The organism is Pseudomonas sp. R2-60-08W, from assembly GCF_003852335.1.
Taxonomy (GTDB): Bacteria; Pseudomonadota; Gammaproteobacteria; order Pseudomonadales; family Pseudomonadaceae; genus Aquipseudomonas.
Map to the genome: position 1 here is coordinate 3,950,252 of NZ_CP027731.1, position 114,916 is coordinate 4,065,167.

At 61.3% G+C, this 114,916-nt stretch carries 104 protein-coding genes (1 of these 104 only partly in view); 35 read left to right on the top strand and 69 right to left on the bottom strand.

Annotation, left to right across the window (positions count from 1 at the left end):
* Both C4J90_RS17890 and C4J90_RS17895 read right to left on the bottom strand, forming a co-directional pair.
* Positions 1 to 451: the 5' portion of a hypothetical protein gene (locus C4J90_RS17890; protein ID WP_124415202.1), read on the bottom strand. It extends 80 nt beyond the left edge of the window; only the first 451 of its 531 coding nucleotides appear in the window; the start codon lies at positions 449 to 451; its stop codon lies beyond the left edge, outside the window.
* 41 nt (positions 452 to 492) lie between these two features.
* Entirely contained in the window at positions 493 to 1,008 is a 516-nt protein-coding gene (locus tag C4J90_RS17895) for an ankyrin repeat domain-containing protein (protein ID WP_124415203.1), read from the bottom strand.
* 430 nt (positions 1,009 to 1,438) lie between these two features.
* Here C4J90_RS17895 and C4J90_RS17900 point away from each other — a divergent pair, with 430 nt between their 5' ends.
* A complete protein-coding gene (locus C4J90_RS17900) occupies positions 1,439 to 1,717 on the top strand; it encodes a DUF3509 domain-containing protein (protein ID WP_003172952.1) in 279 nt (92 codons plus the stop codon).
* 114 nt (positions 1,718 to 1,831) lie between these two features.
* A protein-coding gene (locus C4J90_RS17905) for an IS3 family transposase (protein WP_124418925.1) occupies positions 1,832 to 3,054 on the top strand; the annotation gives its coding sequence in 2 pieces (ribosomal slippage) (positions 1,832 to 2,183 and positions 2,183 to 3,054; 1,224 coding nt in all).
* A 39-nt stretch (positions 3,055 to 3,093) separates the two neighbouring features.
* On the opposite strand, the gene C4J90_RS17910 is transcribed toward C4J90_RS17905, so the two are convergent.
* The 4 genes from C4J90_RS17910 to aroC form a co-directional block, all read right to left on the bottom strand.
* Positions 3,094 to 3,387 (bottom strand): response regulator transcription factor, encoded by a 294-nt coding sequence (locus C4J90_RS17910; RefSeq protein WP_124415204.1) that lies wholly within the window; start codon positions 3,385 to 3,387, stop codon positions 3,094 to 3,096.
* Between the two features lie 210 nt (positions 3,388 to 3,597).
* Positions 3,598 to 4,128, bottom strand: a complete 531-nt coding sequence (locus C4J90_RS17915; RefSeq protein ID WP_124420487.1) for an acireductone dioxygenase — start codon at positions 4,126 to 4,128, stop codon at positions 3,598 to 3,600.
* The gene (locus C4J90_RS17920; RefSeq protein ID WP_124420488.1) at positions 4,125 to 5,285 is read right to left on the bottom strand and encodes an MFS transporter; all 1,161 of its coding nucleotides are present in this window, start codon (positions 5,283 to 5,285) and stop codon (positions 4,125 to 4,127) included. The genes C4J90_RS17915 and C4J90_RS17920 overlap by 4 nt, the downstream gene beginning before the upstream one ends.
* Positions 5,286 to 5,295: 10 nt before the next feature.
* On the bottom strand, positions 5,296 to 6,387 hold the full coding sequence (gene aroC / locus C4J90_RS17925; protein ID WP_124420489.1) for a chorismate synthase: 1,092 nt from the start codon (positions 6,385 to 6,387) through the stop codon (positions 5,296 to 5,298).
* 143 nt (positions 6,388 to 6,530) lie between these two features.
* Between aroC and C4J90_RS17930 the strand changes: the two genes are divergently transcribed.
* Positions 6,531 to 7,493 (top strand): alpha/beta hydrolase, encoded by a 963-nt coding sequence (locus C4J90_RS17930; protein ID WP_124420490.1) that lies wholly within the window; start codon positions 6,531 to 6,533, stop codon positions 7,491 to 7,493.
* A gap of 99 nt (positions 7,494 to 7,592) precedes the next feature.
* Complete coding sequence (locus C4J90_RS17935) at positions 7,593 to 8,396, top strand: hypothetical protein (RefSeq protein ID WP_124367797.1); 804 nt, start codon at positions 7,593 to 7,595, stop codon at positions 8,394 to 8,396.
* A gap of 128 nt (positions 8,397 to 8,524) precedes the next feature.
* On the opposite strand, the gene prmB is transcribed toward C4J90_RS17935, so the two are convergent.
* On the bottom strand, positions 8,525 to 9,433 hold the full coding sequence (gene prmB, locus C4J90_RS17940; RefSeq protein WP_124363711.1) for a 50S ribosomal protein L3 N(5)-glutamine methyltransferase: 909 nt from the start codon (positions 9,431 to 9,433) through the stop codon (positions 8,525 to 8,527).
* A gap of 239 nt (positions 9,434 to 9,672) precedes the next feature.
* On the opposite strand from prmB, the gene C4J90_RS17945 reads away from it, so the two are divergent.
* The 5 genes from C4J90_RS17945 (at position 9,673) to C4J90_RS17965 (ending at position 12,455) form a co-directional block, all read left to right on the top strand.
* Complete coding sequence (locus tag C4J90_RS17945) at positions 9,673 to 10,263, top strand: cysteine hydrolase family protein (RefSeq protein WP_124363712.1); 591 nt, start codon at positions 9,673 to 9,675, stop codon at positions 10,261 to 10,263.
* 141 nt (positions 10,264 to 10,404) lie between these two features.
* Positions 10,405 to 10,725 (top strand): hypothetical protein, encoded by a 321-nt coding sequence (locus tag C4J90_RS17950; RefSeq protein ID WP_124420491.1) that lies wholly within the window; start codon positions 10,405 to 10,407, stop codon positions 10,723 to 10,725.
* A 75-nt stretch (positions 10,726 to 10,800) separates the two neighbouring features.
* Positions 10,801 to 11,358: a Smr/MutS family protein gene (locus C4J90_RS17955; protein WP_003175227.1), complete on the top strand. Its 558-nt coding sequence runs from the start codon at positions 10,801 to 10,803 to the stop codon at positions 11,356 to 11,358.
* Positions 11,359 to 11,436: 78 nt separating this feature from the next.
* Entirely contained in the window at positions 11,437 to 11,982 is a 546-nt protein-coding gene (gene folE, locus C4J90_RS17960; RefSeq protein ID WP_124363714.1) for a GTP cyclohydrolase I FolE, read from the top strand.
* A gap of 101 nt (positions 11,983 to 12,083) precedes the next feature.
* Positions 12,084 to 12,455, top strand: a complete 372-nt coding sequence (locus C4J90_RS17965) for a glutathione S-transferase N-terminal domain-containing protein (RefSeq protein WP_124363715.1) — start codon at positions 12,084 to 12,086, stop codon at positions 12,453 to 12,455.
* Between the two features lie 108 nt (positions 12,456 to 12,563).
* Here the strand turns inward: C4J90_RS17965 and C4J90_RS17970 are convergent, their stop codons facing one another.
* The 3 genes from C4J90_RS17970 to C4J90_RS17980 are packed head-to-tail and all read right to left on the bottom strand — an operon-like array spanning position 12,564 to position 15,500.
* A complete protein-coding gene (locus C4J90_RS17970) occupies positions 12,564 to 12,884 on the bottom strand; it encodes a hypothetical protein (protein ID WP_124420492.1) in 321 nt (106 codons plus the stop codon).
* On the bottom strand, positions 12,881 to 14,206 hold the full coding sequence (locus C4J90_RS17975) for an acyclic terpene utilization AtuA family protein (RefSeq protein ID WP_124420493.1): 1,326 nt from the start codon (positions 14,204 to 14,206) through the stop codon (positions 12,881 to 12,883). Before C4J90_RS17975 ends, C4J90_RS17970 begins: the two co-directional genes overlap by 4 nt.
* A gap of 1 nt (position 14,207) precedes the next feature.
* Positions 14,208 to 15,500 (bottom strand): CitMHS family transporter, encoded by a 1,293-nt coding sequence (locus tag C4J90_RS17980; protein WP_124420494.1) that lies wholly within the window; start codon positions 15,498 to 15,500, stop codon positions 14,208 to 14,210.
* A gap of 126 nt (positions 15,501 to 15,626) precedes the next feature.
* Here C4J90_RS17980 and C4J90_RS17985 point away from each other — a divergent pair, with 126 nt between their 5' ends.
* On the top strand, positions 15,627 to 16,523 hold the full coding sequence (locus C4J90_RS17985) for a LysR family transcriptional regulator (RefSeq protein WP_124420495.1): 897 nt from the start codon (positions 15,627 to 15,629) through the stop codon (positions 16,521 to 16,523).
* 151 nt (positions 16,524 to 16,674) lie between these two features.
* On the opposite strand, the gene C4J90_RS17995 is transcribed toward C4J90_RS17985, so the two are convergent.
* Positions 16,675 to 17,277, bottom strand: coding sequence for a glutathione S-transferase family protein (locus C4J90_RS17995; RefSeq protein WP_124420496.1), 603 nt, complete (start codon positions 17,275 to 17,277; stop codon positions 16,675 to 16,677).
* A gap of 335 nt (positions 17,278 to 17,612) precedes the next feature.
* Here C4J90_RS17995 and C4J90_RS18000 point away from each other — a divergent pair, with 335 nt between their 5' ends.
* Positions 17,613 to 18,932, top strand: a complete 1,320-nt coding sequence (locus tag C4J90_RS18000; protein ID WP_256658993.1) for an NCS2 family permease — start codon at positions 17,613 to 17,615, stop codon at positions 18,930 to 18,932.
* Positions 18,933 to 19,013: 81 nt separating this feature from the next.
* Complete coding sequence (locus tag C4J90_RS18005; protein ID WP_124415213.1) at positions 19,014 to 19,655, top strand: LysE family translocator; 642 nt, start codon at positions 19,014 to 19,016, stop codon at positions 19,653 to 19,655.
* Positions 19,656 to 19,735: 80 nt separating this feature from the next.
* On the opposite strand, the gene uraH is transcribed toward C4J90_RS18005, so the two are convergent.
* A complete protein-coding gene (gene uraH / locus C4J90_RS18010; RefSeq protein ID WP_124363723.1) occupies positions 19,736 to 20,089 on the bottom strand; it encodes a hydroxyisourate hydrolase in 354 nt (117 codons plus the stop codon).
* Positions 20,090 to 20,136: 47 nt separating this feature from the next.
* Entirely contained in the window at positions 20,137 to 20,451 is a 315-nt protein-coding gene (locus tag C4J90_RS26935; RefSeq protein ID WP_164488025.1) for a hypothetical protein, read from the bottom strand.
* A 77-nt stretch (positions 20,452 to 20,528) separates the two neighbouring features.
* On the opposite strand from C4J90_RS26935, the gene puuE reads away from it, so the two are divergent.
* The 7 genes from puuE to C4J90_RS18050 all read left to right on the top strand — a co-directional run bounded on the left by puuE (position 20,529) and on the right by C4J90_RS18050 (position 27,471).
* Positions 20,529 to 21,455 carry an allantoinase PuuE gene (puuE, locus tag C4J90_RS18020; RefSeq protein ID WP_124363724.1) on the top strand — a complete coding sequence of 309 codons (927 nt, stop codon included), beginning with the start codon at positions 20,529 to 20,531 and terminating at the stop codon, positions 21,453 to 21,455.
* Positions 21,452 to 21,967, top strand: a complete 516-nt coding sequence (gene uraD, locus C4J90_RS18025; protein WP_124420497.1) for a 2-oxo-4-hydroxy-4-carboxy-5-ureidoimidazoline decarboxylase — start codon at positions 21,452 to 21,454, stop codon at positions 21,965 to 21,967. The genes puuE and uraD overlap by 4 nt, the downstream gene beginning before the upstream one ends.
* A gap of 41 nt (positions 21,968 to 22,008) precedes the next feature.
* Complete coding sequence (gene alc / locus C4J90_RS18030; protein WP_124363726.1) at positions 22,009 to 23,004, top strand: allantoicase; 996 nt, start codon at positions 22,009 to 22,011, stop codon at positions 23,002 to 23,004.
* Positions 23,005 to 23,091: 87 nt separating this feature from the next.
* Entirely contained in the window at positions 23,092 to 23,595 is a 504-nt protein-coding gene (locus C4J90_RS18035) for an ureidoglycolate lyase (RefSeq protein ID WP_124420498.1), read from the top strand.
* Between the two features lie 51 nt (positions 23,596 to 23,646).
* The gene (locus tag C4J90_RS18040; protein WP_124363728.1) at positions 23,647 to 24,930 is read left to right on the top strand and encodes a urate hydroxylase PuuD; all 1,284 of its coding nucleotides are present in this window, start codon (positions 23,647 to 23,649) and stop codon (positions 24,928 to 24,930) included.
* Positions 24,931 to 25,107: 177 nt separating this feature from the next.
* A complete protein-coding gene (locus C4J90_RS18045) occupies positions 25,108 to 26,457 on the top strand; it encodes a nucleobase:cation symporter-2 family protein (protein ID WP_124420499.1) in 1,350 nt (449 codons plus the stop codon).
* Positions 26,458 to 26,685: 228 nt separating this feature from the next.
* Positions 26,686 to 27,471, top strand: coding sequence for an outer membrane protein OmpK (locus C4J90_RS18050; protein WP_124363730.1), 786 nt, complete (start codon positions 26,686 to 26,688; stop codon positions 27,469 to 27,471).
* A 109-nt stretch (positions 27,472 to 27,580) separates the two neighbouring features.
* Here C4J90_RS18050 and C4J90_RS18055 read toward each other — a convergent pair whose 3' ends face one another.
* Both C4J90_RS18055 and C4J90_RS18060 read right to left on the bottom strand, forming a co-directional pair.
* Positions 27,581 to 28,711, bottom strand: a complete 1,131-nt coding sequence (locus tag C4J90_RS18055) for a patatin-like phospholipase family protein (RefSeq protein WP_124371385.1) — start codon at positions 28,709 to 28,711, stop codon at positions 27,581 to 27,583.
* Positions 28,712 to 28,740: 29 nt separating this feature from the next.
* The gene (locus C4J90_RS18060; protein ID WP_124420500.1) at positions 28,741 to 29,676 is read right to left on the bottom strand and encodes a lipid A biosynthesis lauroyl acyltransferase; all 936 of its coding nucleotides are present in this window, start codon (positions 29,674 to 29,676) and stop codon (positions 28,741 to 28,743) included.
* 118 nt (positions 29,677 to 29,794) lie between these two features.
* Here C4J90_RS18060 and minC point away from each other — a divergent pair, with 118 nt between their 5' ends.
* From minC to C4J90_RS18090, 7 genes are all read left to right on the top strand, one after another.
* Positions 29,795 to 30,532: a septum site-determining protein MinC gene (gene minC, locus C4J90_RS18065; protein WP_124363733.1), complete on the top strand. Its 738-nt coding sequence runs from the start codon at positions 29,795 to 29,797 to the stop codon at positions 30,530 to 30,532.
* A 199-nt stretch (positions 30,533 to 30,731) separates the two neighbouring features.
* Positions 30,732 to 31,544, top strand: a complete 813-nt coding sequence (gene minD / locus C4J90_RS18070; protein ID WP_124363734.1) for a septum site-determining protein MinD — start codon at positions 30,732 to 30,734, stop codon at positions 31,542 to 31,544.
* A 3-nt stretch (positions 31,545 to 31,547) separates the two neighbouring features.
* The gene (minE, locus tag C4J90_RS18075; RefSeq protein ID WP_003175252.1) at positions 31,548 to 31,802 is read left to right on the top strand and encodes a cell division topological specificity factor MinE; all 255 of its coding nucleotides are present in this window, start codon (positions 31,548 to 31,550) and stop codon (positions 31,800 to 31,802) included.
* Positions 31,803 to 31,898: 96 nt separating this feature from the next.
* A complete protein-coding gene (locus C4J90_RS18080; RefSeq protein WP_124363735.1) occupies positions 31,899 to 32,534 on the top strand; it encodes an RluA family pseudouridine synthase in 636 nt (211 codons plus the stop codon).
* 183 nt (positions 32,535 to 32,717) lie between these two features.
* Complete coding sequence (locus C4J90_RS18085; RefSeq protein ID WP_124363736.1) at positions 32,718 to 34,007, top strand: M18 family aminopeptidase; 1,290 nt, start codon at positions 32,718 to 32,720, stop codon at positions 34,005 to 34,007.
* 205 nt (positions 34,008 to 34,212) lie between these two features.
* The gene (locus C4J90_RS26940; protein WP_164484560.1) at positions 34,213 to 34,389 is read left to right on the top strand and encodes a hypothetical protein; all 177 of its coding nucleotides are present in this window, start codon (positions 34,213 to 34,215) and stop codon (positions 34,387 to 34,389) included.
* A gap of 73 nt (positions 34,390 to 34,462) precedes the next feature.
* A complete protein-coding gene (locus C4J90_RS18090) occupies positions 34,463 to 36,643 on the top strand; it encodes a mechanosensitive ion channel family protein (protein ID WP_124420501.1) in 2,181 nt (726 codons plus the stop codon).
* Positions 36,644 to 36,768: 125 nt separating this feature from the next.
* Here the strand turns inward: C4J90_RS18090 and C4J90_RS18095 are convergent, their stop codons facing one another.
* From C4J90_RS18095 to C4J90_RS18115, 5 genes are all read right to left on the bottom strand, one after another.
* Positions 36,769 to 36,990 carry an MbtH family protein gene (locus tag C4J90_RS18095; RefSeq protein WP_057721389.1) on the bottom strand — a complete coding sequence of 74 codons (222 nt, stop codon included), beginning with the start codon at positions 36,988 to 36,990 and terminating at the stop codon, positions 36,769 to 36,771.
* An 82-nt stretch (positions 36,991 to 37,072) separates the two neighbouring features.
* Positions 37,073 to 38,473 (bottom strand): aspartate aminotransferase family protein, encoded by a 1,401-nt coding sequence (locus tag C4J90_RS18100; protein ID WP_124420502.1) that lies wholly within the window; start codon positions 38,471 to 38,473, stop codon positions 37,073 to 37,075.
* Positions 38,474 to 38,615: 142 nt separating this feature from the next.
* Positions 38,616 to 39,383, bottom strand: a complete 768-nt coding sequence (locus tag C4J90_RS18105) for an N-acetylmuramoyl-L-alanine amidase (RefSeq protein ID WP_124420503.1) — start codon at positions 39,381 to 39,383, stop codon at positions 38,616 to 38,618.
* A 123-nt stretch (positions 39,384 to 39,506) separates the two neighbouring features.
* Positions 39,507 to 40,826, bottom strand: coding sequence for an ATP-binding protein (locus C4J90_RS18110; RefSeq protein ID WP_124420504.1), 1,320 nt, complete (start codon positions 40,824 to 40,826; stop codon positions 39,507 to 39,509).
* Positions 40,826 to 41,506 (bottom strand): response regulator, encoded by a 681-nt coding sequence (locus C4J90_RS18115; protein WP_124363741.1) that lies wholly within the window; start codon positions 41,504 to 41,506, stop codon positions 40,826 to 40,828. Before C4J90_RS18115 ends, C4J90_RS18110 begins: the two co-directional genes overlap by 1 nt.
* Before the next feature lie 176 nt (positions 41,507 to 41,682).
* Here C4J90_RS18115 and dsbD point away from each other — a divergent pair, with 176 nt between their 5' ends.
* From dsbD to dsbG, 3 genes are read left to right on the top strand one after another with little or no spacing between them, the layout of a single operon-like run.
* Positions 41,683 to 43,410, top strand: coding sequence for a protein-disulfide reductase DsbD (dsbD, locus tag C4J90_RS18120; RefSeq protein WP_124420505.1), 1,728 nt, complete (start codon positions 41,683 to 41,685; stop codon positions 43,408 to 43,410).
* The gene (locus C4J90_RS18125; protein ID WP_124363743.1) at positions 43,410 to 44,255 is read left to right on the top strand and encodes a TlpA disulfide reductase family protein; all 846 of its coding nucleotides are present in this window, start codon (positions 43,410 to 43,412) and stop codon (positions 44,253 to 44,255) included. Before dsbD ends, C4J90_RS18125 begins: the two co-directional genes overlap by 1 nt.
* Complete coding sequence (dsbG, locus tag C4J90_RS18130; protein ID WP_124420506.1) at positions 44,231 to 44,992, top strand: thiol:disulfide interchange protein DsbG; 762 nt, start codon at positions 44,231 to 44,233, stop codon at positions 44,990 to 44,992. The genes C4J90_RS18125 and dsbG overlap by 25 nt, the downstream gene beginning before the upstream one ends.
* A gap of 156 nt (positions 44,993 to 45,148) precedes the next feature.
* Here the strand turns inward: dsbG and C4J90_RS18135 are convergent, their stop codons facing one another.
* The 5 genes from C4J90_RS18135 to C4J90_RS18160 all read right to left on the bottom strand — a co-directional run bounded on the left by C4J90_RS18135 (position 45,149) and on the right by C4J90_RS18160 (position 67,668).
* Positions 45,149 to 47,842 (bottom strand): hypothetical protein, encoded by a 2,694-nt coding sequence (locus C4J90_RS18135; RefSeq protein WP_124420507.1) that lies wholly within the window; start codon positions 47,840 to 47,842, stop codon positions 45,149 to 45,151.
* 325 nt (positions 47,843 to 48,167) lie between these two features.
* Entirely contained in the window at positions 48,168 to 50,885 is a 2,718-nt protein-coding gene (locus C4J90_RS18140; RefSeq protein WP_124420508.1) for a hypothetical protein, read from the bottom strand.
* A gap of 352 nt (positions 50,886 to 51,237) precedes the next feature.
* Positions 51,238 to 53,814: a hypothetical protein gene (locus C4J90_RS18150; RefSeq protein ID WP_124420509.1), complete on the bottom strand. Its 2,577-nt coding sequence runs from the start codon at positions 53,812 to 53,814 to the stop codon at positions 51,238 to 51,240.
* A 153-nt stretch (positions 53,815 to 53,967) separates the two neighbouring features.
* A complete protein-coding gene (locus C4J90_RS18155; protein WP_124420510.1) occupies positions 53,968 to 66,864 on the bottom strand; it encodes a non-ribosomal peptide synthetase in 12,897 nt (4,298 codons plus the stop codon).
* Positions 66,865 to 66,915: 51 nt separating this feature from the next.
* A complete protein-coding gene (locus C4J90_RS18160) occupies positions 66,916 to 67,668 on the bottom strand; it encodes a thioesterase II family protein (RefSeq protein WP_124420511.1) in 753 nt (250 codons plus the stop codon).
* Between the two features lie 301 nt (positions 67,669 to 67,969).
* Between C4J90_RS18160 and C4J90_RS18165 the strand changes: the two genes are divergently transcribed.
* Complete coding sequence (locus C4J90_RS18165) at positions 67,970 to 68,521, top strand: RNA polymerase factor sigma-70 (protein ID WP_124363749.1); 552 nt, start codon at positions 67,970 to 67,972, stop codon at positions 68,519 to 68,521.
* Between the two features lie 136 nt (positions 68,522 to 68,657).
* On the opposite strand, the gene C4J90_RS18170 is transcribed toward C4J90_RS18165, so the two are convergent.
* Positions 68,658 to 69,446, bottom strand: coding sequence for an ABC transporter substrate-binding protein (locus tag C4J90_RS18170; RefSeq protein WP_124420512.1), 789 nt, complete (start codon positions 69,444 to 69,446; stop codon positions 68,658 to 68,660).
* A gap of 90 nt (positions 69,447 to 69,536) precedes the next feature.
* Positions 69,537 to 70,160 (bottom strand): TetR/AcrR family transcriptional regulator, encoded by a 624-nt coding sequence (locus tag C4J90_RS18175; protein WP_124420513.1) that lies wholly within the window; start codon positions 70,158 to 70,160, stop codon positions 69,537 to 69,539.
* Positions 70,161 to 70,347: 187 nt separating this feature from the next.
* On the opposite strand from C4J90_RS18175, the gene C4J90_RS18180 reads away from it, so the two are divergent.
* Both C4J90_RS18180 and C4J90_RS18185 read left to right on the top strand, forming a co-directional pair.
* Entirely contained in the window at positions 70,348 to 70,890 is a 543-nt protein-coding gene (locus C4J90_RS18180) for an exonuclease domain-containing protein (RefSeq protein ID WP_124420514.1), read from the top strand.
* 199 nt (positions 70,891 to 71,089) lie between these two features.
* Positions 71,090 to 71,371, top strand: coding sequence for a pyrimidine/purine nucleoside phosphorylase (locus tag C4J90_RS18185; protein ID WP_124363753.1), 282 nt, complete (start codon positions 71,090 to 71,092; stop codon positions 71,369 to 71,371).
* 48 nt (positions 71,372 to 71,419) lie between these two features.
* Here C4J90_RS18185 and C4J90_RS18190 read toward each other — a convergent pair whose 3' ends face one another.
* Both C4J90_RS18190 and C4J90_RS18195 read right to left on the bottom strand, forming a co-directional pair.
* Positions 71,420 to 72,223 (bottom strand): MOSC domain-containing protein, encoded by an 804-nt coding sequence (locus C4J90_RS18190; RefSeq protein WP_124420515.1) that lies wholly within the window; start codon positions 72,221 to 72,223, stop codon positions 71,420 to 71,422.
* A gap of 40 nt (positions 72,224 to 72,263) precedes the next feature.
* Positions 72,264 to 73,199, bottom strand: a complete 936-nt coding sequence (locus tag C4J90_RS18195) for a chemotaxis protein CheV (protein ID WP_124420516.1) — start codon at positions 73,197 to 73,199, stop codon at positions 72,264 to 72,266.
* Between the two features lie 549 nt (positions 73,200 to 73,748).
* On the opposite strand from C4J90_RS18195, the gene C4J90_RS18200 reads away from it, so the two are divergent.
* From C4J90_RS18200 to C4J90_RS18210, 3 genes are all read left to right on the top strand, one after another.
* On the top strand, positions 73,749 to 74,198 hold the full coding sequence (locus C4J90_RS18200) for a hypothetical protein (RefSeq protein WP_177412752.1): 450 nt from the start codon (positions 73,749 to 73,751) through the stop codon (positions 74,196 to 74,198).
* A 323-nt stretch (positions 74,199 to 74,521) separates the two neighbouring features.
* On the top strand, positions 74,522 to 75,415 hold the full coding sequence (locus C4J90_RS18205) for a sensor histidine kinase (RefSeq protein ID WP_124421232.1): 894 nt from the start codon (positions 74,522 to 74,524) through the stop codon (positions 75,413 to 75,415).
* On the top strand, positions 75,412 to 76,071 hold the full coding sequence (locus C4J90_RS18210; protein ID WP_124371402.1) for a response regulator transcription factor: 660 nt from the start codon (positions 75,412 to 75,414) through the stop codon (positions 76,069 to 76,071). Before C4J90_RS18205 ends, C4J90_RS18210 begins: the two co-directional genes overlap by 4 nt.
* Here C4J90_RS18210 and yegS read toward each other — a convergent pair.
* The 40 genes from yegS to fliD form a co-directional block, all read right to left on the bottom strand.
* Positions 76,030 to 76,950: a lipid kinase YegS gene (yegS, locus tag C4J90_RS18215; protein WP_124420517.1), complete on the bottom strand. Its 921-nt coding sequence runs from the start codon at positions 76,948 to 76,950 to the stop codon at positions 76,030 to 76,032. The two genes, C4J90_RS18210 and yegS, sit on opposite strands and share 42 nt — an antisense overlap.
* 716 nt (positions 76,951 to 77,666) lie before the next feature.
* Entirely contained in the window at positions 77,667 to 78,059 is a 393-nt protein-coding gene (locus tag C4J90_RS18225) for a DUF2802 domain-containing protein (RefSeq protein WP_124363758.1), read from the bottom strand.
* Positions 78,060 to 78,542: a chemotaxis protein CheW gene (locus C4J90_RS18230; protein ID WP_124363759.1), complete on the bottom strand. Its 483-nt coding sequence runs from the start codon at positions 78,540 to 78,542 to the stop codon at positions 78,060 to 78,062.
* A gap of 79 nt (positions 78,543 to 78,621) precedes the next feature.
* Complete coding sequence (locus C4J90_RS18235; RefSeq protein ID WP_124415233.1) at positions 78,622 to 79,413, bottom strand: CheW domain-containing protein; 792 nt, start codon at positions 79,411 to 79,413, stop codon at positions 78,622 to 78,624.
* Complete coding sequence (locus C4J90_RS18240; RefSeq protein WP_124415234.1) at positions 79,413 to 80,201, bottom strand: ParA family protein; 789 nt, start codon at positions 80,199 to 80,201, stop codon at positions 79,413 to 79,415. The genes C4J90_RS18235 and C4J90_RS18240 overlap by 1 nt, the downstream gene beginning before the upstream one ends.
* Positions 80,202 to 80,251: 50 nt before the next feature.
* Entirely contained in the window at positions 80,252 to 81,139 is an 888-nt protein-coding gene (gene motD, locus C4J90_RS18245) for a flagellar motor protein MotD (RefSeq protein WP_124363762.1), read from the bottom strand.
* Between the two features lie 39 nt (positions 81,140 to 81,178).
* Positions 81,179 to 81,919, bottom strand: a complete 741-nt coding sequence (locus C4J90_RS18250) for a flagellar motor protein (RefSeq protein ID WP_124363763.1) — start codon at positions 81,917 to 81,919, stop codon at positions 81,179 to 81,181.
* Positions 81,919 to 83,052, bottom strand: a complete 1,134-nt coding sequence (locus C4J90_RS18255) for a chemotaxis response regulator protein-glutamate methylesterase (RefSeq protein ID WP_124363764.1) — start codon at positions 83,050 to 83,052, stop codon at positions 81,919 to 81,921. The genes C4J90_RS18250 and C4J90_RS18255 overlap by 1 nt, the downstream gene beginning before the upstream one ends.
* A gap of 48 nt (positions 83,053 to 83,100) precedes the next feature.
* Entirely contained in the window at positions 83,101 to 85,308 is a 2,208-nt protein-coding gene (locus C4J90_RS18260; protein WP_124420518.1) for a chemotaxis protein CheA, read from the bottom strand.
* 11 nt (positions 85,309 to 85,319) lie between these two features.
* The gene (locus C4J90_RS18265; RefSeq protein WP_124367838.1) at positions 85,320 to 86,108 is read right to left on the bottom strand and encodes a protein phosphatase CheZ; all 789 of its coding nucleotides are present in this window, start codon (positions 86,106 to 86,108) and stop codon (positions 85,320 to 85,322) included.
* Positions 86,109 to 86,126: 18 nt separating this feature from the next.
* Positions 86,127 to 86,501, bottom strand: a complete 375-nt coding sequence (locus C4J90_RS18270) for a chemotaxis response regulator CheY (RefSeq protein WP_005790040.1) — start codon at positions 86,499 to 86,501, stop codon at positions 86,127 to 86,129.
* Between the two features lie 167 nt (positions 86,502 to 86,668).
* On the bottom strand, positions 86,669 to 87,409 hold the full coding sequence (fliA, locus tag C4J90_RS18275) for an RNA polymerase sigma factor FliA (RefSeq protein WP_124359259.1): 741 nt from the start codon (positions 87,407 to 87,409) through the stop codon (positions 86,669 to 86,671).
* A complete protein-coding gene (gene fleN / locus C4J90_RS18280) occupies positions 87,406 to 88,239 on the bottom strand; it encodes a flagellar synthesis regulator FleN (RefSeq protein WP_003192912.1) in 834 nt (277 codons plus the stop codon). Before fleN ends, fliA begins: the two co-directional genes overlap by 4 nt.
* Before the next feature lie 105 nt (positions 88,240 to 88,344).
* Positions 88,345 to 89,661, bottom strand: coding sequence for a flagellar biosynthesis protein FlhF (flhF, locus tag C4J90_RS18285; protein WP_124363767.1), 1,317 nt, complete (start codon positions 89,659 to 89,661; stop codon positions 88,345 to 88,347).
* A gap of 12 nt (positions 89,662 to 89,673) precedes the next feature.
* Complete coding sequence (gene flhA, locus C4J90_RS18290) at positions 89,674 to 91,788, bottom strand: flagellar biosynthesis protein FlhA (protein WP_124365188.1); 2,115 nt, start codon at positions 91,786 to 91,788, stop codon at positions 89,674 to 89,676.
* Between the two features lie 319 nt (positions 91,789 to 92,107).
* Entirely contained in the window at positions 92,108 to 92,320 is a 213-nt protein-coding gene (locus tag C4J90_RS18295) for a hypothetical protein (protein ID WP_256657507.1), read from the bottom strand.
* 533 nt (positions 92,321 to 92,853) lie between these two features.
* A complete protein-coding gene (gene flhB, locus C4J90_RS18305; protein WP_124363769.1) occupies positions 92,854 to 93,990 on the bottom strand; it encodes a flagellar biosynthesis protein FlhB in 1,137 nt (378 codons plus the stop codon).
* A 3-nt stretch (positions 93,991 to 93,993) separates the two neighbouring features.
* Positions 93,994 to 94,779 (bottom strand): flagellar biosynthetic protein FliR, encoded by a 786-nt coding sequence (fliR, locus tag C4J90_RS18310; RefSeq protein ID WP_124363770.1) that lies wholly within the window; start codon positions 94,777 to 94,779, stop codon positions 93,994 to 93,996.
* A gap of 4 nt (positions 94,780 to 94,783) precedes the next feature.
* On the bottom strand, positions 94,784 to 95,053 hold the full coding sequence (gene fliQ, locus C4J90_RS18315; protein ID WP_057721355.1) for a flagellar biosynthesis protein FliQ: 270 nt from the start codon (positions 95,051 to 95,053) through the stop codon (positions 94,784 to 94,786).
* Between the two features lie 4 nt (positions 95,054 to 95,057).
* Entirely contained in the window at positions 95,058 to 95,801 is a 744-nt protein-coding gene (fliP, locus tag C4J90_RS18320; protein WP_124363771.1) for a flagellar type III secretion system pore protein FliP, read from the bottom strand.
* On the bottom strand, positions 95,801 to 96,235 hold the full coding sequence (gene fliO / locus C4J90_RS18325; RefSeq protein WP_124367841.1) for a flagellar biosynthetic protein FliO: 435 nt from the start codon (positions 96,233 to 96,235) through the stop codon (positions 95,801 to 95,803). The genes fliP and fliO overlap by 1 nt, the downstream gene beginning before the upstream one ends.
* 1 nt (position 96,236) lies before the next feature.
* The gene (gene fliN, locus C4J90_RS18330) at positions 96,237 to 96,704 is read right to left on the bottom strand and encodes a flagellar motor switch protein FliN (RefSeq protein WP_053257298.1); all 468 of its coding nucleotides are present in this window, start codon (positions 96,702 to 96,704) and stop codon (positions 96,237 to 96,239) included.
* A gap of 43 nt (positions 96,705 to 96,747) precedes the next feature.
* On the bottom strand, positions 96,748 to 97,716 hold the full coding sequence (fliM, locus tag C4J90_RS18335; RefSeq protein ID WP_124363773.1) for a flagellar motor switch protein FliM: 969 nt from the start codon (positions 97,714 to 97,716) through the stop codon (positions 96,748 to 96,750).
* Between the two features lie 9 nt (positions 97,717 to 97,725).
* Positions 97,726 to 98,226 (bottom strand): flagellar basal body-associated protein FliL, encoded by a 501-nt coding sequence (gene fliL / locus C4J90_RS18340; protein ID WP_124363774.1) that lies wholly within the window; start codon positions 98,224 to 98,226, stop codon positions 97,726 to 97,728.
* Between the two features lie 211 nt (positions 98,227 to 98,437).
* Positions 98,438 to 99,724: a flagellar hook-length control protein FliK gene (locus C4J90_RS18345; protein ID WP_124420519.1), complete on the bottom strand. Its 1,287-nt coding sequence runs from the start codon at positions 99,722 to 99,724 to the stop codon at positions 98,438 to 98,440.
* Between the two features lie 104 nt (positions 99,725 to 99,828).
* On the bottom strand, positions 99,829 to 100,173 hold the full coding sequence (locus C4J90_RS18350) for an Hpt domain-containing protein (protein ID WP_124367843.1): 345 nt from the start codon (positions 100,171 to 100,173) through the stop codon (positions 99,829 to 99,831).
* 30 nt (positions 100,174 to 100,203) lie between these two features.
* Complete coding sequence (locus C4J90_RS18355; RefSeq protein WP_124420520.1) at positions 100,204 to 101,922, bottom strand: fused response regulator/phosphatase; 1,719 nt, start codon at positions 101,920 to 101,922, stop codon at positions 100,204 to 100,206.
* On the bottom strand, positions 101,919 to 102,224 hold the full coding sequence (locus C4J90_RS18360; protein ID WP_124420521.1) for an STAS domain-containing protein: 306 nt from the start codon (positions 102,222 to 102,224) through the stop codon (positions 101,919 to 101,921). Before C4J90_RS18360 ends, C4J90_RS18355 begins: the two co-directional genes overlap by 4 nt.
* 172 nt (positions 102,225 to 102,396) lie before the next feature.
* Entirely contained in the window at positions 102,397 to 102,846 is a 450-nt protein-coding gene (gene fliJ / locus C4J90_RS18365; protein WP_124420522.1) for a flagellar export protein FliJ, read from the bottom strand.
* 3 nt (positions 102,847 to 102,849) lie between these two features.
* The gene (gene fliI, locus C4J90_RS18370; protein ID WP_124420523.1) at positions 102,850 to 104,208 is read right to left on the bottom strand and encodes a flagellar protein export ATPase FliI; all 1,359 of its coding nucleotides are present in this window, start codon (positions 104,206 to 104,208) and stop codon (positions 102,850 to 102,852) included.
* Entirely contained in the window at positions 104,198 to 104,962 is a 765-nt protein-coding gene (gene fliH / locus C4J90_RS18375) for a flagellar assembly protein FliH (RefSeq protein ID WP_124420524.1), read from the bottom strand. The genes fliI and fliH overlap by 11 nt, the downstream gene beginning before the upstream one ends.
* Before the next feature lie 10 nt (positions 104,963 to 104,972).
* Positions 104,973 to 105,989, bottom strand: coding sequence for a flagellar motor switch protein FliG (fliG, locus tag C4J90_RS18380; protein WP_057721344.1), 1,017 nt, complete (start codon positions 105,987 to 105,989; stop codon positions 104,973 to 104,975).
* Positions 105,982 to 107,757, bottom strand: coding sequence for a flagellar basal-body MS-ring/collar protein FliF (fliF, locus tag C4J90_RS18385; protein WP_124363782.1), 1,776 nt, complete (start codon positions 107,755 to 107,757; stop codon positions 105,982 to 105,984). The genes fliG and fliF overlap by 8 nt, the downstream gene beginning before the upstream one ends.
* 16 nt (positions 107,758 to 107,773) lie before the next feature.
* Positions 107,774 to 108,103, bottom strand: a complete 330-nt coding sequence (gene fliE, locus C4J90_RS18390; RefSeq protein WP_017134937.1) for a flagellar hook-basal body complex protein FliE — start codon at positions 108,101 to 108,103, stop codon at positions 107,774 to 107,776.
* Positions 108,104 to 108,233: 130 nt separating this feature from the next.
* A complete protein-coding gene (locus tag C4J90_RS18395) occupies positions 108,234 to 109,610 on the bottom strand; it encodes a sigma-54 dependent transcriptional regulator (RefSeq protein ID WP_124363783.1) in 1,377 nt (458 codons plus the stop codon).
* 7 nt (positions 109,611 to 109,617) lie between these two features.
* Positions 109,618 to 110,829, bottom strand: coding sequence for a PAS domain-containing sensor histidine kinase (locus C4J90_RS18400; protein WP_124421233.1), 1,212 nt, complete (start codon positions 110,827 to 110,829; stop codon positions 109,618 to 109,620).
* A 110-nt stretch (positions 110,830 to 110,939) separates the two neighbouring features.
* Positions 110,940 to 112,415, bottom strand: a complete 1,476-nt coding sequence (locus tag C4J90_RS18405; RefSeq protein ID WP_124363784.1) for a sigma-54 dependent transcriptional regulator — start codon at positions 112,413 to 112,415, stop codon at positions 110,940 to 110,942.
* A gap of 170 nt (positions 112,416 to 112,585) precedes the next feature.
* Positions 112,586 to 112,882, bottom strand: a complete 297-nt coding sequence (gene fliT / locus C4J90_RS18410; protein ID WP_124363785.1) for a flagellar protein FliT — start codon at positions 112,880 to 112,882, stop codon at positions 112,586 to 112,588.
* 26 nt (positions 112,883 to 112,908) lie between these two features.
* On the bottom strand, positions 112,909 to 113,313 hold the full coding sequence (gene fliS, locus C4J90_RS18415; protein WP_124363786.1) for a flagellar export chaperone FliS: 405 nt from the start codon (positions 113,311 to 113,313) through the stop codon (positions 112,909 to 112,911).
* 141 nt (positions 113,314 to 113,454) lie between these two features.
* A complete protein-coding gene (gene fliD, locus C4J90_RS18420) occupies positions 113,455 to 114,861 on the bottom strand; it encodes a flagellar filament capping protein FliD (RefSeq protein ID WP_124420525.1) in 1,407 nt (468 codons plus the stop codon).
* Positions 114,862 to 114,916: the final 55 nt, after the last annotated feature.

Consider the following 114,916-nt stretch of genomic DNA (forward strand, 5'->3'; position numbering starts at 1 on the left):
GCGGCAGGTCATTGCCGAACACCAGCACGGCCTGGATTTCGTCATCGAGCAACTGGCTGAAGTTGAGCAGCACATAGCCGCCGTCTTCCGGGCTCAGGGCGCTCATTTGGATCTGGATGCGGTTGAGCGCCGTCAGGTCTTCGGTCTTCGCCAGTTGCTTGGGCTTGAGGTTGAACGCCACGCCCGGACCAAACGAGGCAACGATCTGGGCAAACAGGTCGGCGTAGGTGTCGGCCTGGAACAGCACGGTGTCCGGCAGACTGCCGATTACTACCCACTCCCCCAGCGGAATCGGGAAGGTGTCGTCGTAGTTGATATCCGGATTGGCCGCCAGAAAAGCCGCAGGGTCCGCGTAGGCCTGAGCTGCTTCGTCGGCGATACGCACCACCTCGTCCTCGGCCATGACGCCGGCGCTGATTTTGCTGATGAGTTCGACGAGAACGGTTTTCATGGGATGGTCCTGTGGCGGGCGGGTTTTCGAGGGCGCGTAGCCTACACCAGTTTTTGCAACAACGCCGCCGTATCCACGGCCCCCATGGTCTGCGCCGCGGCCAGCGCCGTCGCGCCCTGGGCGTCGGTAGCCTTGGGATTGGCCCCCTGGCCGAGCAGGTATTCAAGCATTTCGACGCGGTTGAACATGGCCGCCATCATCAGTGCCGTGCGCCCATCTGAAGAAGCCGCTTCAACCGGGGTTCCGCCTTCGATCAGTGCCTTGACCACGTGCAGGTTGCCCTTGAAGGCCGCACCGGCAATCGGCAGTTGGTTCTTATCGTTGGCAATCAACGGATCGGCCTTGAACTCCAGCAACACTTTTACCGCCTCGGCATGGCCGTGGTAGGCCGCAAGCATCAGCAGCGTGTCGCCGTTGTGATTACGGAAGTTGGCCGGCAAGCCTTTGGCCAATAGCGCTGCGAGCATGGCGGCGTCGCCTTTGCGGGCGACGTCGAAGACTTGCTCGGCGAATTCGGCGGCTTCGTCTTCGGTCATCTGTTTGGGCTGAGTCGACATGTAGGGCTCCTGTGTAATGCTGTATATGGCGCCCAGTGTCGCGATGGAGTTCCCGGCTGTCATGGCTTTTTTGTCAAAAATGCCGATAGGCACAATCAATAGCGAACGTGGTGCCAGCCCTTCTTTAGCTGTACACGCGGGATTTAAACTGAGTCGTCTCCCGATTAGCGCCTGCGGCCTGAATGGAATTTATCCGCGAAACCCACGGTCATAATCGGTAGGGAAAGCGCATTGCGCGTAAAAAGTAACCAGTTGGATAACGCAAAATGCAGGATGCACGATAGCCCTTCATGCAAATTGCACGAAAACGAAAATCCTGAAAAATTATAACTTATTGATTTACAAGGATTTTTTAATACACTCAATACTGGCACAATCACTGCACCTATCACTCCATGCTTGCCCACTTGAGCCAATGGAGCTGATAGACATGAGCCTGATCCAAGATAAATTCGCTTCGGTATTTTCCAACTACGACGTCACCACCCAGCCACGTCCGGACGGCGGCATCCTGTTGACCCTGCGCAACAGCGAAGGCAAGCAGGTCAAACGCTCGATCTCGTATCAGCAGTTGCACACCGCCGACCAGCTCACTTGGGTGATCAGTGCGATCCGCCGCGACCTGGCCGAACAAGCCAGTGAACTGCCGCAAATTTCGATGCTGCAAAGCCAGAACCGCTTTGCCTTGCCGACCTACCACTCGGCATAAGCTTCACCCAGCTAAAAAGGGCTGCGACGCCGTTGAGCGTCGCGGCCCTTTTTTATGCCGTTGTCCCGTCCTGAATAAGGTTTACACCTTCTGACCCATTTTCAGGAGGGAGTAATGAGCACGGGAAAAAGGCGTAGTCAGCGTGACTATTCGCTGACCTTTAAATTGTCCGTTGTCGATCAGGTCGAAAAAGGCGAGTTGAGTTATAAAGAGGCTCAAGAGCGCTATGGCATTCAGGGCAAATCGACCGTCTTAAACTGGTTACGCAGGCATGGTCGACAGAACTGGAGTCAAGGCGCATCAATTCGCACCAAGAGATCCCGTTCCATGGATGAGCCCGATAAGCCGCTGACGCCCGAGCAGCGAATCAAAGAGCTTGAAGAAGCACTCGCCCAGGCAAATCAAAAAGCTCAGTTTTTTGAAGCCGTCGTCGATGTTCTAAAGAACGACTTCGGTGTCTCTGTCGTAAAAAAGCGATCCGGCAAGTCCTCTCCCAAGGAAAAGTCAAAGACCTGAGTATTAGTCGGGCTTGCCAATTCATAGGAATTTCCCGCCAGGCTTATTACAAGCGCAATCGAGCCTGTGATGCCAGGGCCCGTCAGGCCCAGGATGTCATGGTGTTTGTTCGGGAAAAGCGACTCAGGCAACCTCGCCTAGGTACTCGAAAACTGCACAACCTCATGCACTGTGAGCCTGAAGTATCGGTAAAGGTAGGTCGAGACTGCCTTTTTGACATTTTGCGAGACCGGCGCGAATTGGTTCCTCGCAAGCGCGCTTATCACAAAACGACAGACAGCCATCACCGGTTCCGCCGACACCCCAACCTGCTTAAAGAAGGGCCTGCGCAAGTAGTCGCCACTGCTCCTGAGCAAGTATGGGTGGCTGATATCACCTACTTGCCTACTCAGGCAGGCGTGGCTTACTTGAGCCTGGTCACAGATGTCTATTCTCGAAAAATCGTGGGCCATCATGTGCACGAAAGCTTGCATACAGAATCTGTGATTCAGGCATTCAGCAAAGCCCTCAAGCAGCGAACAACTGAGCATCACCTAGTTCATCACTCGGATCGTGGCGTCCAGTATTGCTCAGAGCTTTACCAACGACTGCACGCTAAGCACCGTGTCAGGTGTTCAATGACCGATGGTTACGACTGTTATCAAAACGCATTGGCCGAGCGAGTGAACGGGATTTTGAAAAACGAGCTTCTCTTGCATCGACCTAAAGACGCTGCCGAGGCCCAGCGAATGGTGGACGAATCGGTGCAAATCTATAACAGCGAGAGACCTCATCTAGCACTGAAATACAAAACGCCCGATGCGGTGCATCAGGCGTTTTGAGGCTGAAATGGGTGTAAACCTATTTCAGGACTAGACACGTCAGCACAGGCCCTGGCGCGCCGCCTCATTCATCGCCTGCACGCGGTTATTCACATCGAGCTTGCCGTAGATATTGCGCAGATGGAATTTGACCGTAGCCTGCGAGGTGCAGCGAATCCTGCTCATCTCCCATATGGTCTTACCTTCGGAGGCCCACCGCAGGATCTGCAGCTCCGTCTTGGTCAGGGGCTTGCCGAGTAAACTCAAGCGTCTTCTGATAACCGTCGGTACAACGTCCGGAAAAACGTCCGTCAAAACGTCCAACGGCTGAGATAACTCCTCGGGGCGATTCATTACTTTCTCCTTTTTTTTATATGCTGATGCGCTGTCACCCTTCGGATTCTTCCTATAGACAGCGACATAAACATTGAACGAGGAGAGAGTTACATAACTGGCGAAATGAGAGAGCAAGGCCGAGGATAAACAGCCAAGCCCTACATGTATTCAGGCTTCTTCCCACAGCACATTCCAACGTGCCGGGGTTGAACATCTAAAAGACTTGTTTTAGTCGTCCAGCTTGGCAGCGTCACGGGCGATGTCATTACCGCTCAAGGTCGGCACCGAACCCTCTGCGGTGTTGAACATATGCAGCGCAACAAAATGCGGGTTCTCGCCCATGTCGAACCAATGGGGCGTGCCAGCGGGCACGATCAGCAGATCGTTCTTCTCACACCGCACGCCGTAGACATAATCGCCAATGCGCAACGAGAACAATCCCTGGCCAGCGATGAAGCAGTGCGCCTGATCTTCACGGCAGGTGTGCTCGCTCAGGCGTTCGGCCGGCAGCGTGTCTTTATGGGGATGATCACCGGTCACGCTGATCACCTTGACGCGGGCGTAGCCAAGCGCCTCGATCTGTGACTGATACGCCGCAATCATCTGCGCCTCGCTGGCCCCCTTTTCCAGCGCGGCGGGCTGCCAGCGCTCAAAGCGCACGCCTTTTTCGGCCAGGGTCGGTTGAATGTCGTCGAAGTAGGTCAGCACTTTGTTCGGAGTGTCGGGTGTAGCGAGGGGGTAGACAGCGACGTAGCTCATTGCATGGCTCCTTGGTTCGGCTCTTGCAATCGAAGGCCAATGATAACGGCGGCGGCCAGGGCCGCGATGCTGGCGATACTGAAGGTGAGGGTCGGGCCCAGCAGGTTCCAGCTATAACCGGCATACAGCGCACCCAGCGCACCACCGGTGCCGGCCAGCGCGGCGTAAAGCGCCTGGCCCTGGCCTTGCTCGCGATCGCCGAAACTGCGCTGCACGAAGGCGATGGCCGCCGCGTGAAAACTGCCGAACGTGGCGGCATGCAGCACTTGCGCCAGCAGCAGCACCCAGAAAAATTCGGCAAACGCACCGAGCAGCAACCAGCGCAGTGCCGCCAGCAGGAAACTGGCCAGCAGCACCCGGCGCACGGAGAAGCGCGTCAGGATGCGACTCATGGCCAGGAACATCAACACCTCCGCCACCACCCCGAGCGCCCACAGCAGGCCGATCACGCCACGGCTGTAGCCCAGGTGTTCCAGGTGCAGCGTGAGGAAGGTGTAATACGGGCCATGACTCATCTGCATCAGCGCCACACAGGCATAGAAGGCCAGCACGCCGGGGCTGCGCAATTGGCGGATAAACCCGTCACCGGCCAGGCGCTTGCCGTAGCTGGCGGGCTGCGCGTTCGGCACCCACAGGCTGGCGCCGATGATGCCGGCCATGATCACCACGACCACCACCGGGTAGATATCCACGCTCAGCCAGTCGAACAGGCGGCCCATGATCACGACGGTGAGGATAAAGCCGATGGAGCCCCACAAGCGTATCTGGCTGTAGCGCGACGTCTGTTGCTGCAGATGAGCCAGGGTGATCACTTCGAACTGCGGCAGTACCGCGTGCCAGAAGAACGCGTGCAGGGCCATGACCAGAGCCAGCCAGGCGTAGGTCTTGCTGACGAAAATCAGCGAAAAACTCAACAGCGTGCACACCGCGCCAAAGCGCACGATGGCCAAGCGTCGCCCGGTGTAATCGCCCAGCCAGCCCCAAAGATTGGGCGCCACGCAGCGCATCAGCATGGGGATGGCCACCAGCTCGCCGATACGCGCGCTGGAAAAGCCCAGATGATCGAAGTACAACGCCAGGAATGGCGCCGTCGCCCCGAGCAGGGCGAAGTAGAACAGGTAAAAGCTGGAGAGGCGCCAATAAGGGAGGGCTGTCACCTTCAGCCCTTCACAGCTGGTTCAGTACCGGCGTACTCACCTGCACATCAGCGTTTTGCCCGCGGTTGCGTAGCAGGTGATCCATCAACACGATGGCCATCATGGCTTCGGCAATCGGCGTGGCGCGGATGCCGACGCACGGGTCGTGGCGGCCTTTGGTGATCACGTCCACCGGGTTGCCATGCACATCGATCGAGCGGCCCGGCGTGGTGATGCTCGACGTGGCCTTGAGCGCCAGGTGCGCCACGATCGGCTGGCCCGAGGAGATACCGCCGAGGATGCCGCCGGCGTTGTTGCTGAGGAAACCCTGCGGGGTCATCTCATCGCGATGCTCGGTGCCGCGTTGGGCCACACAGGCGAAACCGGCGCCGATTTCCACGCCCTTGACCGCGTTGATACTCATCAGCGCGTGGGCCAGTTCGGCGTCGAGACGGTCGAAGATCGGCTCGCCCAGGCCCGGCTTGACGCCCTCGGCCACCACGGTGATCTTGGCACCGACCGAGTCCTGATCGCGGCGCAACTGGTCCATGTAGGCTTCCAGTTCTGGCACCTTGTCCGGGTCGGGGCAGAAGAACGCATTGTCTTCGACGCTGTCCCAGGTCTTGAACGGGATTTCAATCGGGCCGAGTTGGCTCATATAGCCACGGATGACGATGCCCTGGGTCGCCAGGTATTTCTTGGCGATGGCACCGGCCGCCACGCGCATCGCGGTTTCGCGCGCCGAGCTGCGGCCGCCGCCACGGTAGTCGCGTTCGCCGTATTTGTGATGGTAGGTGTAGTCGGCATGGGCCGGGCGGAACAGGTCCTTGATCGCCGAGTAGTCCTTGGACTTCTGGTCGGTATTGCGGATCAGCAGGCCGATGGCGCAGCCGGTGGTGCGGCCTTCGAACACACCGGAGAGGATCTCGACTTCATCGGGTTCCTGGCGCTGGGTAGTGTGACGGCTGGTGCCGGGCTTGCGCCGGTCCAGGTCACGCTGCAGGTCTTCCAGAGACAGCTCGAGGCCGGGCGGGCAGCCGTCGACAATGGCGACCAACGCCGGGCCATGGCTTTCGCCCGCGGTGGTGACAGTGAACAGCTTGCCGAAGGTATTGCCGGACATGCAGGGCGCTCCGTGAAGTCAGTTGAAACAAGTCAACCGTAATAACTTAAGGCGGCCAGTATACGCAGGCTAACCCACTAGTTCATCCTCGAAACCTTACCGGTAGACGTTGGTCCAACCGGCACCTCTCCAATGATGGCGCGATGATGCTGCGAGTTTTGCTGTTCACCCTCACCTTGTTTACCGTCGCGGCCCAGGCCGCCTCCCCTGTCGTACTGCAACGGCCGATCAGCCTGGACACCGGCAGCGGTGAGCTGTTTGGCTCACTGCTACTGCCACAGTCCGACCGACCCGTGCCGGTGGTGCTGATCATCGCCGGCTCAGGCCCTACCGACCGCAACGGCAACAGCGCCGACGGCGCGCGCAATGACAGCCTCAAGCGCCTGGCCTGGGTGCTGGCCCGGCACAATATCGCCAGCGTGCGCTATGACAAACGCGGCGTGGCCGCCAGCCTTGCCGCGACCCCTGATGAACGCAACCTGACCCTCGACGCCTACGTGTCCGACGCCGTGGCCTGGGGCAAGTTGCTCAAGGCCGACAAGCGCATGGGCCCGCTGATCGTGCTGGGCCACAGCGAGGGCGCACTGGTCGGCGCCCTCGCCGCGCCGCAGTTGAGTCCGGCCGGGGTGATTTCCCTGTCCGGCAGTGCTCGCCCGGTCGACCAGGTGATTCGCCAGCAACTGGCCGATCACCTGCCCCCGGCCCTGCTGCTGCGCAGCAACGAAATTCTCGACCACCTCAAGGCCGGCCAGGTGGACGCCGATGTGCCGCGCCCGCTGGAAGGTATCTTCCGACCCAGCGTGCAGCCTTATCTGATCAGCCTGTTCCGTGCCGATCCGTCGGCGGCCTTTGCACGGCTGACCATGCCCGCCCTGATCATTCAGGGCACCAACGACATCCAGGTCGGCGTCGGCGATGCCCAGCAGCTGAAAAAGGCCAAGCCGGATGCGCAGTTGACGGTGATCGAAGGCATGAACCATGTCATGCGCATCGTGCCCAACAACGTCAAGCAGCAACTGGCGTCCTACAACGACCCGAAATTGCCCCTCGCCGCCGAACTGGGCGAGCGGATAGTGCGCTTTATCGACGGACTTGCTCCCCGTTAAGCGGCTATTGGCCTCCAGTCCTGGAGAAAACGGCCGATAAGCCCAGAATCGACAGTAAAAAGACTGTCGGCTCGCAGGGCTTGGACAGGATCGCGCCGCATGACAACCACAGAAGCAACCCCAGAAACCACCGCCGATACCCCGGCAGAAACCGAGGCCGCCGCAGCAGCGGCCCTGCCGTGGGCGGACGTGCACGCCGAACATTTCAAGATGCTGCGCCTCGCCCCGTTGGCCACCGACCGTGCGACCGGCGCGCGGCCATTGCGCTTTGTGCAGTTCGGTTATGCCGAGCGCCATGACTCGCATCACAGCCTGTTGCGCATGGTCATCCAATTGCCCGGCCAGCGCGTACGCCGCGAGCAGAACCAGCTGGATATCTGGGTGGATCACGATAAACATCGCGTGCACTTCGGCCCGGGTAACAGCCTGGAAATCGAACCGGTCAACCGCGGTCTTGGGCGCTTCCTGGTCGCCCAGGCCGCAGCCTGGGCCAAGAAGAAGTGGTCACACTACCGCGTCGACGGCGTGGACCTGGCCAACAAGGACGCGCTCAACGAAGCCACGCGCCTGCGCCGCGATCACTTCCTGCGCATCCAGGGTTTTGACGTGGCCTACGCCGACGTGCAGCACCTCAAGGGTAACGTGCAGCCGGGCAAGGTCAGCGAGGTGCTGGACAGTTGGAACACCGAGAAGGTGCAATTCGTCGAAATCCTCGAAGCCGCGCAGATGCTGCAACAGGCCGAGCACAACCTGGCCGAGCACGAAGTGAGACTGCGCAAGGAAGAGGAAAAAGTCACCAAGTTCAAGCGCGAGGACAGCGGGTTGCGCTTTACCATCACCTGCCTGGTGGCGTTTACCGTGTTTCAGGCGGGGCTGTTGATCTGGATCGCCACGCACCGCTAGCAGGGTGAAATGCGATCAAACTGTGGGAGGGGGCTTGCTCCCGATAGCGGTGTGTCAGCTAGCAATGCATTTACTGACACTGCCTCATCGGGAGCAAGCCCCCTCCCACATTGACCGTGTTTCTTCAGTTAGATCCTATCGGTGAAGATTGCTTGATGCGCCCGGCACTGCTCAGCCGTGAGCATGAACACCCCATGCCCACCGCGCTGGAAGTCCAGCCAGGCAAAGTCCACTTCCGGGTACAGCGCCTCGACATGCACCTGGCTGTTGCCCACTTCGACAATCAGCAACCCTTTCTCGGTCAGGTGGTCCGCCGCTTCGGCCAGCATCCGCCGTACCAGATTCAAGCCATCATCGCCGCAGGCCAGGCCCAGTTCGGGTTCGTGCTGGTATTCATCCGGCATGTCGGCGAAATCTTCGGCATCCACATAAGGCGGGTTCGACACGATCAGATCGAAGCGCTGCCCCGGCAGGCCCTCGAAGCCGTCGCCCTGCACGGTGTACACGCGCTCATCGACGCCATGCCGCTCGATGTTCTGGTTGGCCACTTCCAGGGCTTCGAAGGACAAGTCGCCCAGTACCACCTCGGCGTCCGGGAACTCGTAGGCACAGGCGATGCCGATGCAACCGGAGCCGGTGCACAGGTCCAGAATGCGCGCCGGGGGTTGGGCCAGCCAGGGTTCAAAGCGGTTTTCGATCAGCTCGCCAATCGGCGAGCGCGGAATCAGCACCCGTTCATCGACAATGAACGACATGCCGCAGAACCAGGCCTCTTTCAGCAAGTAGGCGGTGGGAATACGCTCATGGATGCGACGATGCAGTAAACGCTGCACATGGGAAATTTCCTCTTCCTCCAGATTGCAGTCCAGGTAGCTGTCGGCAATTTCCCACGGCAAATGCAGGGCGCCGAGCACCAGTTGCCGGGCTTCGTCCCAGGCATTGTCGGTGCCGTGGCCAAAAAACAGGTCTTCCCCATGGAAACGGCTGACAGCCCAACGGATATGGTCGCGCAAAGTGCGCAGGCGGGAAGTGATCACGGGGGCAGACTCCTGGAAAAAACGACTGGCGATTCTAACAGCGTTCACCTGTACCGACGATGTACGAAACGCCTTTGCCATACGTCGGATTTCATCCAAATTGCCACCATGGGCTTAAACAACTCACCCACTTGACAGCGCTGCACGTCAACAACGGCGTACCTTACGATGGTAGCGATTCACAGAACCGCTCAGCCAGTGGACAATGTCACAAAAGCCCCCCTGACAGGAGCCCCAGAATGTCCGTTCCAAAGACGATGTTTCAACTCAGCGGTCGTGGTTACGCAGCTGCCAACCTTGCCCATGCGACGCTCGTGATCATCGACGCCCAGAAGGAGTACCTCAGCGGCCCACTCGCCCTTTCGGGCATGGACGCGGCGGTTGGCAATATCAAACAGCTGGTGGCGGCTGCGCGCAACGCCGGGCGGCCGATCGTGCATGTGCGCCACCTGGGTACCGTGGGCGGCCTGTTCGATCCGCAAGGCGAGCGCGGCGAATTCATCCCCGGCCTGGAACCTGAAGGCGACGAAACCATCATCGGCAAGCTGCTGCCCAGCGCCTTCCACGGCACCGGCCTGGAAAAACACCTGCAGGACCTGGGTTCGCTGGATCTGATCGTCTGCGGTTTCATGAGCCACTCCAGCGTCAGCACCACGGTGCGCGCCGCCAAGAACCTCGGCTTTCGCTGCACCCTGGTGGAAGATGCCTGCGCCACCCGCGACTTGCCCTACAAAGGCGGCGTGCTCAGTGCCGAGCATGTGCAGCAAACCGAAATGGCCATCATGGCCGACAACTTCGCCACCCTGGCGTTGACCAAAGATCTGATCTGATCGTCTCTGGGATGAGCGGCGCACCCTGTTGATTGCCCCGCTCATCCGCAAAGCGTGTTCATTTCGCGCATTTACCCCGGGCACAGGAACATCCTGTGTATCTTCCGGTCGAAGGGCCGATACCCTGGAGGAAAGGTCGGAATGAAGATATCCGATGGTTTTGATGCTCGTCGCTTGCGCCCCAAGGGCCCGAGCAACTGGCGTCTGCGCCTGGTGGCGGGCATTGCCGCGCTGCTGGCGATTGTAGGTGTGGCGTTGGCGGGCGCGGGTGGCGCCGGCCTGTTTGGGCATTCGCCGGCACTGGGCGAGTTGAACGCCAGCCCTGGCGGTTCGGCGATCCTGCTGGGCATCGGCCTGATGGTGGTGTGGCTGGGCGTGTGGTTGTGGCGCCGCAGCCGGCGCAGAATGCGCCAGCCGCTGTCGTTGAACATCGCTTCGCACCTGATGAAAAAACACGACTGATGGCGCTTGGATAGCATTTGCTGCGCCCTGTCCGCCGCGATTTAGGTAAACTGCCCGCCCTTCGCGGAGGCTGACATGCAAGACGACGATTTTTCCCTGTTCAAGAACGAGCTGCGCGGCGTCAAGCCGATCAAGCACGACCGCGCCGACACCGGCAAACCCAAGGCTGATCGGGCGCAGATTGCCAAGCTGCGCCAGGCCGCGACCGTGCGCACCGACGCCACCACCGTGGATGGCTTGTCGGACCAGTTCGTGATCGACGTAGGCCCCGAAGACGAGCTGATGTGGGCACGTGACGGGGTACAGGAAAGCCAGATGCGCAAGCTCAAGGCCGGCCAGATCCCGTTCGAAGGCAGCCTCGACCTGCACGGCATGACCGTCGAAAAAGCTCGGGAAACACTGTGGGCTTTTCTTGCCGAAGCCACCAAGTTCGAAATCCGCTGCGTGCGCGTCACCCACGGCAAGGCCGTGCGGCTGGACGGCAAGCGGCCGATGATCAAGAGCCACGTCAACACCTGGCTGCGCCAGCATGCCCAGGTCCTCGGCTTCACCTCGTGCCAGGCCCGCCACGGCGGCGCCGGCGCGGTGTATGTAATGCTCAAGCGCACCATGATGGAAGGCCGCGACGAGTAACAAGTGCCATCGTCAGGCTTGCAGCGATGTGTCCGCCCCCGTAACCTTGCGCTTTGCGAAAATCCCACAGGTAGTTTCATGTCCCTGGAACAGAATTACACAGAGATTCTCGGCCAACTCGGCGAGGACATCTCCCGTGAGGGCCTGCTCGACACGCCAAAGCGTGCCGCCAAGGCGATGCAGTACCTCTGCCGCGGTTACGAACAGACGTTGGAAGAAGTCACCAATGGTGCCTTGTTCAGCTCCGACAACAGCGAAATGGTGCTGGTCAAGGACATCGAGTTGTACTCGCTGTGCGAACACCACCTGCTGCCGTTTATCGGCAAGGCCCATGTTGCCTACATCCCGAGCGGCAAAGTGTTGGGGCTGTCTAAGGTCGCGCGGATCGTCGACATGTATGCGCGTCGCCTGCAGATCCAGGAAAACCTCAGCCGCCAGATCGCTGACGCGGTGCTGCAAGTGACCGGTGCCCTGGGCGTGGCGGTGGTGATTGAAGCCAAGCACATGTGCATGATGATGCGCGGTGTGGAAAAACAGAACTCGTCGATGATCACGTCGGTGATGCTCGGTGAGTTCCGCGAAAACGCGGCCACCCGCAGCGAATTTCTCAGCCTGATCAAGTAAGTGGTTGTGTAGGAAAAGCCGGCGTTCATCGCCGGTTTTTTTTCGCCTGCAGAATTCAGGTAAGCTGCGACCCCTTCTTCATGGGCAAGAGGCTTTCAGCCATGTTCGTCAAAGCACTTCGAGTGGGCCTCGGCCAGATCATCATCGCCGGCGACTTCCTGACCCGTCCGCGCAAAAAGCAGCGCCCGGCCGAACAACAGGCCAAGGTCAACGCAGCCGCCAAGGACCTGACCCTGTATCAGTTCCACGCCTGCCCCTTCTGCGTGAAGACCCGCCGCACCCTGCATCGCCTGAATGTGCCGGTAGCACTCAAGGACGCGAAGAACAACGAGCACGACCGCCAGACCCTGCTGGAGCAAGGCGGCAAGATCAAAGTGCCATGCCTGCGCATCGAAGAAAACGGCCAGACCACCTGGATGTATGACTCCAAGGTCATCATTGACTACCTGGACAAGCGCTTCGCCGCGATCTGATTGACCTGTGCGATCCAATGTGGGAGGGGGCTTGCTCCCGATGGCGGTGTGCCAGTCAGCAATTTTTCAACTGACCGACCGCAATCGGGGGCAAGCCCCCTCCCACATTTAGTTCGGTGTAAGTACATCCAGGTCCAGCAGCGCCGAGCCCAGGCACTTGCCGTGGGCATCCAGTGCCAGCGAACGCGTGACGCCGCCGCGCAAAATGCCCGGCAGCACGAAGTTCAGCGCCTGTACGTTGGGCAATGCATAACGTTGCACCGGCGCCGCGCCAGGCTCCAGCAGGTCTGCGAAAAACGCGGCGACGCGCTCGGCAGTCAGCTGTTCACACAGCAACGGGTAATCCTCGGCGCGATAAGCAATGATCGAGATGTTCGACGTATCGCCCTTATCCCCGGTGCGGGAATGGGCCAGTGAATGCAACTTCATGCTTCTATCCTCGGTTTGACCCTGTCTCGGGGCAGCAGCAACGACGCCACCGCCACCACCTGGCGCACACTCTTGCTCGCTCCGCCACCGCCAGCAGGGCCGTTGGTGTAGAGGGTTTCCACTTCATTGCCGATGCGCACGGCGTCGCTGCGTTCTTCACACCGGGCGGCGACCCGCAGGCGCACTTCCCAGGGCTCGGCATTGCTGCGCGGGCCATGCAAGGCATCCATGCCGATCAACTCGGCGCGCACTTCCTGCATCTTCACGCCGGTCAGTTCCAGACGCTTGAGCACCACTTCGCGCGCCAGTTGCGCCCGTGCGACAGCGCCCGGGCCGCCGTAGGACATCTGCCCCTCTCCGATCCAGCCGTCAAGATAACCGACGCTGACTTTCAGCTGTTCGGGCCGCGCCCGCCCTGTGGCACCGTGGGCACGCACCCGATCAACGCCCTCCTCGACAAACCCCACCTGTGAAAAATCGGCCGTGACGTCCGGAGTCAAATACGCTTGCGGGTCGTGCACTTCGTAGATCAGTTGTTCGCTGCAGGTGGCGCGGCTGACCTGCCCTCCAGAACCCGCCACCTTGGTGATCAAGGCAGTGCCGTCGGCGGCGATTTCGGCCAACGGAAAGCCCAGGCGCGCCAAGTCATCCACATCCTTGAGGCCTGGGTCCGCAAAATAACCGCCGCTGACCTGCCCGGCACATTCGAGCAAATGCCCGACCAGGGTGCCCTTGCCCAGGCGCTGCCAATCGTCGGCGGCCCAGCCGAATTCGAACATCTGCGGAGCGAGAAACAATGACGGGTCGGCCACACGCCCCGTGATCACTACATCGGCATCGGCGCGCAGGGCTTCAAGGATGCCGTCCACGCCCAGGTAGGCATTCGCCGAAATCAGCCGCTCACCCAGTGCGCCCAGGGTCTGGCCGCTGTCCAGCAACTGCTCGGGACGCAACGCCGCCAGCACGTCATCGCCCATCACGGCCACCACTTTGAGGTTCGTCCCCAGTTCACGGGCGATGCGCCGCACTTCGACGGCGGCCGACACCGGGTTGGCCGCGCCCATATTAGTGATCACGCGCAAACGTCGGCGGCCCTCGTGCAGCCCGACAAAGGGCAGCACCCGGCGCATGCGCTCACTCAACAAGGGGTCATAGCCGCCTGCCGGATCGCTGATGCGCGCCTGTTGGGCCAGGGCGATGGTGCGTTCGGCCAGGCATTCGAACACCAGGTAATCCAGGTCGCCGTGTTCGGCCAGTTCCACGGCGGGTTCGATACGGTCACCGGAGTAGCCGGCACCGGCGCCGATGCGCAAGGTTTTCATCTCAGATAACTCCCAGGAGCAGCGCGGTCAGGGTCATCAACACCGACGCGGCGAACAGAAAAGGAATGGTGAAGCGCTGGTGATCGGCCAGCTCGATCTTGCACAGGCCTACCAACAAGAAAGTCGCCGGGGTCAACGGGCTGACCGGAAAGCCCGTGGTGTGCACCCCCAGTAACGAGGCCTGGGCCACTTGCAGCGGGTCGACACCCAGCGCCTTGCCAACTTCGGCAATCACCGGCATCACGCCGAAATAGTAGGAATCGGGGTCGAACAGCATGCTCAACGGCATGGAAATGAAGCCCACCACCGCCGGGATCAACTTGCCATGACCCGCAGGAATCTGCGCCACCGCCACTTCGGCAATCGCCTTGAGCATGCCGGTGCCTTGCATGATGCCGGTGAACACGCCGGCGGCAAGCAGGATGCTGGCCATGGTCAGGGCGGTTTTCGCATGGGCGTCGATACGGGCGCGCTGGGCGTCGACATTGGGGTAGTTGATACACAGCGCCACCACGGTGCCGAGCATGAACATCACCACCGGGTCGACCCAGCCGGCGATCATCACCACCATCACCAGCACAGTGAGGATCAGGTTGATCCAGAACAGCCGTGGCCGACGCAGCTGGATATCGGCGTCACTGAGCACCCGTTGCGGCACCGCGTCCACGCTGGAGCCGGCCCCCAGGCCCAGGCGTTTTTCTTCACGGTGGCCCAGCCACCAAGCGCAGGCGAACACAAAGATCAGCCCGACGATCTGCACTGGAATCAACGGTTGGAACAGGTCCGCCACCGGCACATGCAGGGCGGCCGACGAGCGCAGCACCGGGCCGGTCCACGGCAGGAAATTGACCCCGGCCGCCATGGCGCAGACACACGCCAGAATGCGTTTGTCGATGCCCAGCCGCGTATACAGCGGCAACATCGCCGGCACCGTCACCAGGAAGGTCACCGCGCCGGACCCGTCCAGGTGCACCAGCAGCGCCAGGGTCGCGGTACCAACGACAATTCGCGTAGGACGCGTCCCTACCGTGCGCAGAATTCGCTCGATGATCGGGTCGAGCATGCCGGCATCGGTCATGATCCCGAAAAACAGAATGGCGAACACAAACATGCCCACCACGGGGGCAACGTTCTTGATGCCGGTGATGATGAAGGCACTGGTTTGCAGACCGAAGCCACCGAGCAACGCGGCAATGATCGGCAGGGCGATCAGCGCCACCAGCGGCGAGAGGCGCTTGCTCATAACGGCAGCAAGCAGACACAGAATGGTAATGACACCCAGGGTAGCGAGCATGGGTTACTCCAGAGCGGCCTTGATGGGCCGGTTATTGTTTTCCCTGGAGTATTGGAATCAGGTTAGGCTTTGTAAATTGGAATATTCACACACCGGTGTTCGAAAAAACAAAATGAAGCCGCCCGTATGAAAAACAGCATCCAACACATCCAGGCATTCCTCGCCGTTGCTCGCACGGGCAGCTTTACCAAGGCCGCCAGCGAGCTGAACCTGTCCCCCTCGGCGCTGACCGTGCAGGTGCAACAACTGGAAGAGTGGCTGGGCGTCGCCCTGCTCGACCGCAGCCCACGCCATGTGGCTATCACCGCCGCCGGCCACGACGCGCGTGGCCCCATGGAAAAACTGCTGCTGGACCTGGACAACATCATCACTGGCTCGCGCGATCTCGCGGCGCTGCGCCGTGGCGTCGTTACGATCGCCGCCCTGCCCTCGGTGTGCGCCGGCAGCCTGCCGCCGGTGTTGCGCCTGTTTCGCGAACGCTTCGCCGGGATCGAAGTGCGCCTGCATGACCTGGTGGCCCACCGCATCCAGGCCCAGGTGCGTTCCGGCGAGGTGGACTTCGGTATCGGCGTGCGCGCGCGCCTGAGCCACGGCCTGGACTTCGTGCCGGTCCTAAATGACCGGCTCTGCGCGTTCGTGCCGCTGGGTCACGCCCTCGCCCACCATCGGCAGCTGACCCTGGAACAACTGGCGGATCAGCCGATCATCCTCACCGGCCGCGGCAGCAGCGTGCGCGAACAGGTGGATGCGTTGTTCGATGAAACGCGGCTGACGCTGAATGCGGGCATGGAGGCCAACTACATGTCCACAGTACTGGCACTGGTGCGCCAGGGGCTGGGGATCAGTGTGCTGCCGGAGTCGGCGGCGGATAGCCTGGAGGGGTTGAAGCGGATCAACATCGATCATCCCGGGGTGAACAGGGAGATCGGCTTGATCAGTCGTAGCGGGATGGCATTGAGCCCGGCGGCGCAGCGCTGCTTTGAACTGCTCAACGCAGAGTTATCTGACACACCACCGGACTAAATGTGGGAGGGGGCAAGGCTTTTTGTAGGAGCGAGCTTGCTCGCGAAGAACTCAGGGCCACCGCGTTTATCCAGAATGAACGCGTTGCCCGGGCGTTTTTCGCGAGCAAGCTCGCTCCTACAGTGAGCCCATCCCACCTTCGGAAGGTGGCTCAGCCCAGCATCGCCACATGGTTTGGATGACTGGCCACGCGCTGCAACCATGCCTGCACCGCCGGATAAGGCGCCAGGTCAAAGCCCCCTTCATGGGCCACATGGGTGTAGGCATACAACGCGATATCGGCAATCGAATACTGCTCGCCCACCAGGTACGGCGTGGCCTGCAGCTGACGTTCCATGACCTTCAGTGCCTTGTAACCGCCCTTGTGGCTGGTCTTGTATTCCTCGAGACGATCCTGCGGCATGTTCAGGTAAAACTGAATGAACCGCGCCACCGCAATATACGGCTCGTGGCTGTATTGCTCGAAGAACTGCCACTGCAACACCTGGGTGCGCAAGCGCGGCTCACCGGGTAAAAACTCGCTGCCATCGGCGAGGAAGTTGAGGATCGCATTGGACTCCCACAGGCAGGTACCGTCTTCCAGTTCCAGCACCGGGATCTTGCCGTTGGGGTTCTTGGCAAGAAATTCAGGGGTTTGGGTGTCACCCTTAAGAATATCAATATCGATCCATTGGTACGGGATGCCCAACAGGCTGAGCATCAATTTGACCTTGTAGCAATTGCCCGATCTGTAATCGCCATAAACCTTGTACATGGGCTCCCCTTATGCCGCTTCGCGCGCTCTGAGCGAACGCTTGCGCCATCAAAGTGCGGGTATCGACGGATTGTTTCAAGGCGTGCGGCAGAATAAATCCAGCCGCACGCTCTGGAAGCAGCCTTTCATCCCTTTCCGCCGAGATAATCGAAAACATTATTTGCTTTATTTGTATACAAAAGCATAATTCGCTTCGTGCGAGTTCCTGACCTAACAGTCAACAAAACCCGCCAGTACCTCAAAGCGCTGTTGCCCACTCATGTGACCGGCGCTGGAAATAACAATAAAACGATTGAGGAGTACTCGCTGTGGATAGCCGCAAAACCGAAGCCCCTATGTTGGATCTCGCCGCGCCCCAAGGCGGCTGGCTGGAACGCCTGTTCAAACTGCGTTTGCATGGCACCACAGTGAAGACCGAGCTGATCGCCGGCCTCACGACGTTCATCACCATGGCCTACATCATCTTCGTCAACCCCAACATCATGGCCGACGCCGGCATCGATCACGGCGCGGCCTTCGTCGCCACCTGCATCGCCGCCGCGCTGGGTTGCCTGTTGATGGGCCTGTACGCCAACTGGCCGGTGGGCCTGGCGCCGGGCATGGGCTTGAACGCGTTTTTCACCTACACCGTTGTCGGCACCATGGGCTACCACTGGGAAACTGCGCTGGGTGCGGTGTTTATCTCGGGCGTGCTGTTCATGGGCCTCACCTTGTCCCGCGTGCGCGAATGGCTGCTCAACAGCATTCCGGTGAGCCTGCGCCACGCCATGGGCGCGGGCGTCGGCTTGTTTCTCGGGGTGATCGGCCTGAAGACCGCCGGCATCATCGTCGACAGCCCCGCCACGCTGATCAAGCTCGGTTCGCTGCACGAGCCCGCGCCCCTGCTGGCGGCGGTGTGCTTCCTGCTGATTGCGATCCTCAGCTACCACCGCGTGTTCGGCGCGATTCTCATCAGCATCATTGCCGTGACCCTGGCCGGCTGGGGCCTGGGCCTGGTGCACTACAACGGCATTCTCTCCACCCCGCCCAGCCTGGCGCCAACCTGGATGGCCATGGACGTTAAGGGTGTGTTCAATGTCAGCATGATCAGCGTGGTATTTGCCTTTCTTTTTGTACACATGTTCGACACTGCCGGTACACTGATGGGCGTTGCGCAACGGGCCGGACTGGTCAATGCCGACGGCAAGATCGATAACCTGTCCCGTGCGTTGAAAGCCGACAGCGCCTCCAGCGTGTTCGGGGCCATGGTCGGCGTGCCGCCCGTGACCAGCTACGTGGAAAGCGCCGCCGGGGTGGCTGCCGGCGGGCGCACCGGGCTGACGGCGGTGACGGTGGGTATTTTGTTCGTGGCAGCGATGTTTTTTGCGCCGCTGGCGGGCATGATTCCAGCCTATGCCACGGCGGGCGCGTTGATTTACGTGGCGATGCTGATGATGGCGAGCATGGCGCATATCAATTGGGACGAGGCCACCGACAGCATTCCGGCCATCGTCACGGCGATCATGATGCCGCTGACCTTCTCGGTGGCCGACGGCATCGCGCTGGGCTTTATCACCTATGTCGCGCTGAAGGCCGGCACCGGTAAGCACAAGGAAATTTCCGTCAGCCTGTGGGTGCTGTGCGTGATTTTTATCGCCAAGTTCGCCTTTCTTTGAAATAGCGGCAAGTTTTCAGCGGCAAGCGACAAGCTTTTAACTTGCCGCTTGAAGCTTGCCGCTAACGACTGGAGTAATGAAATGACGACCGAAACCTGGCTGCTGTTCAGCGGCGCGGCGCTGGTGGTGATCCTGATCCCTGGCCCTCTTTCCCTACTGATGATCAGCAACAGCTTGAACTACGGCCTGCGCCGTTCGTACCCGGCGTTCCTGGGCGGGGTATTTGCCTCGATCTGCCTGCTGAGCGCCTCGGCCTTGGGCCTGGGCGCGCTGTTGCTGGCGTCCGAGCAAGTGTTCAGCGCGCTGAAAATCGTCGGCGCGATGTACTTGTTTTACCTGGCCTGGCAGAGCTGGCAGCAATCACGCCGGCCGGCCGAGGGTGCTGATGTGCCACAGGTGGCGTCGACCCCACGTTTTCGCGTGCTGTTCGGTCGCGCCTTTGTGCTGGGGGCCAGCAACCCCAAGGACATCCTGTTCTTTGCCGCCTTCCTGCCGCAATTTCTCAGCGCGGATCAAGCATTCCTGCCGCAGCTGTTGACCATGATCGCCACCTGGACCGTGCTCGACCTGCTGTGCAAGCTTGGTTACGGCCTGGGTGCGCAGAGCGCCGCGCGGTATTTGCGCAGCGGCTCGGGCCAGAGCTGGTTCAACCGCATCAGCGCCGCGTTGTTCGGCTGCGCCGGCCTGGCCTCGCTGATTAAGGCTCGAGCGCCGCTGGGTTGAATGCACAGCCGAAAAAAAGCCCGCAGTGTGGGCGGGCAAAAAACCAACGAAGAGCTTGGGGGTATGAAGCGAGGTGACGCTCAGCTACCGCGATAGGTCGAATAGCTGTAAGGCGAAATCAGTAGCGGGACATGGTAGTGATCCTGCTCGGCGCTGATTCCGAACCGCAGCACTACCACATCGAGGAAAGCCGGCTCCGGCAACTGCACGCCACGGGCGCGGTAATAGTCGCCAGCGCTGAACTGCAATTGATAGACACCGCTGCGGTAGTCGTCGCCCTGCAGCAACGGTGCGTCGCAGCGACCGTCTTCGTTGGTCACCGCGGTGGCGACCAGCGTTAGTTGCGCGCCGTCGACGCGGTACAGCTCAACCTTGATTGTGCTGCCGGGGCAGCCGTGCGCGGCATCCAAAACGTGTGTGGTCAAACGTCCCATGGCGTTTATGCGCCTCCCGAAGTCAGTCATAAAGAACCCGCACTCTTTCAGAGCATCGAAAAAGCCGGCGATAGCTGATTAAGACATTTTTCAAAAAAATTGTACACAATAAATTCAACAGACTTTAAACCTCTGTAGGAGCGAGCTTGCTCGCGAAAAAGCTCAACGCCAACGCGAATTTCCAGGTAGAAAAGTGGCGCACTCAGGCTTTTCGCGAGCAAGCTCGCTCCTACAGTGAATTTTTTTGTGGTTAGCTGACCGGTTAGGCAAGTTTCTTGCAGCGACCCTGCAAAGATACCTGCAGAAAAAATGCAGAAATGCAGGCTTACAAAGTGAGCAATAAGTTGTATACAATCACTCATCGCTGTGACGCCACCCAGTCTTTCCGCTGTCCGGCCGCCACACACACTTGCTACCACGAACAAGAAGGAAGACTGCAGTGAGCGCTGACTACCCACGCGACCTGATCGGTTACGGCAGTAACCCTCCTCACCCACACTGGCCGGGCAATGCACGCATCGCGCTGTCGTTCGTACTCAATTATGAAGAAGGCGGCGAGCGCAATATTCTGCATGGCGATAAAGAGTCCGAAGCCTTCCTCTCGGAAATGGTCTCGGCGCAACCGCTGCAGGGCGCGCGCAACATGAGCATGGAGTCGCTGTACGAATACGGCAGCCGTGCCGGGGTGTGGCGCATCCTCAAGCTGTTCAAGGAATTCGACATCCCGCTGACCATCTTCGCCGTGGCCATGGCCGCCCAGCGCCATCCGGACGTGATCCGCGCCATGGTTGCCGCCGGCCACGAGATCTGCAGCCACGGCTACCGCTGGATCGACTACCAGTACATGGACGAGGCCCAGGAACGCGAGCATATGCTCGAAGCGATCCGCATCCTCACCGAGCTGACCGGTGAACGCCCGCTGGGCTGGTACACCGGCCGCACCGGTCCCAACACGCGGCGCCTGGTAATGGAGGAAGGCGGCTTCCTGTATGACTGCGACACCTACGACGACGACCTGCCCTACTGGGAGCCCAACACGCCCACCGGCAAGCCGCATCTGGTGATCCCTTATACCCTGGACACCAACGACATGCGCTTCACCCAGGTGCAGGGTTTCAACAAGGGCGACGACTTTTTCGAGTACCTCAAGGACGCCTTCGACGTGCTCTATGCCGAAGGGGCCGAGGCGCCGAAGATGCTTTCCATCGGCCTGCACTGCCGCCTGATCGGCCGGCCGGCGCGCCTGGCTTCGTTGAAGCGCTTTATCGAGTACGCCAAAAGCCATGAACAGGTGTGGTTCACCCGCCGCGTCGACATCGCCCGGCACTGGCAGCACACCCACCCCTGCCCGGGAGCGGCGAAATGACTGCATTCCAAACCCTCAAACCGTCGAGCCTGAGCCGCGATGAATTTGTCGCCGCCTTCGCCGATATCTACGAACACTCGCCATGGGTGGCCGAAAAGGCCTTCGACCTGGGCCAGGATGCGTCGATCGACCAGATCGAAAGCCTGCACCAGCGCATGAGCGATATCCTGTTGAGCGCCGATCACGCCAGCCAGCTGGCCCTGATCAACGCTCACCCGGACCTGGCCGGCCGTGCGGCCGTCCAGGGCCAGCTTACCGCAGCCAGCACTGGAGAACAGGCTGGCGCCGGTATACACCAATGCACGGCCGAAGAGTTCTCGCGCTTCACCGAGCTGAACGAGGCCTACAAGGCCAAGTTCAAGTTTCCCTTCATCATGGCGGTAAAAGGCAGCAACCGGCACCAGATCCTGGCCGCGTTCGAAACGCGCATTCACAACTCGGCTGAGGCCGAGTTCAACTGCGCGCTGGCTGAGATCAACAAGATCGCGTTGTTCCGATTACTGACCCTCTGAATGACCATCCCCAGCCACTCTATCCAAGGCAGACAAGAAGAATGAAAGCGCAACCCGTACCTTTCGAGAAGTTCGTCAACCTCGCCGACGCCCGCCTGGGCACCAAGATCATCGAAGTCACCGATGACTGGTTCGCCGACGCCAACCGCCTGTTCCAGCCGACCCCGGCCGTGTGGAAGGAGGGCGTTTTCGATGACAACGGCAAGTGGATGGACGGCTGGGAGTCACGCCGCAAGCGCTTCGAAGGCTACGACAGCGCGGTGATCCGCCTGGGCGTGCCGGGCTCGATCAAGGGCGTGGACATCGATACCTCATTCTTCACCGGCAACTACCCGCCGTCGGCCTCCCTGGAAGCCTGCTTCCTCGCCTCGGGCGAGCCGGATGCCAACACCCAGTGGGTGGAAGTGCTGTCGGCGGTCGAGCTGCAAGGCAACAGCCACCATTACCACGAGATCCACAACGCGCAGGCGTTCAGCCACCTGCGGTTCAACATCTACCCGGATGGCGGCGTGGCCCGTCTGCGCGTGTACGGTGTGCCGTTCCGCGACTGGTCTGCGGTGGGCGACAACGAACAGGTCGACCTGGCCGCCGCGCTCAATGGCGGGCGTGCCCTGGCCTGCTCCGATGAACACTTCGGGCGCATGAGCAACATCCTCAACCCAGGCCGTGGCATCAACATGGGCGATGGCTGGGAAACCGCACGTCGCCGTACGCCGGGCAATGACTGGGTGATCGTCGCGCTGGGCCACCCTGGCGAGATCGAGAAAATCATCGTCGACACCCTGCACTTCAAGGGCAACTACCCGGACACCTGTTCGATCCAGGGCGCGTTCGTCAAGGGTGGCACCGACAGCCAGATCGAGACCCAATCGCTGTTCTGGCGTGAACTGCTGCCGGCACAGAAACTGGAAATGCACGCCGAACACACCTTCGCCGAGCAGATCAAGGCGCTGGGGCCGATTACCCACATACGGTTGAACGTGTTCCCGGATGGGGGCGTGAGTCGCCTGCGGGTGTTGGGCAAGGTAGCCAAATAAGCGAACCAAGAGCGGACGCAGAGCGTCCAGGGCAGCGTTCCCACGCAGAGCGTGGGAACGATCCAACTCCAGATTAAGAAGACAGCCATGCGCACACTGACGATCGAACCCCTGACCAAAGAAGCCTTCGCCCCCTTCGGAGACGTTATCGAAACCGATGGCAGCGATCACTTCATGATCAATAACGGGTCGACCATGCGCTTTCACAAACTGGCGACGGTCGAAACAGCACAGCCTGAAGACCACGCCATCATCAGCATCTTCCGCGCCGACGCGCAGGACATGCCGCTGACCGTGTGCATGCTGGAGCGACACCCGCTGGGCAGCCAGGCCTTCATTCCGCTGCTCGGCAACCCCTTTCTGATCGTGGTCGCGCCACTTGGCGATGCACCTGTATCAGGCTTGGTCCGCGCCTTCGTCACCAACGGCAGGCAGGGCATCAATTACCATCGCGGCGTCTGGCACCACCCGGTGCTGACGATCGAAAAGCGGGATGACTTCCTGGTGGTTGATCGCAGTGGCACAGGCAATAACTGCGATGAGCATTTTTTCAAAGAGGATGAGCGGTTGGTCCTCGCCCCCCACCAATAAGAGAAGGTCTGATCACCCGACAACAAGGGCGACAGGCGAGAGGTAAAGACTGTGGAAGCACATTTGATGGAATGGCTGAACCTGAGCGTGCGCTGGGTTCACATGATCACCGGCGTCGCCTGGATCGGCGCTTCTTTCTACTTCGTCTGGCTGGAAAACAACCTCAATCGCGTCAACCCCAAGAGCGGCCTGGCCGGTGACTTGTGGGCGATCCACGGTGGCGGCATCTACCACCTGGAAAAATACAAACTGGCCCCGCCGACCATGCCGGACAACCTGCACTGGTTCAAATGGGAAGCCTATTTCACCTGGATGTCGGGCATTGCGCTGCTGTGCGTGGTGTTCTACTGGAATCCGACCTTGTACCTGCTGGCTCCCGGCAGCAGCCTGAGCGGCACCGAAGGCGTCTTGCTGGGCATCGGCTCACTGTTCGTCGGCTGGTTCGTCTACTCCTTTCTCTGCGACTCGGCCCTGGGCAAGCGTCCTGCCCTGCTCGGCTTGATCCTGTTCGTGCTGTTGATTGCGGCGGCCTATGGCTTCAGCAAGGTGTTCAGCGGCCGTGGCGCCTACCTGCATGTGGGTGCGGTGATCGGCACGATCATGGTCGGCAACGTGTTCCGCATCATCATGCCCGCCCAGCGCGCACTGGTGGCGGCCATCGCCGAGAACCGCACACCCGACCCGGCGCTGCCGGCCAAGGGTTTGCTGCGCTCACGGCACAACAACTACTTCACCTTGCCGGTGCTGTTCATCATGATCAGCAACCACTTCCCGAGCACCTATGGCAGCCACTACAACTGGCTGATCCTGGCCGGGATCGCGGTGGCGGCAGTGTTGGTGCGGCACTACTTCAACACCCGGCATAACAGCCAGAAGTATGCGTGGACCTTGCCGGTGGGTGCGCTGGCGATGATCAGCCTGGCCTACGTGACCGGGCCCTCGCCGGCGCCGGAAGTGGCCAAAGCACCGGCGGCGATCGAGTATCAGCCGTTGCCGGAAACTGCCCTGGGCGGAGGCGTGAAACCGGCTGCGCCTGCAGCCCCGGCAGCTGAACCGGCACCTGCCCAAGCCAGCACCGACTTTGGCCAGGTGCACCATGTGATCGAGCAGCGTTGCACCGTCTGCCATTCGGCCAAGCCCACCAGCCCGCTGTTCAGCACCGCACCGGCCGGGGTGATGTTCGACACACCGGCGCAGATCCAGCAACAGGCGGCGCGCATTCAAGCACAGGCCGTGGCCAGCCAGATCATGCCGCTGGGCAACATCACCCAGATGACCCAGCAGGAGCGGGATTTGATTGGCACCTGGATCAACCAGGGGGCGCGTACCAACTGATTGATTCATGGAGATCCAATGTGGGAGGGGGCTTGCCCCCGATAGCAGTGTGTCATTCAAAGCATCAGTGGCTGATGCACCGCCATCGGGGGCAAGCCCCCTCCCACATTTGGTTCTGCTGTGTTTTGAAAATTGCATTACACACAACACAAAAATAAAAAAGATCCGAGGTGTTGCATGACCGAGTTAACCGAACCGCAGATTTGCGCCGCACCCGCCATGGTGCGGCTGCCCCTCTTGCAACTGATTCTGGTAGGCCTGCAACACGTCTTGCTTATGTACGGCGGTGCTGTCGCCGTGCCCCTGATCATTGGCCAGGCCGCCGGGCTGAGCCGTGAAGAAATTGCCTTCCTGATCAACGCCGACCTGTTGGTCGCCGGTATCGCCACGATGGTGCAGTCGTTCGGCATCGGCCCGGTGGGTATTCGCATGCCGGTGATGATGGGCGCCAGTTTCGCCGCCGTCGGCAGCATGGTCGCCATGGCCGGCATGCCCGGTATCGGCTTGCAGGGGATCTTCGGTGCGACCATCGCCGCCGGGTTCTTCGGCATGCTCATCGCGCCGTTCATGTCCAAGGTCGTACGTTTTTTTCCGCCGCTGGTGACCGGTACCGTGATTACCGCCATCGGCCTTTCGCTGTTTCCCGTGGCCGTGAACTGGGCCGGTGGCGGCAGCGCTGCCGCGACGTTCGGCTCGCCGGTGTATCTGGCGGTCGCTGCGCTGGTGCTGGCCAGCATTCTGTTGATCAACCGTTTCATGCGCGGTTTCTGGGTGAACATCTCGGTACTGATCGGCATGGCGCTGGGCTACGCCTTGTGCGGCACGCTCGGCATGGTCGACCTCAGCGGCCTGGCCCAGGCACCTTGGGTGCAAGTGGTGACGCCGCTGCACTTCGGCATGCCCAAGTTCGAGTTGGCGCCGATCCTGTCGATGTGCCTGGTGGTGGTGATCATCTTTGTCGAGTCCACCGGCATGTTCCTCGCCCTGGGCAAGATCACCGGCCAGGACGTCACGCCGAAGATGCTGCGTCGCGGTTTGCTGTGTGATGCCGGCGCGTCATTCTTTGCCGGGTTCTTCAACACCTTCACCCACTCCTCGTTCGCGCAGAATATCGGCCTGGTGCAGATGACCGGCGTGCGTTGCCGCTCGGTCACGATCATGGCCGGAGCGTTTCTGATTGTGCTGAGCCTGTTGCCCAAGGCCGCCTACCTGGTGGCGTCGATTCCACCGGCGGTGCTGGGCGGCGCGGCGATCGCCATGTTCGGTATGGTCGCGGCGACCGGCATCAAGATCCTGCAGGAAGCCGACATCGCCGACCGGCGCAACCAGTTGCTGGTGGCGGTGAGCATCGGCATGGGCTTGATCCCGGTGGTGCGTCCGGAGTTCTTCGCGCAATTGCCAATGTGGATGAGCCCGATTACCCATAGCGGCATCGCCATGGCCACCCTGAGCGCGTTGTCGCTGAACATACTGTTCAACATTCTCGGCGGTGCTGAACGCCCCGCCGTCGAGCACGCCCACTCCTGACGCACGCCCCATCGTCGCCCTGTGCGCGCTGTAACGGCGCACTTGAGCCCCGACGTGGGAGCCAGTATTCTCCGCGCCCGCTTGAAACGACGGTTTTTTACCGCCTTGGCGCGGCTCTTGCTATAGCCATAAAGTTGACCAATCAGACGAGTTCTTCAGCAGATCCAAAGGCGCCACACCAGAGCGCCAGATTAGAAAAAACATAAAACTTTAACTCGGGAGCACCGAATGAAACCTATGTTCAAAGGCCTGATGCTGGCGGGATCCCTGCTGGCCGGTGGCCAAGCCGTGGCCGGTGATTTGCTGCAGTGGCAGAACAACAGCCTGACGTATCTGTGGGGCAAGAGCTTTACCGTCAACCCGCAGATCCAGCAAACCGTCACGTTCGAACATGCCGACGCGTGGAAGTACGGCGACAACTTCTTCTTCCTCGACCGCATCTTTTACAACGGCAAGGAAGACGGCAACGTCGGTCCGAATACTTACTACGGCGAGTTCAGCCCACGTTTGTCGTTCGGCAAGATTCTGGATAAGGACCTGTCATTCGGCCCGATCAAAGATGTATTGCTGGCCTTCACTTACGAGTTCGGCGAAGGCGATAACGAGTCGTACCTGTTGGGCCCGGCGATTGACTTTAATATTCCGGGTTTCGACTACTTCCAGTTGAACTTCTACCAGCGCCAGACCGAAGGCAATCGCCCCGGCGACGGCGTGTGGCAGATCACGCCGGTGTGGTCTTACACCCTTCCCGTGGGCAACTCCGATGTGCTGATCGACGGTTTCATGGACTGGGTGGTGGATAACGACAAAAACGCCCGTGGCACCTATCACGCCAACCTGCACTTCAACCCGCAGGTCAAATATGACCTGGGCAAGGCGCTGCATTGGGGCGACAAACAGTTGTATGTGGGGTTTGAATACGACTACTGGAAGAACAAGTACGGAATCGAGGACAGCGGCGCCTTCAAGACGACTCAGGACACCGCAAGCTTCCTGGTCAAGTATCACTTCTGATTGAACGGCGCATAACCAATGTGGGAGGGGGCTTGCCCCCGATGGCAGTGTGTCAGTCAACCTGTCAGTGACTGAACCACCGCTATCGGGGGCAAGCCCCCTCCCACATTTAGATAAGTGGCAGGCCTAAGAACCGGGTGATCTCCTCGCGCTTGGCCAACGCATCTTGGCGCCCCAACTCGATCAACTCACTGCAATACCCCGCCTCGAACAGCAAGTAACTCAACACCCCTGCCCCACTGGTCTTGGTCGCCCCTGGCCCGCGCAAAAACAAGCGCAATGCCGCCGGTAATTCCTGCCGATGCCGGGCCGCGATTTCGTCGATCGGCTGGCTGGGCGCAATCACCAGCACCTCCACGGCCGCCACCCCCGGCGAGACATGGCTGAATTGATTCAAGCGTTCCAGCAATTCGATATCGCTTTCCAGGCTGTCAATGAACGTGCTGTTGAGCATGTGCCCGCCGATCTGCGCCAGCGTCGGTTCCTGGCCGGTGTAGGTGCGTTGCATCGAGGGTTCATTGCCGCGCGGGTTACCGCTGACGCCCACCACCAGCACGCGACTCGCGCCCAGGTGCAGGGCCGGGCTGATCGGGGCCGACTGGCGAACGGCGCCGTCACCGAAGTATTCCTGGTCGAGCTTCACCGGGGCGAACAGTAAGGGAATCGCCGAACTGGCCAGCAAGTGTTCCACCGTGAGTGGCGTCGGCACACCAATGCGCCGATGGCGCAGCCAGGGTTCGATGGTGCCGCCGCCTTGATAGAAGGTCACCGCCTGCCCGGATTCATAGCCGAAAGCGGTGACCGCCACGGCGTGCAGATGCCGGTGCCGGATGGCGTCGTCAATGCCCGCCAGGTGCAGTTTGTCCTGCAGCAGATCGCGCAGCGGTGAGCTGTCGAGCAACGCCACGGGGAGCTGCCTGCCCAGGCCCAACAGGCTATGAATCAGGAAGCGACTGGCCTGGCGGACCACACCCGGCCAGTCGCTGCGCAGCACCAGATGGCTGCGAAAGCCTTGCCAGAATGCGGTGAGGCGTTGGACAGCGGCGGTGAAGTCCGTCGCGCCACTGGCCAGGGTGACCGCATTGATCGCCCCGGCCGATGTGCCGACGATCACCGGAAACGGATTCGGCGCCCCCGGCGGCAGCAATTCGGCGATCGCCGCCAACACCCCTACCTGATACGCCGCTCGCGCCCCGCCGCCGGAAAGAATCAAGCCTGTGACCGGTTCAGCTGGGCGCATTGCGTCACTCCATATGGGAAAGGTAAGTCTTACCGACGGCGTTTTTCGTACAGCTTGGGTTCACCCGGTGGCCGGCTCTTGAAGCGGCGGTGGGTCCACAGGTATTGCTCGGGGCAGTCGCGCACCGAGGCTTCGACCCACTGGTTGATGCGCAGGCAGTCGATTTCGTCAGTCTCGCCGGGGAAATCCGTCAAGGGTGCATGAATCACCAGTCGGTAACCGCTGCCATCGGCCAGGCGTTCCTGGGTGAACGGCACCACCAGGGCTTTGCCCAGGCGCGCGAACTTGCTGGTGGCCGTGACAGTGGCGGTCTGGATGCCGAACAGCGGCACGAAGATACTTTGCTTGGCGCCGTAGTCCTGGTCCGGTGCGTACCAGATCGCCCGGCCGGCGCGCAGCAGCTTGAGCATGCCGCGCACATCGTCGCGCTCCACCGCCAGGGAATCGAGGTTGTGGCGCTCCCGGCCACGGCGCTGGATAAAGTCGAAGAGTGGGTTGCCGTGCTCGCGGTACATGCCATCGATGGTGTGCTTTTGCCCGAGCAGGGCAGCGCCGATTTCCAGGGTGGTGAAGTGCAAGGCCATCAGGATCACGCCCTTGCCGTCCAATTGCGCCTGTTTGAGATGCTCCAACCCTTGCACATGGGCCAGGCGCGCCAGGCGCGGTTTGGGCCACCACCAGCTCATGGCCATCTCGAAGAAGGCGATACCGGTGGAGGCGAAATTTTCCTTGAGCAGGCGTTTGCGCTCTTTGGCGGATTTTTCCGGGAAGCACAATTCCAGGTTGCGCGCGGCGATGCGGCGACGCTCACCGGCCACGCGGTACATGCCCGCGCCCAGCAGGCGACCAATGGTCAGCAGCACGCGGTACGGCAGTTGGGTGACCAGCCACAGCAGGCCCAGCCCCAGCCATAATGGCCAAAAACGCGGGTGAAGAAATACAGCTCGAAAACGCGGGCGATCCATTACAGATTCCGGTAAAGACAAGGGCCGCGCATTCTACAACGGTTCGACTCGGCTTGCGGCGGGTGAGTGTTCTCGTTATAAGTCTCGACACTTTTCGTGACAAGCCGCTTTGCCGACCATGAGCCAAACCGAACCGCTAGACCAAGATCCCGTGTTCCAGCTGAAAGGCAGTATGCTCGCCATTACCGTGCTGGAACTGGCCCGCAATGACCTCGACGCCCTGGACCGCCAACTGGCCGCCAAGGTCGCCCTGGCGCCGAATTTCTTCAACAATGCCCCGCTGGTGCTGGCCCTGGACAAGCTGCCGGCCGGCCAGGGCGTCATCGACCTGCCCGGGCTGATGCGCGTGTGCCGCTCCCATGGCCTGCGGACCCTGGCGATTCGCGCCAGCCGTATCGAAGACATTGCCGCGGCCATCGCCATTGAACTGCCAGTACTGCCGCCGTCCGGCGCACGCGAGCGTCCGCTCGAACCATTGGTCGGTGAACAGAAGAAAAAACCGGAAAAACCACCGGAACCCACGATCCGGCCGACCAAGATCATCACCTCGCCCGTGCGCGGCGGGCAGCAGATTTACGCCCAGGGCGGCGACCTTGTGGTGGTGTCCTCGGTCAGCCCCGGCGCGGAACTTCTTGCCGATGGCAATATCCATGTATACGGCCCGATGCGCGGACGTGCCCTGGCCGGCATCAAGGGTGATACCAAGGCGCGTATTTTCTGCCAGCAGTTGACCGCTGAACTGGTTTCCATCGCGGGTCAGTACAAGGTGTCCGAAGACTTGCGCCGTGATCCGCTGTGGGGGGCTTCGGTACAGGTCAACCTGTCGGGCGATGTGTTGAACATCATCCGTCTTTAACGGATACTGCCGCATTTTCCAAGCATCTCTAGGCTCTGATAGCAAAGCGAAACCGGCAATACTTGCGTAGGACTAGTTGAAGTTGGTGTTTTCCCCGGGAAAACCCTGGCTTCTCCCTACAAAGGCTGTCCGCCTGCAGCGAGTTTCAAGAGATGTTTTTCAGGGACCAAAAGTCCTTTTTCCTTAGGGGTGAAACACCTTGGCCAAGATTCTCGTGGTTACATCCGGCAAGGGTGGTGTGGGTAAGACCACCACCAGCGCCGCTATCGGTACCGGCCTCGCTCTGCGCGGCCACAAGACAGTCATCGTCGACTTCGACGTGGGTTTGCGTAACCTCGACCTGATCATGGGCTGCGAACGCCGCGTGGTGTACGACTTCGTCAACGTGGTGAACGGCGAAGCCAACCTGCAACAGGCCCTGATCAAGGACAAGCGCCTTGAGAACCTGTATGTGCTGGCCGCCAGCCAGACCCGTGACAAAGACGCGCTGACCAAGGAAGGCGTAGGCAAAGTCCTCGCCGAACTGAAAGAAACCTTCGAATACGTGGTATGCGATTCCCCGGCCGGCATCGAAACCGGTGCTCACCTGGCGATGTACTTCGCCGATGAAGCCATCGTGGTGACCAACCCGGAAGTGTCCTCGGTACGTGACTCGGACCGTATGCTCGGTCTGCTGGCCAGCAAGTCCCAGCGCGCCGAAAAAGGCGAAGAGCCGATCAAGGAACACCTGCTGCTGACCCGCTACAACCCTGAGCGCGTCAGCAACGGCGAAATGCTCGGCGTTGAAGACGTCAAGGACATCCTCGCGGTGACCCTGCTGGGTGTGATCCCGGAATCCCAGGCCGTGCTGAAAGCTTCCAACCAGGGCGTGCCGGTGATTCTCGACGACCAGAGCGACGCCGGCCAGGCGTACAGCGATGCTGTGGACCGCCTGCTGGGCAAGACCGTGGAACACCGCTTCCTCGATGTCAAGAAGAAGGGATTCTTCGAGCGTATCTTTGGAGGCAATTGAACAATGAAATTTCTCGACTTCTTTCGCGCCAACAAAAAGCCAAGTACCGCGTCGGTCGCGAAAGAGCGTCTACAGATCATCGTGGCGCACGAACGCGGCCAACGCAGCACCCCGGATTACCTGCCAGCCTTGCAGAAGGAACTGGTCGAGGTGATCCGCAAGTACGTCAATATCGGCAACGATGACGTGCATGTCGCCCTGGAAAATGACGGCAGCTGCTCGATTCTGGAACTCAATATCACCCTGCCTGATCGTTGATCGAACAGGCGGCCGCCACGGCGGCTCGATCACCTTGATCCCTTTTCGGGAACCGGGTGGGCGAGCCGCCGTTGGCGTTTGTTACGAGGCTGTTTAATGCCGCTGTCCAACATCCATATCCTGCATCAGGACGACGCTGTCCTGGTGGTGAACAAGCCGACCCTGCTGCTCTCGGTGCCCGGCCGCGCCGACGACAACAAGGACTGCCTGATTACCCGCCTGCAGGAAAACGGCTACCCCGAAGCCCGCATCGTCCATCGCCTGGACTGGGAAACCTCGGGCATCATCCTGCTGGCGCGGGACGCTGATACCCACCGCGAACTGTCCCGCCAGTTTCACGACCGCGAAACAGAAAAGGCCTACACCGCCTTGGCTTGGGGCCAACCGGAACTGGACAGCGGCAGCATCGACCTGCCCTTGCGCTATGACCCGCCGACCAAGCCGCGCCATGTGGTCGACCATGAGTTCGGCAAGCACGCGCTGACTTTCTGGAAGGTGCTGGAACGTTGCGGTGACTGGTGCCGCGTCGAACTGACGCCGATCACCGGGCGCTCGCACCAGTTGCGCGTGCACATGTTGTCCATCGGCCACCCGCTGCTCGGCGATGGCCTATATGCCCACGAACAGGCCCTCGCCGCCTGGCCGCGCCTGTGCCTGCACGCGAGCATGCTGAGCTTCACTCACCCGCAAAGCGGTGAGCGCATGCGCTTCGAGTGCCCAGCACCCTTTTAAGCGGTGAACACGGTCAAATGTGGGAGGGGGCTTGCCCCCGATGGCAGTGGGTCAGCTAAACATTGGCTGACTGATACACCGCTATCGGGGGCAAGCCCCCTCCCACATTTTGTTCTGCGTCAGTTCTCGCCACCGAGTCAAACCAATACGGTAAACTCCGCGCATTGCTGTCTGGAGCTATTTATGCGCGAAGCGTTGAATCAAGGCCTGATCGACTTCCTCAAGGCCTCCCCTACTCCTTTTCATGCCACTGCCGCCCTCGCCCAGCGCCTGGAAGCGGCCGGTTACCAGCGTCTCGACGAGCGTGACACCTGGGCCACCGAAGCCAACGGTCGCTATTACGTGACCCGTAACGACTCCTCGATCATCGCGTTCAAACTGGGCCGCCATTCGCCGCTGCAAGACGGTATCCGTATGGTCGGCGCCCACACCGACAGCCCGTGTCTGCGGGTCAAGCCGCAGCCCGAGTTGCAACGCCAGGGTTTCTGGCAGTTAGGCGTGGAAGTCTACGGCGGCGCCTTGCTGGCCCCGTGGTTCGACCGCGACTTGTCCCTGGCCGGCCGCGTCACGTTCCGCCGCGATGGCAAGGTCGAAAGCCAGCTGATCGACTTCAAGCTGCCGATCGCCATCATTCCCAACCTGGCCATTCACCTGAACCGTGAGGCCAACCAGGGCTGGGCGATCAATGCCCAGACCGAACTGCCGCCGATCCTCGCGCAGTTTGCCGGTGACGAGCGCGTGGACTTTCGCGCCGTGCTCACCGAACAATTGGCTCGCGAGCATGGGCTGAACGCCGATGTGGTACTCGATTACGAGTTGAGCTTCTACGACACCCAAGGCGCTGCGGTGATCGGCCTCAATGGCGACTTCATTGCCGGTGCGCGTCTGGACAACCTGCTGTCGTGCTACGCCGGGTTGCAAGCCCTGCTCACCAGCGACACCGATGAAACCTGCGTGCTGGTGTGCAACGACCATGAAGAAGTCGGCTCCTGCTCGGCCTGCGGCGCCGATGGCCCGATGCTCGAACAGACCCTGCGCCGCCTGCTGCCAGAAGGTGAAGAATTCGTACGCACCATTCAGAAATCCCTGTTGGTGTCTGCGGACAACGCCCATGGCGTGCACCCGAACTACGCCGAGAAACACGACGCCAACCACGGCCCCAAGCTCAACGCCGGCCCGGTGATCAAGGTCAACAGCAACCAGCGCTACGCCACCAACAGCGAAACCGCCGGGTTCTTCCGCCACCTGTGCATGGCCCAGGAAGTGCCGGTGCAAAGCTTTGTAGTGCGCAGTGATATGGGCTGCGGCTCGACGATCGGGCCGATCACCGCCAGCCACCTGGGTGTGCGCACCGTGGACATCGGCCTGCCGACGTTTGCCATGCATTCCATCCGCGAGCTGTGTGGTAGCCATGACCTGGCGCATCTGGTGAAGGTATTAGGCGCCTTCTACGCCAGCCGCGACCTGCCCTGATTTGCCAGGCTGACTCGATCAAATGTGGGAGGGGGCTTGCCCCCGATGGCAGAGTGTCAGTCAAAGTATCTGTTGACTGACCTACCGCTATCGGGGCAAGCCCCCTCCCACATTGGTTATGTGTTCACCTGATCCATATCACCTGCATTTCCCATAATCCGACCTAGACTTGTCAGAACTCCCACTCCGACAAGGCCGTCGCCTGATGATCTCCATGTCCTCGTTCCACGCCATGCTTATCCCGATCATGATCGGCATGATCCTGCTTGCCGTCGGCTTCAACTTTCGCGACAAACCCCTTGGCGTATTCGGCATGTGGGTCGGCATGCTGCTGATCCTGGGCACCGTGGTGTACAAGATCCTCGCGAAACTGGTGGAATGACAAATGCGCTCGCATCTGGCATAGCGGCCTCGTACACTCGGTCAATTCGTCGTTTTCAAGGTTGACTGCCTCCGTGCTTTTCCGTCTGTTTGCCCTGCCCTGCTACCTGCTCATCGCCCTGCTCATCGCCCTGCTCACGCTGCTGCCGCTCACGTCCGCCCAAGCCGTGGGCTTGCCCGGAATGCTGGGCAGCTCCAACAAGGCCCAACCCCAGGCCGAGGTGCCCTTGGGGCAGTCGCTGGACGAGGTGATCAAAACCCTGGAGAACGACCAGCAGCGCACCCAGCTGCTGAGCGACTTGAAGAAACTGCGCGCCGCCACGCAAAAAGCCCAACCGGCGGCCGAACTCGGTGTGCTCGGCCTGATCGGCAGCACGCTGTCGGGCTTTGAACAGCAGTTCTCCGGCGCCGACAGCCCGCTGGGCCGCTGGTCCAATGAAGTCGACCTGGCCAGGGACGAACTCAGCGCGCTGATGTTGCCGGCCACTGAATGGCTGCCGATTATCTTTGGTTTTGCGGTGATCCTGGCGGTATGGAGCCTGCTGGCCGCCGCGCTGATCTGGCTCAGCCACCGCGTGCGCGAACGTTTCGGCCTGCCTGAAGAACTTCCGCAACACCCGCGCACCTGGGACATGCTGCGCTTCGCCCTGCGCAAACTCGGCCCGTGGTTGATCGCCCTGGTGATCACGGTTTACCTGAGCTACGCCCTGCCCTCGTCCCTGGGCAAATCCCTGGCGATGGTGCTGGCTTACGCCCTGGTCGTCGGCACTTGTTTCTCGGCAATCTGCGTGATTGCGTTTTCCCTGCTGGACGGCCCGCACCGCCACCGCGCCCTGTATATCCTGCGCCATCAGGCCTTCCGCCCGCTGTGGTGGATCGGCAGTTTCGCCGCCTTTGGTGAAGCCTTGAGCGACCCGCGGCTGGTCACTGCGCTCGGCCAGCACCTGGCTCATACGGCCGCAACCGTGGCCAATGTGATGGCGGCGCTGTCCACTGGCGTGTTCATCCTGCGCTTCCGTCGGCCGATCGCTCACCTGATCCGTAACCAACCACTGTCGCGCCGCCTGACGCGTCGCGCCCTCACCGATACCCTGTCGATCATCGGCACTTTCTGGTACTTGCCGGCATTGTTGCTGGTGGGTATTTCGCTGTTCGCCACCTTCCTGTCCGCCGGCGACACCAGCACCGCCCTGCGCCAATCGCTGCTGTGCACCGTGTTGCTGGTGTTGTGCATGGTGATCAACGGGCTCGTGCGGCGCCACGCCCTCAAGCCGCAACGCGGGCACAAGCGCCATGCGCTGTACTCCGACCGCCTGAAAAGCTTCGTCTACACCCTGGCGCACCTGGCGGTGTGGTTGGTGTTCATCGAACTGGGCCTGCGCGTGTGGGGCCTGTCACTGATTCGCTTCACCGAAGGCGACGGCCATGAAATCAGCGTCAAACTGTTCAGCCTCGGCGGGACTTTACTGTTTGCCTGGCTGATCTGGATTCTCAGCGACACCGCGATCCATCATGCCCTGACCCGCTCGCGCAAAGGCCTGGCCAACGCGCGTGCGCAAACCATGATGCCGTTGATCCGCAACGTGCTGTTCGTGACGATCTTTATCATCGCCGCCATCGTCGCCCTGGCGAACATGGGCATGAACGTCACGCCACTGCTGGCCGGTGCCGGTGTGATCGGCCTGGCGATCGGTTTCGGTGCGCAGTCGCTGGTGGCCGACCTGATCACCGGCCTGTTCATCATTATCGAAGACTCCCTGGCCATCGATGACTACGTGGACGTCGGCGGCCACCTCGGCACCGTCGAAGGGCTGACCATCCGCACCGTGCGCCTGCGCGATATCGACGGCATCGTGCACACCATTCCCTTCAGCGAGATCAAGAGCATCAAGAACTACTCGCGGGAATTCGGCTACGCGATCTTTCGCGTGGCGATCCCGTACAACATGGAGATCGACGACGCGATCAAGCTGATGCGCGATGTCGGCCACGCCATGCGCAATGACCCACTGCAACGCCGCAATATCTGGTCGCCGCTGGAGATTCAGGGCGTGGAGAGTTTTGAATCGGGCAGCGCGATCCTGCGCGCACGGTTCAAGACGGCGCCGATCAAGCAGTGGGAAGTGTCGCGGGCGTTCAACCTGTCACTCAAGCGGCATCTGGATGAAGCCGGGCTCGACCTGGCGACACCGCGCTTGAGTGTGCAGGTGGTGACGGGAGCATCAGGCGCATTGGAGAAAGAGAAGAGCCTCTAGAAGGCGACACTGTCTAAATGTGGGAGGGGGCTTGCCCCCGATGGCGGTGGATCAGTCAACAAATACAGTGACTGACACTCCGCTATCGGGAGCAAGCCCCCTCCCACATTTTTGATCAGTGGTGCTCAGGCGAGTGCAGCGCCATCCATCTTCTGGCGCAAGCTCAGCGGACGCATATCCGTCCAATTCTCTTCGATATAGGCCAGGCACTCTTTCTTCATGCCGCTCTTGCCCACGGTTCGCCAGCCTTCCGGCACGGCCTTGTAGTCGGGCCAGATCGAATACTGTTCTTCGTGGTTGACCACTACCTGAAACAGGATGTCGTCGCGGTCAAATACTGAGGTCATTGCGGTTCTCCGTCGCTCAAAGGCTGGCCGCGCACCATGCGCAGCGCTGATATCTCTAGAAACGTTTCAGGGACCGGGAAAATTAGAGGCTGGCGAGCGCCGCCGCCACGGCGCGCCCGAAGATCTCGGCGACCCGGTCGATCTCGGCGGCAGTGATCACCAGCGGCGGCAGGAAACGCACCACGCCGCCATGCCGCCCGCCCAGCTCGAGGATCAGGCCGCGCTTGAGGCATTCACGTTGTACCAACGGCGCGAGCTGGCGATGCACCGGTGGGTGGCCTTGGATGTCGCGCGTGCCATCCGGGTCAACCAGCTCCACGCCGAGCATCAACCCACGCCCGCGAATATCTCCCAGGTGCGGGAAGTCGCGCTGCAGCAGGCGCAGATGTTCACCCAGGCGCTCGCCCATCGCCGCCGCATGCGCGGCCAGGTCGTGTTCCTTGAGGTAGCGCATCACTGCCGAACCCGCCGCCATTGCCATCTGATTGCCACGGAAGGTCCCGGCATGGGCGCCCGGCAACCAGGTGTCGAGCCAGTCGCGGTACACCACCACCGCCAGCGGCAGGCTGCCACCAATGGCTTTGGACATCACCACCACGTCCGGGATGATCCCCGCGTGTTCGAAGGCGAACATTTTGCCTGTACGGCCAAAGCCACTCTGGATCTCATCAACGATCAGCGCGACGCCCGCCTGTTCGGTGATACGCCGCAGGCCGCGCAGCCAGTCGAGATCGGCCGGGACCACGCCGCCCTCACCCTGCACCACTTCGACAATCACCGCTGCCGGCGGCAACACGCCGCCTTCGGGATCGTTGAGCAGGTTTTCCAGGTAATGCAGGTTGACCCGCACGCCCTGCGCGCCGCCCAGGCCGAACGGGCAGCGGTAGTCGTAGGGGAATGGTAGGAATTGCACGCCATTGCCAAGCAATGCGCCCAGCGGCTTCTTCGGCCCGAGGCTGCCCATCAGGCTCAACGCGCCCTGGCTCATGCCGTGATAACCGCCCTGGAACGACAACACCGTACTGCGCCCGGTGGCGGTGCGTACCAGCTTCAAGGCCGCTTCCACCGCATCGGTACCGGTGGGGCCGCAGAACTGGATTTTCGCCTCGCGCGCCAGTTCCGGCGGCAGCAGGCCGAACAAATCCTGCACGAACTGATCCTTGACCGGCGTGGTCAGGTCCAGAGTGTGCAACGGCAACTCATCGCTCAACACTTGTTGAATGGCCTGGATCACCACCGGGTGGTTATGGCCGAGCGCCAGGGTGCCCGCGCCGGCCAGGCAGTCAATGAAACTGCGGCCTTCCACATCTTCCACATAGATACCCTTGGCCCGCTTGAGCGCCAGGGGAATGCGCCGCGGGTAGCTGCGGGCATTGGACTCCTGCTGGCGCTGGCGGGCCAGCAACGGGCTGTCGTCGAACTGGTAGAGCGTTTCGCTGACGTGCACAGGCGCGGCTTCGATGGGGCTGGTGGCGACTGACATCTCTCGATCCCTCAGGTGGTGGTCCGTGGGATGGGGAGTACGCACGGACTTCATGTTCTGAAGACGCATCAGCGAGAAGAGGATTTAGGGGCCGGTGTTATGTAACTGATGAATGAAATCCAAATGTGAAAGGCGTTCGGCTTTAGAGCCCGCGGTATTTTTCATTCAGCGCGTACAGGATCGCGCAGGTCTCAGCATCGAGAAGCCCAGCGTAATCCCGCGCCCGAAAGTGCATTTGAAACGCCCGGGTCCGCTGTTCAAAGGCTTGGCGGTTCCACGCCGGTTTGTAGCCATACCGCTGAAAGGCCCGCTCTACTTCCACCTCCGGCGGCAAGCTCAGGCAAAACCGGCGTTGGTACATCGCTCGGGTCGCCTCGTCAAACCAGGCGCCTACCCCGGCTTCATACAGGCAGCGCCAGGGCAACTGAGGTCCCGGATCGCTTTTGCGCCAGTACGCCACATCCGAATGCCCGAGAATATCCACCGGTCCGATCTGCGGATAACGCTCCAGGATATCGCGCACCAGCGTAATCAAAACCTCTACCTGTTGCTCGCGATACGCCGGGAAGGTGAACACGCCTTTGTCATCGCGCGCCAGGTTGACGATTTCGATGCCAATCGCGCGACTGTTGAGGTTATCCCGCCCGTCCCAATGACTCGCCCCGGCATGCCAGGCGCGCTTATCTTCGGGCACCAGGCGAAACACGCGCAGTTCGTCATAGCCGGCGGCGCGGTAGGCCGGTTCGTCAGGATCGGGCAGCAGATAGTGAGCGCTGACCCCGTTCTGGGTCAGGGTGCGCAAGGACGATACAAAGGGCGCCGCGGTGTAATGCAAGAGTACTTGCCCCACCGGCTCGCCGTTACGTTCGTTGAAGTCCCTGGCAGGGAAACTGGTATCGATGACCAACATAAGATCCGTCCTTTTCAGTACGGGCCGAATCATTCGGCCCTTTCAAGCGCAAAAAAATTACCGCCATCCTGAAGACTTGCGCTTCGGGCGGGCGGTAATTATTTGGCACTTGTAGAAAAGCGATCAGTGTCGCAACGGCATACCCAACTCAACCCGCAGGCCATCGGCCTGGCTGTCGAACGTCAACGAGCAAGCGCAGCGCTGGACGATCGCTTGAACAATCGCCAGGCCCAGGCCACAGCCTTCGCTGCTGCCATTGCGCCAGAAGCGTTGGGTGAGATATTGCAGGTCTTCGCTGGATATCTGCGGGCCATGGTCACGCACGCGGAATATCACCTTGTCAGCGCTGGACGACACCTTCAGCTCCACCCGGGTATCGGCCGGGGTGTGACGCAAGGCGTTGTCCAGCAGGTTGCGCAAGGCCGCGACGGCCAGGCCCACGGGCATGTCCACCGGTGTGGCGGCAAGGCTGTCCGCCAGGATCAGGTCGATGCGCGAATTGTCCCCGGCGTTGGCGTCCTGGATCGCCAACCTGGCAACGTCCTCGGCGCTGGACTGCAAGCCATCGTCAAACGACAAGCTGCCCTCCACCCGCGCCAGCAGCAACAGTTGCTCCAGGGTGCGATGCAAGCGGTCGGCGCCTTCCTCGGCGTGGGCCAGGGACTGGTCACGGGCCGCGCCTTCGGTCATGCGGGCCACTTGCAGGTGGGTCTTGATCGCGGTCAACGGGCTGCGCAGTTCATGGGCGGCGTCGCCGGTCAGGCGGCGCTCACGTTCGATGGTCTTGGCGATGCGTTGCAACAGTTGGTTCTGGGTGTCGAGCAACGGCTTGAGTTCACTGGGCAGCGGGTGGATCTGCAGCGGCTCGAGCGAGTCGGCGCTGCGGCGCATCAAAGCGTCACGCATACGATTGAGCGGCACCAGGCTCTGGCCGATGCCCAGCCACAGCAAGCACAGGCATCCCAGCAAGGCCACGCCGACCGGCACTGAGGCCGCCAGCAGGATCGACAGGTTCAGCGCCTCGCGCTCCACCTGACGGTCGGCGGTGGTGATCAGCAGGTCGCCACGGGACAGGGTGAAACTGCGCCAGCCCACGCCATCGATTATCTGGTCGCGAAAACCGCTCTTGCGCGACTCCAGCCCCTCATCCGGCGTGGTATGGCTGCGCGCCAGGATTTCGCCATGCAGGGAACTGACCTGGCAGGCCATGCCCCCCGGTACATTGAGTTGTTCGGTGCGCAAATGGGTGCCGGCGCCGACGCTGGCCAGGCCCGGCATCTGTTCGGTCAGCCCGGCCACCATGCGCGCCGAGGCGACCAGGCGCTGGTCGAGGGAAAACATCATCTGGTTGCGCAGGTCGTTGAGCATCCAGGCCGCCGCCAGGGCCCAGATCAACACAAACGCGGCGCCGAGCTTGAACGTCAGGCGCAGGCGCAGGCTCATCACGAAGCATCCTCTCCCGCATCGGCCGGGCCCAGGCGATAGCCGAGGCCGCGCACGGTCTCGACGATGCCATTGCCCAATTTGCGCCGCAGGTGGTGGATATGCACATTGAGCGCGTTGCTTTCCAGTTCGTCGTTGAACCCGTAGACGCTGTCCTTGAGCTGCTCGCTGGAGAGCACACGGCCCTTGTTGTGCAGCAAGGCCTGCAACAGCGCTTGTTCACGGCGCGACAGGTCCACCGGCTGGCCGCCCAGGAAAGTCTCGCGGCTGCTGGGGTCATACGCCAGGCGGCCATGTTCGATCAGGTTGACGCTGCGCCCCGCCACGCGGCGCAGCAGGGTTTGCAGGCGGGCGGCGAGTTCGCGCAGGTCGAAGGGCTTGAGCAGGTAATCATCGGCCCCCGCCTGCAGACCGTCGACGCGGTTGGTCACCGAGTCACGCGCGGTGAGGATCAGCACCGGAATTTCCAGGCCCTGGCTGCGCTGTTGTTGCAGCAGTTTCAGGCCGTCTTCGTCGGGCAGGCCGAGGTCGAGCACCATGATGTCGAAGGTCGCCGCCCTGAGCATCGCCCTGGCCGCCGCCGCTGTGCCCACGCGTTCGACCGTGAAACCCTGGGCGGTGAGGCCGGCCACGATGCCGCTGGCGATCAGTTCGTCGTCTTCACAGACCAGTACGTGCATGCTGAACCCTTCATGAAAGATGCGGGTGATTAGAAAAGGCACGGATTAAGCGCGCATTATGCCGCGAACTTCGCAACACCAGACAATCCCTACACTCTAGAATAGCGCCCGGTTAATCATCGGTTAATCAACGCCACACATTGTGTGCCTCACTTGTATCGAACTAAGGCTGGACCATGCGGCATCTATTGACCTTTCTGCTGGTATTGTTCGCGGGGCTGGCCCAGGCTGCGCCGGGCAACCCTTTCGAGACCAAACCTGATTTCCTGCCGGTGGGCAAAGCGTTCACCTTTACCTCCGAACGTCTTGAAAGTGGCGAGACCCAGCTGTATTGGCAAATTGCCGACGGTTACTACCTGTACCAGCAGCGCATGAAATTCGACGGCCTGGCCAAGAAGCCCGTGTTGCCTCAGGGCGAAGCCCATAGCGATGAGTTCTTCGGCGAACAGCAAGTGTATCGCCAGGGCCTGGAAGTGAAGATCCCGGCCGGCGCTACCGGCAAGGTCAAACTGGGCTGGCAGGGCTGCGCCGATGCCGGCCTGTGCTATCCGCCGCAATCGATCACCGTGGACCTGGGCGGCAACCCGGCGGCCGCCGCCACCGCCCAGGCCCAGGATCAGAGCCTGGCCAGCGGCCTGCAACAGCGCAGCCTGGGTTGGAGCCTGTTGATCTTTTTCGGCCTGGGCCTGTTGTTGGCGTTTGCGCCCTGCTCGCTGCCGATGCTGCCGATCCTCGCCGGGCTGGTGGTTGGCAGCGGTGCCAGCCCGCGTCGCGGCTTTGCCCTGGCCAGCAGCTACGTGGTGTGCATGGCCCTGGTATATGCCGCGCTGGGCGTAATGGCCGCATTGCTCGGCGGCAACCTTGCCGCACTGCTGCAAACCCCGTGGATCCTCGGCAGTTTCGCCGCGTTGTTCGTGCTCCTTGCCCTGCCGATGTTCGGCTTCTTTGAACTGCAACTGCCGGCCTTCCTGCGCGATCGCCTGGACCATGTCAGCCGCAAGCAAAGCGGTGGCAGCCTGATCGGTGCCGGCATTCTCGGCGCGTTGTCCGGCCTGCTGGTGGGCCCGTGCATGACCGCCCCCCTGGCCGGCGCCTTGCTGTATATCGCCCAGAGCGGCAATGCGCTGCACGGTGGCCTGATCCTGTTTGCCATGGGCATCGGCATCGGCATTCCGCTGTTGCTGCTGGTCACCGTGGGCAACCGGTTCCTGCCCAAGCCGGGCACCTGGATGAACGTGCTCAAGGGCATCTTCGGCTTCCTGTTTCTCGGCACCGCCGTGCTGATGATTCGCCCGGTGGTCGACGCAAGCCTGTGGATCGGCCTGTGGGGCGCGCTGGCGCTGGTCATGGCCTATTGTGGCTGGGCCCTGGCCCGTGAATACGGCCTGGCCGCCAAGGTGTGTGGCGCCGGTTCCCTGCTGCTGGGACTGTGGGGCGCGATATTGGTAGTGGGCGCGGCGGGTGGCAGCGATGAGCTGTGGCAACCGCTGAAGGTCTACAGCGGCGCGCAGGTCGCGGCCACCGCCAGCGCGCACGATGCGTTCGTGACCATCAACGACCCCGCCGCCCTGCAAAGCCAGCTCGACAGCGCCAAGGCCCAGGGCCAATGGGTGCTGGTGGATTACTACGCCGACTGGTGCGTGTCGTGCAAGATCATGGAAAAACAGGTATTCGGTAGACCTGAAGTGATGGATGCCTTGAAAGACGTGCGCCTGCTGCGCCTGGACGTCACCGCCGACAACGCCGCCAGCCGCGAACTGCTTGGCCGTTATAAAGTCCCTGGGCCACCGAGCTTCGTGTGGATCGGCCCGGACGGTGAAGAACGCCGCGCCCAGCGCATCACTGGCGAAGTGGATGCCGCCGCCTTCCTGCAACGCTGGACGCAAACCCGAGACGCGCGCTGATGCTGACCCTCACCATCGGCACCTTCGCCATCGCCCTGAATCATATCCTGCTGATCAGCGCGCTGATTCTTGCCACCCTGGTGGGCTGGCGCGTGGCCAAGCGTGGCGGTGAAAACCCCGAATCGGTGCTGTTCAGCCTGTTCCTGCTCGGCATGCTGACCGCGCGCGTCAGCTTTGTACTGATGTACTGGAGCGATTACCGCAACGACTGGCTGCAGATGGTCGACCTGCGCGACGGCGGCTTTCTCGCCTGGCCAGGCGTTATCGCCTTGGTGCTGGGAGCGCTGGCCTACGGCTGGCGGCGCCCGGCCCTGCGCAAGCCACTGAGTGCCGGGGTAATCAGCGGCCTGGTGTTCTGGGGCATGGCCAGCCTGTCCCTGAACCTTTACGACAAGGGCTCGCAACTGCCGGACATCACCTTGCGCGATGCCAATGGCAATGTAGTGCAACTGGCCGATTACAAAGGCGGCCCGCTGGTGATCAACCTCTGGGCCACCTGGTGCCCGCCGTGCCGTCGGGAAATGCCGGTGCTGGAACGCGCGCAACACCAACGCCCGGACGTCACCTTCCTGTTCGTCAACCAGGCCGAGAGCATGCAAAGCGTCAGCACTTACCTGGCCACCCAGGGCCTGAACCTCGACAACGTGCTGTTCGACGCCAGCGGTCGCCTCGGCCAGGCCGTGGGTTCCATGGCCTTGCCCACCACGCTGTTCTATACCGCCGACGGGCGCCTGATCAACAGCCACCTTGGCGAACTGTCCCAAGCCAGCCTGGCCCGTGCCATGGAACCCTTCGACACCGCCCCACAAAGGAAACCGACATGCCTCGCCTCCGCCACCTGCTGACCCTGCTGCCTTTGACGCTCGCCGCCACCCTGGCCCAGGCCGAAGACTGGCCGGCCCCGATCAAACAGATCGAAGCCAAGGGCGCTAAAATCCTCGGCAAATTCGACGCCCCCAGCGGCCTCACCGGCTACGCCGCGCAGTACCAGAACCGCGGCATGGCGCTGTACCTGACCGCCGACGGCAAAAGCGTGATCGCCGGCAACCTGTACGACGCCCAGGGCAATGACCTGAGCAGCGCGCCGCTGGAGAAACTGGTGTACGCGCCGATGGCCAAGGAAGTCTGGGCCAAGATGGAAAAGAGCAACTGGATCCAGGACGGCGACGTCAACGCGCCACGTACCGTCTACCTGTTCAGCGACCCCAACTGCCCCTACTGCAACATGTTCTGGGAACAGGCTCGCCCATGGGTGAAGGCCGGCAAGGTCCAACTGCGCCACATCATGGTCGGCATCATCCGCGAAGACAGCCCAGGCAAATCCGCCGCGCTGCTTGCCGCCAAAGACCCGCAAAAAGCCTTGGAAGAACACGAGGGCGCCGGCAAGGGCAGCAAGTTGCAGGCGTTGACCAAGATCCCAGCGGATATCGAGGCCAAGCTCGATGCCAATATGAAGTTGATGGAAGAACTGGAATTGTCGGCGACGCCGGCGATTTTCTATCTGGATGACAAGGGTGGCTTGCAGCAACAGCAAGGGGCGCCGTCGCCGGATAAGTTGGTGAAGATACTGGGGCCTAAGTGAGTCCCTCGCGAGGGACTCAATAAAAAGGCCTCCATACAGCGGAGGCCCTTGGTTTGCTAAAGATCACTCACTTGAGGCAAACCTCTACACCCTGAGCCAGTCACTCTGAAATCAACAACTCATGGGGTTCGCTAAGCGTATATCAGCAAACACAGCTTACTCGCGGAAGTACATGCTGAAGTTATCGATATACGAGTTGTCTTCTACAAGTACCGTCATCCAGGCCACAGTGGTCCCAGGCGTCGTTTTCAACTCGACCCAGAAACCGGCGTACCAATTATCGGGATAGGTATCTTGCCGGATCACATTGCCGGCGGGGCCATAAAAGGTGACTGTCGCTGGTAGTTCTTTCCAGACCCAGCCGAACCTGAGGGATTCCAGCTCACGACTGAAATCAAATCGATGCAGCTGTGGTGGAATTTGATGACCGGAACCATGGCACATGACAAAGTGGTTACCTGAGTAATAGTTGTTATTACCATAGGGCACTATACCCGCCAGACCCGCCCCCGATTGAAAGGTTATTTTCATCAAATCCGTCTGAATACTACCGCCTGCAGCAAACGTCCGCGGCGCCAGCCCCTCAAAGCGCTCTTCCCGGCAGATCAGTTGGCCCTTCACAATCAGGTTCAACACTGGAAAAGTGACGGAATCCCTTTCTGGATCGTTGCTATCTGGCGCTGTAATGCAGGTGACGGTCAGGGGAGAATCATGTTTCAACAGCAGAATATCTGATCGACTCATCGTTTGAGAGAGCCCCGTCTGGGCCTCCTCAAGGGTAAGCGGCCGGCCCTTCACCACATAGAAAGTATGCCCAGTTCCATTTTTTTTGATACCCGTGCATTTGAGCCAGACACATTGCCCGGCCAACGCAAACCACCAGGTTTCAACTGTGATTAAGGCATCTCCGGGGAAGGTAGTCAGATCGAGAATGCCGTATTGAGTAGCGGGTGGCGTAGCCTGTCTCACAACCGGCGTCGGCAGGCGCACCGGTACGCTGACGTGCAAATTCAAATCATCTGAAGTCTGCACCTTGCAAGCACTGGTGACGGTGTAGTTGATCTTCACCGTTTTGCCGATGCTTTCGATCACCGCCTCTCGAGGTACCAAAAAGGTAGTGCTTCCGCTGGCGCTGCCCGGCTGGGATTCCAGCGGCCAGCACGCTCCGTTTGGCTTCGTCCAGCAAAGACTGAGGGTGTGGTTGGGATGGTTACCGAGGTAACTCACCTCGACATGCACGCCATTTCGTCCATTCCACACGGTCAGCTCGTTGTCCACAGCTTCCTGCACGGTGGGCGCTTTGAGCACTCGCTGTTCCTGGACGATGGTGAAAGTTCGAGCCGGGAATTCGCGGGCGGTCGATCGATCGCACTGTCCATCGAAGCTCGCCGCAAAATGCAGCTTGAAGTCGCTGCAATCCGCCAGTTTTTTCAGAGCATTCCGGGCGATGGGCGTATCCACGCCATCGATTAGCCAGTGCGGCTTCAGTGGCACGTCCTGCAACACATCCAACTGCAAGGCCACGCCTTCCTCATCCACGCCCGTCAGCCACATCCAGCAACATTGGCCCTCTTTGGCATAGTCAAAAAGAGGTACCACACCCGAGGCATCGTTGTTGAACGTAGTGAGATCAACGGTCCCCATCGTTGCTTCTTCGATATCCGGTGTGGTCAGTTGCGGAGCAAGCACTTTGATGTGGCGATCAGGGGAAGATTGGGGTTGATAACTGTTGAACTGGAGGCTGTAGTTGAGCGTCAGCGTCTTGTCGAACAGCGCTGCAACGATATCGGGGGCAACATCGTATGACAGGCTCGTCTCGCCTTTCTTCACGTCCTGGCAGCCGAGGGCCACCGGCGCGTAATTCGGACCCGACGCATAGGCACAGACATGGTCGCCCTCGAACATGCCGTCGTAGCTGACGATTGCATGCCCGCCGTTGACCGTATTGCTAGGGTTGACCTGCCATTGACCTGGGGGTAGCTCCACCGACTCCTTCAAGTGCGGTGGGTTCAGTTCCTGTCCGGGGTCGACCAGCAACAACGAGGTAGTGCGCAGGTGGAAATCCTCGGCGTTCACTGGGAGCGGATTCTCCAGAAGCGGATCGCCAGGCGCAGGATATACGGGGGCGGTGGTGTCCCAAATCACGCCCAGGTGAGCGGTGATCGCCGAATAGTCGTCCAGCCTGGACAGCCAGCCTCGCGAAAGCGTAAAGCGGAAAACATGTTCTGGATGGGCTTCGTGCTCCTGAACCACGTGATCCTTGGCTACCCAGGCGAAGCGATAGGGCGCGACGTGCTGGTTTCCCGCAACAACGACAAACAACCGCTGCCCGGGTTGAATCATCGGCCAGGCCTTGATCGCGACAATTTCATCACCGGGGAACTCCTGCATGCGCAGGTACCAGGTACTCCACTCCTCCTTGGCATGGGTAAACACCGGCCTTGAGACGACGAGATGCTCCTCCCTGATCTGTTGGATTTCCAGCTCAAGCGTCAAGGACTCCAATGCCCGCCCCCCTGCATTGGCCGTGTATTTGATCAATACCGTGTGCCCGATGCAGTAGCTGATCCACTGTGCCGGAATGTCGACGACATTCACGCCATTTTCGACAGAAACTGGCTCGAATCTCGGCTCGTCCTGACCCTTGACCGCCATATAGAACATGACGTTGGTGGCGTTCGCCGGCAGCGTCAGCGTGGCCGTCGTGCCATCAATCGCATCAATGGGATACAGCACGCTGTTGTTCGCAGCGTGCTCGATAATCGCATAGGGCAGTTCCGTTTCAACGGCTGGCAGCGAATTAGCTGTCTGAACGGAACCGGTTTTTTTTGCAGGTATTTTGCTCGCCACGATAAGACTCCTTTCCAGCGTTAGATCATCGTCGGGCCCGGCCAGACTGGCCAGAAACTGCGGTTATCTAACCCTTGGATCAAGAACCTTGCCTACTGTCAGAACTAACAGTTTTGTCGAAAATTCTCGGTATTGTGGACCAACGGTCACCTTATATCCCCCTCCAACTGTGCTGGCTACGTGGCCAGCAACGAGTGCGACACTCGGTAAAGGGGCGCCGTCGCCGGATAAGTTGGTGAAGATTCTTGGGCCGAAGTAAGGTAAGCAGGAACGTAAGAAAAAAACGCCCACGTATCAACATAGGCGCTTTTACTACAGGAAGTGACTACGACCAGAATGTAAAGAAGTCCCAGAACATCCAGTCGCTGGAGCTGATGTCTATTCTCCCAATAGTTGAACTCCCCGTTGCCGAGAAATCTACCCAACCATTCAGAGGGTTTCCATTAAGGCTAACCGCGCCCAAGTAACCACCTTCCGGACTATAGAACGTGATCATTGTAGGATAGTGGTTGTATGTGTAAGCAAATCTCACTCGTTTACAGTTGAAGGTTAAGGTCAAGCGCAGAAGTTGCGGTGGAGATGTCTGCGATATGCCGCTAGAAGTAACTAGGGCCTGGCCTTCCAACATTCCGGGGACCGGATATGAATATGACGAGATACCCGCTTGTCCAGAGCCTGAAATAAAGTCAATGGTCATCGTTGGAATCCTAATACTCTGTCCGGCAGAGATCAGTTTGGTGGCCTGCCCTGTGAAGTTTTCGTAACGTATTTCAGGTGGTGTGACTACGGTCAACACGCGCGATGGACACACCACATTCTCAGTCAAGCCGTCAGTCGACACGCTCCATGTGAAGGTCATGGAGGACTGATCCTTCGCCTTCATCAACTCGGATCGCAGTACAGTCGCCGCCACCTCGGACGCTGCCGCTTCTTCTGCAGCGGTAATCGTTCGAGCCGCATAAACAACAAAACTGTAGGGAGTGCCGCTCTTATCGATTCCGGTCGCCCGAAGCCAGCACTTGTGTCCTGCTCGCAAAAACCACATCCAATCTATGAAGGCGTCGGCATTCCCGGCGAATGTTTGCGTATCCACAATGCCATTTTGCGTTCTGGGAGGCGTAGCCTGCCGCAAGTTTGGCGTTTCCAGGCGCACAGGAAGGCTGATGCTCAAATTCAACGGCGGCGATGTCTGCACCTTACAGGCAGTGGTGACCGTATAAGTGATTTCCACCACCTTACCCATACTCTCGATCACGGCTTCCGGCGGCAACAACCAGATCACCGCGTCCGTCGTGCTGCCAGGTTTGGAGGGCAATAACCAGCATGTATCGTCCGGTCGTTTCCAGCAGACACTGATGGAGTGCTTGGGATTGCTGCCGGCGTACTTCACTTCGACATGTACGCCGTCGCGCCCATTGTAAGCGGTCAAGTTGGTAAGCACCGCTTCCGTCACTGTTGGCTCAACCAGCACCAGAGCTTCCTGCTCGATCTTGAACGTCTGGGCAGGGAATTCAAACGCGCTTGCCAAATCACACGCCTCACAAAAACTCATCGCAAAGTGCAGTTCGAACGTACTGCAATCAGCCAACTCTTGCAGCGCGGCCCTGGCGATAGGTGCTACCACACCATCCGCCTTCCAGGCATCCGTCATTGGTACCCGTTCCAGAATATCGAAGCGGTAAACACTGCCATTTTCATACTTGCCCACAAACCACATCCAGCAATAACTCGAACACAAGCTGTAGGCCGGTACCGGCACGATCGCAGTGGCGTCCTCTTTGAACGTCGTGAGGCAAAGGGTTGTTCCAGTAGCTTCCTCTATCTGCGCATGGGGAAATGTTGGGGTAAGGACGTTGATCACGCGTACAGGTGAAGACTGTTCATTGTCATTGAAGCCAAGGGTGTAACTAAGCGTCATAGGCTTGGTGAAAAAACACGCCACCACACAGGCCGGCAATTTGATAGTGGGCAGAACCCCGCTCTGCTCAACCGTTACCTGACCAAGCAGCTTCTTGGGATAACCGGGCCCGCTGACATAAAACGTCACCTCGTCGCCTTTATAAGTGTCAAGGCCGGGAACGGTGACCTCGCCTCCCTCTTGAGTGTTCTCGGGGTTAAGGCACCACTCATCGTTGTATTGCACAGACTGCCTCAGATGGGGAGGTGGCAGGTCTAACCCTGGCGCCACGATCAACGCAGCGGTGCGGCGACGCTGAACCTCGAGCGCATTTCGCGGTAGGCGCGTTTCGAGATGCGGGTCAACATCAGCAGGGGGTTCGGCCGGCAGACCGCTGGTGATCCAGGCAGACTGGAGCGTAATGGATCTCCACGGTTTACGCCGTGCCAGCCAGCCCCGTGCAATTTCGGGTCGCAGTGCATTACCGCTGGCGACCTCCTGTTCAGTTAACACATGGTCGTAAAGTACAGTGTAGAACGCATGCGGAGGAGCGTCTTGCTCAGTGACCGCAGTGCAGTAAACCTTATCGCCCGCCTTCGCAAGAGGATGGAGCGGCACGAGCACCGTCTCATTCCCTTCATGGTCGTTCATGTCATAGGTAGGCGTGTTATGCAGGACTTTTTCGTGAAGCAGTCGAGGCGCGAGCTCTTCACTTTCACTTGCCGGGTAGAACGATATGCCCACTTCCTTGACCAGAGAAGCGGCGAGCTGGCCTTGTGACCTGCCTGTATATGAAATACGGGCAGTGAACCCCATAAGGCTCGTCAAGTAGCGCAAGGGAATTTCAATCTTCCTGGCCCCTGTCTCACCGCTCGAATCCACCAGATTCTCAAGGACAAGTTCAGGCGCCTCCTTTGCGCTGACCGTGACGGTGATGTCTGACCCGTCCATACGTGAATCCACGGTCAGATAGGAGCCTCTCATTGCCGAGGGAACCACGATCCCGCCGGCCTCGCTGGAAATCGACGGGGCGTTGACTTCCAAAGCATCAGGCTTAGCCGTTTTCGGTTTAGGGCTCCGTGGTTTTGGCGTGCTGTCAGCGCTTAGTGAGGTTTCAGGGGTTTCAGCGGGTGTTTGCTTGGCCATGATGAGAATTCCGTACTCAAGGTGTTTTTATCCCTGGCCAACCTGTCCGGCCAAGGTGCGCCTCTGTAGTAAGTCTTTTTTTCATGACTGCGCCTACTGTCAGAATTGACAGTTCTGACCAAAAGCACTGGATTCAGGATGGCGACGTCAACGCGCCGCGCATCGTCTACCTGTCCAGCGACCCCAACTGCCCCACCTGGAAGAACACGAAGGCGCCAGCAACGGCAGCAAGTTGAAGGGGCGCCGTCGCCGGATAAGTTGGTGAAGATTCTGGGGTTGAAAGTAAGGTAAGTAGGAACGTACGAAAAAAACGCCCACGTATCAACATGGGCGCTTTTACTACAGGAAGTGACTACAACCAGAATGTAAAGAAGTCCCAATACGTCCAGTCGCTGGAGCTGATGTCTATCCTCCCAATAATTGAACTCCCCGTTGCCGAGAAATCTACCCAACCATTCAACGAGGGTCCATTAAGGCTAACCGCGCCCAAGTAACCACCTTCCGGACTATAGAACGTGATCATTGTAGGATAGTTTTTGCCTGTGTAAGCAAATCTCACTCGTTTACAGTTGAAGGTTAAGGTCAGGCGCAGAAGTTGCGGTGATGATGTCTGCGCTACGCGATTAGCAGTAACCAGTGCCTGGCCTTCCAACATTCCGGGGACCGGAGATGAATATGGCGAGATACCCGCTTGTCCAGGGCCTGAAATAAAGGCAATGGTCATCGTTGGAATACTAATGCTCTGTCCGGCAGAGATCAGTTTGGTGGCCTGCCCTGTGAAGTTTTCGTAACGTATTTCAGGTGGTGTGACTACGGTCAACACGCGCGGTGGACACACCACATTCTCAGTCAAGCCGTCAGTCGACACGCTCCATGTGAAGGTGATGGAGGACTGATTCTGCGCCTTCACTAACTCGGATCGCAGTACAGTTGCCGCCACCTCGGACGCTGCCGCTTCTTCTGCGGCTGTAATCGTTCGAGCCGCATAAACAACAAAACTGTAGGGAGCGCCGCTCTTATCAATTCCGGTCGCCCGAAGCCAGCACTTGTGTCCTGCTCGCAAAAACCACATCCAATCTATGAAAGCGTCGGCATTCCCGGCGAATGTTTGCGTATCCACAATGCCATTTTGCGTTCTGGGAGGCGTAGCCTGCCGCAAGTTTGGCGTTTCCAGGCGCACAGGAAGGCTGATGCTCAAATTCAACGGCGGCGATGTCTGCACCTTACAGGCGGTGGTGACCGTATAAGTGATTTCCACCACCTTACCCATACTCTCGATCACGGCTTCCGGCGGCAACAACCAGATCACCGCGTCCGTCGTGCTGCCTGGTTTGGAGGGCAATAACCAGCATGTATCGTCCGGTCGTTTCCAGCAGACACTGATGGAGTGCTTGGGATTGCTGCCGGCGTACTTCACTTCGACATGTACGCCGTCGCGCCCATTGTAAGCGGTCAAGTTGGTAAGCACCGCTTCCGTCACTGTTGGCTCAACCAGCACCAGAGCTTCCTGTTCGATGCTGAAGGTCCGGACAGGAAACTCGACGGCCGTGCCCAGGTCGCACAGCCCATTAAAATTCGCCGCAAAATGCAGTTCAAACTCACTGCAATCGGCCAATTTTTGCAGCTTGGTCCTGGCTATCGGTGTATCAACTCCGTCGCCTAACCAGGCGGTAATCAGCGGCTCTCCTTCCAATATATAAAACTGATAAGCGTTGCCGGCCTCAAGTGTGCCGGTTACCCACATCCAGCAGCAGTCCTGCTCCATGGCGTAATGCCAGATGGGCACTATCGCCGTTGCGTCATCACCAAAAGTATTGAGGTCCACCCGGTTGCCAGTGGCCTGTTCAATCCCCGGTTTTGGCAAGTCCATGATGCCCAGCACCTTCACTCGGCGCTCGGGTGAAGACGAATGGCTGCCATCGCAGCGCGTGACGTTGTAGGTCAACGTAATGGCTTGCTCAAAATTGGCGCGGATCACTGAGGGCGGTACCGCAAACACCAGGCTGGTTTCACCTTCAGCCGGTTGGCGACATTCCAGTACGACTGTGCCCGGCCCTGGGGTGCCGGTAAGTGTCGGGCAAACCATGTCGCCGCTGCACATGCCCTCATAAGCCACCGCGATATGCGCACCGTTCACCGTGTTTATCGGGTTGACCACCCAGCCGTCGAACTCGGTGTGTACAGCTTCCTTGAGCTCAGGGGGCGACAGCTCCAAGTGAGGCTCGGTGAGCAACGTCAACAAAAGCGAGCGGAACTGTCTAGTGGGAGTAGCCAGACTGAAGCGCACGAACGCCACAAGATGCAGTTCGCTGTCATGTTTAAGTTGCTGGAGCAACGCCCGAGGTAGTGCTCGACGCCACCCCAGACGTACGTCTTCGTCGGTAACCGGTTCAACCTCGAATGGATAGAGTCGGGCCTTGGAGCCGTCCGGATAGATGCCGCTTATATAGCAGTTGATCGTTTGGATTGTGCCGGCAAATGCCCAGGGCGGAATGTAAAGAATCGGATCTTTACAGCACAACAAAGAAAGATCCAGTTTGCCATCGATCGCTTCGAGAATTTGCACCTGAGGCAAGTTCGAAGGCAGACTGATCCGTACCATACCCTGTAAAGAGGTTTGACTCTCATCGTTTCTAGTGACGGTGTATGTAAACACCGCGAAATTGTCCAACCACAGGGCTATGTATTCAGAAGGAATATGAAAGTTGATACAACCTGCGTCGTCGCCATGCTGGGACTCTATCGGCGGATAAGGGCTGCCTGCCAACGGCCAGTCCAGAGCGATTAAGTCTTTTTTCTGCATACCGTTGTAGCGGACGCTGACGTTGCCTCCGTTCAGCAGTTTGAGTGAATCGACACTGCCATTTTCGTCAGCCTCAAGCAGCTTTGGCTTGGGCAGGTCAAGGGCATCCGGCAATGACTTGGACATGGTGAACGTTCCTTTTCAATAGACAGGGAATGCCGAAGCCCAGGTGTTGGCCTGATCAGCATCGCCCTATCACACCGAAAAAAAACAGGCGTTTCTACTGTCAGAATTCACAGTTCTGCTGGACAGCCTAGGCGTTTCAGACCAACGGCCGCCTCACAACCCCTCCAACTCCGCCATCAAATCACTCAACCGATCCACCTTCTCGGCACTGATCTCATTCCCCGCCAACCCCTCGATATACTCGGCCAATTCCGCCACTGTGCTGCATTCGAACATCGCCCGCAGCGGCACATCGCGCTGCAGGGTTTTCTGCACCCGCGAGGCAATCTGCGTGGCCAGCAGCGAGTGCCCGCCCAGTTCGAAGAAGTTGTCCTGCACCCCTACCCGCTCGACTTTCAGCACCTGGGCCCAAATGTCGGCCAGGGTGGTTTCCAGCTCATTACGCGGCGCCAGGTAATCCAGGCTGTGCAACTGGCCGATCTCCAGGGCCGGCAGGGCCTTGCGGTCGAGTTTGCCGTTGGCGTTGAGCGGCAGGCGCTCAAGCCACAGCCAGTGCAGCGGCACCATGTATTCCGGCAGTTCGGCGCGCAGGCGTTGCTTGATGCGGTCCAGGCGTTCGCCAGGGTTCAACGCCTCATCCGCAGCCACCAGATAGCCAACCAGGTGTTTGCCATTGACGCCCTCCTGCACAGCCACCGCTGCATCACGCACTTCACGTTGTTCGTGCAGGCGCGCTTCGATTTCACCCAGCTCGATGCGGTAGCCGCGAATCTTCACCTGGTGGTCCACCCGCCCGACATACTCCAACACGCCGTCACTGCGCCGCCGTGCCAGGTCGCCGGTGCGATACAGCCGCTCGCCCGGTGCGCCGAACGGGTTCGGCACGAACACCGGTGCGGTGCGCAACGGGTCGCTGACGTAACCACGACCGACCCCGATACCGGCCACGCACAGTTCGCCGACGGCGCCTTGCGGCACCAGCTCCAGTGCGCCGTCCAACAGGTACAAACGGTTGTTGTCAGTGGGCATGCCAATCGGCAGATAGGTGCCCCGAGTCGAGGCCAGGTCGACACGGTAGAACGCCACATCGTCCGAACATTCCGCCGGACCGTAGGCGTTCACCAGGCCGATGTCCGGGTAGCGCAGCAACCACTGGTGCGCCAGCTCCGGCGGCATCGCTTCACCGGTCGGCAGCATCCAGCGCAGGCCGTCGAGGGTGATACGGTCCTGGGCGAGCATGCCCTGAATCAATGACGGCACGCTTTCCAGCACAGTAATGCCTTGGGCCTGGACGTGAGCCAGCAAGCCCTGAGGATCATGGGCTAGGGTATTGGGCACGATGTCTACCCGCGCGCCGAACAGCGGTGCGGCGAGAAATTGCCACACGGAAATATCGAAGCTTTGCGAGGCCGTCTGCGCGATCACATCGGTCTCGCTCAGTTGCAGGTACGGCACCTTGCTCAACTGGTTATTGAGCATGCCGCGCTGTTCGACCATCACACCTTTGGGCAAGCCGGTGGACCCCGAGGTGTAGATCACATAGGCGAGGTTGCCCGGAGCGCTATAGACACCTGGATTCTCGCCGCGGGCCGGCACTTCTTCCCACACCAGCAACTGGCAGTCGAAGCCTTCGAGCAGTTCGATGGCCTGCTCGCGGCAGGCTTCGCTGCACACCAGCAACGGCGTGCGGCTCAGGTCAATGATGCGGCTCAGGCGCTGGCTCGGCAGGCCTGGATCCAGCGGCAAGTAGCCGGCACCGGCCTTGAAGCTGCCGATGATCATGCCCAGCAGATCGAGGTTACGCTCAGCCAACAACGCCACCGGTTGGTCCAGGCCAACACCCGCCGCCATCAGCGCATGCCCCAGGCCGTTACTGCGCCGGTTCAGCTCGTCATAGCTCCATTGCCGGTCGAGACAACTGGCGGCAATACGCTGCGGATGCTGCGCCACCTGTTCCTCGAACAGCTCGATATAACTGCGCTGCAGCGGGTAGGCGTGTTCGCTCTGGTTGCAGCCATGCACCAGGAACTCGCGCTCCTGCTCGCCAATCAGCGGCAGCTCGGCCATGTCGCCATGGAAGCCCTGCACCAGCGCCAGCAGCAACCGTTTGAACTCGCCGAGCATGCCTTGCACAGTGCTTTCATCGAAGTAGCGCTGGTCGTAGGACAGGTGCAAGCCCAAGTCATCGCCGGGGTAGCACACGGCGGTCAGCGGAAAGTTGGTGTGGGTGCGACCGGAGTCCGAGGTGGCCTTCAGGCTTTGCGCGTGGCTCAGCACCGAGCTTTCCACCGGGGCGTTTTCGAACACGAACAGGCTGTCGAACAGCGGCTGGCCCTTGGGCAGTTCGCTGTGTTCCTGAATCGTTACCAAGGGCAGGTATTCGTACTCGCGCAATTGCATGTTGCTGTCGAGCAGGCCGCTCAGCCAGTCGCGCACGCTGCAGCGCTGGTCGTCTGCCGGCAGCTTTACCCGCAGGGCGATGCTGTTGATAAACAGGCCAACGGTGCGTTGCATTTCGGGCATCTGCACCGGGCGCCCGGCGACGGTGACACCGAACAGCACGTCGCGCTCGCCGCTCAAGCGCCGCAGCACCAACGCCCATGCCGCCTGTGCGAAGGTATTGACCGTCAATTGATGGGCCTGGGCCAGCTCGCGTAATTGCACGCCATCACGGGCATCCAGGCGGGTGTAACAGTCGCCCACCACCATACCGCCGCTGTGGCCGGCATGTTCGCGCAGGAAGGGCCGGTCGCTCGGGATCGGTGTGGTGCGCTCGAACCCTTGCAGGTTGCGCTGCCACCACTGGCGCGCTTCGTCCAGGTCCTGGCGTTGCAGCCAGGCGATGTAGTCGCGATAGCGCGGCGGCGTCGCCAGTTGCGCATCGCGGCCTTCGCCCAGAGCTCTGTAGATTTCGAAAAAATCATTCATCAACAGCGAACGGCACCAGGCATCGATGAGGATGTGGTGGTTGCTCATCATGAACCAGTAGCGCGCCTCGCCCACGCGGATCAGGCGCAGGTGGAACGGCGCCTGGTTGAGCAGATCGAAACCGGCTTCGCGTTCGGCCTTGAGCAAGGCTTGCAGACGCGGTTCGTGCTCTCGCTCGGGATCGGCGCTCCAGTCCAGATAGTCGATCGGCGTGCTGCCCGGCTTGTGGATCACTTGCAGCATGTCTTCGCCTACGTTCCAGCAGAACGAGGCGCGCAAGGCTTCGTGGCGCGCGATCACCCGTTGCCAGGCCTGGGCGAAACGCTCGGGGTCCAGCGCGCTGTCGATGCGGTAGCGGTCCTGCATGTAATACAGGCCGGTGCCGGGTTCCAGCAAGGTATGCAGCAGCAAGCCCTCTTGCATCGGAGTCAGCGGGTAGACGTCTTCGATGGCGCCGGCCGGCACTGGCAAGCTGTCCAGTTGCGCCTGGGTCAGCTGGGCCAGGGGGAAGTCGGACGGCGTGAAGCCGCCGGCATCGTCTTCGAGACAATGGGCGATCAGGCTGTGCAGCTCGGCCAGATACGCCTCGGCCAGTGCGCGGATCGTCTGCTGATCGTGGCGTTCGCGGCTGAAGGTCCAGCGCAGCACCAGTTCACCGCCGTACACCTGGCTGTCGACGCTCAGCTCGTTGGGCAGCGGTGCGTCCGGATCGTGCGCGAGCCCAGCGGATTCATCCAGCGGATGGAACAGTGCATCAGCGCCGAAGCTCTGGTCGAACTGGCCGAGGTAATTGAAGGTAATCGCGGCGCTCGGCAACGCCGCCAGGGTGCGTTTGCACAGGTCGTCCGCCAAGTAGCGCAGCACGCCGTAGCCCAGGCCTTTATGCGGTACGCCGCGCAATTGCTCCTTGATCGCCTTGATCGAATCGCCCGGTTGCGCCTGCGGGGTCAGGCGCACCGGATAAGCACTGGTGAACCAGCCGACGCTGCGGGTCAGATCGATGTCATCGAACAGGCTTTCACGGCCGTGGCCTTCCAGTTGAATCAACGCCGAATCATGGCCGCTCCAGCGGCACAGCACGCGGGCCAGGGCGGTCAGCAGCAGGTCGTTGACCTGGGTGCGGTAGGCGCTTGGCGCATGTTGCAGCAATTGCCGGGTGCGTTCGGCATCCAGGCGCACGCTGACCGTCTCGGCGTCACGGTTGCGCCGTGCACCTTGTGGGCGAGCCACCGGCAACGCCAGCGCCGGGCCCGCCAACTGCGCTTGCCACAGGCTCAATTCTTCGCGCAGGGACTCGCTGTGGGCATACGCCTGCAAACGCGCCGCCCACTCGCGCAACGCGCTGGTCTTGGCCGGCAAGCTGACGGACCGGCCATCGCTCAGTTGGCGATAAACAGTTTGCAGGTCTTCGAGCAACACGCGCCATGACACGCCGTCCACCACCAGGTGATGAATGACGATCAGCAGGCGCTGCTGGCCTTGGGGGCCGTCCACCAGCAAGGCACGCAGCAGCGGGCCGTGTTCCAGGTCGAGGCTGCGTTGAGTGTCGGTGTACAGCGCGGTGCAGTCGGCCATGTCGCGCACTTGCGCCTGCATCAGTACACCGCCTTGCGGCACGGCCAAGTGTTCGGCGTGCCACTGGGCGTCGCGGCGGGTGAAGCTCAGGCGCAGCGCATCGTGATGCTCCAGCACCGCCAGCAGGGCCTGCTCCAGGCGGCGCGGGTCGAGCAGTTGCAGCGGCTTGAGCAGCAGCGCCTGGTTCCAGTGCTGGCGCGCAGGGATGTCGGTATCGAAGAACCACTGCTGGATCGGCGTAAGGCCCGAGGCTCCGGTAATCACACCTTGCTCGGCGCTGACCTGCTCGGCCCGCGTAGCGACGGCGGCCAGGCTTTGCACGGTCTGGTGCTGGAACAGGTCACGCGGGCTGAAATGAATGCCCGCCTGCCGCGCACGGCTGACCACCTGGATCGACAGGATGGAATCGCCGCCCAGCTCGAAGAAGTTATCGTCCAGGCCGACTTGCTGCAGGTTCAACACCGCGCACCAGATTGCTGCCAGGCTGTGCTCCAGTGCGTTGCGTGGCGCCACATACTGTTGGCGATTCGCCTCGGGGTCCGGCTCGGGCAAGGCACGCCGGTCGAGTTTGCCGTTGGCGGTCAGCGGCATGCTGTCGAGCACCATCACATGAGCGGGCACCATGTAGTCCGGCAGTTGCGCCTTGAGCTGGACCTTCACCGCGTCACGCAACGCGCCGTGCTCAGCGTCGCTGACCAGATACGCCACCAGCTGTTTGCCGCTCGGCGAATCCAGCGCCAGCACCACCGCTTCGCGCACGGCGTCATGTTCCAACAGGCGGGTTTCGATCTCGCCCAACTCAATGCGGAACCCACGAATCTTCACCTGATGGTCGATACGCCCCAAGTATTCCACCAGCCCATCAGCGCGTTGACGCACCAGGTCACCGGTGCGGTACAGACGCCCGCCATTCGTCGCGAACGGGTCGGCGACAAAGCGCTCCGCCGTCATCCCCGGACGCTGGTGATACCCCTGGGCCAGGCCTGCCCCGCCGACATACAACTCACCGCTTGCGCCTGGCGGCACCAGGGCCATGTCGGCGTCGAGAATGTAAGCCACGCGTGAGCCGATGATGCTGCCAATCGGCACGCTGGCGGCGCCCTCTTCCAGTTGCTCCGGCGCCAGGCAGGCCAGTGGCATCACCACGGTTTCGGTCGGGCCATAGGCGTTGAAGAACACCTGTGGCTGGAACGCGCTGCGAATGCGTTGCAGGTGTTCGCCGGTCAAAGCTTCACCGCCGGTGATGCACATGCGCACCGGCAAGGTCTGCTGTTGCGTGGCCAGCCACTGCGCCAACTGGCTGCCGTAGCTGGGTGTAAATCCGAGGATGCTGATGCGGTGGGTGCGGATCAGCGCGCAGATTTCCTCGGCATCCCACTGGCCCTGGGCACGCAAAACCACCTGGGCACCGCTGAGCAACGGCACCAATAAGCGCTCGGTGGCGGCGTCAAAGTTGATCGAATAAAAGTGCAGTTCGCAGTCGTCCGGGCGCATGCCGAAACGCTGGATCACCGCCTGGCAATGCATGGCGATTTCACCATGGCACACCACCACGCCTTTGGGCTTGCCGGTGGAACCGGAGGTGTAGATCAGGTACGCCGGGTGTTGCGCCAGGCTGATCATCGGCAGCTCGCTGGCCGGGTAGTTGCTCAGCAGCGGCAGGTCGTGTTCCAGGCACCAGGTCGCGACGCTCGCCGGCAACGGGCCAAGGGCGTCGAACATCGACGCATCGCTGAGCAGCAAGCCGATGCCGCTGTCTTCGATCATGTAATGCAGGCGGTCCAGCGGGTATTCCGGGTCCAGCGGCACGTAGGCGCCGCCGGCCTTGAGGATCGCCAGCAGGCCGATGACCATTTCCAGCGAACGCGGCAGCGCCAGGCCAACGCGCACCTGCGGGCCGACGCCGCGCTCGCGCAGCATCCAGGCCAGGCGATTGGCGCGGGCGTCAAGCTCGGCGTAAGTGAGCGTCACCCCGGCAAAAGTCAGCGCCGGCGCATCGGCACGCTTGCGCGCCTGCTCACTGAACAGTGGGTGAATGCACTGGTCGAGCCGATGCTCACCGGCCTGCACCCCGAGGCTGTCCTGCACGGCGCGCTGCTCGGCGGCGCTGAGCAGGGGCAATTCGCTGAGGCGTTGATGCGGGTTGTCGATCAGCGCTTCCAGCAGGTTGCGCCAATGCGCGGCCATGCGGGCAATGCGCGGCTCGTCGAACAAATCGGTGCTGTAGGTCAGGCAGCAACCCAGCCGATGATCGAGGTCGGTGACTTCCAGGTTGAGGTCGAACTTGGTGGCGCGGGCATCGTTGGCCAGGTACTCGACGCTCATGCCGGCCAGTTGGCGGCTCTGCTGGAACTCCCAGCGCTGCACGTTGCACATCACTTGGAACAGCGGGTTATACGCCGCGCTGCGCGGCGGTTGCAGCGCCTCCACCAGATGGTCGAACGGCAGGTCCTGATGGGACTGGCCTTCGATCACGGTGTGACGCACCTGCTCGAACAGCTGCGCGACATTCATCTGCCCATCGAGTTGGCAACGCACTACCTGGGTGTTGAGGAACGCGCCGATCAGCCCTTCGCTTTCCGGACGGATCCGATTGGCTACCGGCGCGCCGATGCGCAGGTCGGTCTGGCCGCTGTAGCGGTAGAGCAACACGGCCAGGGTGGCGGTCATGGTCATGAACAGAGTCAGGCCATGCTCGGCGTTGAACGCGCGAACACGGGCGGCCAATGCGTCGCTCAGGTCGAAGCGGTACAGCTCGCCCCGGTGACTTTGCACCGCCGGGCGCGGACGGTCGCCAGGCAGTTCCAGCAGCGGATGTTCGCTGCCCAGTTGCGCGGTCCAGTAATCCAGCTGGCGTTGGCGCTCGCCCGCTTCCAACCACTGGCGCTGCCACACGCTGTAGTCCAGGTATTGCACCGGCAGCGGCGCCAGCGGTGAGTCGCGCTCGTCGATGAAGGCTTCGTAGAGCGCACTGAGTTCACGGGCAAAGATGTCCATGGCCCAGCCTTCGGTGACGATATGGTGCAGGGTCAGCACCAGGTAATGCTCTTGTTCGCCGGCCTTGACCAGGCAGGCGCGCAGCAACGGCCCGGTTTCCAGGTTGAATGGCGTATGCGCTTCCTGATCCGCCAGTTGCTGCAAACGCTGCTGACGCTCGGTTTCAGTCAGCGCCGAGACGTCCTGCCAGTCCATGCGCAGGCCGGTCTGTGGCGAGACTTTCTGACAGGCCACGCCATCGACGCTCGGGAAGGTGGTGCGCAGGGTTTCGTGACGCATGATCAAGGCCTGCAACGCCGCCTCGAAACGCCCCACGTCCAGCACTCCGCACAGGCGCGCCATGCCGCCGACGTTATAAGCCGGGCTGTCCGGTTCCATCTGCCAGAGGAACCACATGCGCTGCTGGGAATAGGACAGCGGCACGGGTTGGCTGCGGTCGACCTTGGCGATTGCAGTCTGTTGGTTGCGTTGGCCCGAGGCTTGGATCAGGCCCACTTGCGCGGCGAAGTCGCCCAGCTCGCTGGCGTCGAACAAGGTGCGCAACGGCAGTTCGACGTCGCAGGCCTGGCGGGTGCGGGAGACGATTTGCGTGGCCAGCAGCGAGTGGCCGCCGAGGGCGAAAAAGTCGTCGCGCAGGCCAATACGGGGCAGCCCGAGCACTTCGCGCCAGATCGCGGCAATTTGCTGCTGCAACGGCGTTTCGGGTTCGACGTGTTCGCGGGTTTGCCACACCGGTTCGGGCAGTGCGCGGCGGTCGAGTTTGCCACTGGGGCTCAGGGGCATCGCGTCCAGGCGCATCAGGTAGGCAGGCACCATGTACTCGGGCAGGTCAACGGCCAGGGCGGCTTTCACTGCCTGTGCATCCAGTTCGGTCGGGCCGGTGTAGTACCCGATCAACTGGTCATCCCGCACCTGCACCACGGCGTGGGCGATGCCGTCCAACGCCAACAGGCGGGCTTCGATTTCCTGCGGTTCCACCCGGAAGCCGCGCAGCTTGACCTGCTGATCGAGACGGCCCAGATATTCCAGCACGCCATCGACACTCCAGCGCGCACGGTCACCGGTGCGATACAGGCGCGTCCCGGCTGCGCCCAGCGGGTCGGCGACAAAGCGTTCGGCGGTGAGCCCCGCACGGCCGAGGTAGCCGCGCGCCAGGCCGATGCCGCCGATGCACAGCTCACCCGGCACACCGGCCGGCAACGGGTTGAGCTGGTCGTCGAGCACCCGGCAGATCACATTGCCCAGTGGCCGGCCTATCGGCGAGCGCTCGCCATCCTCTACGGCGCAGTGCCAATGGGTGACGTTGATCGCGGTTTCGGTCGGGCCATAACGGTTGTGCAACTGCACCGCCGGCAGGCGTGCCAGGACACGGTTGCGCAGCTCGGCAGGCAAGGCTTCGCCGCCGGAGAACAGGCGGCGCAGGCTGGTGCATTCGGCCACCAAGGGTTCATCGATAAACAACTGCAACAGCGGCGGCACGAAGTGCAGCGTGGTCACGCCATGTTCCTGCACCAGTTGCGCGATGCGATGAGGGTCACGGTGCTCGCCAGGGCCGGCCAGTACCAGACGGCACCCTGTGATCAGCGGCCAGAAGCACTCCCACACCGACACGTCGAAACTGATCGGCGCCTTTTGCATCAGCACGTCGCTGGCGTCCAACGTGTAGGTGGCCTGCATCCACTGCAACCGCTCGGCCAGCGCCGCATGGGTATTGCCCACGCCCTTGGGCTGGCCGGTGGAGCCGGAGGTGTAGATCACGTAGGCGAGGTTGTCGCCGTGCAGGTGCAGGCCCGGTGGCTGGGTCGGCCAGCGGTCCAGGTGCAGGCTGTCCATGGCGATCACACACACGCCTGCGACCGTAGGCAGTTGTTCCAGCAGTGCGGTTTGGGTCAGCAGCAGGTGCACGCCGCTGTCCTCGAGCATGTAGGCCAGGCGCTCGGTGGGGTAATCCGGGTCGAGCGGCACATAAGCGCCGCCGGCCTTGAGGATCGCCAGCAGGCCGATCAGCAACTGCGGCGAACGCTCGGCGGCGATGCCCACGCAGACGTCCGGGCCGACGCCCTTGTCGCGCAGGTAATGCGCCAGCCGGTTGGCCTGGGTATGCAACTGGGCGAAGCTCAGGCTGCCCGCTTGCCAGACCAGCGCGGTAGCGTCCAAGGTGTGCTGGTTGAGCAGCTCGGGCAACCACTGCCGGGCCGGCGCGCAGGGTGCCTGGCTCCACGCCTGTTGCTCATCCTCTGCGGTCAGTTTCAGCTCGCCCAAGGCTTGCTGCGGTTGTTCGCAGACCGCTTGCAGCAGGTGGATGTAATGCTCGGCCAGGCGCTGCACGGTTGCCGGCTCGAACAGCTCATCGGCGTAGTCGAAGGCCAGGCTCAAGCGCCCGGTGCGGTCTTCTTCGCTGTGCAGTTGCAGGTCGAACTTGGCTTCGCGGCTGTGCCAAGGCAGTTCCTCGGCGAGCAGGCCCGGCAGGCGGCGCAGGGCGCTGAGGTCACGTTGCTGGTGGTTGAACATGACCTGGAACAGGCCCTGTTCCCGCGCCTGGGGGAAGGCCTCCAGCAGTTGTTCGAACGGCAGATCCTGATGCGCCTGGGCGTCCAATGCAGCCTGGCGCGTCGCGGCCAACAGCTGGTTGAAAGGCTGGCGTCCGTCGAGCTCGGCACGCAATACCAAGGTGTTGATGAAGAACCCGACCAGCCCTTGGGTTTCCTGGCGCGAGCGATTGGCATTGGGCACGCCGATGCGGATATCGCGCTGGCCGCTGTAGCGATACAACAGCGTTTGGAACGCGGCCAGCAGCAGCATGAAGGGGGTGGATTCATGAGCCTGTGCGGTCTGGCGAATCGCGTCACTGAGCTTGGCGTTCAGGCGTACGGTATGCCGCGAGGCGCTGTTCAGACGCTGCGCCGAGCGCGGGTGGTCAGTGGCCAGGTCGAGCGTCGGGTGATCGCCCTCAAGCGTTGCCTGCCAATACGCCAACTGCCGCTGGCCTTCACCTGCGGCCAGCCATTGGCGCTGCCAACTGCCGTAGTCGGCGTATTGCAGGCTCAGTGGCGGCAGCTTCTGGGGTTGGCCCTGGGACGCGGCCGCGTAGAGACGGGAGAACTCGTCGATCAGAACAGTCAGCGACCAGCCATCGGCGATGATGTGGTGCAGGGTCACCAGCAACTGGTGGTCTTCTTCATCCAGGCGCACCAGGGTCACCCGCAGCAGCGGGCCTTTTTCCAGGTCGAACGAAGTCCGTGCCTGGTCTTCACGGATTTGCTGCGCGTGGGCTTCGCGCTCGGCGACGGGCAGGTCGCTGAGGTCGATGACGTGCAGGTCGAACGCCGCACTGGACTCGATGCGCTGGAACCCTTCGCCGTCACGCTCATAGAAACGCGTGCGCAGGGCTTCGTGGCGCTGGACCAGGTGCTGGAAGCTTGAGCGCAGCGCGTCTTCATCCAACGCGCCGCGCAGGCGCAGGGCGCCAGGGATGGTGTAGGCGCTGCTGTGAGGGTCCAGCTGCCAGGTGATCCATAAGCGGTTCTGGGCCAGGGATTGCGGCAGCTCGTGCTGGCGCGACAGCGCAGCCATTGCGCCTTGTGCAACGCCGCCGGCCTGCTGCACCTGCGCGACGCTGGCGGCGAAGCCTTGCAGGGTGGACGCCTCGAACAGCAGGCGCAGGTTCAGCTCCAGGCCCAGGGTTTCACGCAGGCGCGCGACCACCTGGGTGGCGCTGATGGAGTTGCCGCCAAGCAGGAAAAAGTGATCGTCGGCGGCAACCGTGGCCACTTGCAGCTGCTCACACCAGATCGCCGCGATCTGCTGTTGCAGGGTCGACGCCAGCGCGACCTCACTCGCCGGCGCTTGCACCTCGGGAAACTGCGCATAGCGGTCGAGGCTGCCATCGGCATGGCGCAGCGCACACGCCGCCCGTTGCACCTTGCCGCTGGAGGTTTTCGGCAGCGCGCCCGGGTTGAGCAGCACCACCACGCTAGGCGCCTCTTGGTAAGCCTCGGCCACCGCTTGGCGAATCGCCTTGATCAGCGCTTCGGGCGGCAGGATTTTCTGCACGCTGCGGCTGATTTCCGCAGCGATGCCGATGCCTTCCAGGCCCTGATCATTCACCGCAAAGGCCGCCACCCGGCCTTTGCGCACCACCTCGACCTCACGTTCGATGGTTTGCTCGATGTCCTGTGGATACAGGTTGTGCCCGCGCACGATCAGCAGGTCTTTCAAGCGCCCGGTGATGTACACCTCACCGTCACGGATAAACCCCAGGTCGCCGGTGCGCAGCCAGGTCCGGTCGGCGTGCTGGACGAAGGTGCTGGCGGTGGCTTCAGGGTTGCGCCAGTAACCCTGGGCGATGCTCGGGCCGCTCGCCCAGAGTTCGCCCACGCAATTGTCGGCTAACTCGCTCAGCGTGTGGGGATCGGCGATCAGCACGGCGTGGTCCGGCTGCTGAGTGCCGCAACTCATGACGGCCCTGCCCTGCCCCGGCGCGGCGCGGTTGGCGGCCAGCGCTTGCTCATCGACGCGCAGCGCGGGGATGCCTTGGCCACGGGTGCCGCCCGCGACGAACAGGGTCGCCTCGGCCAGGCCGTAGGAAGCAAAGAAATTGCTTGAGGTGAAACCGCAGGCGGCGAACTTGTCGGCAAAACGTTCCAGGGTGTCCAAGCGGATCGGCTCGGAGCCGGAATAGGCCACGCGCCACTGGCTCAGGTCCAGGCGTTCCAGGGCCGACTCGCTGACCCGTTCGCTGCACAGGCGGTAGGCGAAATCCGGGCCGCCGCTGATGGTGCCGCCGTAGTCGCTGATCGCTTCCAGCCAGCGCAACGGCCGCGCCAGGAAGTAGGCCGACGACATCAACACGCACGGCACACCGCTGAAGATCGGCTGCAGCAGGCCGCCGATCAGCCCCATGTCGTGGTAGAGCGGCAGCCAGCTGACGATGACATCGTGTGGGTTGAGGTCGATGCCAAAGCCGCGACGGATCAGCACTTCGTTAGCCACCAGGTTGCCGTGGCTGACTTGCACGCCCTTGGGCAGCGCGGTGGAGCCGGAAGTGTATTGCAGGAAGGCAATGTCGTCGGCTTGCAACTCGGGGGCGACCCAGTGATCGGCCAGCTGTGCATCGAGGGTGTCTACGCTCAAGACCGGTGGTGCGTGGTCAATCTGCGCCAGGCTTTCGCCGAGGCTGGCAATGGTCAACAGCAGGCGCGGCTCAGCGTCGCTGATGATCGACAGCAAGCGCTCCTGGTGATGCCGCTTGGTGGATTCCGGCGGGTAGGCCGGCACCGCGATCACCCCGGCGTACAGGCAGCCGAAGAACGCCGCGACATAGTCCGGGCCGCTGGGGAACAACAGCACTGCGCGCTCGCCCATCGCGACATCGGCTTGCAAGGCAGCTGCGATAGTGCGGGCGCGCTGGTCCAGGTCACGGTAGCTGAGCACCACGCTGTGCTCGGCGGACTCGGCCAGAAAGCGCAGGGCTATCTGGTCCGGCGTCTGCGCGGCACGGCGTTGGAGGGACTGGACCAGGGTGCGGGGAAGTTCGAAGGCGTCCATCATGGGGTTCCTGCCTGAAATCGGCTTACGGGAAAGTCGGGAAGTCGGTGAGATTCAGCCGGCGGCCAGTTGCCGCGCCGCGCCAAGGCGCCAGCGGGCCAGGTGCTCTTCGGCATAGCGGCGCACACAGCGCAGCACGGCGCTTTCGTGCTGCACGAGGAAGAAGTGGTGACCGTCGAACATGTCGAGGGAAAAGCCGCTGGCGGCCTCGAGCTGCCAGTCGAGCAATTGGTCGGCGCGCACGCTGTCCTGCTTGCCGCCGAACACATGGATCGGCACACCCAGGGGCTCGCGCTCGCCATAGGTGAAGCTGCCGCAGAGCAGGAAATCGGCGCGCAGGATCGGCAGCATCAACTCCATCAATTCAGGATTGGCCAACGCGGCGTCGCAGGTGCCCTGCAGTTCGCGCAAGCGGGCGATCAGTTGTTCGTCGGTCTTTTCGATGGCGTATTCGCTGACATCGCGCCGCGCCGGGCCGGCGGTGCCGGAGGCGAACAACGCCAGCGGCGCCGGCACATTGCGCGCTTTCAATGCGTGGGCCAGTTCGAACGCCAGCAGGCCGCCGAGGCTGTGGCCGAACAACGCATAGGGGCCATTGAGGTCGCGGCTGATTTCAGTCGCGAGCTGGGCAGCCAAGGCCTTGATATCGCGCTGTAGCGGCTCGCCCATGCGCATGCCACGCCCCGGCAATTCCAGCGGGCACACCTGCAACCAATCCGGCAGCACGCGGCGCCAACGTGCGTAGACCGAGGCGCTGGCGCCGGAATGGGGCAGGCAGAACAGGCGCAGCGGCGTTGGCGTACTCATCACCCGAGGACTCCAAGCTGAAACACGCTGTGTGCACGATAAAAACCCATTTCGCCCTCCTGCGGATGCTGATCCTTGGCCGTTTGTTTACAGGCCTGTCACCCAGAAGAACGGACGGCCCCGGCAAATAATTAGTCGCCGGGGGCAAGCGAGACGTGGTTCACACCTTACCGGAAGGCATAAGATTAGTTCGCCTTCTCATTTGACAATCATTATCATTAATCATAATTTGTTGCCCGATGTGTAGGAGGCCTCAGCAAGGACGCCCTCCCCTAACCTCTTTTGCAACCAGGTGATTTCCATGACGGAACCAGTATCCACAGGCAGGTGCGACTCACCACTTCTCCAGGCGTTCGTCGACAATCGGCTGATCCTGGTGAAGATCGCAGCACGTATTACCGGCTGTCGTTCCCGCGCCGAGGATGTGGTGCAGGACGCTTATTTTCGGCTGCAGTCGGCACCGACGATCACCTCTTCGTTCAAGGCCCAACTGAGTTATCTGTTTCAGATCGTGCGCAACCTGGCGATCGATCACTACCGCAAGCAGGCCCTGGAGCTCAAGTATTCCGGCACCGAAGAGGAAGGCTTGAACGTGGTGATTCACGGCGCTTCACCGGAAACCTCCCATATCAATTTCAACACCCTGGAAAACATCGCCGACGCCCTGACCGAGCTGCCGCAGCGCACCCGCTACGCCTTCGAGATGTACCGCCTGCACGGCGTACCGCAGAAGGATATCGCCAAGGAACTGGGGGTTTCGCCGACGCTGGTGAACTTCATGATTCGCGATGCGCTGGTGCACTGCCGCAAGGTGTCGGGCAACCACAGCGATACGTTCGCGCGCAGGGTTTGAAAGCAGCGGAAACCAATGTGGGAGGGGGCTTGCCCCCGATGGCGGTGGGTCAGTAGCAGATGCATTTACTGACACTCCCTCATCGGGGGCAAGTTGAATCGTCGCACCGCCCCTCCCACATTTGATTCCAGCGCTCTCAGGGGACTGGCATTACATCGATGCGATACGGCTCGAAGATCTTGAGCATCTGGCCATTATCCCGCAGCTGCTTGAGCAACCCGGCAAACGCAGGCCCGGTGATGGGGGCTTTGGGCCGCAGCAACGCGTAATGGTGATAGACCTGGTCGATGCGCTCCGACACCAGGAATGTCCCCGCCATCTCGGCATTGCGCACCATGAAGTCACTCAGGTACGAACGGGTGACCAAGGCGATATCAGCACGGCTGCGGGCGACCATCAGCAAGTTGCTGTCATGGGAGTACGTCAACGTTGCGTTGAAGTGCTCGGCCAGGTACTTGGGGTCGGGGTTGAAGTTCGCGAAGGCGTAGTGATAGCCGCTGAACACCGCCAGGCGTTTGCCGGCAAGGTCGCTGAAATAGCTTTGGTCGCGACCGGGCTCACGCTCGGCGACGAAGATTTCAGCGTCTTCCAGGCCCATGTCGACGCTGGTATGGGCCACGTCTTTCCAGCCCCAGGACGGGTTTTCAAAGATCGCCATGTCGACCCGGCCTTGCTCGAAATCGCGAAAACGCCTGGGAATCGAAGTGGGCACCAGCACAAACTGATAGTCGCTTTGCACGGCGTTCAGCGCTTCGACCAATTGCGGCAGCAATCCGGTATCGGCGCCTTGCTCAGGGCGTACGGTATATGGCGGAAAATGCGCCGCGCCGATCCTCACCAACTGCGCGGCGCTGGCCTGCGTCCACCCTGCGGTACCCAATGCCCAAAATGTCAGTCCTGCAGCCAGCCGCCATGGCGAAAACATCTAGGCACACACCGTGAATTCTATGATGGCGATAAGCTAGGCGTTTTTCCCTGGAGAGACAACGTTCACCCGCAAATTAATAGCCGCACTTCAGTCCGCCTTGAGCACCATCAACAGCGCCTCGTCGGCCAGCTCTTCGAGGGTCAGGCTGCCTTGGGTGCGGAACCACGTGGTGGTCCAGGATAACGCGCCGGTCAGGAAGCGCCGGGTGATGAACACGTCGCCCCTGATATAACCGGCGGCCTTGGCTTCGCCCAGTACCTGCAGCCAGATGTCCTCATACACATCACGCAGGGCCAGTACCTGGGCCTGACCATCGGCAGACAACGAGCGCCATTCATACACCAGCACCGCCATCGCCTCACCGCTGCCGCCCATGATCGACTGCAATTCGCAGCGGATCAGCGCCAACACCCGCTCGCGCACCGTGCTCGCTGCTTCCAGCGCAGCCCGCACCATCGCGGTGTTGTAGAGGATGGTTTCTTCCATCACTGCGCGCAGGATCTCGTCCTTGCTCTTGAAGTGATGAAAGATGCTGCCGGACTGAATGCCCACCGCACCGGCCAGGTCGCGCACGGTGGTGCGCTCGAAGCCCTTGTTGCGAAACAGGTGCGCCGCGGTTTGCAGCAACTTGCCCCGAGCGCTCTCGGGGTCGGTCAATTGTCCAGCGTCGACCAGAGTGCGCATCACCCGCAAGGCTTGGGGGTCGTCCATGCTGCTGTCCCTCATGTCTACTATCGTCTTGGGCGGCAATTTAGGCCGTGGCCGCCACCCAAGCAAGCGCTTGGGCAAAACTTGTGTACGGGGTTTACAAACCAGGCGAATCAGCCCCCTGGGCGGAACTACAAGGCCCGGCTACGCTCTATCCCCATCAGGACAGGAACAGTACGGGAACCTGCGCATGCCTCATTGGCTGATTATTGACCTTGAAGCCACCACGGATGACGGCGGCTGGCCCGTGACGGAGATGGAAGTCATCGAAATTGGCGCAAGCCTGGTCAACCGCCAGGGCCGCGAGCTGGATCACTTCCAGCGCTTCGTGCGACCGCTACGGCGGCCGCTGCTGACGCCTTTTTGCCGCCAATTGACCCATATCACCCAGGCCAATATCGACGCGGCAACGCCGATCACCGAGGTGTGGCCGCTATTCGAGCGCTGGCTGGGCCAGCATCAGACGCGCCTGGAAGGCTGGGCCAGCTGGGGCGATTACGATCGCGTGCAACTCGAGCTGGAATGGCAACGCCATGGCCTGGCCAGCGCGCTCGGCCAGACGCCCCATGTCAACCTCAAGCAACGTTTCGCCAAGGCCCGGCGGCTGGACAAGCCCTTGGGGCTTAATGGCGCGCTGCAATTGGCGGGGATGCAGTTCAGTGGCCAGCAGCATCGGGCGCTGGAGGATGCGCGCAACACGGCACGCCTGCTGCCATTGATTTTGCCGGTCTAGGCAGCTCTGAAAGGCTTGGGCATACTGATCAACCTTTTTGCCTTAATGCTGCCCACCTGTAGGAGCGAGCTTGCTCGCGAAGATCGCCAACGATAACGCAGCGCATCTGGTTTGACGGGGTGCTCTCAGGTTTTTCGCGAGCAAGCTCGCTCCTACAGTGGGTGGCGTAAGTTCTGACCCTTTTTCCGAGGATTCACTCATGTTCAAAGTCAATGAATACTTCGACGGCACCGTCAAGTCGATCGCTTTCGGCACCGCGGAAGGCCCAGCGACCATCGGCGTGATGGCCCCGGGTGAATACGAGTTCGGCACCGACCAGCGTGAAATCATGCACGTCGTTTCCGGCGCGCTGATCGTCAAACTGCCTGACGCCGAGTGGGAAACCTTTGCCGCCGGCAGCCAGTTCAACGTCCCGGCCAACAGCAAATTCCAGTTGAAGGTTGGCGTAGACACCGCTTACCTGTGCGAATACCGCAGCTGAACCTGACTCGGCGCAAAAAATGCCCGTCTCCTGTGAGACGGGCATTTTTTATTCCAGCACCGTTACCGGCATCCCGATTTCCAACTGGCCAACTCCATCGTTGACCAGGTTCTGGCCGAACATCGCGCCCTTCTCGGTGCTGCGATAGGCCTGCAGGGTGGCGAACGGTTCGCGGTCCGGGCTGCGCTCGCCGGTCCGGGGGTCGATGGTCGTGAGAACGCAGCGTGAACAGGGCTTGACCACGCGAAACTCCACCTCGCCGATGCGCAAGCGTTTCCAGCCATCCTCGGCAAACGCCTCGCCGCCTTCGATTACCAGATTGGGACGAAAGCGCAGCATTTCCATCGGCCGGCCGATTTGCGCGCACAAATCGTCCAGGGAAGCCTGGCCGATCAGCAGCAAGGGGTAGCCATCGGCAAACCCCACTTGATCGTCATCCCGGCCAAAACCGGCCTGGGTCGAGCGTGCACGCTCCAGGGGCATATGCACCAGGCGTGTGGGTTTGCCGATGAAGGCGCTGACCCAGGCCGCCGCTTCATCGCCCGCGTCCGGCACGCGCAGGGTGTCGTGCCAGATGGTCACACCGCGCAACGCATCGGCGCCGGGCAATGCCACGTCGAGCGTCCCATAGCCAGGCGAGCTCAGGGTCAGGCCGCCCGCCGCGTTCCACAGCGCGGTCAACTGGCTCATCTTCGCCACGGCGCGTTGCGTGAGGAAGCGCCCACTGGCTTCGTCCACCAGCATCCAGCGTCGATCCCCTGCCAGCCCGAGTTTATCCAGGCCACTCTGCTGCAAGGCCTCGGCCTTGCCGGATTTCAAGGGGTAACGGTACAACGCGCTGAGACGGAGCATGAGCCTGCATTCCTGGGGAACAAAGTGGCATACCCTAGTGTCACGCGGGCACTTCGTCCAGCATCAGTCGTTGACGCACCACATCCACCAGCTTGTCCGGCTGGAATTTGGAGAGGAAATTGTCACAGCCGACCTTCTTGACCATCGAGTCATTGAAGCTCCCCGACAGCGAGGTGTGCAGCACCACGTAGAGGCCACGCAGGCGCGGGTCATTGCGAATTTCGGTGGTGAGACGGTAGCCGTCCATCTCGGGCATTTCGGCGTCGGTGAAGATCATCAGCAGCTTGTCGGTCATCACCTGGCCGGTGTCGGCCCAGGCCTTGAGCATGTTCAGGGCCTTGAGGCCGTCGCTGGCGATGTGCATCTTCACGCCCAACTGGCCCAGGGTGTCCTTCAACTGCGACAGCGCTACGTTGGAGTCGTCCACCAGCAACACTTCACGGCCACGGGCGCGTTCCAGCACTGGGTCCTCGAGTTTTTCCCTGGAGACCTTGGCGTTATAGGGCACGATTTCCGCCAGGACTTTTTCCACATCGATAATTTCCACCAACTGGTCATCGACCTTGCTGATGGCGGTGAGATAGTGCTGGCGCCCGGCGCTGGCCGGCGGTGGCAGGATGGCTTCCCAATTCATGTTGACGATGCGGTCGACGCCGCCCACCAGGAACGCCTGCACCGAACGGTTGTACTCGGTGACGATAATGGTGCTGTTGGGCCCTGGCACCAGCGGGCGCATGCCGATGGCCTGGGACAAGTCGATCACCGGCAAGGTCTGGCCACGCAGGTTGACCACGCCGCAGACGAAGGGATGGCGCTGAGGCATCAGGGTCAGCTTGGGCAGTTGCAGCACTTCCTGCACCTTGAACACGTTGATCGCGAACAGCTGCCGCCCGAACAGGCGGAACATGAGAATCTCCAGGCGATTCTCACCCACCAATTGCGTGCGTTGATCTACCGTGTCGAGAATGCCGGCCATTAAGAGCTCCTGGTGTGCACATGGGTTGCGCGCTGAGAGGGTGTGCAGTTCGTATAGGCAAGTTATCGGCGGCAAGCGCCAGACCTTGACCCCGGTAAAATGCCATGTAAATACATTGATGTCACACTGACATCATGCTTTACTGCATCAGCCCTGTCCTCGGGCTGTGTGGGCCTTGCACGACACTCCAATCGGCGTGCGGTTCCACGACGTAGGGGATTCCCCTATGCGCAATCAGGCCCGACCTGATATTCGCGATATCTAATAGCCATTAATGTGACGCCATTCTCATTGCATGAATGGAGTCAGGCTTTTGTTTGCCATCCCACGCCCTAGGCCCGCGAGCCTTCCAGGCACTCACGTATCGGCAACTGAAGTCGTGTCATCCCGCTCAACTGGGACTACGCACGACTTTCGTGAGCATTTCAATAAATGTCCTACTGAAATATCGGAATCAACCTACAAGCTCCAATCATATTTCAGCGCTAGTTTTAAGCCATTCACCCGGTGCGACATCTCATCACCCGAGCTTGAGTTGCGGAGACATGCATGATGAATAGCGCGAAAGAATGGCAAACGGCACTTCCCGAGTTTCTGCTGGAGGCCGAAATGCTGCTGATCAAGTCCCAAGAGTGCTTGAGCCACCTGCATTTGATCCGCAACGACAGCGACGCCATCGACTGCATGAAAACCAGCCTCGCCAAACTGGCTGAAAAGGCCGACAGCCTGGCGCTGCAGGCGATCAGCGAGTTCTCGCGGCACCTGCAGGACCTCATTGCCAACGCCGAGAACCCGATGCAATTGCATGACCAGGCACTCGATGCGTTACATGACTGCCTCACGCTGCTGGCCTGGCAATTGGAGCTGATCGACACGCGCACCGGCGAGTTGGCCCTGGACGAGACCGAGCAAACGTCGTTGATCGCGACGGTTACTTTGCAGATTCCGCAAAAGGATTTCCGGCATAAACCGCAGCAGCGGTTGCATCATGCGTCCTGAGTCCCAAGCATGTCGCCGACGATAGCTGACCTGTCCAAAAACGACCGATAACGGCGAGAAAGGCAGAAACATCAATTAGCCATCTACGCAATAACGATACAAACCAACTTTACTAATACAACTTTTTCAACTCTGGGATTACCCCCCAGAGTATTTGCGCGGGCCATAAACCAATCAGGCGACCAACGGTAACAGGGGTGGTACTATGCCCCCACTCGAAGTGACTCAACTTCATCATGGTTAAACACGATTCGGCAGCGTATTCCAAACAGAGCCCGGCCAACCGGTCTCCCCGCAGCGAACCTTCAGTGGCTCCATCCGCTATGTACGCCAACCTCAAGCCCCTTTTCTCAAGGTCTGTGTCGCGCAGCAACGCACGCCGCATCGTCCTTGCGCTGTGCCTGTGTTCGTTGTCGGTCAGCGTGTGGGCCTACGCGCATGCTTCGCCCTGGTCGCTGCTGATCCTGCTGGTCAACCTGGCCACGCTGGCGGTGGTGGGCCTGCACCAATGGCGTTCGCGCAAATCCATCAAGTTCCAGCCCCAGGAATTGGCGGACCGACTGTTACAGGTCCAGGAAAACGAACGCCATCGCCTCAGCCGCGAACTGCACGACGACATCGGCCAACTGCTGACCGCCGCCAAACTGCAAAGTGAATGGCTGCAGCGTCGCCTGCCGCCAGAGCTGCACGAGCACTGCACGGTGCTGTGCAATACCCTCGACGAAACCCTGGCCAAAGTGCGCGACGTGTCCGCCATTCTCAACCCGCGCCAGTTGGCCAGCCTTGGCCTGGAAGCCAGCTTGCGCGCGCACCTGCTCAAGACCCTGGAAAACACCTCGGTGTGCTGGAGCCTGGAATGCCAGCAACGCCTGACCGGTATTCCTGAAGAAATGGCCGTGGCGGCGTTTCGGATCACCCAGGAAGCCGTGACCAACATGCTCCGTCACGCCCAGGCACATAACCTGCGGGTGCGCCTGCGACGCCTGCCCGAAGGCTTGTCGCTGATGATCTGCGATGACGGCCAGGGCTTTTCGCCGGTTACCGACCCAGGCCTTGCAGGCCAACGCGGCATGGCCGGCATGGCCGAGCGGATAGACCAACTGGGCGGCACCTTGTCGGTCAGCAGTCAGCCAGGCCAAGGCACGCGGATCGACGCGCTTTTCCCCTGGGCGCCCCGCGCCCTTGAACGGGCCAGTTCCCCTAAGGGTTTCGAGTGACCTGCAATTTACTCCTGGTGGATGACCACGCGCTGATTCGCGCCGGCGTACGTGCGCTGATCCTGGACATGCCCGGCTACGACGTGATCGGTGAAGCCAGCGATGGCGCGCAGGTGCTCGCGCAATTTCGCGCCCTGCAGCCGGACATCGTGCTGCTGGACCTGTCGATGAAACACACCAGCGGCCTGGATGCCTTGCAGGAACTCAAGGGCGCCTATCCCCTGAGCAAAGTGCTGATCCTGTCGATGCACACCGACCCCGACCTGATCATGCGTGCGCTGGAATCAGGTGCCCACGGCTACCTGCTCAAGGACATGACCGCCAACGAGCTGGAACACGCCCTGCATGCCTTGCGCAACAACGAGCGCTACCTGAGCCCGGCGATCGCCCACACCGTGATCAATCAAGCACTGATCCGCAGCAACGGCCCTGCGACGCCCGCGCCCCATAGCCACAACTTGACGGCGCGCCAGTTGGAAATCCTGCGCCTGATCGTGCGCGGCAAGTCCACCCGGGAAATCGCCCACGGCCTGGGCCTGAGCATCAAGACGGTAGAAGCGCATCGCTCGCAGATCATGAAGCGCCTGCAGATTTTCGACGTGGCGGGCCTGGTGTTATTCGCGGTGCGCGAGCAGATCATCAGCCTGGACGACTAGGGGCGAACCCAGCGGCAGGTGCACGCGCAGGGCCTTGGGCAAGGCCTCGAAATGCAGATCATCGCCTTCCAGCGGCTCGCCATCGAGGTTGATGTACAAGCCCTGCGCCACCTTGATATTGACCCACGGCAGGCGTGCCCGCACGAACATGGTGTCCAGGCCCCAGCCATTGCTCATCAATTCGCGCAAGGTGCCGACTACCTCCTGGGGCGCCGGCAGGATGCTGATGTCCAGCAGGCCATCGTCGGCCAGCGCACCCGGGCACAGCACATGCCCGCCCCCGGCCTGGCGCCCGTTGCCGATCCCGAGTGCGAGCAGCTCGCCTTTCCAATGGAAATCCGGGCCTTCCAGCTCACCGTAGGCAGCCTTCAATTCACTGAAGCGTGACAGACCGGTGAACAGGTAGGCGGCACCGCCGAGGATTTTCTTCAGGTCTTCGGAGGTGTTGGCGGTGACCTGGCTACCAAAACCGCCGGTGGCCATGTTCAAGAATATCTGCCCGCCGACCTGGCCCAGGTCAATCGCCCTCGGTTCAACATCCAGCAACGCCAGGGCACCAGCCGGCTCCAACGGCACGCCGGCGGCCTTGGCGAAGTCATTGGCTGTGCCCAGCGGCATCAGCACCAGGCTGGCATCGGTATTGGCGTGAGCCATGGCTTCGGCCACATCGCGCAGAGTGCCGTCGCCACCGCCGGCGATGATGTGGGTGTAACCGTCGGCCAGGGCTTCATTGACCAGGCGCTGGGCATCGCCACCTTCCCACGTCACCCGCACTGCCAGCTCCCAACCCTGCTCACGCCGGGCCAACACGGCCGCGCGCACGTCCTCGTTGAGGGCTTGTTTGCCGTGGAGGATCAACAGGGCTCTGGCGGTGGTCATTTGGGGAACTCTCCTGGGTCAAGGTGCTTGCAGGATGTTGACCCTTGGGGATGAGGAAAAGTCTGTGGCCGGAGAAATTTGGCTGATGGATGGAGATCAAAATGTGGGAGGGGGCTTGCTCCCGATAGCGGTGGGTCAGCTAAAGATTAAGCTGACTGATACACCGCCATCGGGGCATGGTATCTACACAACTTTGTAGCAGCAGCCTACGCTAACCACGATGCGAAGCGAGCCGCTCTTGATCTTGCTCTTGATCTTAGGCGCCCCGTTAAACCACGCTGGCCGGAATTCGACAGTGATTTTGGGGGTAAACCGGCAGGGATGCCGGTTTAGCCGCCCCGCGCCATGGATGGCGCGTGGCGGCGGCCCCCCAAATCAATGTCGGATTACGGGCACACCGAGCCTAGGCGAGGTGCCGAGTGGTGGGGCGAGGACTTTTTGGTTACTTTTGGGTCCTTCCAAAAGTGACACGCTGTAAAAGCGGAACCGCCAGCCGCCGTTACCATAGGAACGGATATGTACTCGTTCTGATCCAACATCCTGGTCGGCTGTCAGGCCGCCATCGGGGGCAAGCCCCCTCCCACATTTGAAACGCGGGGAGTCAGTTAGAGAGGCTTCGGCTCCCGAGCCGTCACAGGTTCAGGGCCATACCAAAGTTATGTGGATACCCAAGGCCATCGGGAGCAAGCCCCCTCCCACATTGCGCCCGGCGCTGATCAGCTTTTGTGCAACTTGCTCATCAACTGCGCCTCGGCCTGGGTCAACCCGCACGACTGGGTCAGCTCATCCACCGTCGCGCCCATGCCCACCAGCTTAGCCGCCTGGGCGAATGACAGGTTCGCAGGATCACGCTGTTCCAACTGCACCAACTTGTCCGGCAGCGGCCCGAGAATCGCGCGCAGTTCATGCACTTCATCCCCAACCCGCACCGCACTCTGCTGGAAATGATCGACACGCTTGACCAACTCCAGAATGCGCCGGTCACGCACCGCATCGCGCTCGGCCTGTTGCAAGGCCAACTCCCGTTGCTGGCGCACGTAGCGCAGCACAAACGCCAAAGTCCCGGCCCACAACAGGGCCAGGACGATCACCGCCGCCTCAAGAAACAATCAAATGCTCTCCAGGTCCGACCACTCTTCTTCGCTCATCATTTTGTCCAGCTCAACCAGAATCAACAGCTCGTTGTTCTTGTTGCACACGCCCTGGATAAACTTGGCGGATTCTTCGTTGCCCACGTTCGGCGCGGTTTCCACTTCCGATTGGCGCAGGTAGACCACTTCGGCCACGCTGTCGACCATGATCCCGACCACTTGCTTGTCGGCTTCGATGATGACGATGCGCGTGTTGTCGTTGACATCGGTCGGCGCCAGGCCGAAGCGCTGGCGCGTGTCGATCACCGTCACCACGTTGCCGCGCAGGTTGATGATGCCCAGCACATAGCTCGGCGCACCCGGTACCGGGGCGATCTCGGTGTAGCGCAGCACTTCCTGCACGCGCATCACGTTAATGCCGTAGGACTCGTTGTCCAGTTTGAAGGTCACCCATTGCAGGATCGGATCATCCAAACCTTGTGCGGACGCTGACTTGTTCATGCTTCTGACCCCTTCAAATGCCGCTATCGACGGCGTGTGTGCTAATGGGCCGCGCAACCGCACGACCTTTATTGTTCAATCAACTGCGTTTGTTCTGCGCCATTTCCTTGACCGCGCCACTGGCGATCAACTCGGCCAGTTCGGCGACGTCGAGCAACGCGCACATGTGTTCGATCACGGTGCCCGCCAGCCACGGCCGTTGGCCACGGTGGCTGCGCCATTTGATTTCGTTCGGGTCCAGGCGCAACGAGCGGCTGACTTGATGCACCGCCAGCCCCCACTCGTAGCCCTGCACGGAGATCACATACTGCAGGCCCTGGCGGAAGTCGTCGCGGTAGCGGTCGGGCATCACCCAGCGCGCGGTGTCCAGCACCTTGAGATTGCCGGCCTGGCTGGGCAGGATGCCGAGGAACCACTCCGGTTGCCCGAACAACGGCGTCAGCTCCTGGCCTTCCAGGGAATAGATCGAGCCCAGGCACACCAGCGGCACCGCCAGGGTCAACCCTGCGACGTCGAACAGCAGGCATTCGAACGGCTCGGCGGCCCACGACGGGCGACCATCGCCGGTCACCGGCGGCGGCGTGATGCTCGGCGGCAGGTGCACTTCCACAATCGGCTCGACCACTACCGGCGCCACGACGTCAGGTGTGATTGGTACCACCAACGGCGTCGCTTCGACGTGCGCATCGCGGGCTTGCTCTTCAAGCACCGCCAACTGGAACTCATCCAGCGCAGCGTCAGGCTCGACGGCCGGCTCCAGCACCAGGATCGGTTCCGGCAGCTCCTCGGCGGTCGCCTCCTGCAGCAAGGCATCCAGGTAGGATTCCAGCGCCAGTTGCGGCCGGGTCTTGAAGTCGAGGGGACGGTTCATCAGGCCACCTGCGCCACAAGCTGCTGGGACAGCAGGTGCTTGAGCAACGCCCGATAAGCCAGCACGCCACGGCTCTTGCCGTCGAATTGCGATGGCGTGAGCCCGGCGCGGCTGGCGTCACGCAGGCGCGTGTCTACCGGGATGTAGCCGTTCCAGATGGTGTCCGGATAGGCATCACGCAGTACGCGCAGGGTGCCAAGGGAGGCCTGGGTACGCCGGTCGAACAAGGTCGGCACGATGCTGTACGGCAAGGCCTGCTTGCGCGAACGGTTGATCATCGCCAGGGTGCTGACCATGCGCTCCAGGCCTTTGACGGCCAGGTGTTCGGTCTGTACCGGGATCACCAACTGCTGGCTGGCCGCCAAGGCGTTGACCATCAGCACGCCGAGCAAGGGCGGGCTGTCGATGATCGCGTAGTCGAAGTCCTGCCACAGCTGCGCCAGGGTCTTGGCGATCACCAGGCCCAGGCCGCTCTGGCCCGGCGACTGGCGCTCAAGGGTGGCCAGGGCGGTGCTGGACGGCAACAGCGAAATGCTGTCATTGCTGGTGGGCAGCAGCAGTTGCCCAGGCAAGTCGCCGGGCACGCTGCCCTTGTGCAGGAACAGGTCGTAGCAGCTGTGTTCCAGCGCATCCGGGTCGTAACCGAAATAGCTGGTCATGGAGCCGTGGGGGTCCAGGTCGACCACGACCACGCGCTTGCCTGCCTCGGCCAGCAAGCCGGCTAAGGCGATGGACGTGGTGGTCTTGCCGACTCCACCCTTTTGATTGGCAACTGCCCAGACTCTCATTCGGTTGATTCCTCCCGGTGGGCACACGCGCGACCGAGACATTGCATAGGTTAGTGAGCCGGTGACGGAGAATTGACGGAGCTGGCCCGCACCAGCGGCTTTGCAGGGGCCGGTGCAGTTTGTGTGCCAGCGCGCCTCAACGCCGCATCCGGTGTTGCATTCGCCGTGCCGGTGCCGGTCAGGCTGCGGCGTACATCCAGGTTGCGCGACACCACCAGCACCACCCGCCGGTTGCGCGCACGGCCTTCGAGCGTGGCGTTGTTGGCCACCGGCTGGAACTCACCGTAGCCCACCGACGCCAGGCGCTGGGGGTTCACGCCCTGCATCGCGAGCATGCGCACGATGCTTGCCGCCCGGGCCGAGGACAGTTCCCAGTTGGTCGGGTACTGCGCCGTACTGATCGGCAGGTTGTCGGTAAAGCCTTCGACGTGGATCGGGTTTTCAAACGGCTTGAGTATCGCTGCCACCTTGTCGATGATGGTGAAGGCCTGGTCGCTCGGCAGTGCATCGGCGCTGGCGAACAACAGGCTGGAGTTCAGCTCGATCTCCACCCACAGCTCATTGCCGCGCACGGTCATCTGGTTGGAGCTGATCAGGTCGCCAAACGCGGCGCTGATATCGTCGGCAATGCTCTTGAGCGGGTCGCTGGTGCCGCCGACACCGGCGGCGGTCTCATCGCTGTCGTTGACCAACGGCTTGGCCGGGGTCACCGTCTTGGGTCGTTCATCGCCGATTGGGATAGGCTTGAGCGCGCGATCGGAGTCGGAAAACACCCCGATCAACGCTTCGGAAATGACCTTGTACTTGCCTTCGTTCACCGACGAGATCGAGTACATCACCACGAAAAACGCAAACAGCAAGGTGATGAAGTCCGCGTAGGACACCAGCCAGCGTTCATGGTTGACGTGCTCTTCAGGCTCGCGACGGCGACGGCTCACTGACGACCTCCGCAAAACGACTCAACTGGTTCATGTGCATCAATCCATGAAGCCCTGGAGCTTCAATTCGATGGACCGCGGGTTCTCGCCCTCGGCAATCGACAGGATGCCTTCGAGCAGCATTTCGCGGTAACGGGACTGGCGCATGGCAATCGACTTGAGCTTGCTCGCCACCGGCAACAACACCAGGTTGGCGCTCGCCACACCGTAGATGGTGGCGACAAACGCCACGGCAATGCCGCTGCCCAGTTGCGAAGGGTCGGCCAGGTTGCCCATCACGTGGATCAGGCCCATTACCGCACCGATGATGCCAATGGTCGGCGCATAGCCGCCCATGCTTTCAAAGACTTTGGCCGCGTTGATGTCGCGGCTTTCCTGGGTGTAGAAATCCACCTCGAGGATGCTGCGGATCGCCTCCGGCTCGGCGCCATCGACCAGCAGTTGCAGGCCTTTGCGGGCGTAGCTGTCGGGCTCGGCATCGGCAACGCTTTCCAGGCCCAGCAGGCCTTCCTTGCGGGCAGTGAGGCTCCAGTTGACCACGCGGTCGATGCCGCCCGGCAAGTCGACCCGTGGCGGGAAAATGATCCAAATCAGGATCTGCATGGCGCGCTTGAACGAACTCACCGGCGCCTGCAACAACGCCGCGCCCACGGTGCCGCCGATCACGATCAGCGCCGCCGGGCCGTTGGCCAGGGCGCCGAGGTGGCCGCCTTCAAGGTAGTTGCCGCCAATAATGGCGACAAACGCCAAGGTGATGCCGATCAGGCTCAAGACATCCATCAGAGGCAGGCCTCCACCAGATGCTTGCCGATGTCGTCCAGGCTGTAGACCGCGTCGGCCAGGTCAGCCTTGACGATCGCCATGGGCATGCCGTAGATCACGCAACTGGCTTCGTCCTGGGCCCAGATTGCACTGCCGCCCTGCTTGAGCAGACGTGCACCCTCACGGCCATCGGCGCCCATGCCGGTCAGCACCACCGCCAGAACTTTGTCACCGTAGGACTTGGCCGCCGAACCGAAGGTGATATCCACGCACGGCTTGTAGTTGAGGCGCTCGTCGCCCGGCAGGATTTTGATCGCGCCACGGCCATCCACCATCATCTGCTTGCCACCTGGGGCCAGCAGCGCCAGGCCAGGACGCAGGATGTCGCCATCCTCGGCTTCCTTGACGCTGATGCGGCACAGCTTGTCCAGGCGCTCGGCAAAGGCCTTGGTGAACGCGGCAGGCATGTGCTGCACCAGCACGATCGGCGCCGGGAAGTTGGCCGGCAGTTGGGTCAATACACGCTGCAAGGCCACCGGCCCGCCCGTGGATGTACCGATCGCCACCAGTTTGTAGGCCTTGCGCTTGGGCGCGGGCGAATGAGCGCTCGGTGCAGCAGCGCGGGTAGGTGCTGTCGGCGCGGGCCGCGCTGCCGGGGCGGGCGCCGGGCGGCTGAACGATGATGTCGGCGCGGCCACGGGTGCAGGTGCAGGTGCAGGAGTCGGCGCGGGCGCGCTGAACAGACTGCGGCGGTTACTGCGCGAAATGCTGTGCACCTTCTCGCACAGCATCTGCTTGACCTTATCGGGGTTACGCGAGATGTCTTCGAAATTCTTCGGCAGGAAATCCACCGCGCCGGCATCCAGCGCATCCAGGGTGACCCGGGCGCCTTCATGTGTCAGCGAGGAGAACATCAACACCGGTGTGGGGCAGCGTTGCATGATGTGACGCACGGCCGTGATGCCATCCATCATCGGCATTTCGTAGTCCATGGTGATCACGTCCGGCTTCAACGCAATGGCTTGATCGATCGCCTCTTTGCCGTTGGTGGCCGTGCCGACTACTTGGATCGTTGGATCGGCGGAAAGAATCTCCGAGACGCGGCGGCGGAAGAAACCCGAATCGTCCACCACCAGGACCTTGACTACCATAAACACTCCGTTAGACGGGGCGGGCGCTACCGCCCTGCCCCGCCAGAATCAAATACGCCGTGCGGCGTAACGCTTGAGCATGCTCGGAACATCGAGAATCAACGCGATGCGACCGTCACCGGTGATGGTCGCGCCGGACATGCCGGGGGTCCCCTGCAGCATTTTGCCCAACGGCTTGATGACCACTTCTTCCTGGCCCACCAGTTGGTCGACCACAAAGCCGATGCGTTGGGTGCCCACCGACAGAATCACCACATGGCCTTCGCGCTGTTCTTCATGCTTGGCCGATGCCACCAGCCAGCGCTTGAGGTAGAACAGCGGCAGGGCCTTGTCACGCACGATCACCACTTCCTGGCCGTCCACCACGTTGGTGCGCGACAGGTCGAGGTGGAAGATCTCGTTGACGTTGACCAGCGGGAAGGCGAAGGCCTGGTTGCCCAGCATCACCATCAGGGTTGGCATGATCGCCAGGGTCAACGGCACCTTGATGACGATCTTCGAGCCCTGGCCCTTGGTCGAGTAGATATTGATCGAGCCGTTGAGCTGGCTGATCTTGGTCTTCACCACGTCCATGCCGACGCCACGGCCGGACACGTCGGAGATCTCGGTCTTGGTCGAGAAGCCGGGGGCGAAGATCAGGTTGTAGCACTCGGTGTCGGTGAGGCGATCGGCGGCGTCCTTGTCCATCACACCGCGCTTGACCGCGATATTGCGCAGAATCGCCGGGTCCATGCCTTTGCCGTCATCGGTGATCGACAGCAGGATATGGTCGCCCTCTTGTTCCGCCGCCAGGATCACCTTGCCGCCCCGCGATTTGCCCGAGGCTTCGCGTTCTTCCGGGGTTTCCACGCCGTGGTCGACGGCGTTGCGCACCAAGTGGACCAGCGGGTCGGCCAGGGCCTCGACGAGGTTCTTGTCGAGGTCGGTTTCTTCGCCCACCAGTTCCAGGTTGATTTCTTTCTTGAGCTGGCGCGCCAGGTCGCGCACCAGGCGCGGGAAACGGCCGAAGACTTTCTTGATCGGCTGCATCCGCGTTTTCATGACGGCGGTTTGCAGGTCGGCGGTGACCACATCGAGGTTCGACACGGCCTTCTGCATGGCTTCATCGCCACTGTTCAGGCCCAGGCGCACCAGGCGGTTACGCACCAGCACCAGCTCGCCGACCATGTTCATGATGTCGTCCAGGCGCGCAGTGTCTACGCGCACCGTGGTTTCGGCTTCGGTGGCAGGTTTATCGGCAACCGGCGCAGCGGCAGGACGCGCCGGAGCTGGCGCGGCAGCCGGTGCAGGCGCTGGCTTGGCGACCGGCGCTGCGGCTTTGGCGGCGGCAACCGGTGCGGCTGTAGCGACCGCTGCGGCGGCGGCCGGAGCCGGGGCCACTTCGGTGAACTTGCCTTTGCCGTGCAACTCGTCCAGCAAGGCTTCGAACTCGTTATCCGAAATCAGCCCGTCACCGGCAGGTGCTGCACTGGCCGCCGGAGCGACGGCGGCAGTGGCAGCGACCTGCGGCAAGGCTTCGGCGACGAACGTGCCTTTGCCGTGCAGTTGGTCGAGCAGCGCCTCGAATTCGTCGTCGGTAATATCGGTACTGGCGTTGGCCGCCGGTGCCGCTGGCGCAGCCGCCGGTGCCACGGCGTCGGCCGCGAACTGGCCTTTGCCATGCAACTGGTCGAGCAGGGATTCAAATTCTGCGTCGGTAATGTCTTCGCTGGTCGGCGTGGCAACCGGCGCCGTTGCAGCCGGTGCTTCAGCCTCGGCCTTGACCGCATTGAGCGAGTCGAGCAGTTGCTCGAACTCGCTGTCGGTCACATCCGCCTCGGCTTCCACCACCGGCTCAGGCTCGGCTTGCACAGCCGGTGCTTGCGCAGCCGGTTCGGCCAGGCGCGCCAGGGCGGCCAGCAGTTCCGGAGTGGCGGCGGTGACCGGTGCACGTTCACGCACCTGGCTGAACATGGCGTTGACCGCGTCCAGTGCTTCGAGAATCACGTCCATTAATTCCGAGTCAACCTGACGCTCACCCTTGCGCAGGATGTCGAACACGTTCTCGGCGATGTGACAGCACTCCACCAGCTCATGGAGCTGGAGGAAGCCGGCGCCCCCTTTTACAGTGTGAAAACCGCGAAAAATTGCATTGAGCAGGTTCGCATCATCCGGACGGCTTTCCAGCTCGACCAGTTGTTCGGACAGTTGCTCTAAAATTTCGCCGGCCTCTACAAGGAAATCCTGAAGGATTTCTTCATCGGCGCCGAAGCTCATGTGGGTGCTCCTTAGAAGCCTAAACTGGACAGCAAATCGTCTACGTCATCTTGACCGGATACGACGTCTTCACGTTTATCGGCATGAATCTGCGGACCTTCACCCTTGGCGAGGTGTTTTTGTGGATCTTTTTCCGAGAGGATCGCTTCGCGGTCATGTTCGATGCCGGCAAAACGGTCGACCTGGCCGGCCATCAGCACCAGTTTGAGCAGGTTGCTTTCCACTTCGGTGACCAGTTGGGTCACACGCTTGATCACTTGACCGGTGAGGTCCTGGTAATCCTGGGCAAGCAGAATGTCGTTGAGGTTGCCGGCCACCGTGCGGTTTTCCTGTTCGCTGCGCGACAGAAAACCGTCGACCCGACGCGCCAGTTCACGGAACTCTTCAGCCCCCACTTCGCGGCGCATGAAGCGGCCCCAGTCAACGCTCAAGGCCTGGGCTTCATTGGCCATGCCATTGACCAGAGGCGTGGCGTTTTCCACCAGGTCCATGGTGCGGTTGGCCGCTGCCTCGGTCAGCCTGACCACATAGGACAGGCGTTCGGTGGCATCGGTGATTTGGGAAATTTCTTCGGCCTGGGGCATACGCGGGTCAATCTGGAAATTGACGATCGCACTGTGCAGCTCACGCGTGAGCTTGCCCACTTCCTGGTACAGGCCGCGGTCACGGGTCTGGTTAAGCTCATGGATCAACTGCACCGCATCGCCGAACTGGCCCTTTTCAAGGCATTCGACCAACTGGTGAGCATGTTTTTTCAGGGTCGACTCAAAATCGCCCTGTGACGTTTCGTTATGGTCCATAGCTCCCCCGTGGCAGCATCAATGGCCGATGCGTTCGAAGATTTTTTCGATCTTCTCTTTCAAGGCCAATGCTGTGAATGGCTTGACCACATAGCCGTTTACCCCGGCTTGGGCGGCTTCGATGATCTGTTCACGCTTGGCTTCGGCGGTCACCATCAACACCGGCAGGCTGCGCAGTTTTTCATCGGCGCGCACATGGCGCAGCAAGTCGATACCGGTCATGCCGGGCATGTTCCAGTCGGTTACCAGAAAGTCGATGCTCCCGCTGTTGAGGATCGGAATCGCCGTAATGCCGTCATCCGCCTCGACCGTGTTAGTGAACCCAAGGTCACGCAACAGGTTTTTTATGATCCGCCGCATCGTTGAGAAGTCATCAACGATGAGGATTTTCATGTTCTTGTCCAATTCGACCTCCAAGCAGTCTTAAACGCGCCCAGCACCTGGACGCGCCACTTCAATCAACAGGCGTTACACAAAAAGGACTGCCCAGGGCACCACGGAGCGAACCCGCGAAGGCCGAAACCTTCGCGGTAGCGTCTGCAGTGTCCCCACACTGCCTGTCAGCGCGCGCGCCACTCTCCCAACCGCCCCCGCAAGCGGGCCGCGCACTGGCTATGCAACTGGCTGACACGCGATTCGCTGACCCCCAGGACCTCACCGATTTCCTTGAGGTTCAGCTCCTCGTCGTAGTACAGCGCCAACACCAGGCGCTCGCGCTCCGGCAAATTGGCAATGGCCTCCGCCAGCGCTCCCTGAAAACGTTCATCTTCCAGATCGCGCGACGGTTCCATATGCGCGCTCGCGCCGTCCTCGTGCAGCCCTTCGTGTTCGCCGTCCTGCAACAGGTCGTCGAAACTGAACAGGCGGCTGCCCAAGGTATCGTTCAAAATCCCGTAATAATCGTCGAGACTCAATTGGAGTTCGGCCGCAACTTCATGATCTTTAGCGTCACGACCGGTTTTTGCTTCAATTGCACGAATTGCGTCACTGACCATGCGCGTATTGCGGTGTACCGAACGCGGCGCCCAATCCCCTTTACGCACTTCATCGAGCATCGCGCCACGGATACGGATACCCGCATACGTCTCGAAACTCGCCCCTTTGCTCGCGTCGTATTTGGTCGACACTTCGAGCAGGCCGATCATCCCGGCCTGGATCAGGTCTTCCACCTGCACGCTGGCAGGCAAGCGCGCCAACAGGTGATAGGCAATGCGCTTGACCAGCGGCGCATAGCGCTCGATCAACTCGCCCTGGCTGTCACGGGCCGACTTTTTGTAAAGGTTGTAGCCGCTGGATGTCATAGCACAGGTCCCGCGCTCGTCTGATGCACCAATCGTTCGACAAAAAACTCCAGATGCCCCCGAGGGTTGGCAGGCAACGGCCAGGTATCGACCTTCTGGGCTATCGCCTTGAACGCCAGTGCGCACTTGGAACGAGGGAACGCTTCGTAGACCGCACGCTGCTTTTGCACGGCCTTGCGCACACACTCGTCATAGGGAACTGCGCCAACGTATTGTAAGGCGACATCGAGGAAACGATCCGTGACCTTGGTCAACTTGGCGAACAGGTTGCGCCCTTCCTGCGGACTCTGGGCCATGTTGGCCAGCACGCGGAAGCGGTTCATGCCGTAGTCACGGTTAAGCAGTTTGATCAGGGCGTAGGCGTCAGTGATCGAAGTGGGTTCGTCGCAGACCACCAGCAGCACTTCTTGCGCGGCGCGTACGAAGCTGACCACCGACTCGCCGATCCCGGCGGCGGTGTCGATCACCAGCACGTCGAGGTTGTCGCCGATATCGCTGAAGGCCTGGATCAGGCCGGCATGCTGCGCCGGGCTCAGGTGCACCATGCTCTGGGTGCCCGAGGCGGCCGGCACGATGCGGATACCACCGGGGCCCTGGAGCAGCACATCGCGCAGCTCACAGCGGCCTTCGATCACATCGGCGAGCGTGTGTTTGGGTGTCAGCCCCAGCAGAACGTCCACGTTCGCCAGGCCCAGGTCAGCATCCAGCAGCATGACGCGACGGCCAAGCTCTGCCAGGGCCAGGGACAAATTCACTGACACGTTAGTTTTGCCGACGCCACCTTTGCCGCCGGTCACCGCGATCACCTGTACGGGATGCATGCTGCCCATTTTATTTCTTTACCTTGTCTTGCTTAGACGCAGGCTACATGGCTTGGTCGCGTGTATCGCTTGCAGACCATCGATGTAGGTACATTTCACGGTGTTCATCCTGCCTTATCCCACCCGCTTTGCCGGGTTGTGATAAAGGTCGGCGAACATATCGGCCATCGCTTCCTCGCTAGGCTCGTCTTGCATTTGCACACTGACAGCACGGCTGACCAACTGATGACGGCGCGGCAGATGCAAATCATCCGGGATCCGCGGCCCGTCGGTCAGGTAGGCGACCGGTAATTCATGACTGATCGCCAGGCTCAGCACTTCGCCGAGGCTGGCGGTTTCATCCAGTTTGGTCAGGATGCAACCGGCCAGGCCGCAGCGTTTATAGCTGTGATAGGCAGCGGTAAGAACCTGTTTCTGGCTGGTGGTTGCAAGCACCAGGTAATTTTTCGACTTGATGCCGCGTCCGGCCAGGCTTTCAAGCTGCATGCGCAGGGCCGGGTCGCTGGCTTGCAGGCCGGCGGTATCGATCAACACCACGCGCTTGCGCAGCAGCGGGTCGAGGGCATTGGCCAGGGACTGGCCCGGGTCGACATGGGTCACCGGCACATTGAGGATACGGCCCAGGGTCTTGAGCTGTTCCTGGGCGCCGATGCGGTAGCTGTCCATGCTCACCAGCGCGATATTCGACGCGCCGTACTTGAGCACATAACGCGCGGCCAGCTTGGCCAGGGTGGTGGTCTTGCCCATGCCGGCAGGGCCGACCATGGCGATTACACCGCCCTCTTCCAGGGGTTCGATTTCCGGGGTGGCGATCATCCGCGCCAGGTGCGCCAGCAGCATGCGCCAGGCTTGGCGCGGCTCTTCGACTTCGGCGGTCAGCGCCAGCAGGTCGCGGGACAACGGGCCGGACAGGCCGATGCGCTGCAGGCGGCGCCACAGGTTGGCTTGTTGCGGCTTGCTGCCTTGCAGTTGGCTCCAGGCCAGCGAGCCCAGTTGCACTTCGAGCAGCTCGCGCAGGCCGTTGAGTTCAAAGCGCATCGAATCGAACACACGCTGGTCGACTGCGGCGGCCGGGGCTGGCGCTGCAGGACGTGGCGGCTCGACAAACGTAGGTTCCACCAGCGGCTCGGCGGCGGTCAGTGGCAAGCCGGCGAACAATTGGCGGTTGGTGGTGGCGTCGCTGTCACCGCGCATGCTCAGTTCGGCCTGGGCCGAGACGATGCGCGAAGCGGTCTTGCGCAGCTCGTCTTCGAGTTCCATGTTCGGCACACGCGGAGCCAGGGCCTGGGGCGTGTAATCCAGGGCAGCCGTCAGCTCGACACCGCCGGCAATACGACGGTTACCGATAATCGCGGCATCGGCGCCCAGCTCATCGCGGACCAACTTCATGGCCTGACGCATATCGGCGGCGAAAAAACGCTTCACTTGCATAACCCACTACCCTCAGCCGTTGGGCCCTACTGTCGCGACGATAGTCACTTGCTTATTGTCAGGAATTTCCTGGTAAGCCAAAACGTGCAAATTCGGTACTGCCAGGCGCCCGAAGCGCGACAACATCGCGCGGACCGGACCGGCCACCAGCAGAATCACCGGCTGGCCCTGCATTTCCTGGCGCTGCGCAGCTTCGATCAACGAACGCTGCAGCTTTTCAGCCATGCTTGGCTCCAGCAGAACGCCCTCTTCCTGGCCTTGCCCTGCCTTCTGAATACTATTGAGCAATATCTGTTCCAACCTTGGCTCCAAGGTGATAACAGGCAGCTCAGACTCAACGCCTACAATGCTTTGCACGATGGCGCGGGACAAACCGACCCGCACCGCCGCCACCAGCGCGGCAGTATCTTGACTCTTGGCGGCATTGTTGGCGATGGCCTCGGCGATGCTGCGAATATCGCGCACGGGCACCTGTTCGGCGAGCAAGGCTTGCAACACCTTGAGCAACTGCGACAGCGACAGCACGCCCGGCACCAGTTCTTCGGCCAGTTTTGGCGAGGCTTTGGCCAGCAAACCCATCAATTGCTGGACTTCCTCGTGGCCGATCAGCTCGTGGGAGTGTTTGTAGAGAATCTGGTTGAGGTGGGTAGCGACCACGGTGCTGGCGTCGACCACAGTATAACCAAGGGACTGAGCCTGGCTGCGCTGGCTGACTTCGATCCACACCGCTTCCAGGCCGAAAGCCGGATCTTTGGCGGTGATGCCGTTGAGCGAACCGAACACTTGCCCTGGGTTGATCGCAAGTTCCCGGTCCGGGTAGATCTCGGCTTCGGCCAGGATCACGCCCATCAAGGTCAGGCGGTAGGCGCTGGGGGCCAGGTCGAGGTTGTCGCGGATATGCACGGTGGGCATCAAAAAGCCCAGGTCCTGGGACAGCTTCTTGCGCACACCCTTGATCCGCGCCAGCAGTTGGCCGCCCTGGTTGCGGTCCACCAACGGGATCAGGCGGTAACCGACTTCCAGGCCGATCATGTCGATCGGGGTTACGTCGTCCCAGCCCAGCTCCTTGGTTTCCTGGGCGCGGGCCGGGGATGGCAGCAATTCCTGCTGGCGGGCGACTTCCTGCAGGGCCTGAACCTTGACAGCATTCTGTTTCTTCCAGAACAGGTAGGCCGCGCCGCCGGCCATGGCCGCCATGCTCAGGAACGAAACGTGGGGCATGCCTGGCACGATGCCCATGACGGCCATGATACCGGCGGCCACGGCCAGCGCCTTGGGCGAAGCGAACATTTGCCGGCTGATCTGCTTGCCCATGTCTTCGGAGCCCGAAGCACGGGTCACCATGATCGCAGCAGCTGTGGATAACAACAGTGATGGCAATTGCGCCACTAAACCGTCACCGATGGTCAGCAAGGCGTAGACCTTGCCCGCATCGCCGAAGGTCATGCCGTGCTGGAAAATACCCACGGCCATGCCGCCGATCAGGTTGATGAACAGAATCAGCAGGCCGGCGATGGCGTCACCGCGCACAAATTTACTGGCGCCGTCCATGGAGCCGTAGAACTCGGCTTCCTGGGCCACTTCCAGGCGACGGCTCTTGGCCTGGTTCTGGTCGATAAGGCCGGCATTAAGGTCGGCGTCGATGGCCATCTGCTTACCGGGCATCGCATCCAGGGTAAACCGCGCGCTCACCTCGGAGATACGCCCGGCGCCCTTGGTGACCACCACGAAGTTGATGATCATCAGGATCGCGAACACCACGATACCGACCACGTAGTTACCGCCGATCACCACTTCACCGAAGGCCTGGATCACCTTACCGGCGGCGGCGTGACCGTCCTGGCCGTGGAGCATCACCACGCGGGTGGACGCCACGTTCAGCGCCAGGCGCAGCAGGGTCGCCACCAGCAGGATGGTCGGGAACACCGCGAAATCCAGCGGTCGCAGGGCGTACACACACACCAGCAGCACCACCACCGACAGGGCGATGTTGAAGGTGAAAAACACGTCGAGCAGGAACGGCGGCATCGGCAACATCATCATTGCCAGCATCACCAGCAACAACAACGGCACGCCCAGGTTGCCCCGCGACAGGTCAGTCAGGGTGCCACGGGCCGTGCTGAGCATTTGAGAGCGATCTACCACCGGTCTTCCTCGTGTCCTTGAAGCAAAGTTTTGACGCTGGGGGGCGTCCTGCAGGCGGTATTGCAAGAAGCCTTCCAACTTTGCTTTTGGGCCCAGGATGACCTTGGAAGCGACGCAGCCTACCGGGTATGACTCAGGTTAAATGTGGGAGGGGGCTTGCTCCCGATGGCGGTGTGTCAGGCCCAGAATAGGTGGCTGATACGCCGCCATCGGGAGCAAGCCCCCTCCCACATTTGCACCCGGGGTGGTCTTTAAATAGGCCGTATATTCGAGGCCTGAACACTTGCCGTTCTCCACACACTTATGGACCCGTCCCGGTATCGTTACGCGCACTGACGGGGAGCGCATAAACGCCCTGGGGTTTATGGATCATTTGAAACGTTAACTTCTTACCAATCGACAGTGCAGCCCCCCGCCAATCGCTCCAATCGATAAAGACGCAGTCATGCCCGTCATCCAGCGCAATCAGCCACTTGCCCCTGGCCAGCTCACGTTTGACTGTACCCGTCGTCACTTTCAATGCCGTTCTCCCTGCATCTCGTTTACAGCCTGCGCGCAGTGCCTGGTGCAATAGAACCGCGAGACGCTGGCGCTGGCTACTGTCAAAGTTGACAGGTAGACGCAAACAACCATGGGTGCTAGCGAGGGGCTTTCGGTGTTTTTTTCCGCTTGCGGGGTTTTCGCATGGTGGGAGCGGCTGGCGGGACTTCACCGCACTTGGCATCTGTCGACTGCACGGCAACCGCGTTGCCATCACGCTCCCGGGCAATAAAACCAATGCCCTTGACCGCATCGAACCACTTGACCGTAGCCCTATCCATCACCGCCTCCCGAGCCGCGCATGGCTGCGCGGCTCATCGCTGTATCAAACAGTGAAGGCGGCGTATTGGCTACTGTCAAAGTTGACAGGTAATGGGCACCCTCCTGTAGGAGCGAGCTTGCTCGCGAAGGTGGGTAACGATAACGCGCAAATCAGGATGAACGCGGCGACTCGGAGTTTTTCGCGAGCAAGCTCGCTCCTACAGAGGCAGACATAAAAGCGCGTTTTCAGGAGTCGCGACGCAAATCCGGCGGAATCGGCAAGTCCTTCAGCGGATCAGGCCGCTTGCCCTTGCCCGCCCGATACTGGCGGATCTGGTAGACGTAGGCCAATACCTGCGCCACGGCCAGGTACAGCCCGGCGGGGATTTCTTGATCGAGGTCGGTGGAATAGAAGATCGACCGCGCCAGCGCCGGTGATTCCAGCAGCAGGATGTCGTTGGCCACAGCGATTTCGCGAATCTTGAGCGCGGTAAAGTCGCTGCCCTTGGCCAGCAACATGGGCGCGCCGCCCTTCTCCGGGTCGTACTTGAGGGCGACGGCGTAGTGGGTCGGGTTGGTGATGATCACATCGGCGTCGGGCACCGAGGCCATCATCTTGCGCTGGGACATTTCCCGCTGCAGTTGGCGGATGCGTTGCTTGACCTCCGGGCGCCCTTCCTGATCCTTGTGTTCGTCACGCACTTCCTGCTTGGTCATCAGCAGTTTCTTGTGGCTTTCCCACAGCTGGATCGGCGCGTCCACCGCTGCGATGATGATCAACCCGGCAGACATCCACAATGCGCTCCAACCCACCACTTGCAGGCTGTGGATGATCGCCGACTCCAGCGGTTCATGGGCGATGCGCAGCAAGTCGTCGATGTCGGACGACAACACCGACAACGCCACGAACAGAATCAGGATGAATTTGGCCAAGGCCTTGAGCAGCTCCACCAGGGCCTTGGTGGAAAACATGCGCTTGAGCCCGGCCGCCGGGTTCATGCGGCTGAACTTGGGCGCCATGCTGCTGGCGGCAAACAGCCAGCCGCCGAGGGCGACCGGGCCGATCAGCGCGGCGAGCAGCAAGGTGATCAGGATCGGTTGCACCGCCAGCAACGCGATCTTGCCCGAATGCAGCAGGTAGAGCCCCATGGAATCCGGGTTGAGCAACACCTCGCGGGGCAAGGTGAAGTTGTGCTTCATCAGCTCCAGCAAGTCCAGCGCCAGGCCACCGCCGTAGATCAGCAAAGCGCCGGCACCGGCCATCATGGTCGCAACGGTATTGAGCTCTTTGGAGCGTGCGATCTCGCCCTTTTCCCTGGAGTCCTTTTTACGTTTCTCCGTGGGGTCTTCTGTCTTGTCCTGACCACTCTCGCTCTCGGCCATGGCTCAGCGCGCCCGTGCCAGGTCACGTAAGAACTGCAAGGCGTCGGTCGCCAGCGGTTGATACTGATTGAGAATGTCAGCCAGGCCGACCCAGAAAATCCCCATGCCCAACACCAGGGTCAAGGGGAAACCAATCGAAAAGATGTTCAGCTGCGGCGCCGCGCGAGTCATTACGCCAAACGCGATGTTGACCACCAGCAATGCCGTGATCGCCGGCAACACCAACAGCAAGGACGCGCCCAGCACCCACCCGAGGCGCCCCACCAGTTCCCAGAAGTGGTTGACCACCAACCCGGAACCCACCGGCAAGGTGGTGAAGCTTTCAGTCATCACCTCGAACGCCACCAGATGGCCGTTCATGGCCAGGAACAGCAAGGTCACCAGCATGGTCAGGAATTGCCCGATCACCGCCGCCGACACGCCGTTGGTGGGGTCGACCATGGACGCGAAGCCCATGCCCATCTGCACCGAGATGATTTGCCCGGCGACCACGAACGCCTGGAAGAACAGGCTCAGGGAAAAGCCCAGCATGGCGCCGATCAGGACCTGTTCGGCGATCAGCATCAATGCGCTGAGGTCGAGAGCGTTGACCGGCGGCATCGGCGGCAAGCCGGGCACGATCACCACGGTGATCGCCACCGCGAAATACAGGCGCACGCGCCGTGGTACCAGGGTAGTGCCGAACACCGGCATGGCCATCAACATGGCCGTGACGCGAAACAGCGGCAGGATGAACGACGCCACCCAGGTACTGATCTGGGTGTCGGTCAAGGCTAGTAACGATTGCATCGGCTCAGCCGATCAACTGCGGAATACTGCCGTACAGCTGCAGGATGTATTCCATGAAGGTTTGCACCAGCCACGGGCCGGCGACGATCAGGGTGATCAGCATCACCAGCAGGCGCGGCAGAAAGCTCAGGGTCTGTTCGTTGATCTGGGTGGCGGCCTGGAACATCGCCACCAGCAGGCCGACCAGCAGGCTCGGCACCACCAGCACGGCGACCATCAGGGTGGTCAGCCACAGCGCTTCGCGAAACAGGTCGACGGCAACTTCTGGGGTCATCGCGCTATACCCCTCCGAAACTGCCGGCCAGGGTGCCGATAATCAGCGCCCAGCCGTCCACCAGCACAAACAGCATGATCTTGAACGGCAACGAAATGATCAGCGGCGAAAGCATCATCATCCCCATTGCCATCAGCACGCTTGCCACCACCAGGTCGATGATCAGGAACGGGATGAAAATCATGAAGCCGATCTGGAACGCGGTCTTCAATTCCGAGGTGACAAACGCCGGCACCAGGATGGTCAGCGGGGCCTGGTCCGGCGTGGCGATGTCGGTGCGCTTGGACAGGCGCATGAACAGCTCGAGGTCGCTGGAGCGGGTCTGCGACAGCATGAAGTCCTTGATCGGGCCCTGGGCCTTGTCGATGGCGTCCTGGGCGGTCATTTTCTCCGCCAGGTAGGGTTGCAGGGCTTGCTGGTTCACCTTGTCGAATACCGGCGCCATGATGAACAGCGTCAGGAACAACGCCATGCCGGTAAGGATCTGGTTCGACGGCGTCTGTTGCAGGCCCAGGGCCTGGCGCAGGATCGAGAACACGATGATGATCCGCGTGAAGCTGGTCATCAGCATGACGAACGCCGGGATAAAACTCAGCGCGGTCATGATCAGCAGAATCTGCAGGCTGACCGAGTATTCCTGCGCGCCGGCCGCATTGGTGCCCAGGGTGATCGCCGGGATCGACAATGGGTCGGCGCCCAGGGCCATCGGCGCGGCCAGCAACAGCATGAGCGTCAGGAACACGCGCATTACTTCTTATCCTTCTGATCCTTGCCCAGCAATTCCATCAGGCGCTGGGCGAATTCTGGCGTGGCGGCCTCGGTCTTGGCCGCGTCCACCGGTGTCTTGAGTACGTGCAACGGGGTAATGCGGCCGGGGGTGAGGCCGAGCAAAATCTGCTCCTCGCCGACCTGCACCAGCACCAGACGATCGCGCGGGCCGAGGGCACGCGAGCCGATCAGCTCGATGACCTGGGCGTTGCCCGGGCCGATACGCTGCACGCGGCGCATCAGCCAGGCCAGTACGAAAATCAGGCCGACCACCAGCAACAGGCCGAGCATCAGTTGCGTCAACTGCCCGCCGACGCTGCCGACCGCAGGTGCCGCAGCCGCTTGCGCGATCGGCTCAGCCGCCAGGGCGCCCAAAGGCAGCGCCAGCAACAGTCCCGCCATGCTGTACTTCATTTCAGCGCAACTTCTTGATGCGTTCGCTCGGGCTGATCACGTCCGTCAGGCGAATGCCGAACTTCTCGTTGACCACCACCACCTCGCCATGGGCGATCAGCGTGCCGTTGACCAGCACGTCCAGCGGCTCGCCGGCCAGGCGGTCAAGCTCGATCACCGAGCCCTGGTTGAGCTGCAGCAGGTTGCGGATGTTGATTTCGGTGCTGCCCACTTCCATGGAAATCGACACCGGAATGTCCAGGATCACGTCCAGGTTGGGGCCGTCGAGGGTCACCGGGTCGTTGTTTTTCGGCACGCTGCCGAATTCTTCCATCGGCAGGCGTTTGCCGGCTGGCGCGGAGGCAGCGTCGGCGGCCAGCAGCGCGTCGATATCGTCCTGGCCGACATCGCCGGTTTCTTCCAGGGCCGCAGCCCACTCGTCAGCCAGGGCCTGGTCTTCGGCGGAAGTGTTTTCGTGTTCGGTAGCCATTACATGTCCTCGGCGCAGCAAACAATCATGAATAGGGGGTGCATCAGCGGCGATTGATCGGCTCAATCACCTGCAACGCCAGGTTGCCCTTGTGGGAACCGAGCTTGACCTTGAACGACGGCACACCATTGGCGCGCATGATCAGTTCTTCCGGCAGTTCGACGGGGATCACGTCGCCCGGCTGCATGTGCAGAATGTCGCGCAGGCGCAGCTGGCGGCGGGCCACGGTGGCGCTCAGGGGTACGTCGACGTCGAGCAGGTCTTCGCGCAGGGCCTTGACCCAGCGTTCGTCCTGGTCGTCGAGGTCGGACTGGAAGCCGGCGTCGAGCATTTCGCGTACCGGCTCGATCATCGAGTACGGCATGGTCACGTGCAGATCGCCGCCACCGCCATCGAGTTCGATGTGGAACGTCGACACCACAATGGCTTCGCTCGGCCCGACGATGTTGGCCATGGCCGGGTTCACTTCCGAGTTGATGTACTCGAAATTGACTTCCATGATCGCCTGCCAGGCTTCCTTCAAGTCAATGAAGGCCTGCTCCAGCACCATGCGCACCACGCGCAGTTCGGTGGGCGTGAATTCACGGCCTTCGATCTTGGCGTGACGGCCGTCGCCACCGAAGAAGTTGTCCACCAGCTTGAACACCAGCTTGGCGTCGAGGATGAACAGCGCGGTGCCACGCAACGGCTTGATCTTGACCAGGTTAAGGCTGGTGGGAACGTACAGCGAATGCACGTATTCACCGAACTTCATCACCTGCACGCCGCCCACCGCCACGTCTGCCGAACGGCGCAGCATGTTGAACATGCTGATACGGGTGTAACGGGCGAAACGTTCGTTGATCATTTCCAGGGTCGGCATGCGTCCACGGACGATGCGATCCTGGGTGGTCAGGTCGTAACTTTTGACGCTGCCGGGTTCGGCAGCCATTTCGGTCTGTACCAGACCATCGTCGACGCCATGCAACAGCGCGTCGATTTCATCCTGGGACAGCAGGTCTTGCACGGCCATGTCGTGGTCCTACTGCAATACAAAGTTAGTGAAGAGCGCCTGCTCGACCACGACTTTGCCGAGCTCTTTCTGGGCCACTTCCTGCACGCTGGCAGTGACCTTCTGGCGCAGCATTTCCTGGCCCACCGCAGTGGCCAGGCTGTCGAAGCTCTGCCCGGAGAACAGCATCACCAGGTTGTTGCGGATCACTGGCATGTGCACCTTGAGCGCGTCCAGGTCCGCCTGGTTGCGCGCCAGCAAGGTAATGCTCACCTGCAAGTAGCGTTGGCGACCGTTCTGGTTGTAGTTGGCGACAAACGCCGGCAGCATCGGCTCGAAGATTGCCGGTTGCTTGACGTTAGTGGCGGCGTCGGCAGCGGGGGCCGGCTTGCTGGCACTGCTGTGCATGATGTACCAGGTGCCACCCACCGAGGCGCCAATGGCCAGGAGCAGGCCCAGCACAATCAGCAGGATCAGCTTGAGCTTGCCTTTGCCTGCGGGGGGAGTTGCTGCGTCGTCGCTCTTCGCCATGCCAATAATCCGTCACTATTCTGGGATTCATAGATCTACGGAAAGGCAAGAGCAAGTGTTATGCCAGAGTTGTCTGGCACCAGGGCAACACACATCAAATGTGGGAGGGGGCTTGCTCCCGATAGCAGTGTGTCAGTCAACAAATCTGTTGCTGATACACCGCAATCGGGAGCAAGCCCCCTCCCACATTTTGATCTCTGTTCGGCTTGGGTCAGGCGTAGTAGTCGACAGCGCTGGAGCCGATCACACTGCTCACCACCGGCGCGACGGCGGCCGCCACTTCGCCAGAGTCGACAACCTCGCCAGCGCTACTGCGGCCGCCACTCACGCCCCGCGCCTGGCTCTGCTGTTGCTGCTGCTCCTGCCCGCGAGACTGGTCGGACACATTCACATCCACCTGCCCCATGCCTTGCTGGGCGAACATCTCGCGCAGGCGCCCGGACTGGCTTTCCAGCGCTTCACGGACCACCGCATGGCCGCTCATGAAGCTCACTTGGGCCTGCTGGTCGGGCGTCATGTTGACCTTGATGTCCAGGCGCCCCAGTTCGGCCGGCTGCAGCTGGATTTCGGCCGACTTGAGGTTGGCACTGGAGAGGTACATCACGCGGTTGACCACTTCTTCGGTCCAGCCGCTCTGGTGCATGGCCAGCGGGGCGTTGGTCACCGGCGGCAAGGCGTTGGCGGTTTTCGGCGTGGCGGCCTGGGTCAGCGCGGCGAGGCGGTTGGCGAAGTCATCCACGCGGGTGTCGCTGCTGGCGTCCTTGAGGTCCTTGAGGCCGTCATCGATCAGCGCGCCGAAGGCTTTGTCACCGCCCTGGCCGGTGCTGTCCTTGGTGGCTTGTTGATCGACCATGGTGGCCATGCCTGCCGCGAAATTCTGCGCGGCGGTCGGTTGATCCAGGGGCGTGGCTGGCGCAGCTTTCTGTGGCGCCTGGCTGCTGGCCGATACATGACCGCCCTGCTCCATCGCCAAGCGTACGGCGGGCATGGCATCCAGGGGGTCGGCTTCGGGGTCGAAGGCGGGTGACTTGGCCGTGTCGACCACTGCGACGGGGGCGGCGGCGGCCGGCTGGGGCTTGTCATCTTCCACGACCGCCACAGGCGCTGGCGTTTCCACCGGCACGGCAACGGGTGTGACCGTGGCGATCAGCGCGGGGTCGACCGGCGGATCGGCCGGCGGCTGTTGCGCCAGGGACGGGTCGGCGGCTGTGTCGGCGGCGTCCTCGTCGGCCTTGGCCGGCTTGGCAGGCAAGGGATTGCCGCTATCGGCAACCGCCGGCGTGCTGGCGGCAGATTGATCGCCGGCTGCCGTCGGCGCCGACTTGCCTGGGGCGTCGGCGGTTTTCAAGGCAGGTTTGGCGCCTTGGTTGGCGAACACTTGAGCGAAGCCAGGGCCCTTGTCCCGTGGGTCCGCAGCCGCTGCCACAGGGGTGGCGGCAGGCGCTTGAGGCTTGGCCGCGGGGGCAGCCTGAAGAAGCGAATTAGGGGCGACTGGCATAGGTAAAGGTCTCCACTGCATGGGGGTCGGGGATGCAGTATCCAGAGATAGAGCAAGAGTCGGGCCAAGTCGCCCAGGGCAGCTAAATCGCGGTTTGAAGCGCTTCAGAGACTGAAACGCTGCCGCTCCGATTCATACAGCGGCCGGACCAAGGCAAACTCATGATCGATCTGATCGACCAGGGCCCCGAGGTCCGCCGTCGTCCCAACGGACTCCACTTCCAGGCGTTGACACAACTGCGCCAGTCGCACCGCCCCAAGGTTGCCGCTGCTGCCCTTGAAGCTATGGGCGATGCGCCCCAGCGCCTTGGCGTCATCACGCGCCTTGCGCAAGGCGGTGACGCGCTCTTCGGAGTCATGAAGGAAAGTCTCCAGCAACCGTGGGTACTCGTCCTCCATCACCTCCTGCAAGCCCGACAGCACGTCGGGGTCCAGATGAATCTCAGCCACTTGCTCGCTCCTTGATCAAGAATCGGCGGATTATGCCAGAGCCTCCCAGCAAAACTCCACGCAGACACTGCGCCCGCCATCGGACCAGCGTACCGCGCTGCTCAGTTGACGCACCAGGCTCAAGCCGCGGCCAGACAGACGGTCAGCATCCAGCGGCCGCGTCAGCACCTCGTCAACATCGAAGCCAGGCCCGCTGTCCTCGACACGCAACGTCATCTTGCCGCCCTTTGCAGTCGGGGACACCTGCACATGTACCCGGATATGGCCGCTGTTCAATTGCGCCAGCCGCTCGTTGCGCAGGCGGTAGTACTGCGCAAACCCTTCGGCATCTTGCTTGAGCTGTGAATCCAGCCCCAGTACCCCATGTTCGAGGGCATTGGCATACAACTCGGCCATCACCGTGTAGAGCGCACCGCTCTGCTCACGCAGGCCGTGGACCTCCAACAGTAATTGCAGCAGATACGGCAATGGGTTGTAGCGCCTGAGGGTCTGCGCACGAAATTCAAAACTCACCGACCAATTCAGCGGGCACGACTGGCCACTGTCGGAATACATCGGTTCCGCCACGCGCAGCGGTTGGCCGGACAGCAAGGTGATTTCAACCATGCTGACATCGTCCCGTGCCTCACCGCGAAAGGCCGCCAGCGCCTGCTCGATATCCTCGAACAAGCGGTCGGGCTCGCGGTTGGCGGCAAACACCTGCTGCAAACGCTCGGCACCGAACAACTGGTCATTGGCGTCGGCGGTGTCCAGCACCCCATCGGAAAGCAGGAACACCCGGTCGCCCAGGGCCATGGGCCAGACTTCGGTGCTGTCATCGAATGCCTGGGCCGACAGCACGCCCAACGGCAAATGCCGCGACATCAACGGCGTGCGCTTGCCGGTAGCGACCTCATGCACATAGCCCTCGGGCATGCCGCCGTTCCACACCTCCACCACGCGCCGCTCGGTGCTCAGGCACAACAGTGTGGCGCAGCAGAACATGTCCACCGGCAGGATGCGCTTGAGCTTGGCGTTCATCTCGCGCAGGGTCTGCGTCAGCCCATAGCCCTTGGCGGTCATGCCATAGAACACTTCGGCCAGGGGCATGGCACCGATGGCCGCCGGCAGGCCGTGGCCGGTGAAATCGCCGAGCAACACATGCATGTCGCCGGACGGCGTATAGGCCGCCAGCAACAGGTCCCCGTTGAACAGTGCATAGGGCGATTGCAGGTAGCGGATATTCGGCGCAGCGTTGATGCAACCCGAATGCGCGACCTTGTCGAACACGGCCTTGGCGGTGCGCTGCTCATGTAACAAGTAATCGTTGTGACGGGCGATCTGGTCGCGCTGCTGCAGCACCGTGGCTTGCAGCCGCCGCAGGCGGTCCATGGCGTTGATCTTGGCGGCCAGAATCAACTGATTATAGGGCTTGGGCAGGAAATCGTCGCCGCCGGCGTCCAGACACTCGGCCAGTGCGGCGCTTTCGCGCAGCGAGGTCAGGAAGATGATGGGGACCAACTGCTCGCCCGCCAATTGCTTGATCCAGCGCGCCGCGAGAAAACCATCCATCACCGGCATCATCGCGTCCATCAACACCAACTGCGGGCGCTCGCGCGCAAACACTTCAACGGCTTGCTCGCCATTGGTCGCGGTGAGCACATGGTGACCCTGACGCCGCACGATGGTCGACAACAACAGCAAGTCGGCGGCACTGTCTTCGGCAATCAGGATGGTCAGCGGCTCGGATAAGGGCGCCAGGACTCTCACGAGATATCGAAAAGCTTGTCGAAATTGGAAATGGCGAGGATTTTGCGCACGTCCGTGTTGCTGTTGGTCACACGCACGTCTGAGTTATCGCCACCGGCATGGTCCCGCAGCAGCAGAAGCATGCCCAAGGCCGAGCTGTCCATATATGTGGTTTCTTTTAGGTCCACGACGTACGACTCAAGCCCTTTACGGTAAGGCTCGTAGGCATCACGAAATGCCTGGTGGCTGCCGAAATCGAACCGGCCCTTGATCGTGATCGTCAACTTCTTCCCATCCAGGGATACATCTGGCTCGATCGACATGTGACTGCTTCCTTGTCATTAACACTGTGCAACAAGGTGTAGCAGGCGAATTCGATCTGAGCAACACAGTAGTTCAAATGTGGGAGGGGGCTTGCCCCCGATTGCGGTGTGTCAGTCAACAGATTTACTGACTGATACACCGCAATCGGGGGCAAGCCCCCTCCCACATTGGTTAGAACTGTTCCTGGCGAGGAAGGCGCTGGGACAGCTCGTCGAGCAGCTTCTGCTCACGCTTATCCTCAAGGGCCCGCGCTTCGTCGAGATAGCGCTGCACCAACTTGCGCAAACCTTCGACGCGGGCGAACGCCGCTTGCCAGCTTTCGCGCGCCTTGTCGAGGTTGTTCTGGTGCCAGGCCAGGCTCTGGCGCTGTTGGCCGACGGCGGTTTCCAGTTGGTTGAGAAAGCCCTGGTACCCCATCAGCCATTGGCCCGACACGCCCTTGCTGCCGCGTTCGATCCACTGCTGCTGATATTCGAGGCGAAAGCGCTCGAGGTCGCCCAGCTTGCTTTCCGCCAGGCGCACCTGGCCCTGGAAAAAGCCCAGGCGCTGCACAGCGGTTTTTTCGGCCTTTTCGGCCATTTCCACCACCGGGGCCAGGCGCGCGGCGCGGCTGTTGGCCATGGTTTAGCCGCCTGGCGCGGGGGCGAAGATGGACTGCAGATGTGCTTCGCTCTCGCCCATGCTGATCTTGTCGTTCAGCCCCTGGCGCAGGTAGGTCACCAACTGCGGTTGCAGCGCAATGGCCAGGTCGGTCTCGCGATCGCCGCCGGCCACGTAGGCGCCAACGCTGATCAGGTCGCGGCTCTGCTGATAACGCGACCACAGCTGCTTGAAGTATTGCGCGCGGGCCATGTGCTCCGGCGTCACCACCGCCGGCATCACCCGGCTGATGGACGCCTCGATATCGATGGCCGGGTAGTGCCCTTCTTCGGCCAGGCGCCGCGACAGCACGATGTGCCCGTCAAGCACGCCCCGCGCCGAGTCGGCAATCGGGTCCTGCTGGTCATCGCCTTCGGACAACACGGTGTAGAACGCGGTGATCGAGCCCCCGCCGGCCTCGGCATTACCGGCCCGCTCCACCAGCTTGGGCAGCTTGGCGAACACTGACGGCGGATAGCCCTTGGTCGCTGGCGGCTCGCCGATGGCCAGGGCGATCTCGCGCTGGGCCTGGGCGAAACGGGTGAGCGAGTCCATCAGCAACAGGACATTCTTGCCCTTGTCGCGAAAATATTCGGCGATGCGCGTGCAATACATGGCGGCGCGCAGGCGCATCAGCGGTGCGTCATCCGCCGGCGAGGCGACGACCACCGAGCGCTTGAGGCCTTCTTCACCCAGGCTGTGCTCGATGAATTCCTTGACCTCACGGCCACGCTCGCCGATCAGCCCGACCACGATGATGTCGGCCTCGGTAAAGCGCGTCATCATGCCCAGCAACACCGATTTACCCACACCGGTACCGGCGAACAGGCCCAGGCGCTGGCCGCGACCGACCGTCAATAAACCGTTGATGCTGCGTATGCCCACGTCCAGCGGCACGCTGATGGGGTTACGGTTGAGCGGGTTGATGGTGGGGCCATCCATCGGCACCCAATCCTCGGCCTTCATGCCGCCCTTGCCATCCAGCGCGCGACCGGCGCCGTCGAGTACGCGGCCGAGCATGCTCATGCCCATCGGCAGGCGCCCGGTGTCAGCCAGCGGCACTACGCGGGCGCCGGGGGCGATACCGGCGAGGCTGCCCACCGGCATCAGGAAAATCTTGTTGCCGGAAAAACCCATCACTTCGGCTTCGACCTGCACCGGGTGGTAGCTGTCGTCGTTGATCACCATGCAGCGGCTGCCCATGGCGGCACGCAAGCCCTCGGCTTCAAGGGTCAGGCCGACCATGCGCAACAGACGCCCTTCAAGGATAGGCTGGCCGGGCAACTCGGTGGCCTCGGCGTAGCTGCCCAGGCGCTTGGCGAAGCTGGTGCGGTCAAGGTGCATCGGTGGCGTCCAGGTCAACGCTCAGGTCAGGCTCGGCCGGGTGCAGCACCTGCTCATGCAACTGGTCGAGCAATTTGGTCATGATCTGGCTGATGCGGGTTTCCACCGTGGCATCGATGCGGCTGTGCTCGGTCTCGACGCGGCAGCCGCCCGGCTGCAAGGCCGCGTCCTCGACGATGCGCCAGGTTTCTTCATGGCGCTCGCGCAAGGCTTTGACCTGCTCGAAATCCTGCGGGTTGATATACAGCCGCACATTGCCGACACCCAGGGGCAGCAGCTTGAGGGCTTCGCGCATCACGCTTTCGATCTGGCTGGAATCCAGCACCAGTTCACGCTGGATCACTTGGCGCGCGATGTGCTGCACCAGGCCGACCATGGATTTTTCCAGCTGCGAGTCCTGTTCGGCGATGGGGTCGAACAGGTTGCCCATCAAGCGCTCCAGGCTGGCCAATTGGCCACTGAGGGCTTCTTCGGCTTCCTGGCGAACCTTGAGGGTAGTGCTGCGAAAGCCGTCTTTTTCACCGGCCGCGAAGCCTTCGTTGTAAGCCTCCTGGCGGATGGCTTCCAACTCTTCAAGGGTCAGCGGCTGGACTTCTTCCAGCGGCACTTCTTCCATCTGCGCCGGTGGTTCCTCCACTGGTTCCGGCTCAGGCTCCGGCACGTGGGGATCGAAGCTGGGCAACGACCAGATGTCGAACCCGCCGACATCCCGCGCGCGAATCAGGTCGCTGGGCGTCTCATCTTTGTTCGACATGCGGGGCGCCTTAAATCATTTCTTCGCCGCCCTTCCCGCCGAGAACGATTTCTCCGGCTTCGGCCATACGGCGGGCAATGGTGAGGATTTCTTTCTGCGCGGTTTCCACGTCGCTGACGCGCACCGGGCCCTTGGCTTCCAGGTCGTCGCGCAACAGTTCGGAGGCACGCTTGGACATGTTCTTGAAGATCTTTTCCTTGACGCCCTCGTCCGAGCCCTTGAGGGCCAGCACCAGCACGTCGGACGACACTTCGCGCAGCAACGCCTGGATGCCACGGTCGTCGACATCGGCGAGGTTGTTGAACACGAACATCAGGTCTTCGATCTGGCCGGACAGGGTGTCGTCGATCTCGCGGATCGAGTCCATCAACTGGCCTTCGACCGAGCTGTCGAGGAAGTTCATGATGTCGGCTGCACGCTTGATCCCGCCCAGGGTGGTGCGCGAGGCGTTCGAGTTGCCCGAGAACTGCTTCTCGAGAATCGTGTTGAGTTCTTTCAGCGCCGCCGGCTGCACGGTGTTGAGCGACGACACGCGCAGGATGATGTCCAGGCGCACTTTATGGTCGAAGTGGCCGAGCACTTCGCCGGCCTGGTCCGGGTCCAGGTAGGCCACGACGATGGCCTGGATCTGCGGGTGTTCGTAGCGAATCACGTCGGCGACCGCGCGCGGCTCCATCCACTTCAGGCTGTCGAGGCCACTGGTGTTGCCGCCCAGCAGGATCCGGTCGATCAGGCCGTTGGCCTTGTCTTCGCCCAGGGCCGAGGTGAGCATTTTGCGGATATAGCTGTCGGAGCCGACGCCCAGGCTGGTCTGGTCGCCGACGATCTCGACGAACTCGCTCATCACCTGTTCGACTTGCTCGCGGTGCACGTTACGCATCTGCGCCATGGCCACGCCGACGCGCTGGACCTCTTTGGGCCCCATGTGGCGCAGCACTTGGGCGGCGTCGGTTTCGCCCAACGACAGCAGCAGCACGGCGGCTTTGTCGACCCGGGAGAGCTTGGCAACAGCGACTCGATCATTCATCAGCGTTAATCCACTCTTTCACGACCTGGGCCACACGGCCCGGGTCTTCTGCCACCAGACTCTTGATTGCGTTCAACTGAGCGTCATAGCCTTCGCTCGGGCTTGGCAACAGGATGCTTTGCGGGCCGCCCAGGCTGACGCGGTCGTTGGCCAACTCGCCGTCCAGGCCACCCATGCCGCCCAACTCGACGTCGCCACCGGCCAATGCCAGTTGTTTCTTGCCGTGCCCGGTGATGTTGTTGAGCACCGGCCGCAGCACACCAAATACCAGCACCAGGATGAACAACACTCCCAGCACTTGCTTGACGATGTCCCAGAACCACGGCTGGGTGTAGAACGCCGGGTCGGTGATCACTTCGCCGCGCTCGGCGGAGAATGGCATGTTGATTACGCTGACGCTGTCGCCACGGCTGGCGTCGAAGCCGACGGCGTCCTGCACCAGGCGAGTAAAGCGCGCCAATTCGTCGGCGCTCCAGGGTGCGCGGGTAACGGCACCGTCAGCGGCATTGACCTTGACCTGGTCATCGACCACCACCGACACCGACAGGCGATTGATCTTGCCCTGCTGCTGCTTGGTGTGGCTGATGGAGCGGTCGAGCTCGAAGTTCTTGGTGGACTGGTTACGCTTGTCCGCCGGGTACGGCGCGAGCATCGGCTGGCCGGTGGCCGGGTCCATGATCTGCTGGCCGTTGGCGTCCAGCAGCGGTTGGCCGGCTGCAATCGCGCCAGCGGTGGCAGCGGCGCCACCGGTGGTTTGCGGGGCGGAAGCCGGTGCCGGTGGCTGGTTGCTCAGGGCCCCCGGTACGCCTTGCGGGCCGTTGCTGGCGGTGCGTTGTTCACTGGTGGACTGCTCGCTGCGCAGGGCGGGCTGGTCCGGATTGAATTGCTCGGACGTCGATTCGACGGCGCTGAAGTCCACGTCGGCGGACACTTCAGCCTTGTAGCGGTCGTTGCCCAGCACCGGCTGCAGGATGTTATGCACGCGCTGGGTAAGCATGCTTTCCATGCGACGGCTGTAGTCGAACTGCTTGCCGGCCTGGGTCAGCGCGGAATTTTCGGCCATGTCGGACAGCAGGTTGCCCTTCTGGTCGACCACGGTGATCTGCGACTTGCTCAACTCCGGCACGCTGGTGGCCACCAGGTTGATGATCGCCAATACCTGGCCAGGCTCCAGGGAGCGGCCGGAAAACAGTTCGACCAATACCGAGGCACTCGGCTTGCGTTCGTCACGCACGAACACCGAGCTTTTCGGGATGGCCAGGTGCACGCGGGCACCCTTGACGTTATTCAGGCTGGAAATGGTCCGCGCCAGTTCGCCTTCCAGGCCGCGACGGTAACGGGTGGCTTCCATGAACTGGCTGGTGCCCAGGCCCTGGTCCTTGTCGAGGATTTCAAAGCCGATATTGCTGTCGGACGGCGTGACGCCGGCGGCCGCCAGTTTCATCCGCGCACGCGCCACATCGTCGGCCTTGACCAGCAAGGCACCGGAGTTGGGCTCCACGGTGTAGGCGATGTCGGCGGCGGCAAGGGTTTCCATGATCTGCTTGGAATCCATGCCCGCCAGGCTGCCGTACAGCGGCCGGTAATCAGGCTGCTGCGACCACAACACCACGGCAAAACCAATCGCCACGCTGGCAGCCAGGCCGACCATCAGGCCCACCTGACGCAACATGGTCATTTCCGAGAGGTTTTCCAGGAACGACAGGCCAAACAGCGGCGGCTTGCCGTCTGTCTTGGCGGGTACGTTGTCCACGACTGCTTCTGCCATGACTTAAATCTCGCCCTTAAACCGGCATCTGCATGATGTCTTGGTAAGCCTGAACCAGCTTGTTACGCACTTGGGTCAAGGCCTGGAAGGAAACACTGGCCTTTTGCGAGGCGACCATCACATCGGTGAGGTCCACGCCGCTTTTACCGATCTCGAACGCGGTCGCCAACTGGCTGGACGCCTGCTGGGTATCACTGACTTTATTGATTGCCTGACCGAGCATGTCGGCAAAACTGCTTTGGCCCAATTCCGGCGCTGGCGCGACAGATTTCGGTTGAGCCATGGCATCCATTTGCATGGAGCGCATATCCAACATCAACCGATTGAACTCAATACCCTGGCTCATGACCTTCTCTCTCCGACGACCCGCAATTTTTTGACACTACGCAGCGGTTACCAGGGGAGGTGCAACAAGGGTGCCAGCTTCGTTGCGACTCGTAAGAAAAGCCGACAAAGCTTGTCAGCCTGGGCTTTGCTCAGGTGGCGAAAAGATACGCTTCCACATCCATGCCCGCGTCGCGCATCTGCGCCAGCTTGTAGCGCAAGGTGCGCGGGCTGATGCCGAGGCGCTCGGCCGCTTCTTTGCGGCGGCCGCGCTCGGCGCGCAGGGTGTCGATGATCATCTGGAATTCGCGGCGGCGCAGGTCATCGCCCAGGGCGCCGGCCGATTCGGCTTCGGCAAGCACCGGTACCGGCGCCAGGCTCGGCAACGGCGCCACGCCACTGCCCATGGCCAGGCAGAAATCCTGGGGCTGGATCAAGCCGCCCTGCTGCAGGATCAGCGCGCGCTGGATCGCATTGTCCAGCTCGCGCACATTACCCGGCCAGGGGTAAGCGACCAGGCAGGCCTGGGCCTCGGCCGACAGCCGCGCCTGGGCGTGTTTCATTTTTTTGACGTGGTTGTTCAGCAGGCGCTCGGCCAGGGGAATGATATCGGCTGGGCGTTCGCGCAACGGGCGCCAGGCCAGCGGGAACACCGACAGGCGATAGAACAAGTCTTCGCGAAAGCGCCCCGCCGCCACTTCGCCCGCCAAGTCGCGGTTGGTGGTAGCGACCACGCGGATGTCCAGCTGGATCGGCTTGCGTGCGCCCACCCGCTCTACTTCGCGCTCCTGCAACACGCGCAACAACTTGGCTTGCAGGCCCAGGGGCATTTCCGAAATTTCGTCGAGCAGAATAGTGCCGCCGTCGGCCTGCTCGAACTTGCCGGCCTGGGCCGCGATAGCCCCGGTGAACGAGCCCTTCTCATGGCCAAACAGAGTGGCTTCGAGCATGTTGTCCGGGATCGCCGCGCAGTTGATCGCGATAAACGGCTGCTGGGCGCGGCTGGATTGCTGGTGGATATAGCGCGCCAGCACTTCCTTGCCAGTGCCGGACTCGCCGGAAATCAACACCGTGGAATCGCTGCGCGCCACACGGGCCGCCAGTTCCAGCAGTTGTGCGCTGGCCGGTTCGAAGGCAATCGGGCCCTCACCCGCCACCGCCGAGATGACGCCCAGGGCATGCCGGGCGACCAGTTCGATCAACGCCTTGGGCTCGAACGGCTTGACCAGATAATCCGCCGCCCCCTGGCGCATGGCGTCCACGGCCCGCTCCACGGCGCCATGGGCGGTCATCAGCAGCACCGGCAATTGCGGCTGGCGCGCGCGCAGCAGGCCGAGCAGCTGATGGCCGTCCATGCCGGGCATGTTCACATCGCTGACCACCAGGCTGAACGCTTCCTGCTGCACCGCCTCCAAGGCCTCCTCGGCAGAGCCGACCGCGCGGTAGTCATGGCCCGCCAACAGCAGCGTGTCAGCCAATGCTTCACGCAGGGCGCGATCGTCTTCAACCAATAAAACCTTGATAGCCATGATCCTTTTACTCCGCGCTCGCCGCGCTGGAAAACAGCGGCAAGGTCATCAATGCACAGGTGCCGCGCCCCAACCGGGAGCGCAACTGCAATTCTCCCTGATGCGCACGGGCCACTGCCTTGACCACGGTCAGGCCCAGGCCGGTGCCGTTGGTCTTGGTGGTGAAAAAAGGTTCGCCCAGGCGCTGCAGCACGGCCGGCGCGATACCGCTGCCGCTGTCGCTGATGCACAGGCGCAGGGTTTGCTCGCGGCAATACAGGTGCACCTTGAGGCGTGCACCGGGGCCGCTGGCCTGGGTGGCGTTTTCGATCAGGTTGAGCAGCGCGCCGACCAGGGTGTCACGGTTGCACAGCAACTCGCCGTGGTGGCTGTCGCACTGCCAGCGCAGGCTGGCGCCCTGGATATGCGTGGCCGCCGCCGCTTGCAGGGCCTGCATCAAACCGGCCGGGGTCAGGCGGTCGGTCAACGGCAATTCGCCACGGGCAAACACCAGCATGTCGCGCACCTGATGTTCCAGCTCGTGCAGGCGCTCCTTGAGACGCCCGGCAAAGCGCTGGTGGGTGGCCGCCGGCAACTGCTCATCAGTCAAATGACTGGCGTAGATCAACGCCGCCGACAGCGGCGTGCGGATCTGATGCGCGAGGGACGCGACCATCCGCCCCAACGACGACAACCGCTCATGCCGCGCCAGTTGGTCTTGCAGATGACGGGTTTCTGTCAAATCGTTGAGCAGCACCAATTGGCCCGGTTCAGCATCCAGGGAGCGGGTGGCGATGGACAGGCGGCGCCCGTCTTTAAGGGACACTTCGTGGCCGTCATCCTCACGCGGCGCGAAGCAGCGGGTGATGACGTGGCGCCAAAGCTCGCCTTCCAGCGGCAGGCCGAGCAAGTCGCAGGCCGCCGGGTTGGCTTCGCGCACACGGCCCTGGTCATCGATGACGATCACGCCACCTGGCAACAGCGAAAGCAGATTCTGCAGGCGGTTGGCCAGGCGTTCTTTTTCGGCCAGTTCCTGCATGCGCTGGGCGCTGACCACCGCGAGTTCGCCTTTAAGCTCGGACACCCGGGCTTCAAGCAGACTGTAGGAATCGGTCAGTTGGCTCGACATCTGGTTGAACTGCGAGAACGCCTGTTCAAGACCCTGGCGGGTCGGCGGCTCTACAGGCGAAACCAGCCCCTGGATGGCAGGGGCCGGAGATAGTTGGGCGGCGTGGGGCATCATGCTCTCTCGCTTGGCTGACCGTCAGTTAAACGGAACGTTGCGAGGGCTGTAGCAATACCCGTGCCGAAAAAAAACTACCTAAGAATCAACCGGTTGAAAAACAGGCGTCAATCATCCGCCTGTTCATCGCCCTCTTTGCGGCTCATACCGTACTTGCGCATCTTTTCCACCAGGGTGGTGCGACGGATACGCAGGCGCTCGGCGGCACGCGCAACGATGCCGTTGGCGTCGTCCAGGGCCTGCTGGATCAGGCCTTGTTCCAGGTTGCCGAGGTAGTCCTTCAGATCAAGGCCTTCCGGCGGCAGCATGGCCGTGGCGCCGAAGTCCGGCGCGTGGCCGTTGATCGCCACGCGTTCTTCCATGTCGCTGCGCAGGCTGTCGACCAGTTGCTCGTCTTCATCGTCGACGTAGCGGAATTTCTTCGGCAACTCGACCACGCCGATCACACCGTACGGGTGCATGATCGCCATGCGTTCCACCAGGTTGGCCAGCTCGCGGACGTTGCCCGGCCAGCCGTGGCGGCACAGCGACATGATTGCGGCGGAGTTGAAACGGATGGAGCCGCGTTTTTCGTGCTCCATGCGCGAGATCAATTCGTTCATCAACAGCGGGATGTCTTCCACACGCTCACGCAGCGGCGCCATCTCGATTGGGAATACGTTGAGGCGGTAGTACAAGTCTTCGCGGAAGCTGCCGACCTCGATCATGCTTTCGAGGTTCTTGTGGGTCGCGGCAATGATGCGCACATCCACACTCTGGGTCTTGTTGCTGCCCACGCGCTCGAAGGTGCGCTCCTGCAACACGCGCAGCAGCTTGACCTGCATTGGCAGCGGCATATCGCCGATTTCGTCGAGAAACAGCGTGCCGCCATTGGCCAGTTCGAAGCGCCCGGCACGGCTGGTGATCGCGCCGGTAAAGGCGCCCTTCTCGTGGCCGAACAATTCGCTTTCCAGCAGCTCTGCCGGGATCGCCCCGCAATTGACCGGCACGAACGGCCCGTCGCGACGCTTGGAATGGTAATGCAGGTTGCGCGCGACCACTTCCTTGCCGGTGCCCGACTCGCCCAGGATCAGCACGCTGGCGTCGGTGTCAGCCACTTGCTGCATCATCTGGCGCACGTGCTGGATCGCCCGGCTGGTGCCGACGAGGCTGCGGAACAGGTTGGGTTCACGGTGACGGCCGCGCTCGCGGGCCTGGTCGTACATCTCGCGATAGACCTGGGCGCGGTGCAGGGAGTCGAGCAGCTTGCTGTAGCTGGGGGGCATTTCCAGGGTGGAAAGTACCCGGCGGCGCTGGTCTTCCGGCAGGTCCACGGAAGAAATATCGCCCATCAGCAACACGGGAAGGAACTCATCCCAGGTAGACAGTGTCTTTAACAAGCCCAAAACAGCGCCAGGAGCGTTTACCGTCCCGATCAGCACACAAATGACTTCACGGCTCGACGCCAACGAGCTGACCGCCTGCTGCCAATCATGGCTACCGCAGGGCAAATTTTCTTCACCGAGAAAATTTAAAATCACCGCTAAATCGCGGCGGCGGACGCTATCGTCATCGATCAGCAGAATTTTGGTTTCACGCCACATGCAATAGCAACTTCCCTAGTAAAACTTCCTGCCCCGGAATGAAGGCAATCAAGACGTCTGTAAGACTTATCTTCTACTAGACGTCTGAAATCTGAAAACAGCACTAGTTAAGTCAAAAATGCTGGCACAGTCAAATATATGACGCGCCGTTCGGACCAACCACGCCCCTATCAGCCGAACAGATGGTAAACCTTTGACGCACTTTTCGCTTGGTTGATCTGCGACATCTCTTCGAAAATCGCCTGGCGCTCGCCGGTCGTCACCTCGAGCAACTGCTGGTACACCGCCAACAGCGCCTCCAGCTTTTCTCGCAACGCATCCTCGTCCACCGGCGCTTCGCTGAGCACGTTATCGATCACGTTGCGACAGCCCAGGTCCAGCTCGCCAATGGCGTCCCAGTTGCGCGCAGCCAGTGCGTCGACCAGGGCTTCACGGGTTTCATCAATGCGTTGCAGTGCGTGGCTCATGACGATTTCCTCAAGGCGCGATGGCCTTATTGTGCGGCGCCCTGGGGCGCGGCGATGGCATCCCAGCCTTCTTTCACGGTAATCAGCAGACGCGCGACTTCGTCGATCATGTCGGCATCGTTGTGCAGATTGGCTTCCATCAAGCGGTTGATCATGTACACATATAGACTTTCCAGGCGCTGAACGTATTCCTTGTTGTCACTTTTTTCCGCATTCAGGCCATCACGCAGACCGATAATAATATCCGTGGCCCTGCCCACCATCAGGCCCTTCTGCGCAATATCACCACGCGCCAGAGCACCCTTGGCTTGCGCCATCCGGTCCAGGCCGCCTTCCATCAGCAGTTGCACCAGGCGATGCGGGCTGGCTTCGGAGATCTGGGCGTGGGAATTGACCTTCTGGTATTGGCGAAGGGCTCTCATGGGATTCATGTTTCTACCTCGTGGAAAGCAACAGCGAGAAGGGTTTCAATAACAATTATGTCGACTCGGTTGCGGAAAACTTTAGCCTGATGACCGCATGAAGAACAAAGCCCAGGTCAAGGGACCTGGGCTTTTTTTTCGACCGCTCAATCAGTTGTCGCTGTTTTTCGAATTACTGATCGCATTGAGCGTGCCGAGAATACTGCTGCTCTGCTGACGCAGCTGCGCGACCAGGGTGTCCATCGCGGTGTATTTGCGGGTGAGGGAGTCCTGCATCGTCGTAATACGCTCATCCAGGCTGGTCTGGTCCTTGATCAGGTCCTTCAAGCTCTCGGATAACGACGCGGTGCGCGTGGCCAGGATTCCAGTCGAGGGCTTGGCATAAACCTCGGTGGCCGCCGTCATACGTGCCAGCAGACCGGTTTTACCGCTGAAAATGCTGGTGAGGTCGGCAGCATTGGTCAAGACCGCCTTGTCCCAGCGCTTGGCATCGATGCTCAGCGCACCGGTATCCTGGTCGCTGGTCACGCCAAATTGCGCCAGCGACTTCAATGTGCCGTTGCCGGACAGCGCGTTGAACTCATTGCGAATCGCCGACTGCAGCGTGCGCATGGTCGCATCGCCGGTCAGCGTCGCAGCAATGGAGTTGCCTGCGGCATCCTTGGTCACCTTGGTCTCGGCGTTCATCGCCTTGAGCAACGCGTTGTAGGTGTCGACAAAGCCCTTGACCCCGGATTTGAGCGCAGTGGTACTGGTGCTGACCGAGATGGTCAGGGCGGTACGGGGCGCGTTTTTATCCGGATCGTTGGCCGTGACCGTTGGCGACAGCGCCAGCAACTTGATGCTTACCCCACTCACCGCATCGGAAATGCTGTTGGTGGTGGATTCCGCGGAAATACCATCAATCGTGTACTTGGCGTTCTGAGGCACATCGACCACTTTGTAGCCGGTATCAATCCCGGAATTGCCCGACATGGTCAGGTCCGAGCCCACCCCACCTTTGGTGGACGTCAGGATCAGACGCGAACCCGTGGAGTCGGTGAGGATGTTGGCACTCAGGCCCGAGGTGCCGAATGTCGAGTTGATCGAATCGCGCACCTGTTGCAAGGTGGATCCGGCCGGCACTTTCAGGTCGAAGTTCTTGCCCGACTGAGTGATGGTCAGCGTGGTTGCCTTGTCAGTGCTGTTGACGACAGTGGACGCGCCCCCGGCGTAAGTGGCGGTCGACAACTTCGAAGGCAGTGCCAGCTGGTTGACGATCAATGCAAAGCTGCCACTGGCCGCGGTCTGGTTGGCGGTCATGGTGGCCACCTTTTCGTCCGAAGACGTACCGGTCAAGCCAGTGAAGCTGCTATCGGTGCCCATGCTGGCCAGCGCACCACGGAAGGCGTCCAGGGCTGCCTGGATCTTGCCGATCGACGAAAGCTGGGTCGTTGCCTTCTGCGACTGCAGGTTGATCTGCGCTTGTTTCGGCGCTCGCTCGGCATCCACCAGGGACTTCACAATTGCCTGGGTGTCGAAGCCCGACCCCACGCCAGTAATCGTTGTACCCGCCATCATCTTTCTCCTAGTCGGTGGCTGCCGTTATCTTGACGAATATCGCTTCAACGGC

What these genes read in the sequence shown, in the direction of transcription:
- C4J90_RS17895 (WP_124415203.1), bottom strand. Translation starts at nt 1,008, where the DNA reads ATGTCGACTCAGCCCAAACAGATGACCGAAGACGAAGCCGCCGAATTC.
- C4J90_RS17900 (WP_003172952.1), top strand. Translation starts at nt 1,439, where the DNA reads ATGAGCCTGATCCAAGATAAATTCGCTTCGGTATTTTCCAACTACGAC.
- C4J90_RS17910 (WP_124415204.1), bottom strand. Translation starts at nt 3,387, where the DNA reads ATGAATCGCCCCGAGGAGTTATCTCAGCCGTTGGACGTTTTGACGGAC.
- C4J90_RS17915 (WP_124420487.1), bottom strand. Translation starts at nt 4,128, where the DNA reads ATGAGCTACGTCGCTGTCTACCCCCTCGCTACACCCGACACTCCGAAC.
- aroC (WP_124420489.1), bottom strand. Translation starts at nt 6,387, where the DNA reads ATGTCCGGCAATACCTTCGGCAAGCTGTTCACTGTCACCACCGCGGGC.
- C4J90_RS17930 (WP_124420490.1), top strand. Translation starts at nt 6,531, where the DNA reads ATGATGCTGCGAGTTTTGCTGTTCACCCTCACCTTGTTTACCGTCGCG.
- C4J90_RS17935 (WP_124367797.1), top strand. Translation starts at nt 7,593, where the DNA reads ATGACAACCACAGAAGCAACCCCAGAAACCACCGCCGATACCCCGGCA.
- C4J90_RS17945 (WP_124363712.1), top strand. Translation starts at nt 9,673, where the DNA reads ATGTCCGTTCCAAAGACGATGTTTCAACTCAGCGGTCGTGGTTACGCA.
- C4J90_RS17950 (WP_124420491.1), top strand. Translation starts at nt 10,405, where the DNA reads ATGAAGATATCCGATGGTTTTGATGCTCGTCGCTTGCGCCCCAAGGGC.
- C4J90_RS17955 (WP_003175227.1), top strand. Translation starts at nt 10,801, where the DNA reads ATGCAAGACGACGATTTTTCCCTGTTCAAGAACGAGCTGCGCGGCGTC.
- folE (WP_124363714.1), top strand. Translation starts at nt 11,437, where the DNA reads ATGTCCCTGGAACAGAATTACACAGAGATTCTCGGCCAACTCGGCGAG.
- C4J90_RS17965 (WP_124363715.1), top strand. Translation starts at nt 12,084, where the DNA reads ATGTTCGTCAAAGCACTTCGAGTGGGCCTCGGCCAGATCATCATCGCC.
- C4J90_RS17970 (WP_124420492.1), bottom strand. Translation starts at nt 12,884, where the DNA reads ATGAAGTTGCATTCACTGGCCCATTCCCGCACCGGGGATAAGGGCGAT.
- C4J90_RS17975 (WP_124420493.1), bottom strand. Translation starts at nt 14,206, where the DNA reads ATGAAAACCTTGCGCATCGGCGCCGGTGCCGGCTACTCCGGTGACCGT.
- C4J90_RS17980 (WP_124420494.1), bottom strand. Translation starts at nt 15,500, where the DNA reads ATGCTCGCTACCCTGGGTGTCATTACCATTCTGTGTCTGCTTGCTGCC.
- C4J90_RS17985 (WP_124420495.1), top strand. Translation starts at nt 15,627, where the DNA reads ATGAAAAACAGCATCCAACACATCCAGGCATTCCTCGCCGTTGCTCGC.
- C4J90_RS17995 (WP_124420496.1), bottom strand. Translation starts at nt 17,277, where the DNA reads ATGTACAAGGTTTATGGCGATTACAGATCGGGCAATTGCTACAAGGTC.
- C4J90_RS18000 (WP_256658993.1), top strand. Translation starts at nt 17,613, where the DNA reads ATGTTGGATCTCGCCGCGCCCCAAGGCGGCTGGCTGGAACGCCTGTTC.
- C4J90_RS18005 (WP_124415213.1), top strand. Translation starts at nt 19,014, where the DNA reads ATGACGACCGAAACCTGGCTGCTGTTCAGCGGCGCGGCGCTGGTGGTG.
- uraH (WP_124363723.1), bottom strand. Translation starts at nt 20,089, where the DNA reads ATGGGACGTTTGACCACACACGTTTTGGATGCCGCGCACGGCTGCCCC.
- C4J90_RS26935 (WP_164488025.1), bottom strand. Translation starts at nt 20,451, where the DNA reads ATGAGTGATTGTATACAACTTATTGCTCACTTTGTAAGCCTGCATTTC.
- uraD (WP_124420497.1), top strand. Translation starts at nt 21,452, where the DNA reads ATGACTGCATTCCAAACCCTCAAACCGTCGAGCCTGAGCCGCGATGAA.
- alc (WP_124363726.1), top strand. Translation starts at nt 22,009, where the DNA reads ATGAAAGCGCAACCCGTACCTTTCGAGAAGTTCGTCAACCTCGCCGAC.
- C4J90_RS18035 (WP_124420498.1), top strand. Translation starts at nt 23,092, where the DNA reads ATGCGCACACTGACGATCGAACCCCTGACCAAAGAAGCCTTCGCCCCC.
- C4J90_RS18045 (WP_124420499.1), top strand. Translation starts at nt 25,108, where the DNA reads ATGACCGAGTTAACCGAACCGCAGATTTGCGCCGCACCCGCCATGGTG.
- C4J90_RS18050 (WP_124363730.1), top strand. Translation starts at nt 26,686, where the DNA reads ATGAAACCTATGTTCAAAGGCCTGATGCTGGCGGGATCCCTGCTGGCC.
- C4J90_RS18055 (WP_124371385.1), bottom strand. Translation starts at nt 28,711, where the DNA reads ATGCGCCCAGCTGAACCGGTCACAGGCTTGATTCTTTCCGGCGGCGGG.
- C4J90_RS18060 (WP_124420500.1), bottom strand. Translation starts at nt 29,676, where the DNA reads ATGGATCGCCCGCGTTTTCGAGCTGTATTTCTTCACCCGCGTTTTTGG.
- minC (WP_124363733.1), top strand. Translation starts at nt 29,795, where the DNA reads ATGAGCCAAACCGAACCGCTAGACCAAGATCCCGTGTTCCAGCTGAAA.
- minE (WP_003175252.1), top strand. Translation starts at nt 31,548, where the DNA reads ATGAAATTTCTCGACTTCTTTCGCGCCAACAAAAAGCCAAGTACCGCG.
- C4J90_RS18080 (WP_124363735.1), top strand. Translation starts at nt 31,899, where the DNA reads ATGCCGCTGTCCAACATCCATATCCTGCATCAGGACGACGCTGTCCTG.
- C4J90_RS18085 (WP_124363736.1), top strand. Translation starts at nt 32,718, where the DNA reads ATGCGCGAAGCGTTGAATCAAGGCCTGATCGACTTCCTCAAGGCCTCC.
- C4J90_RS26940 (WP_164484560.1), top strand. Translation starts at nt 34,213, where the DNA reads ATGATCTCCATGTCCTCGTTCCACGCCATGCTTATCCCGATCATGATC.
- C4J90_RS18095 (WP_057721389.1), bottom strand. Translation starts at nt 36,990, where the DNA reads ATGACCTCAGTATTTGACCGCGACGACATCCTGTTTCAGGTAGTGGTC.
- C4J90_RS18100 (WP_124420502.1), bottom strand. Translation starts at nt 38,473, where the DNA reads ATGTCAGTCGCCACCAGCCCCATCGAAGCCGCGCCTGTGCACGTCAGC.
- C4J90_RS18105 (WP_124420503.1), bottom strand. Translation starts at nt 39,383, where the DNA reads ATGTTGGTCATCGATACCAGTTTCCCTGCCAGGGACTTCAACGAACGT.
- C4J90_RS18110 (WP_124420504.1), bottom strand. Translation starts at nt 40,826, where the DNA reads ATGAGCCTGCGCCTGCGCCTGACGTTCAAGCTCGGCGCCGCGTTTGTG.
- C4J90_RS18115 (WP_124363741.1), bottom strand. Translation starts at nt 41,506, where the DNA reads ATGCACGTACTGGTCTGTGAAGACGACGAACTGATCGCCAGCGGCATC.
- dsbD (WP_124420505.1), top strand. Translation starts at nt 41,683, where the DNA reads ATGCGGCATCTATTGACCTTTCTGCTGGTATTGTTCGCGGGGCTGGCC.
- C4J90_RS18125 (WP_124363743.1), top strand. Translation starts at nt 43,410, where the DNA reads ATGCTGACCCTCACCATCGGCACCTTCGCCATCGCCCTGAATCATATC.
- dsbG (WP_124420506.1), top strand. Translation starts at nt 44,231, where the DNA reads ATGCCTCGCCTCCGCCACCTGCTGACCCTGCTGCCTTTGACGCTCGCC.
- C4J90_RS18140 (WP_124420508.1), bottom strand. Translation starts at nt 50,885, where the DNA reads ATGGCCAAGCAAACACCCGCTGAAACCCCTGAAACCTCACTAAGCGCT.
- C4J90_RS18150 (WP_124420509.1), bottom strand. Translation starts at nt 53,814, where the DNA reads ATGTCCAAGTCATTGCCGGATGCCCTTGACCTGCCCAAGCCAAAGCTG.
- C4J90_RS18155 (WP_124420510.1), bottom strand. Translation starts at nt 66,864, where the DNA reads ATGATGGACGCCTTCGAACTTCCCCGCACCCTGGTCCAGTCCCTCCAA.
- C4J90_RS18160 (WP_124420511.1), bottom strand. Translation starts at nt 67,668, where the DNA reads ATGAGTACGCCAACGCCGCTGCGCCTGTTCTGCCTGCCCCATTCCGGC.
- C4J90_RS18165 (WP_124363749.1), top strand. Translation starts at nt 67,970, where the DNA reads ATGACGGAACCAGTATCCACAGGCAGGTGCGACTCACCACTTCTCCAG.
- C4J90_RS18170 (WP_124420512.1), bottom strand. Translation starts at nt 69,446, where the DNA reads ATGTTTTCGCCATGGCGGCTGGCTGCAGGACTGACATTTTGGGCATTG.
- C4J90_RS18175 (WP_124420513.1), bottom strand. Translation starts at nt 70,160, where the DNA reads ATGGACGACCCCCAAGCCTTGCGGGTGATGCGCACTCTGGTCGACGCT.
- C4J90_RS18180 (WP_124420514.1), top strand. Translation starts at nt 70,348, where the DNA reads ATGCCTCATTGGCTGATTATTGACCTTGAAGCCACCACGGATGACGGC.
- C4J90_RS18185 (WP_124363753.1), top strand. Translation starts at nt 71,090, where the DNA reads ATGTTCAAAGTCAATGAATACTTCGACGGCACCGTCAAGTCGATCGCT.
- C4J90_RS18190 (WP_124420515.1), bottom strand. Translation starts at nt 72,223, where the DNA reads ATGCTCCGTCTCAGCGCGTTGTACCGTTACCCCTTGAAATCCGGCAAG.
- C4J90_RS18195 (WP_124420516.1), bottom strand. Translation starts at nt 73,199, where the DNA reads ATGGCCGGCATTCTCGACACGGTAGATCAACGCACGCAATTGGTGGGT.
- C4J90_RS18200 (WP_177412752.1), top strand. Translation starts at nt 73,749, where the DNA reads ATGATGAATAGCGCGAAAGAATGGCAAACGGCACTTCCCGAGTTTCTG.
- C4J90_RS18205 (WP_124421232.1), top strand. Translation starts at nt 74,522, where the DNA reads ATGTACGCCAACCTCAAGCCCCTTTTCTCAAGGTCTGTGTCGCGCAGC.
- yegS (WP_124420517.1), bottom strand. Translation starts at nt 76,950, where the DNA reads ATGACCACCGCCAGAGCCCTGTTGATCCTCCACGGCAAACAAGCCCTC.
- C4J90_RS18230 (WP_124363759.1), bottom strand. Translation starts at nt 78,542, where the DNA reads ATGAACAAGTCAGCGTCCGCACAAGGTTTGGATGATCCGATCCTGCAA.
- C4J90_RS18235 (WP_124415233.1), bottom strand. Translation starts at nt 79,413, where the DNA reads ATGAACCGTCCCCTCGACTTCAAGACCCGGCCGCAACTGGCGCTGGAA.
- C4J90_RS18240 (WP_124415234.1), bottom strand. Translation starts at nt 80,201, where the DNA reads ATGAGAGTCTGGGCAGTTGCCAATCAAAAGGGTGGAGTCGGCAAGACC.
- C4J90_RS18250 (WP_124363763.1), bottom strand. Translation starts at nt 81,919, where the DNA reads ATGGATGTCTTGAGCCTGATCGGCATCACCTTGGCGTTTGTCGCCATT.
- C4J90_RS18255 (WP_124363764.1), bottom strand. Translation starts at nt 83,052, where the DNA reads ATGGTAGTCAAGGTCCTGGTGGTGGACGATTCGGGTTTCTTCCGCCGC.
- C4J90_RS18260 (WP_124420518.1), bottom strand. Translation starts at nt 85,308, where the DNA reads ATGAGCTTCGGCGCCGATGAAGAAATCCTTCAGGATTTCCTTGTAGAG.
- C4J90_RS18265 (WP_124367838.1), bottom strand. Translation starts at nt 86,108, where the DNA reads ATGGACCATAACGAAACGTCACAGGGCGATTTTGAGTCGACCCTGAAA.
- C4J90_RS18270 (WP_005790040.1), bottom strand. Translation starts at nt 86,501, where the DNA reads ATGAAAATCCTCATCGTTGATGACTTCTCAACGATGCGGCGGATCATA.
- fliA (WP_124359259.1), bottom strand. Translation starts at nt 87,409, where the DNA reads ATGACATCCAGCGGCTACAACCTTTACAAAAAGTCGGCCCGTGACAGC.
- fleN (WP_003192912.1), bottom strand. Translation starts at nt 88,239, where the DNA reads ATGGGCAGCATGCATCCCGTACAGGTGATCGCGGTGACCGGCGGCAAA.
- flhF (WP_124363767.1), bottom strand. Translation starts at nt 89,661, where the DNA reads ATGCAAGTGAAGCGTTTTTTCGCCGCCGATATGCGTCAGGCCATGAAG.
- flhA (WP_124365188.1), bottom strand. Translation starts at nt 91,788, where the DNA reads ATGCTCAGCACGGCCCGTGGCACCCTGACTGACCTGTCGCGGGGCAAC.
- flhB (WP_124363769.1), bottom strand. Translation starts at nt 93,990, where the DNA reads ATGGCCGAGAGCGAGAGTGGTCAGGACAAGACAGAAGACCCCACGGAG.
- fliR (WP_124363770.1), bottom strand. Translation starts at nt 94,779, where the DNA reads ATGCAATCGTTACTAGCCTTGACCGACACCCAGATCAGTACCTGGGTG.
- fliQ (WP_057721355.1), bottom strand. Translation starts at nt 95,053, where the DNA reads ATGACCCCAGAAGTTGCCGTCGACCTGTTTCGCGAAGCGCTGTGGCTG.
- fliP (WP_124363771.1), bottom strand. Translation starts at nt 95,801, where the DNA reads ATGCGCGTGTTCCTGACGCTCATGCTGTTGCTGGCCGCGCCGATGGCC.
- fliO (WP_124367841.1), bottom strand. Translation starts at nt 96,235, where the DNA reads ATGAAGTACAGCATGGCGGGACTGTTGCTGGCGCTGCCTTTGGGCGCC.
- fliN (WP_053257298.1), bottom strand. Translation starts at nt 96,704, where the DNA reads ATGGCTACCGAACACGAAAACACTTCCGCCGAAGACCAGGCCCTGGCT.
- fliM (WP_124363773.1), bottom strand. Translation starts at nt 97,716, where the DNA reads ATGGCCGTGCAAGACCTGCTGTCCCAGGATGAAATCGACGCGCTGTTG.
- fliL (WP_124363774.1), bottom strand. Translation starts at nt 98,226, where the DNA reads ATGGCGAAGAGCGACGACGCAGCAACTCCCCCCGCAGGCAAAGGCAAG.
- C4J90_RS18345 (WP_124420519.1), bottom strand. Translation starts at nt 99,724, where the DNA reads ATGCCAGTCGCCCCTAATTCGCTTCTTCAGGCTGCCCCCGCGGCCAAG.
- C4J90_RS18360 (WP_124420521.1), bottom strand. Translation starts at nt 102,224, where the DNA reads ATGTCGATCGAGCCAGATGTATCCCTGGATGGGAAGAAGTTGACGATC.
- fliJ (WP_124420522.1), bottom strand. Translation starts at nt 102,846, where the DNA reads ATGGCCAACAGCCGCGCCGCGCGCCTGGCCCCGGTGGTGGAAATGGCC.
- fliI (WP_124420523.1), bottom strand. Translation starts at nt 104,208, where the DNA reads ATGCACCTTGACCGCACCAGCTTCGCCAAGCGCCTGGGCAGCTACGCC.
- fliH (WP_124420524.1), bottom strand. Translation starts at nt 104,962, where the DNA reads ATGTCGAACAAAGATGAGACGCCCAGCGACCTGATTCGCGCGCGGGAT.
- fliG (WP_057721344.1), bottom strand. Translation starts at nt 105,989, where the DNA reads ATGAATGATCGAGTCGCTGTTGCCAAGCTCTCCCGGGTCGACAAAGCC.
- fliF (WP_124363782.1), bottom strand. Translation starts at nt 107,757, where the DNA reads ATGGCAGAAGCAGTCGTGGACAACGTACCCGCCAAGACAGACGGCAAG.
- fliE (WP_017134937.1), bottom strand. Translation starts at nt 108,103, where the DNA reads ATGAGCCAGGGTATTGAGTTCAATCGGTTGATGTTGGATATGCGCTCC.
- C4J90_RS18395 (WP_124363783.1), bottom strand. Translation starts at nt 109,610, where the DNA reads ATGGCTATCAAGGTTTTATTGGTTGAAGACGATCGCGCCCTGCGTGAA.
- C4J90_RS18400 (WP_124421233.1), bottom strand. Translation starts at nt 110,829, where the DNA reads ATGCCCCACGCCGCCCAACTATCTCCGGCCCCTGCCATCCAGGGGCTG.
- C4J90_RS18405 (WP_124363784.1), bottom strand. Translation starts at nt 112,415, where the DNA reads ATGTGGCGTGAAACCAAAATTCTGCTGATCGATGACGATAGCGTCCGC.
- fliT (WP_124363785.1), bottom strand. Translation starts at nt 112,882, where the DNA reads ATGAGCCACGCACTGCAACGCATTGATGAAACCCGTGAAGCCCTGGTC.
- fliS (WP_124363786.1), bottom strand. Translation starts at nt 113,313, where the DNA reads ATGAATCCCATGAGAGCCCTTCGCCAATACCAGAAGGTCAATTCCCAC.
- fliD (WP_124420525.1), bottom strand. Translation starts at nt 114,861, where the DNA reads ATGGCGGGTACAACGATTACTGGCGTGGGGTCGGGCTTCGACACCCAG.